Source organism: Ralstonia sp. 25mfcol4.1 (assembly GCF_900104095.1).
In the GTDB taxonomy this organism is placed as follows: domain Bacteria; phylum Pseudomonadota; class Gammaproteobacteria; order Burkholderiales; family Burkholderiaceae; genus Cupriavidus.
In genome coordinates this window covers 564,153-653,610 of sequence record NZ_FNJO01000002.1, presented here as the reverse complement: position 1 = coordinate 653,610, position 89,458 = coordinate 564,153, and the positions used below count along the sequence as shown (strand labels likewise).

Sequence of the window (89,458 nt, the reverse complement as noted above, 5' to 3'; positions counted from 1 at the left end):
TACACCTACCCCGAACTGCTCGACGTCTTCCCGGGCAAGGAAACGCTCGAACGCACGTCGATGAACTCGTGGGACGACCAGAAGGTGCGCGACTCGCTGGCCGCCAACGGCCGCAAGAAGATCGTCGTGGCCGGTCTGTGGACCGAGGTGTGCAACACGACCTTCGCCCTGAGCGCGATGCTCGAAGGCGACTACGAGATCTACATGGTGGCCGACGCCTCGGGCGGCACCACCAAGGAAGCGCACGACTACGCCATGCAACGCATGATCCAGGCCGGCGTGGTGCCGGTGACGTGGCAGCAGGTGCTGCTGGAATGGCAGCGCGACTGGAAGAACAAGGAAACGTACGACGCGGTGACGGGCCTGGCGAAGGAACACTCGGGCGCCTACGGCATGGGCATCGACTACGCCTACACGATGGTGCACAAGGCCGCCCAGCGCACGCAGAGTGCCCATCCGTCGATCGCCCCGGTGCATGCGCCGGTGATCGAGTACTGACATCCACGGTGGGTGGCGCGGCATCGGAGCCGGGCCACCCGGAACAAGCGCACAAGGCCAAAGACGGCAACCGCTATGACACGCCATCAACAACTCGGTCGTAAGCTGGAAATGGCCGCCGTCGCCTTCGCGACGGGATTCTCATCGCATGGGCACACCTCTTCGTCCCTGGGCATGTTGGCCGGAACGCTGGCGGTGTGCGCCCTGGTCGCACGCAGCGCGCTCAACCGCCGCCCCGCCACGGCGGAACTGGCCTGGGCAGCGCATTGATCGCATGGCCGGGCGCGTCCCCGGCTTGTAGAGCTTGTGACAGACTTGAAGTGCATGTTGCGGCAACCTACGATGCCCGGCATGGACACTTTTCCTTCCGCCACCTGGCGGCTCCTGATCATCAGCCTTCCGACGTCGGCAGCCACGGCCCGCATGCGCTTCTGGCGCGCGATCAAGGCGCTGGGTGGCGCGGCGCTGCGCGATGGCGTCTATCTGGTTCCTGACCGGGCTGAACTGCAGCCGCCCCTGCAGGCACTTGCCGACGATGCGGCGGAACAGGACGGCAAGGTCTGGCTGCTATCGGTCGTGGCCACGCAGGAACAGGAAGCCGACTATCGGCGACTGTTCGACCGTTCGGCCGAATATGCCGACTGGACCGCTGAACTGGCGGCCGCCCGCGAGGCCATCACCGGCCTGAACGAAGCCGAGCTGTTGCGCGCAGCGCGCCGGTTGGGACGTGGTTACGACGCGATCCGCAAGATCGACTTCTTCCCCGGCGAGCCCGCCGCGATTGCCGAGGCAAAGTGGCGCGATTTCAATGCCGCGGTGGATGCCGCGCTGTCTCCCGGCGAGCCGCATGGCGTCTCCGGTGCCATCGCCAGGCGCGACCCCACGCAGTACCAGGGGCGCTGCTGGGCCACGCGCAAGCACCTCTGGGTGGACCGCGTCGCGTGCGCCTGGCTGATTCAGCGTTTTATCGATCCCCATGCCCGGTTCCTGTGGCTCGATGACGTGCGGCAGTGCCCGGACGATGCCCTCGGCTTCGATTTCGACGGCGCGACGTTCACGCATATCGGCGACCGCGTGTCGTTCGAGGTGCTGATGGCGAGCTTCGGGCTGGACGAGGACAAGGGGCTGTCGAAGCTGGCGCAACTGATTCACGTACTCGATGTCGGCGGGGCGCCGGTCGCGGAGGCCAGCGGGTTCGAGGCCGTGCTGACCGGGGCGCGCACCCGTATGCCGGACGACGACGCGTTGCTGCGCGACATGAGCCCGGTACTGGATTCCCTTTACACCCACTACGGCAGCGCCAGCCGCCGCAAACGGTAGCACCCTGGGGACATTGCACATGAATCCGCAAGACACACCTCCCACTGGGGACATCGGCCAGGACGGCCCCCGTTATGGCCTCTGGCAGCTGGTCTGCTACATGCTGCGCCTGGGCACGCTCGGCTTTGGCGGGCCCGTGGCGCTGGCTGGCTACATGCATCGCGATCTGGTCGAGCGCAGGCACTGGATCACCGATGGGGACTACAAGGAGGGCATCGCGCTGGCGCAACTGGCGCCAGGGCCGATGGCCGCGCAGCTTGCCATCTATCTGGGATATGTCCACTACCGCATCGTCGGCGCCACGCTGGTCGGCGTTGCCTTCGTCCTGCCGTCGTTCCTGATGGTGCTGGCGCTGGGCTGGGCCTATACGAAGTTCGGTGGCCTGACGTGGATGCAGTCGGTGTTCTACGGCGTCGGCGCGGCGGTGATCGGCATCATCACGCTCAGCGCGTACAAGCTGACCAACAAGAGCGTGGGCCGGGACCCGTTGCTGTGGGGCATCTATCTGGTGCTGGGCGCGGTCACGGTCATCACCGAATCGGAAATCGCGTGGCTGTTCCTGGCCGCCGGACTGCTGGTGTGGTTCTGGCGCGCGCCGCCGAAGTGGCTGCGCGAGCGGGGCGTCAATGCCGTCGCCGCCGCGCAGTTGCCGATGGCCGGCGGATTCGCCAGCAGCCTGGACTGGCCGCTGCTGATGCAGATCGGCGTGTTCTTCGCCAAGGCCGGGGCATTCGTATTCGGCTCGGGGCTGGCCATCGTGCCGTTCCTGTACGGCGGCGTGGTGACCGAGCACCACTGGCTCAATGACAAGCAGTTTGTCGATGCCGTGGCCGTGGCCATGATCACGCCCGGCCCCGTGGTGATTACCGTGGGCTTCATCGGCTATCTGGTGGCAGGCCTTCCCGGCGCGGTGGTGGCCGCGCTGGCCACGTTCCTGCCTTGCTATCTGTTTACCGTCATCCCGGCGCCCTACTTCAAGAAGTACGGCAAGCGGCCGGCCATCATCGCCTTCGTGGACGGCGTGACGGCGGCGGCCGTGGGCGCCATCACGGGCGCCGTGATCGTGCTGGCCCGGCGCTCGCTGGTCGATGTCCCGACCGTGGCGCTGGCCCTGGTGACCGTGCTGTTGCTCTGGCGTTTCAAGAAACTGCCAGAGCCGGTGATCGTGCTCGGTGCGGCCGTTATCGGGCTGATCGTCTATCCGCTGCTGCGGGGCTGATGTCGGCCGGCGTCGGCGGATGTTCAGGAGCCAATCATGAAATGGATCACGCGGGAACGCCCCAAGATCGACCGGATCGCCTGTCCCTGGCTGGTGGCCCGGTTTATCGATCCTTCGCCAGAGTTTCTTTATGTGCCGGCCGGCGACGTGCTGGCCGAGGCCCAGCGCAGCGGGGCGATTCCCTACGACATCCCCGGCGTCGAACTGTCGCACGAAGGCGACCTGTGCAGTTTCGACGCCTTCCTGAAGAAATACGGCCTGGACGACCCATCGCTCGACCAGCTTGCCGCCATCGTCCGGGGTGCCGACACGTCGCGGCTGGACCTCACCCGCGAGTCCGGCGGCCTCTATGCGATATCGCTGGGCCTGTCGAAGACCTTCGCCGACGACCACGACATGCTGCGGCAGGGCATGGTGATGTACGACGCCCTGTATGCCTGGTGCAAGCACTGCCAGGCCGAGACGCACAATTGGCCGCCGATCATGCCGGCTTGAACGATCGCCACGAAAAGTGCCTTTTAGATATCAATCGCGGGGCGGATGACATCAGGCGCGGCGCCGATCACGGCCTGCCGCGCCTTGCGTCCCTGTAGAATGTCGGCCTGTTGGCTGGTCACCCGGCGCTGCCCATCGGTCAACCCGGTTGGCCAGGACGCCAGATGGCCAATTGCTCACGCGTTCAGCGATCTCTGCGGATCGCCTTGCCGAATCGCCTGATCCGCGCCCACTTCCCGAAGTTCATACCATGCCGGCGCACAACCCGGCGCGGCGGGGCAATTGTGCGCGGCGCCGGGCGTTGCCTGGCCGTGAGCCCCAGTTGCGCCCACGGGCGCGAATGGTGCCGGTGGCGGCGATCCTGCCATCGGTGCGGCGGCACGCGTTGCCGCACCCTTAATCTCTCCTCGACATCATGAAAAAAATAGCAGCCGTTCTCCTGATCTCCGGTCTTTCGTTGCTGGCCGCCTGCGGCAAGAGCGACCCGACGCCGGCGGCGAAGCCCGCCAGCGCCAGCACCAGCATCGTGGTGGGCCTGGACGACAACTTCCCGCCGATGGGTTTCCGCGATGCCAACAACCAGCTGGTCGGCTTCGACATCGACATGGCGAAGGAAGCGGCGCAGCGCCTCGGCATGACGGTGGATTTCAAGCCGATCGACTGGAGCGCCAAGGAAGCCGAACTGAACGGCAAGCGCGTTGACGTGCTGTGGAACGGCCTGACGATCACCGAGGACCGCAAGAAGAACATCAGCTTCACCGCGCCGTACATGACGAACCACCAGATCGTCATCGTGACCGAAAAGTCGCCGATCCAGACCAAGGCCGACCTGGCCGGCCGCATCGTCGGTGCGCAGGACGGCAGCAGCGCCGTGGACGCGATCAAGAAAGAGGCCGCCGTGGCCGCCAGCCTGAAGGAACTGAAGTCGTTTGGCGACAATGTGACGGCGCTGATGGACCTGTCGGCGGGCCGCCTCGATGCCGTGGTGGTCGACGAAGTGGTGGGCCGCTACCTGGCCAGCAAGCGCGCCGGCGAATACCGCATCCTGGCCGAGAACTTCGGCACGGAAGACTACGGCGTGGGCGTGCGCAAGGACGACGGCGAACTGCTGGACAAGCTGAACAAAACGCTGGCTTCGATGAAGCAGGATGGCACCGCCGCACGCATCGCCACCCAGTGGTTCGGCGCGGACATCACGAAGTAAGGACAGCCACCTTGCAGGTGGCGCAGGGTTCGGGAAAGCAAGCAAATTGCACCGGCCCTGTTGCACCTGCATCGTAATGTTTGAGCATGGACTACGTTCTTTCTCTCCTGCCTCCGATGATGGAAGGGGCCAGGGTCACCCTGACCCTGTTCGCCATCACGCTCGGGCTGTCGGTGCCGTTGGGCCTGGCGCTGGCCTTGCTGCGGATCTCGGCGTGGGCGCCGGTCAGCGCCCTGGTGAATGGCTATATCTGGCTGATGCGCGGCACGCCGCTGATGCTGCAGATGCTTTTCATCTACTTCGCGCTGCCGTTCGTGCCATATGTCGGCATCCGGCTGCCCGATTTCCCCGCGGCCGTGGTCGCGTTTGCGCTGAACTACGCGGCGTACTTCGCCGAGATCTTCCGGGCCGGCATCCAGTCGGTGGAGCGCGGCCAGTACGAGGCCAGCAAGACGCTGGGCCTGAGCTACTTCCAGACCATGCGCCGGATCGTGCTGCCCCAGATGATCGGCCGCGTGCTGCCCCCGGTGAGCAACGAGACCATCACGCTGGTCAAGGACACCTCGCTGATCTACGTGCTGGCGCTCAATGACATCCTGCGCACGGCGCGTAGCATCGTGCAGCGCGATTTCACGACAACCCCGTTCCTGGTGGCCGCACTGTTTTACCTGGTGATGACGCTGGTTCTGACGTGGCTCTTCCAACGCCTCGAAAAACGCTATGCAAGATACGATCAATGAGAACGCCGGCGTGCGCGAGCGCCCATTGATGGTGTCGGCCCGCGACATTCACAAGTCCTTCGGCGCGCTGGAGGTGCTGAAGGGCGTGTCGCTGTCGCTGCGCAAGGGCGATGTGACCGCCGTGATCGGGCCGTCGGGCTCGGGCAAGAGCACGCTGCTGCGGTGCATGAACCATCTGGAACTGATCGACCGGGGCACGCTGGAAATCGAAGGCGAAGCGCTGGCGACCACCGACGCCAGCGGCGTGCACTACGCCAGGGGTGCCGATCTGCGTCGTATTTGCGCCAGAATGGGCATGGTGTTCCAGTCGTTCAACCTGTTCCCGCACCTGACCGTGCTGCAGAACCTGATCGAGGCCCCGATGACGGTCAAGCGCATGTCGCGCGACCGTATCGTGCCGCTGGCCGAGGATCTGCTGCGCAAGGTCGGCCTGTTCGACAAGCGCGACAGCTATCCATCGCGGCTGTCGGGCGGCCAGAAGCAGCGTGTGGCAATTGCCCGCGCGCTGGCCATGGAGCCGGACATCATGCTGTTCGACGAGCCCACTTCGGCGCTCGACCCCGAACTGACCGGCGAAGTGCTGCGCACCATGCGCCAGCTGGCCGACGAGCACATGACGATGCTGGTGGTCACGCACGAAATGGGTTTCGCGCGCGAGGTGGCCAACCATGTGGTCTTCATGGATGGCGGCAAGGTGGTGGAGGAAGGCCCGCCGGCGCAGTTGTTCGGGGCGCCCGTCCAGGCGCGGACGCGGGAATTCCTGACACGCGTGTTCTGAGGCGTGCGCCGGCCCGCCCGGCCCGCCCGGCTGGCACGCCAGGCACGTGTCCTTTTGTCGCGTTTGCATCAAATCTGTTGCAGGTAGAATGCGCACCGCGGCACACGGTCCTCGTGTGCCGACCGTGACTGCAGGTGCCGGCGAGCGACTCGCCGGTTAAACGGGAAACAGGTGCGCCGTCGATCGTCCAGATTTCGACGAAAACGGCCATGCCTGTGCTGCCCCCGCAACGGTAAGCAGGTTGGGAACCGTCAGGCCGATCCCTAGCGATCGGCGGTCACTGTGCCAGCACATGGCGCGGGAAGGCGATGGCATCCCCGGCGCGCGAGCGCCGCCCTGCAAGCCCGGATACCGGCCTGTTGTCATCATCGATTCCTATTGTCCGGGCGGGGTCGTCCGGCTTCACGATGACACACAACCTGTCCGCGCCTTCCGCCGGCCGCCCGCGCCCAGCCCAGTTTCGCTCAGGCTCGGCGCCTGCGCGTCGACCGCACCTGCTGGCTGCCTCGCTTGGCGCCGTCGCCAGCCTCAATTTCCCTGGTGCATGGGCCCAGGAGGCCGCTCCCGACCGGAAGGCAGGCACGCTGCCGGCTGTCACGGTCAGCGGGTCGGCTGGGGCCGACCAGCCCGGGCTAGCCCTGTCCACGCCCGAATACACAGGCAGCCGTCTGGGCCTGACCCCGCTGGAAACACCGGCCAGCGTCGAAGTGCTCAGCGGCGAGACGATCCGTGCGCGCGGCGACCAGTCCGTGCGCGAGGCGGTGACGCGCGCCACCGGCATCACGGGCAACCCGGCGCCCGGCAACGGTGGCACGTCGCTGACGGCCCGTGGCTTCTCCGGCCAGGGCTCGGTCATGCAGCTGCTCGACGGCACGCGCATGTACGTGGCCTCGGGCACCGTCACGTTCCCGTTCGATACCTGGTCGGTGGATCGCATCGAAGTGCTGCGCGGGCCGGCATCGGTCATGTATGGCGAAGGGGCTATCGGCGGCGTGGTCAACGTGGTGCAGAAGAAGCCGATCCGCGGACCCATCGAGAACGAACTCCAGCTCACCGGCGGCGCCGAGAAGACCGCACGCGTGGCGTTCGACAGCGGCGGCAGGGTCAACGACAACCTGTCGTACCGCTTCGCCACCGCCTACAACCGCTCCGCCGGCTGGGTCGATCGCGGGGATTCGAACAACCTGATGGTGTCGGCGTCGGTACGGCTGGACGTCAATCCGGACTTCAACCTGACGCTGTCCTATGACGACGGCACCCAGCATCCGCAGCAGTACTTCGGCGTGCCGCTGGTGAACGGCAGCCTGGACACGTCGCTGCGCAAGAAGAACTACAACGTGGGCGATGCCCAGATCAGCTACCGCGACCGCTGGACGCGCCTGAGCGCCGAATGGACGCCCAACGACCGCGTCACGGTGCGCAACCAGTTCTATTACCTGACCAGCCACCGCCACTGGCGCGACAGCGAGACCTACGCGTTCCAGCCGGCAACGTCGCAGGTGCGCCGCACTGACTATCTGGAAATCCTGCACGACCAGGAGCAGGTGGGCAACCGCGCGGACCTGACTGTCAAGAGCCGGCTGTTCGGGCTGGAGAACGCCACGACGGTCGGCTTCGACATCAACAAGATCAACTTCACCCATTCGAACAATTCGCCGTATGGCGGATCGTCGACGGTCAATGCGTACGACTTCGATCCGGGGATGTTCTTCAGCCCGCCGGGCATCGTCACCTCGCCGCGCCTGCGTACCAATACCACGCAGTACGCGCTGTTCGGCGAGCATCGTATTTCCTTTACGCCGCAGTGGTCGGTGATCGGCGGCGTGCGCTTTGACCACGCCCGGCTGTACCGCACCGATCTGGTCGCCGACACGGGCTGGGAGAAGACCTTCGCCAACACAACGTGGCGCGTGGGCACGGTGTACCAGTTCACGCCGGCGCTGTCGGTCTACGCGCAGTACGCCACGGCCACCGATCCGCTTGGCGCGCTGGTGACGACGAACGACGCGCAGCGCAATTTCGAACTGGCCACCGGCAAGCAGGTGGAAGTGGGGGTGAAGCAGGCGTTCTGGGGCCGTCGCGGCGAATGGACACTGGCGGCCTACGAGATCCGCAAGAACAACCTGCTGTCGCGCGACCCGGTCAATCCGACGGTCACCCAGCAGGTGGGCCAACAGTCGTCGCGCGGGCTGGAGGCATCGGCCAGCGTGGAAGTGCTGCGCGGCCTGCGCCTGGACGTCAACGGCACGGTGCTGCGCGCGCGCTACGACGACTTCACCGAGTCGGTGGGCGGCGTGGCGGTGTCGCGTGCCGGCAATGTGCCGGCCAGCGTGCCCCAGCAGGCCGCCAACGCCTGGCTGAGCTGGAATGTCATGCCGCAATGGACGTTCGCCGCGGGCCTGCGTTACGTGGGCGGCCGCTATGCGGACACGGCCAACAAGGTGCGCGTGCCCAGCTATACGACGGTCGATACCGCGCTGTCGTGGCGCGTGACCAAACAGGCGGCGCTGACGCTGCGCGTCTACAACCTGTTCAACCGCGACTACGCCGAATCGTTCTCCAACGGCGGCCAGCAGCGGCTGCTGGGTCGTCCGCGCTCGGCGGAACTGTCGGCGAACGTCTACTTCTGAGTGGGGGAGGGCATGACTGTCACGGAAACGTCACATCGCGCGCTTACATTTTCGTTCGACCATGCAAAGTGAGCGAATGAACGTCGATGAGCCTGACCCTGCGGCAACGTGAAATCTTCGGCTGGCTGAACGATGCCGGCTACCTCAGTACCGAACAACTGGCCAGCCGCTTTGGCGTCAGCAGCCAGACCATCCGGCGCGACATCAACGAACTGAGCGTGCAGGGTCTGGCGCGACGGATGCACGGCGGGCTGAGCCTGCCGGCCAGCCAGCACAACATCAGCTACCTGCAACGCAGTACCGCGCATGTCGAGCGCAAGCGGCGCATTGCCGAGGTGGCCATCGGCATCGTCGAGGCCGATGCCACGGTCTTCCTGGGCTATGGCACCACGGTGGCCGACTTTGCCCGCGCACTGCCGGACGACCTGCCCCTGCGCGTGATCACCAACAACCTGGGCGCCGTCCATGCGCTGGCCGACAAGCCCCGCATCGAAACCTGGGTGTCTGGCGGACGGCTGCGTGGCGGCGATTTCGATGTGATGGGCAGTGCCACCTTGGATTTTGTACGACGTTTTCGCGCGCATGTGGCGATCTGCAGCGCCGCCGGCATCGACGCTGACGGCACGTTCTACGAATTCCAGCCGGAAGAGGCCGAATTGAGTCAGGTGCTGCTGTCGCACAGCCATTTGCGCGTGCTGCTGGCCGACAGCAGCAAGTGCCTGCGCAACGCGCCGTGCCGTGTGGCCGGTCTGGACCAGATCGACCACCTGTTCACGGACGCCGAAGCCACCGAAGCGCTGCCGACGCTGCCGCACCTGTGCGAGCGCGCCGGCGTGGCGCTGCACCTGTGCTGAGCCCGCCACCGCCGATCCACATGGCGTCGTCCTTTATCGTCGATCGAGGCGCGCCTGAGGGTGGCCTTGGTTGACGGCGTGATCGCCCCGGCCCGGCTGTCGGGGCCGTAGGGGTGCCGGGTGCCGGGCGGGAAGGTATGTCACGCGCCACATTTGCGCGCTTGCTTTGGCGGATGCGAGACCTATGCTGAATCACACCGATCTCCGGCGTGTCACTACCAACAAAAGGGTCCCATGGCATCCACCGCGCCTACTCCAACGCCCGCCCACGCGCCGGCCGCCCACTGGCTGCGCTGGCTGCCCGGACTGGCCATGCTGCGCACCTACGAGGCAGCCTGGCTGCCGCGTGACCTCGCTGCCGGGCTGGTCCTGACCACGATGCTGGTGCCGGTGGGCATCGCCTATGCCGAGGCGTCGGGCGTGCCCGGCGTGTACGGGCTCTACGCGACGATCATCCCGCTGCTGGCCTATGCGCTGTTCGGGCCAAGCCGCATCCTGGTACTTGGGCCCGATTCCGCGCTGGCCGCGCCGATCCTGGCGGTGGTGCTGGGCATGTCCGGCGGAGACCCGATGCGTGCCGTGGCCACCGCCAGCCTGATGGCCATCGTCGCGGGCCTGTTCTGCATCGTGCTGGGCCTGCTGCGGCTGGGGTTCATTACCGAACTGCTGTCCAAGCCGATCCGCTACGGCTATATGAATGGCATCGCGCTGACGGTGCTGGTCAGCCAGCTGCCAAAGCTGTTCGCGATCAAGATCGACGATGCCGGGCCGCTGCGCGAGCTGTGGTGGCTGGCGCAGGCCATCGCCGATGGCAAGACCAACTGGTACAGCTTCGCCGTGGGCGCTGCCAGCCTGGTGTTGATCCTCTTTCTCAAACGATTCGAGCGCGTGCCGGGCATCCTGATCGCCGTGGTGCTGGCGACGCTGGCGGTCAGCGTGTTCCGATTGGATAGCCAAGGCGTGAAGGTGCTGGGCGAGATCCCGCAGGGGCTGCCGACGTTCGCGCTGCCGTGGTTCAGCGGGGTGGATATCGTCCGGATCGTGCTGGGCGGCTGTGCCGTGGCGCTGATCGCCTTTGCCGATACCAGCGTGCTGTCGCGCACCTATGCCGCGCGCACCCATACGCGGGTGGATCCGAATCAGGAGATGGTGGGCCTGGGCGTGGCAAACCTGGCGGCCGGGCTGTTCCAGGGGTTTCCGATCAGCAGCAGCGCGTCGCGCACGCCGGTGGCCGAGGCAGCCGGCGCCCGTACGCAGCTGACTGGCGTGGTTGGCGCCATTGCCGTGGCGGCCCTGCTGCTGGTGGCGCCGAACCTGCTGCGCTACCTGCCCAACAGCGCGCTGGCCGCCGTGGTGATCGCCGCGGCCATCGGCCTGTTCGAGTTCAGGGACCTGCAGCGCATCTATCGCATCCAGCAGTGGGAGTTCTGGCTGTCGATGCTGTGCTTTGCCGCCGTGGCCGTATTCGGCACGATTCCCGGCATCTGCCTGGCCGTGGTCCTGGCCGTGATCGAATTCCTGTGGGACGGCTGGCGGCCGCACTTCGCGGTACTGGGCCGGGTGCCGGGCCTGCGCGGCTACCACGACCTGAAACGCTATCCCCATGCGGCGCTGATCGACGGGCTGGTGTTGTTCCGCTGGGACGCGCCGCTGTTCTTTGCCAATGCCGAACTGTTCCAGCAGCGCCTGACAGAGGCCGTGGAGGCGGCGCCGAAGCCGGTGCGCTGGGTGGTGGTGGCGGCCGAGCCGGTCACCAGCGTGGACGTCACGTCGGCCGACATGCTGCGCGAACTGAGCCAGAACCTGGCGGCGGACGGCGTGGCTCTGCATTTCGCGGAAATGAAGGACCCCGTCCGCGACAAGCTGCGGCGCTTCGAGCTGACCGAGACATTCCCCAACGATTGCTTCCATCCCACCGTGGGGAGCGCCGTGGACGACTATCTGGCCAGCATCGGTGCCCGGAAGCTGGACGAATGACGATGGAGCGAGGCACGGCACACGGCGGGGCGGTACGCCGCGTCAGCCCCCGCTGGCGCCCATCGCCCCGAACCGCCACGACAACCGCCGCGCCGCCTGCCTGACCAGTTGGGCCACATCGCCGTCCAGCGCGCTGTCGAAGCTGCCGCTGCTGCCCATCACGGCGATGACCAGCGCCAGCGCGCCGGTGTGGTCGAACACCGGGGCGGCCAGTGTGTCGATGCCGGGCACGGGACGGCTGACGGCGTTGTCGATGCCGTCGTCGCGGATATTGCGCCAGCGCGGGATGGCGGCCTGCTGAATCGCCGTATCCACGGGCGCGCCCGCCATGCGGATCGCATCCTGCGCCAGCGCCTGGGTCAGTACGTCGTCGGGCAGATGGGCGGCAAACGTGCGGCCGATGGCCGTGTTGACCATCGACAGCACCGTGCCCACGCGCAGGCTGACGTGCTGCGGACGCGACGCTTCTTCCAGCCGGATCACCGTGGGCCCCAGGGGGCCGAACACCGCCATCGCCACCGACAGCCCGGTGGCATGCGCCAGCGCCACCACCTCGGGCTCGGCCTCGCGCGTGGGCGACAGGCGCTGCAGCGCCACCAGGCCCATCTCCAGCGCCAGCATGCCGGCCTCGAAATCGCCGTCGGCATTGCGCGTCAGCAGGCCGATCTTCTGCAGGCTGACCAGATGCGGGAACGCCTTGGCCGGCGCCATGCCGGCGGCGCGCGCCAGTTCGCCCAGCGACAGCGGACGGCCGGCGTCGGCCAGCGCATTGAGCAACTGCCCGGTATTGTCGAGCGACTGGATGCCGCGCTGGGGTTTGCTGTCTTCCAGTTCGGTCATGTCGCCACCATTGCCTGCGCGATGTCGTCGATGGCGCTGCGCAGCGCACGTGCCACCGGGCCCTGCCAGTCGACGTCGATGGCGCCGGTGGATCCGATGGCGGTCAGCACCAGGTGCAGCGTGCCATCGGCATCGACCAGCGGCATCGCCAGGCTGCTGACGGCCGGGCTGGGCGAATCGATGCTGCGTTCCATGCCGCGCTGGCGCACGGCGGCCAGTTGATCCATGAAGGCGGGCAAGGCATCCGCAGCGGCGCCGGCCTGCTGCTGGACCCAGATCGGCTGCCAGTGCGCTGGCGGCTGAAACGCGCAGTACGTGCGGCCGGTGGCCGTGGTGGCCAGGGCCATGACCGTCCCCACATGCAGGTTGACGTGCAGCGGCGAGCCGGCGGACGCGTAATGGACGATGGTCGGCCCCTGCGGCGTGGGCAGGCTGACGGCCACGTTCCAGCCGATGGCCGACGCCAGTGCCTGCACGTGCGGCACGGCCGCGCGGTACGCGGGCGTGTGATCGAGATGCAACATGCCCAGGCGCAATGCCAGCGGCCCGGGTTCGTAGCTGCCGTCGAGATGATCGCGCTTGATGAGCCCGAGCCTCGTCAGGCTGACCAGGTAGGTATGCGCCTGCGCCGGCGCCAGTTGCGCGGCGGCCGCCAGTTCGGCCAGGGCCAGCGGCCGGCGTGCATCGGCCAGCGCCTGCAGCAGGCGGCCGCCAACCTCCACGCTCTGGATGCCGCGCTGTGTCTTGCCGGCGGATTCGCCCGGGGGTCTTGCCATGCCTGCTTGCTGCCCTGTCTGTCGGAAAGAGCCCAATGGTACGCGATGCATCGCCCGCGGGCGGCCTGTCAGGCGCTTGAGGCGGCCCCTGGGCATCGGGGTTTTCCCGCGTCGCCCACGCTGCGTCAAGGGCTGGCGGGTAATTTAGCAAATAGCAATTGTATTTGCCATTGACTAAAAATAGCCGTCTTCCTAAGATTCATTCACGCCGATCCCGCAGCGTGATCGCCCCATCCATCCCCATACCGAAGACAACGAGGCAGACATGGCAAAAGCATTCGCATCCCAGGCCGACCTGGAAGCCAAGCAGATCACCTTCACCCAGCTTTCCGAAAACGCCTGGGCCTATACGGCCGAGGGCGACCCCAATTCGGGCGTGATCATTGGCGACGACGGCGTGATGATCGTGGACACCACCGCCACGCCGGCCATGGCGCAGGACCTGATTGCCCGCATCCGCGAGATCACCGACAAGCCGATCAAGTACGTGGTGCTGTCGCACTACCACGCGGTGCGCGTGCTGGGCGCGTCGGCCTACTTTGCCGAGGGCGCGCAGCAGATCATCGCCAGCCGTGGCACCTACGAGATGATCGTCGAGCGCGGCGAGGCCGACATGAAGTCCGAGATCGAACGCTTTCCGCGCCTGTTTGCCGGCGTGGAAACCGTGCCGGGCCTGACCTGGCCGACGCTGGTCTTCGAGCGCGAGATCACGCTGTTCATGGGCAAGCTCGAAGTGCGCATCGCCCACCTGGGCGCCGGGCACACCAAGGGCGACACCGTGGTGTGGCTGCCCCAGCAGAAGGTGCTGTTCTCGGGCGACCTGGTGGAGTACGACGCCGCCTGCTACTGCGGCGACGCCCAGCTCGAACAATGGCCGGCCACGCTCGATGCGCTGGCCGCGCTGCAGCCCGAGAAGCTGGTGCCGGGCCGCGGCCCCGCGCTGACCACCCCGGCCGACGTGGCCAAGGGCCTGGCCTACACCAAGGATTTCGTCACCACGCTGCTGCAGGCCGGCCGCGAAGCCGTGGCCGACAAGCTCGACCTGAAGGCCGCCATGGCGCATACGCGCAAGTCGATGGACCCCAAGTTCGGCCACGTGTTCATCTACGAGCACTGCCTGCCGTTCGACGTGTCGCGTGCGTTCGACGAGGCGTCCGGCATCACGCATCCGCGCATCTGGACGGCGCAGAGGGATCAGGAAATGTGGGCGGCCTTGCAGGCGTAAGCAAGCGCAAGCAGGCGCAAGCCGGTGCGATGGTTTTCTCCCCTCGCCCGCACGGCGGGGGAGGGGCGGGGGAGGGCGGGGGAGAGGGGCGAGGGAAGGGCAGGGCAGTCCCACTGGCCAAGGGTAGCAGCCAGAACCGCCAGGTCCTCTCCCCAACCGCTCTCCCACTGCGCACGAGAGCGGCGCAAAAGAACGCAACCACATACAAGTGGACGGAGACACCATGAGCAGTACCGAAGTCGACATCGACTACCAGAAGCAGACGTACGCCTACGTGCCGTGTGCCGAGCAGCAGGCGGGCCACCGGGCCGAGGGCCCGCATCCCGTGATCGTGGTGGGCGCGGGGCCGGTGGGACTGGCCACCGCGATTGACCTGGCGCGCCACGACGTGCCGGTGGTGCTGGTCGATGACGACTGCACGCTGTCCACCGGATCGCGCGCGATCTGCTTCGCCAAGCGCACGCTGGACATCTTCGACCGCCTGGGCTGCGGCGACCGCATGGTCGACAAGGGCGTGCGCTGGCATGTGGGCAGGGTGTTCCTGCAGGACCGCCAGATCTACGCGTTCGACCTGCTGCCCGAGGCCGGCCACCAGCGTCCGGCGTTCATCAACCTGCAGCAGTATTACGTCGAGGGCTACCTGCTCGATTGCGCACGGGCGATGCCCAATATCGACATCCGCTGGAAGAGCCGCGCCGTGGCCGTGGAACAGCACGCCGACCACGTGGCGCTGACCATCGAGACCCCCGACGGCTGCTACACGCTGTGCGGCCGCTACGTGGTGGCTGCCGACGGGTCGCGCAGCCCGCTGCGCAAGATGCTGGGGCAGGAAAGCCATGGCCATACGTTCCGCGACCGCTTCCTGATAGCCGATGTGAAGATGGAGGCGCCGTTCCCGGCCGAACGCTGGTTCTGGTTCGACCCGCCCTTCCATCCAAACCAGTCGGTGCTGCTGCACCGCCAGCCCGACAACGTCTGGCGCATCGACTTCCAGCTGGGCTGGGATGCCGACCCCGTGGCCGAGAAGGCGCCCGAGCGCGTGATCCCCCGCGTGCAGGCGCTGCTGGGCCCCGACGCGAAGTTCGAACTGGAATGGGTCAGCGTCTACACGTTTGCGTGCGTGCGCATGGACAGCTTCCGCCATGGCCGCGTGCTGTTCGCCGGCGATGCCGCGCACGGGGTCTCCCCGTTCGGCGCGCGTGGCGCCAACAGCGGCGTGCAGGACGCCGAGAACCTGGCCTGGAAGCTGGCCTATGTGCTGCAAGGCAAGGCGCCCGACAGCCTGCTGGACACCTACGCCAGCGAGCGCGAATACGCGGCCGACGAGAACATCCGCAATTCCACGCGCGCCACCGACTTCATCACGCCGAAGAGCGCGGTCAGCCGGGTGTTCCGCGATGCCGTGCTGACGCTGGCGCGCGATCATGCGTTCGCGCGGCAGCTGGTCAACAGTGGCCGCCTTTCGGTGCCGGCCGTGCTGCACGATTCGACGCTGAATACGGCCGATGCCGATGCATTCGGCGGCGCCATGGCGCCGGGGGCGGCATGCGTGGACGCACCCGTTGCCGATGCGGCCGGCAAGCCGTGGCTGCTGCAGCACCTGGGCAACGCGTTCGTGGTGCTGGTATTCGGCCCGCCGGCCGGGCTCGATGCCGCGCAGGCCGAGGCGCTGCGCACGCTGCAGCAGGGCGGCATTCCGCTGCGCGTGGTGTTTGTCACCGACGCGGCCATTTCGGCATCGGCACAGGCCTGGCCCGGTGCCACGGTGCTGCGCGATGCCGAGGGCCTGGCGGCCAGCCGCTACGACGCGCGCGCCGGCACCTGCTACCTGATCCGGCCGGACCAGCACGTATGCGCGCGCTGGCGCGGTGTCGATGCGGCGGGCATCGCGGCGGCGCTGGCCCGTGCCACCGGCAACGCCCCGGCATCCCATGTCCTGACGCCATCCGCCCCGGTACAGGCGGCGGCGCTGGCCTGAAGTCCGAACGCAGCCATCCGAAGGAGACAGGCCCCATGCCGCTCAATACCGCCCCCAACCTGGCGCGCCCCGACGACTTCTACGAGGCGCTGATCGACATGCACCGTGACCTCGACGATGCCGCGAGCCAGGCCGTCAATGCGCGGCTGATCCTGCTGCTGGCCAACCATATCGGCGACCACGACACACTGGCCGAGGCCATGCGGCTGGCCCGTGCGGCAGCCGAAGCGCCCGCGCCAGCCTAGTCGCGCCTGGCCGCCACCCGACCCGCGATCGACCTCCGCAGGGGCGCAATCCGACGCCCCGGGGGCGACTCGCGCCTGCCACCCTGCTGAATCCGGAGACAACATGCACACCCAGAGCCTGGGCGCCGCCCCCGCCTTGCCAGAAATCCCATCCGAACCCCTGCCACACAGCCTGCCGCTGCCGCAGGAAGACGCGCTGTACCGCAAGGTCTGGCTGCGCATCATCCCGTTCCTGTTCGTCTGCTACGTGGTGTCGTTCCTGGACCGCATCAACATTGGCTTCGCCCAGTTGCAGATGAAGCAGGACCTGGGCTTCAGCGACGCGATGTACGGCCTGGGCGCCGCCGTGTTCTACGTGGGCTACGTGCTCTGCGAGGTGCCCAGCAACATGCTGCTGGCGCGTTTCGGGGCGCGACGCACATTCACGCGGATCATGGTGCTGTGGGGCGTGGCGTCGGTCGGCATGATGCTGGTGTCGCAACCGTCTCACTTCTATTTGCTGCGCTTTCTGCTGGGCGTGTTCGAGGCGGGCTTCTTCCCGGGCATCGTGCTGTACCTGACCTACTGGTTTCCCGCCCGCCGCCGGGCAGCGGTGATGGCGATCTTCTTTGCCGGCGTGGCGGTGGCCGGGGTGCTGGGCGGGCTGGTGTCGGGCTGGATCATGCGCGACATGGCCGGCGTGCTGGGCATGCAGGGTTGGCAATGGATGTTCGCCATCGAAGGCGCCCCGGCCGTGCTGCTGGGCCTGGTGGCGGCGTTCTGCCTGGTCGACGGCCCGCGCCAGGCGCGCTGGCTGACGCCCGCCGAGCAGGACTACCTGGTGGCGCAGCACGCGGCCGGGACGCAAGGCAAGGGCGGCCACGCCCATTCGCTGCGGGCGCTGGGCCAGGCGCTGCGCAACCCGCGCCTGTACCTGTTCGCGTTCATCTATTTCGCGCTGACCTGCGGATCGCTGACGCTGTCGTTCTGGATGCCGCTGATGATCCGGGATTTCGGCATCCGCGACGTGATGGCGATCAGCCTGTACTCGGTGATCCCGAACGCGATCGGCGCGGTGGGGCTGATCCTCATCGCACGCCGCTCCGACCGGCTGGGCGAGCGCCACGGGCACTTCCTGTGCTGCACCGCCGGCGGCGCGCTGGCGCTGGCCGCGCTGACCCTGCACGTGCCGAGCCTGGGCGTGTCGCTGGCGATTCTCTCGGTGGCGGCCGTGCTGATCTTCGCCGCCTTGCCGATCTTCTGGTCGCTGCCGCCCAGCCACCTGCCGGCCCATACCGCCGCCACGGGTATCGCGTTCATCTCCAGCATCGGCATCACCAGCGGCATCGTCAGCCCCTGGGTGATCGGCCAGATCAAGACGCACACGGGCAGCATGGACAACGCGCTGTACCTGCTGGCGGGCCTGCTGCTGGCCAGCGGACTGGCCATGTGGAACGGCATCCCACGCACCCCGGCGGCGCACTGACCGTTACGCCGCACCGCCGCATTTCCCCAAAGCCGGGCGCCGCATGCCCGACTTCGGGGAAAATCCATTTGTTTCATGGTTATCCATGATGGAACACTTGTTGCTCAATGACTAGCATTGCAACAGCTGACGCTTTCATTCAACAGGAGTGTTTCCATGACCCAGTCCTTCCCGATCCGTGCCGCGGTGCTGCTGGCCGCGTTCAGTGGCGCCGGTTCGGCGCTGGCCGCCGACGCAGCGGCGGTGGCCGCCAGCCCGACGCTCAGCAAGATCAAGTCGTCCAATACGATCTCGATCGGGCACCGCACGTCATCGATCCCGTTCTCGTATTACGACGCCAACCAGAAAGTGATCGGGTTTGCCCAGGACATCTGCGACCGCGTCGTCGATGCCGTCAAGAAGGAAACCGGTTCGCCGAACCTGCAGGTCCGCATGGTCCCCGTGACATCGCAAAATCGCCAATCGCTGGTGCAGAACGGCACGGTGGACCTGGAATGCGGCGTCACGACCAACCTGAAGTCGCGCCAGCAGCAGGTGGCGTTCTCGACCACTTACTTCGTGGCCGGCACCCGGCTGCTGGTCAAGAAGGGCAGTCCGGTCCACGACTTCCCCGACCTGGCCGGCAAGTCCGTGGTGACGAATGCGGGCACGACGTCGGAGCGCATCCTGCGCCGGCTCAACGACGAAAAGGGCGCCAACATGACGATCCAGAGCGCCAAGGACTATGGCGAATCGTTCCTGATCCTGCAGTCCGGCCGCGTGGCGGCGTTCATGATGGACGACGTGCTGCTGTCCGGCGCGCGTACGCTGGCTCCCAGGCCAGACGACTGGGCCGTGGTCGGCACCCCGCAGTCCTTCGAGGCCTACGGCTTCATGATGCGCCGCGACGACCCCGGCTTCAAACAGGTGGTCGACAACGCCATGACCGGCCTGATGCGCAGCGGCGAGATCAACACGCTCTACGCCAAGTGGTTCCAGAAGCCGGTGCCGCCGAAGAACATCTCGTTCGACCTGCCGCAGAGCGAGCAGATCAAGAAGGCGTATGCAAATCCGAACGACGAGGCGTTCGAGTAAGGTGGGTTAGCGCCCCGCCGGCAAATAAGCCCCCGTGCGATGAAGCTGCCCCTCGGTCTGCTCCAGCGCGCGGATCGCCCCCTTGCCTTTCCGGGCCAGCAGTTGTTCGACCAGCGCCTCCACCATCGTCACGCCGGATGTAATCGACGGGAAGAACGATGGGCTGTCGATGGCGAACAGCAGCGTGCAGTCGGCCTCCAGGGCAATCGGGGCCACGGTGCTGTCGGTCAGGGCGATGACCTTGCAGCCGGCTTCGCGCGCGGCCTGGGCCACGCGCAGGCTTTCGTGCGAGTAGGGCGCGAAGCCGGCGACCAGCACGGCGTCGCGGGCGTTGAGCGCGCGCAGTTCCATTTCCAGCGTGCCGGCGTCGCCGCGGATCAGTCGCACCGAGCTGCGGAACAGCCCGTAGATGTAGTGGAACGTGAACGCGATCGGAAAGCACGAGCGGAAGCCGGCCACGTGCACGATGGGCGCGGCGGCCAGCAGGTCGGCGGCGCGGGGCAGGGTGTCGGCATTGTTGGCCAGCAGGGCGTCGAGGTTGTGGTGCTGCACCTCGATCATCTCGGCCAGCATCTTGCCAGGGCCGCTGGTCTTGTCCGAATCCTTGACCACCTTGCGCGCGCGCCGCGCGTACGGCTGGCTGCCGCCCTCGCGCACGGCTGTCACGAACAGCTCGCGCAGCCCCTGCCAACCCTCGAATCCCAGTGACTGCGACAGGCGCACCAGTGTCGCCGGCTGCACGCCGGCATTGGCAGCCACCTTGCGCATGGACTGGATGGCGATGTCGCGCGGGTGGTCCAGCAGATAGCGCGCGCCGCCCTGGAACTGGACGCTGAGATGCGGAAATTCCGTACGCAGTTGTTCGAGCAGGGCGTCGAGCGATTCGGGAGGGCTGGGCTGGTCGGCGGACATCGATGTGATGAAAAAGCGGAGTTTGCAACGATTGTTGCATAGGTCGCCGGCCGGTGTCGGCGGAATTGCGGGAATCGTATGTTTCGCGAAGCGGCGCCAATGAAACAGTTGTTGCGTTAACGGTGTGTTGTTCCTATACTGGCTACCTGTTTCGCGCGCCACGCGCTTTCCTGCACGCCGACCATGACGCACGTCTTCCATCGCAATCCCAAGCAAACCTTGCCTGTCGCCGTTGGCGGCAAGGGTATCGAGCTGTTCGACAGCAACGGCCGCGCCTACCTGGATGCCTCGGGCGGGGCGGCGGTGTCGTGCCTGGGTCACGGCCATCCGCGCGTGATCGAGGCGATCAAGCAGCAGGTGGATACGCTGGCCTATGCCCACACGTCGTTCTTCACCACCGAGGTGTCGGAAACGCTGGCGCAGACGCTGGCCGATGCGGCGCCGGGCGATCTGAACCACGTGTATTTCGTGTCGGGCGGTTCCGAGGCCGTTGAGGCCGCGCTGAAGCTGGCGCGGCAGTATTTCGTCGAGACTGGCCAGACGCAGCGCCGCCATTTCATCGCGCGGCGCCAGAGCTATCACGGCAACACGCTGGGTGCGCTGGCCATTGGCGGCAACGCCTGGCGCCGCGAGCCGTTCCTGCCGCTGCTGGTGCCCGCGCACCATGTGTCGCCGTGCTATGCCTATCGCGACCAGGCCGCCGGTGAGACCGACGTGCAATATGCGCAGCGCCTGGCCGACGAGCTGGAAGCCAAGATCCTGGAACTGGGGCCCGATTCGGTGGCCGGCTTCGTGGCCGAGACCGTGGTCGGGGCCACGGCCGGTGCGGTGCCGCCGGTGGCGGACTACCTCAAGCGCATCCGCGCTGTGTGCGACAAGTACGGCGTGCTGCTGATCCTGGACGAGGTGATGTCCGGCATGGGCCGCACCGGCTACCTGTTCGCCTGCGAGGAAGACGGCGTGGTGCCCGATATCGTGACCATCGCCAAGGGCCTGGGCGCGGGCTACCAGCCGATCGGCGCGATGATGTCGACCGCGCGCATCTACGATGCCATCGTCGGCGGCAGCGGCTTCTTCCAGCACGGACATACCTATATCGGCCACGCCACCGCGTGCGCGGCTGCGCTGGCCGTGCAGCGCACGATTGCCGGGGACAGGCTGCTCGACAACGTGCTGGCGCGTGGCGAACAGTTGCGAGCACGGTTGCGCGAGGCGCTGGGCGGCCATCCGAACCTGGGCGACGTGCGAGGCCGCGGGCTGTTCGTCGGCGTGGAGTTCGTGGCCGACCGCGCCACCAAGGCCACGCTCGATCCGGCGAAGAAGACCCACGCGGTGCTCAAGCGCACCTGCATGGAGAATGGCCTGCTGGTCTACCCGATGGGTGGCACGGTCGATGGCATCCATGGCGACCACGTGCTGTTCGCGCCGCCGTTCATCTGCACGCCGGCCGATATCGACAACATCGTCGACCGCTTCGTGCAGTCGGTGAACACCGTGCTGCCGGCCTGAGGAACGACGCATGACGATCGATACCCTGCGCCGTCCCTTCGCCCTTGCCGTGGCGCCCAACGGCGCGCGCAAGACCCACGCGGACCACGCCCGGCTGCCCATCGCCCCCGACGAACTGGCGCAGTGCGCACGGGATTGCGTGGAGGCCGGTGCGGCAATGATCCACCTGCACGTACGCAAGGCCGACGCGTCGCACAGCCTCGAAGTTGCGGACTACGAGCCCGCCATCGCCGCCGTGCGCAAGGCCGTCGGCCAGCATCTGGTGCTGCAGTTGACCACCGAAGCGGTGGGTATCTACCAGCCGGCCCAGCAGATCGCGATGGTGCAGGCGCTGCGGCCGGAGGCTGCGTCGGTGGCGGTGCGCGAACTGGTGCCCGACGATGCGGCGCTGCCGGCGGCCGCGGCGTTCTTCCAGTGGATGCATCGCGAGCACGTGGTGGCGCAGTACATCCTCTACGATGCCGACGACGTGCGTCGCTATGCCGCGTTGCGGGCCAGCGGCGCCATTCCGTCCGGCCGGCACTGGGTGCTGTTCGTGCTGGGCCGCTACTCGGCCGGCCAGAAGTCGTCGCCCGCGGACCTGCTGCCGTTCCTGGCCGCATGGCACGACGTGGGGCTGGAGCAGAGCGGCGTCGAATGGGCGGTTTGCGCGTTCGGCAAGCAGGAAGCCGATTGCGCGGCGGCGGCCGTGATGCTGGGCGGGCATGCGCGCATCGGCTTCGAGAACAACATGACGTTGCCCGACGGCAGCACGGCGCCCGACAACGCCGGGCTGCTGCGTGCGGTGCGTACGCCGCTGAACAGTCTCGGCTATGCGGCGATGACGGCCGACGACCTGCGCGCCCGCTTCGCGTAATCCCCAGTGCATGCCCGCCGGCAGGCCCGGCGGGATTCCGGTACGCTAGGCGCTTCATCCGCTTTTCGTTCCAGGAGTGCCGATGTCCGCCAGCCCGTCTCGCCTGCCTTCTTCCAACGAAGCCGTGCCGCTGGCACGGGACATCGTCCACGGCCTGCGCGCCTCGCGCATCCGTGAGGTGGCCAACGCGGGCATCGGCCTGCCGGATGTCATGCCGTTCTGGTTCGGCGAGTCGGATCAGGTGACTCCGGCTTTTATCCGCGACGCCGCCGCCCAGGCGCTGGCCGGCGGCGCCACGTTCTACACGCACAACCTGGGCATCGCGCCGCTGCGGGCCGCGCTGTCCGACTACGTGACGCGGCTGCACGGCGCCACGCCGGTCGACAATATCGCCGTGACCAGCGCCGGCGTCAACGCACTGATGCTGGCCGCCCAGCTGGTGGCCGGCCCGGGCGACCGCGTGGTCTGCGTCACGCCGCTCTGGCCCAACCTGGTGGAAATCCCGCGCATCCTCGGCGCCACCGTGGACACCGTATCGCTCGACTTCGGCGACGATGGCTGGACACTCGATATCGACCGCCTGTTGCGTGCCCTGACGCCCGGTACGCGGGCGGTGATGATCAACTCGCCGAACAACCCTACGGGCTGGGTCATGCCGCGCGCCCAGCAGCAGGCCGTGCTGGACCACTGCCGCCGCCACGGCATCTGGATCATCGCCGACGAGGTCTACGAACGGCTGTACTACGGCAGCGAAGGCGGCAACGCGCCGTCCTTCCTCGATATCGCCAGCCGTGACGAACGCGTGATCGCGGTGAACTCGTTTTCCAAGGCGTGGCTGATGACGGGCTGGCGGCTGGGCTGGATGGTGCTGCCCGCATCGTTGATGGACGACCTGGGCAAGCTGATCGAATACAACACGTCGTGCGCGCCGTCGTTCGTGCAGGAGGCCGGCATCGTGGCCGTGCGGCAGGGCGAGGCGTTCACGCAAGACCTGGTGCAGCGGCTGCGCACGTCGCGCGATCATCTGGTTGGCGCGCTAGCCAGCCTGCCGGGCGTGGAAGCGCACGCGCCAGACGGCGCCATGTACGTGTTCTTCCGGCTCGCCGGCGCCGCGGACAGCTTGGCGCTCTGCAAACGCCTGGTGCGCGAGGCGCACCTCGGGCTGGCCCCCGGCAGCGCGTTCGGCGACGAGGGCGAGGGCTTTGTCAGATGGTGCTACGCGTGCGATGTGGCGCGGCTGGATGAGGGGGTGAGGCGGTTGCGCGCGTATCTACGGTCATAGCGCTTCCGGTACCGACACCCTCTATTTCAGGCTCCCCACCGTCGCCTCTTCCCCCCACCACCCACCCCCCAGCGCCTGCATCAGCGCCGCCGAATCGGCCAGTCTTGCCGCGCGGGCCTGCGACAGGTCGAGCGCGGCCTGGCGGGCCTGGCTTTCGGCGTCGATCACCGTGAACTGGCTCACGCCGCCCAGCCGGTATTGTTCGCTGACGATGGCCAGCGTGTCGCGCGTTTGCCGGGCGTTGTGGGCGCGGGCCTGCAGGGTGCCGGCGTCGGCGTCGAGGGCGCGCAGCGTGTCGGCCACGTTTTGCAGCCCCTGCAGCACGGCCTGCTGGTACGCGCCCAGCGATTGCTCGTAGGCCGCTTCCTTGGCGCGCTTCTGCGCGCGTAGTTCGCCGCCGTGGAACACCGGCTGCACCACGCCGGCGGCCAGGCTCCAGACGTTCATGCTGCTGAACAGGTCGCGGGCGCGCATCTGCTGGGTGCCGCCGCTGGCCGTCAGCGTGATCTGCGGATAGAGGTTGGCCGTGGCCACGCCGATGTCGGCGGATGCCTGGTGCAGCAGCGCCTCGGCCGCGCGGATGTCGGGGCGGCGCCGTGCCAGCTCGCCCGGCAGGCTGACTGGGAGCGTCTCGGGCAGGTGCAGGTCCTCGAGCCGGAACTCGGGCAGTTGCGCGCTGGCCGGGGTCTGTCCGGTGTAGACGGCCAGCTGGTGGCGTGCGGCATCGAGCTGTTGCGACAACGCGGGCACCAGCGCCTGCGTCTGCGCCAGTTCGGATTGTTGCCGCTGTACGTCCACACGGGCCACGCCGCCTGCCTTGAGCCGCTGCTGCATGATGCCAAGCTGGCGCTGCTGCGCTTCGGCGATGGCCACCGTATCGGCCAGTTGCGCACGCAGCCCGGCTTCGCGGATCGCCGTGGTGGCCACGTTCGCGGCCAGCGACAGGCGGGCCGCCTCCAGTTCGTAGCGTTGATAGTCGACCGCGGCGCGCAGGCCTTCGAGTTCGCGCCGCTGCCCGCCGAACAGATCCAGCGCGTAGGACACCTGCACGCTGGCGTTGTAGAGCGTGAACGGGCCGGGGCTCGGAAACTGGGTGATGCCGACGGAGGTCAGGTCCACCTGCTGGCGGGTGGCGCTGAGCTTGGCATCGACCTGCGGGAACTGCGTGGCCCCGGAGCGCGCGGCCAGGTTCTCCTGGGCCTCGCGCAGTCGGGCGCGCGCCTGCGTCAGCGTGGGGCTGCCGGCCAGCGCCATGCGTATCGTCTCGTCGAGCTGTGGATTGCCGAACAGCGACCACCATTGCGCGGGCACATCGCCGGGCTGCAGCGTTTGCGTCGGGAAGCCCTCGGCCGGCATCTGCAGCGGCTGCGGGCCGGCGGTGTATCGCGCGTCGGTGGGCGCGTCGGGGCTGTGGAAGTCGGGGCCTACCGCACAACCGCCGACGAGCAGCGCGGAGAGCGAGGCGACCGAGGCGACCGAGGCGAGCAGGGTGGGGAACGTACGCATGGCGGGGCTCCGCTTGTCAGTCCAGCGTGCGCTTGTAGAAGCGCACGGCGATACCCATGACGATGACCGTGAACAGCGCCACGGGCCAGACGTTGGGCCAGAGTTCGGTCCAGCCGCTGCCCTTGAGCATGATGCTGCGGACCATCCGGTTGAAATAGGTCATCGGCAGCACGTTGCCGATCCACTGCGCCCACACCGGCATGCCGGCGAACGGGAACATGAAGCCAGACAGCAGGATGTTCGGCAGGAAGTAGAAGAACGTCAGCTGCACCGCCTGCAGCTGGTTGCTGGCCAGCGACGACAGGGTGATGCCCACCGTCAGGTTGGCCGCGATGAACAGCAGCGTGGCCAGGTACACCGCCAGCACCGAGCCCAGGAACGGCACCGAGAACACGTAGTGCGCGGCCAGCACGATGATGGTGGCCTGGATCAGGCCGATGAAGATGTACGGGACGATCTTGCCGGAGATCACCTCGATGGGCTGCACCGGCGTGGCCAGCAGGTTTTCCATCGTGCCGCGCTCGCGTTCGCGCGTCATGGCCAGCCCCGTCATCATGACCATCGTCATCGTCAGGATGGTGCCCATCAGCCCCGGCACGATGTTGTACTGGGTGATGCCCTCGGGGTTGTACAGGCGATGCACGTTCACGTCGAAGGCCGGTTTGCCGCCGGCCAGTGGCGCCAGCGCGCCCTTGAGGTCGATGCGCGCGACCGTATCCGGCAACTGCGCCAGCGCCGAGATGGCCGGGCCCGTGGCGGACGGGTCGGTGGCATCGGCTTCCACCAGGATCTGGGGACGGTCGCCATGCAGCAGCCGCCGCGAGAAGTCGTGCGGGATGTTGACCACGAACTGCACGTCGCCCCGCAGCAGCGCCTCGCGGCCCGCGGTCTCGTCGGGCATCGTGCGAACCACCCGGAAGTACGTGGTGTTTTCCATCGCCGCGATGAACGTGCGCGAGAAATCGCTGTGCTCGGCAACGATTACCGCCGTGGGCATGTGGCGCGGATCGCTGTTGATGGCGAAGCCGAACAGCAGCAGTTGCACGATCGGCAGGGCCACGATCATGCCGAACGTGATGCGGTCGCGGCGCAACTGCAGGAATTCCTTCAGCACGATGCTCCACCATCGCTGCAACGAGAACGATGTGTGCGTCGGCCGCGAAGGATTGCGGGCAGGCGGGCGCGCGGCGCTCATGGCGCGTCCTTGCGGCCGTGCGCGGCCTTGTTTTGCGGCGGGGCGGCCATGTTGTCCTGCGCGCCGCCCATCATGTGGATGAACACGTCCTCCAGGCTGGTTTCGGTCTGCAACAGGCGGTGGTGGGCGCCCGCGTATTGCCTGAGCGTCCGCTCAAGCTGGTCGGCGTCCTTGCCGGTCACATGCAGTGCGGTGCCGAATGCCACGGTCTGGTCCACGCCAGGCTTGCCCTGCAGTTGCTCGGACAGTTCGGCAAGGTTGTCGCCCTCGACGCTCCACGTGCTCAGGTGCTGGCTGGCAACGACTTCATCCGACGTGCCCTGCGCCAGCAGCGTGCCGTAGGCGATATAGGCCAGCTTGTGGCAGCGTTCGGCTTCGTCCATGTAGTGCGTGCTGACCAGCACCGAGATGCCGCGCGCCGCCAACTGGTGCAGCTGTTCCCAGAAGTCGCGGCGCGCCTTGGGATCGACGCCGGCGGTCGGTTCGTCGAGCAGCAGCAGTTGCGGCTCGTGCAGCAGGCATGCGGCCAGCGCCAGCCGCTGCTTCCAGCCGCCGGACAGCGAGCCGGCCAGTTGTTCGGCGCGCGACTGCAGGCCCAGGTCTTCCAGCGCGCGCGCCACCACGTCCTTGCGGTTGGGCATGTCATAGACGCGGGCGACGAAGTCGAGGTTCTCGCGGATCGACAGGTCTTCCCAGTACGAGAACCGCTGCGTCATGTAGCCCACGTTGCGCTTGATGTCGACCGCCTGCTTGAGGATGTCGTAGCCCAGGCAGGTGCCGGAGCCGGAATCGGGCGTCAGCAGCCCGCACATCATGCGGATCGAGGTGGTCTTGCCGCTGCCGTTCGGGCCGAGGAAGCCGAAGATCTCGCCGCGCGCCACCTGCATGGTCAGGTTGTTCACCACGTGCTTGTCGCCGAAGTGCTTGTTCAGGTCGTGCACGTCGATGACGAGTTCGCCGTTGCGGCGGCCGTTGGCGTCGGTCTTCCCGTTGCCGTTCCCCTGGTCAGGTTCCGGCCTGCTGCGGGGCTGCGTGTTCATGATTGCGTCACCTCGACCGGCTGGCCCGGGCGCAGCTTCGGCGCGTCGGCGGCGCTGGGTCTGGCCTCGATCAGGAACACCAGCTTGCGCCGCGTTTCGTTGCTGTAGATGACGGGCGGCGTGTATTCGGCCTCGTTGGACACATAGGTGATCTTGGCACCCACCGGGGCCGCGCAGCCATCGCAATGGATCGTGATGGCCTGGCCGTTCTTCAGCGATCCCACCACGGCCTCGGGCACGTAGAACCGCACCTTGACGTTGCCCGGCGGCAGCATGCGCACCACGGCGCTGCCCGCCGGCACCCATTCGCCGGGGCGGAACGGCACGTCGTAGACCAGTCCGGACACTGTCGCATTGACCGATTTGCGCGACAGCTTCCACTCTGCCTGGGCCAGCGCGGCGCGCGCGGCTTCCACCTGGGCTGACTGGGCGGCCAGCTGGTCCTTGCGGCCGGGCAGGCGGGCCACGTCGATATCGCGCTGCAGTTCGCGCACCCGGGCGGCATCGGCGTCGGCCGTGGCGCGGCTTTCGTCAAGCTGCGCCTTCGAGATGCCGCCGATGTCGAACTGCGCCTCGTCGCGCTTGCGCTGGGCGGCACTGCGTCCGGCCTGCGCCTGGGCCTGCACCAGTTGCGCCTGATTGACGGCCACTTCCACGGGGCGCTTGCCGGTCTGGATATCGGCCAGTTGGGCCTCCGCCACGCGCACCTGTTCGGCGGCCTGCTGGCGCGCGGCGCGTTCGTCATCGGATTCCAGTACGAACAGCGGCGCGCCGTTGCTGACCTGCTGGCCGCGATCGACCGACAGCGTTTCGAGCCGGCCCGCGAATGGCGAGGCCACGGCAACGAATTCGCCTTCGACGTAGCCCTGCCAGGTGGGCGTCTTGTCTTTGCTGCAGGCAGCCAGCATGGGCAAAGACATGGCGGCCAGCAGCAGGGGCCAGGTGCGGGTGGGGACGGGAAGCATCGTGCGGGCTCCGGGATACGAGGTTCAGGCGGGGGCATCGGGCGGCACGGACAGCCCGTGACCCAGCAGGGCGGTAACGTGGCGCACCAGCGTGTCGGTGTCGATGTCGGCGGCGCCGGGCAGCGCGCGCCAGATATGCGTGGTGGCCAGCGGCAGCAGTGTCAGGCCGATCAGCGACACCATCACCAGCGCCGGCGCCAGGCCGGGGTTGAGCTGGCCCTGCGCATGGGCGGCCGCCAGCGGGCTGGCGATCAGATGCGCGCGCTGTAGGGCCACCCGCTGCAGCAGGCGCTCGCGCAGTTGGCCCTCGATGCCGACGATCTCGCGGATCCACAACCCCGGAAACCATGGCGTGGCCGATGCCGTGCGGATCAGTTGCTCCGCCAGCGCCTGGATGCGGGCGATGGGGTCCGGCGGGCCAGCCTGCAGCGTGCCGAACACGCGCTCGATCAGCGGTTGGAGCCGTTCCTCGAAGATCGCGTCAAGCAGCGTGTCGCGGTCGCGAAAGTAGTAATGCACCAGCGCCGGCGTGACCCCGGCTTCCGCGGCGATGGCTTTGGTCGAGGTGGCCGCCACGCCATGGCGGGCGAACAGCGTGACAGCGGCATCGATCAGGTGGTCGCGCTGGCCGGCATCGGATGCCTGCGCCGCAGGGCGGCCGGGACGGCGCGGGGGATCGGTCGGTGGGCGTGCGGGCATCGAAACAGTCCGGAGACATCGGATGAGCCAGAAAAGGGGCCCGGCTTCCGATCCATATTAATTTTCGAATTAATTAATACAAGGCCGGTTACAACGTCGGCTTTGCGCCACCGCAAAGCGTTGATGACACAAGCGTGGGCGGAATGCTGCGCCGCAACAAAATAAGGTAGACATGTCATGTCTGCTTGGCTATGCTCGCGCCTGTCCAGAAGGGTGCCCGTGGGTGGTGCATCCGCATCCCGGGTTTCCTATGCAGCGTTTCCGTTTCCTGGCCGCCGTGCTGCGGCCGCGCCCGCGCTTTGTCCGTCAGCTTGCCGCCTGGATGGTGGCGAGTACGGCGCTGCCGTGGGCGGCGCACGCGCAGGAAACGACGCCCGCGGACGTCCCGGCCGCCAATGCGCCCGCCGCGCCGGCCGCCGGCGTGCCGCTTGTGAACGATATGGAGAGCCCGTTCGCGTTCCACGGGCAGACCACCTATATCTGGCAGCGCAAGCCTGCGTTCAGCGCGCCCTATTCGGGCGAGAACAGCCTGACGCCGAACCGCGCCAAGAGTTATTCGTTTACCGCCACGTTCGACCTGGGCCTGCGGCTGTGGAAGGGGGCCGAGTTCCACCTCAACCCCGAGGTGGCGCAGGGCGTGCCGTTTTCCGATCTGCACGGCATGGGCGGCCTGTCCAATGGCGAACTGGCCAAGACGGCCAGCACGAGTCCGAAGGTCTATCGGGCCCGCGCCTTTATCCGTCAGTACTGGGGCATGGGCGGCGGCGATGAAACGCTGGACTCCGATTTCAACCAGTTCGCACGCACGGTGGACAAGCAGCGGCTGGTACTGACCGCCGGCAACTTCGGCGTGATCGACGTGTTCGACCAGAACCCGTATGGGTCCGACCCCCGCACCCAGTTCATGAACTGGTCGTTCATGACGCATGGCTCGTGGGACTATCCCGCCGACTCGCGCGGCTATAACTGGGGCGCGGCGCTCGAATACATCGGCGACGGCTGGTCTGCGCGCGTGGGCCATTTCCTGCAGCCGGTCGAGTCGAACGGGCGCGAGCTGGATACCCGGCTGTTCAAGCACTATGGCCAGATGCTGGAGCTGGAAAAGCGTTACACCATTGCGGATCGGCCCGGCCAGGCGCGCCTGCTGCTATGGCGGAACAAGGCGCGCATGGGCGCGTTCAACGACGCCCTCGCGTTCGGTCAGGCCAACGGCGTGACGCCCGATGTGGGCGATGTGCGCCGCGAGCACAGCAAGTGGGGTGTCGGGGTGGCCTTCCTGCAGGAAGTGGCCGACGACGCCGGCGTGTTCCTGCGTGCCAACTGGTCCGACGACAAGACCGAGACCTATGCCTTTACCGAAATCGGCCGGCAGGTATCGGCCGGCGGCACGATGAAGGGCGCGCGCTGGGGTCGCCCCAAGGACGAGGTGGGGCTGGCCGTGGCCGTGAACATGCTGGGATCGGGACATCGCAACTACCTGGCCGCCGGCGGCCTGGGAGCCTTCCTGGGCGATGGCGCGCTGCGCTACGGGCCCGAGCAGATCGTGGAGATCTACTACAGCGTGGCGGTGTGGAAGACGCTGACGCTGAGCCCGGATTTCCAGTTCGTGCGCAACCCGGGCTACAACCGCGACCGCGGGCCGGCCAGATTCATCGGCATCCGCGCGCACGCGGAGTTCTGACGAACCGGCCCGGCCGGCTTCGGGCCGGCAGCCTTACTGCCGCGCGTTGCGCCGGTTGTCCGGCCAAGGCGTGTTGAAGTTGGTGCGGAACGGGTTGATGTCCAGCCCGCCGCGGCGTGTATAGCGGGCGTAGACGGCCAGCTTCACCGGCTTGCACATGCGCATCACGTCGGTAAAGATCCGCTCCACGCACTGCTCGTGAAATTCATTGTGATTGCGGAACGAGATCAGGTACTTGAGCAGCCCTTCCTGGTCGATCGGTGCGCCCACATAGCGGATCTGCACGCTGCCCCAGTCGGGCTGCCCGGTCACCAGGCAGTTCGACTTCAGCAGGTGCGACACCAGCGATTCCTCCACCGGCGATTCGTCCTGGTCGGCCTTGAGCAGCGTCGGATCGGGTTCGTAGACGTCGGTCTCGATGTCCAGGCGGTCCAGCAGCAGGCCGTCCAGTTCGCCCATCTTCTGCGTGCCCAGGTCCGATTCGGTCACCAGCCGCACCTGCACCGTGCCGCCCGTGGCGTCGGACAGGTCGTGTTGCAGCAACTGCTGCAGCGCCTCGGCCGACGCGAGCTTGCTCTGGTTGAACGAGTTCAGGTACAGCTTGAACGACTTCGACTCGACGATGTTCGGCGTGTCGGCCGGAATGATGAAGGTGGCCAGCGCCACCTGGGGCTTGCCCTTGAGGTTCAGCCACGACACCTCGTAGGCGTTCCAGATATCGACGCCGAAGAACGGCAGGGCCTTGCCTTCGGGCAGGCCGATCTCGGTGCGCTTGGGCTGGCGCGGAATCGGGAACAGCAGTGTCGGGTCGTATTCGGTCTTGTAGGCCGAGGGCTTGCCCAGCGGCGAGTGCTCAGGAAGCGTCATGATCGGTCTCAGGACAGGAACAGCTTGTAGACGGGGTTGTCGGTCTCGTCCCAGTGTACGTAACCGAGCGTGGAAAGGAACGTGCGGAATTCGCGTTTTTCGTTCCTGGGCACCTGGATGCCGACCAGGATGTTCGACGTGTCCGCACCCTGGTTCCGGTAGTGGAACAGGCTGATGTTCCAGTTCGGGCTCATGCTCGACAGGAACCGCATCAGCGCGCCCGGGCGCTCCGGGAATTCGAAGCGGTACAGCAGTTCGTCCTGCGCCAGCGGCGAATGGCCGCCCACCATGTAGCGGATGTGCTGCTTGGCCAGTTCGTCGTTGGACAGGTCCAGCGTGTCGAAGCCATGGCGGCGGAAGTTGGCGGCGATCTTGTCGCTTTCCGCGCGGCTGGCGATCTGTACGCCCACGAAGATGTGCGCCACGCCGGTATCGGCGATACGGTAGTTGAATTCCGTCACGCTGCGGGTGCCGACCTGTTCGCAGAAGCGTTTGAAGCTGCCGCGTTCCTCGGGGATGGTGACCGCGAAGATGGCCTCGCGGGCCTCGCCCACCTCGGCACGCTCGGCCACGAAGCGCAGCCGGTCGAAGTTCATGTTCGCGCCGCAGGCGATGGCCACCAGGTGCTGGCCCTTCAGCTTCTCGCGCTCGGCATAGGCCTTCAGGCCCGCCACGGCCAGCGCGCCGGCCGGCTCCAGGATACTGCGCGTGTCCTGGAACACATCCTTCAGGCCCGCGCAGATCGCATCGGTATCCACCAGGATGATGTCGTCCACCAGCTCGCGCGTGATGCGGAAGGTCTCCTTGCCGACCAGCTTCACGGCGGTACCGTCCGAGAACAGGCCCACGTCCTTCAGTTCCACGCGCTTGCCGGCGTCCACCGAACGCTTCATCGCGTCGGAATCCAGCGTCTGCACGCCGATCACCTTGATGTCCGGGCGCACGGCCTTCACGTAGCTGGCGATGCCCGAAATCAGGCCGCCGCCGCCGATGGCGACGAAGATCGCGTGGATCGGGCCCGGGTGCTGGCGCAGGATCTCCATGGCGATGGTGCCCTGGCCGGCGATGACATCGGGGTCGTCGAACGGGTGGATGAAGGTGAGCTTGTGCTTCTTTTCCAGTTCGGCCGCGTGCAGGTAGGCGTCGCTGTACGAATCGCCATGCAGCACCACCTGCACCCACTCGCCGCCGCGCTCGCGCACAGCGTCGATCTTCACCTGCGGCGTGGTGGTCGGCATGCAGATCATGGCCTTGCACTGCAGCCGGGCGGCGGACAGCGCCACGCCCTGGGCATGGTTGCCGGCCGACGCGGCGATCACGCCGCGCTTGAGATCCTCGGGGCGCAGCGACGCCATCTTGTTGTACGCCCCCCGCAACTTGAACGAGAACACCGGCTGGGTGTCCTCGCGCTTGAACCAGACCGCATTGTTGGTGCGCGCCGACAGCGCGGGGGCGTAGGTCAGTTCGGTCTCCTGGGCCACGTCGTACACCTTGGCGGTCAGGATCTTCTTCAAATAGTCGGGCTTGGCGGGGGTGCGGGTCATGGTCTGCGGGGCGCCACGCTGGCCGTGGCAAAAAAAGCCGGAAAAATCGGCGGAAACCGCCAATGATAATGGATGGCGCACATGCGGGCCCCGGCAGCGTGTGTTGGCGCCCCAGGTGCCGCAAGGGCCACTGTTGTAGGACAGCGCCCGGTGGACGCTCGTCAAATCGGCGTGCTACGGTTTCACGCGATGCCCCCCCTACCACTCATCGAACCCAACACCGCGTTGTTCCTGGACTTCGACGGGACGCTGGCCGACCTTGCGCCACGCCCCGACCTGGTGCAGGTGGAGCCCGAGCTGGTTGGCACGCTGCGTGCGCTGCACACCTGCCTGGACGGCGCGCTGGCCATCGTCTCCGGACGTCCCGTGGACGAACTCGACTATTTCCTGCAACCGCTGCGCTTGCCGGCCGCCGGCGTGCATGGCGCCGAATTCCGCCATGGTGCCGAGAGCATCGTGCGGCCGCCCGCGCCAGGCATCGGTCCTTTGCTGCCGAAGCTGGAGGCGCTGGTGCTCAAGCACCCCGGCCTGCAGCTGGAACGCAAGTCGGTGGCCGTGGCCATCCACTACCGCCAGGTGCCGGAACTGGAACCGCTGGTGCGTGCCGCCGTGGCCGATGTGCTGCGCGATGCGGTCGGGCTCGACGCGCTGCCCGGCAAGATGGTCATCGAGATCAAGCCGGCCGGCGTGGACAAGGGCGGGGCGATTGCCACGTTCATGCGCTCGGCGCCGTTTGCCGGCCGCTTGCCGCTGTTTGCCGGTGACGACGTGACCGACGAGGCCGGCTTCACGGTGGTGCGCGAACTCGGCGGCGTGGGTCTGCTGGTGGGCCAGCGGGCCACGGCGGCGTCGGTCAGCGTGCCTGCGCCCGCCGTCCTGCGCGAATGGCTGCATCGCTCCGCGCACGCGCTCACCCATCTGATGGCGCGCCGCGACGAACCGGCCGATCCCCTCTCATCCCCATCGCCTGCAAGGGAGGAACCGTTGTGAGTGACCCTGCCAACTTCAACCCCGCCATTGCCACCGAGGCGCCGGCGGTCAATACGGATTCGGACAGCTCCTGCCGCCAGGCCGATCCGTCGCTGTCGCTCGGCATGATCGGCAACTGCGCGTTCTCGGCGCTGGTCGATGGCCGCGGCCGCATCGTCTGGTGCTGCATGCCGCGCTTCGACGGCGATCCCGTCTTCAATGCGCTGCTCGATACCAGCGAGAACGCCGGCCACTTCAATATCGAGATCGAGGACTTCCAGGAGGCCACGCAATGGTATGAGCCGAACACGGCCGTCCTGCGCACGCGGCTGATCGACCAGCACGGCAACTGCCTGGAGATCACCGACTTCTGCCCGCGCTTCTTCCGGCTGGGCCGCTACTTCCGGCCGTTGACGCTGGTGCGGCGCATCCGCCCGATCCGGGGGGCGCCGCGCGTGCGCGTGACGGTGGCGCCGCGCTTCAACTGGGGCCGCATCCAGCCGCAAGTCACGCGCGGCAGCAGCCACGCGCGTTTTGTCGGCGACGACATGACGCTGCGGCTGACCACCGACGCGCCGCTGGCCTACGTGCTGTCGAAAACGCCCTTCCTGGTCACGCGCAGCTACAACTTCATCCTCGGCCCCGACGAAACGCTCACGCACGGGGTGGACGACATCGCCCGCGACTTCGAGCAGGAAACCACCTCGTACTGGCGGCTCTGGAGCCGCCGGCTGGCCGTGCCGCGCGAATGGCAGGACGCGGTGATCCGCGCCGCCATCACGCTGAAGATGTCGCTCTACGAGGAAACCGGCGCGATCGTGGCGGCGATGACCACCAGCATCCCCGAGGCGCCCGGCAGCGGCCGCAACTGGGACTACCGCTTCTGCTGGCTGCGCGACGCGTTCTTCGTGGTGCGGGCGCTGAACAGCCTGTCCGAAGTCGGAACGATGGAGGACTACCTGCGCTGGCTGTCCAACGTGGTGATGCAGTCGCAGGACGGGCATATCCAGCCGCTCTACGGCATCGGGCTCGAGCGCGAACTGCCGGAAAGCATCCTCGATCATCTGGGCGGCTACCGCGGCATGGGGCCGGTGCGCGTGGGCAACCAGGCGCAGGAGCACTTCCAGCACGATGTCTATGGCAACGTGGTGCTGGCCGCCGCGCAGGCCTTTCACGACCACCGCCTGCTCTATCGCGGCGGCCCCGCCGAATTCCGGCGGCTGGAAGACGTGGGCGAGCAGGCCGTGCGCGTGTTCGGCACCCCCGACGCGGGCATGTGGGAACTGCGCACGCGCGCCCGCATCCACACGTCGTCGGCGCTGATGAGCTGGGTGGCGTGCGACCGCCTGGCCAAGATCGCCGTAAAGCTCGAGCAGCCCGCGCGGGCCGCCTACTGGCACGACCATGCCAGCCACATGAAGCAGCGCATCCTGGACGAATCGTGGAACGAGAAGCGCCAGGCGTTCGCGGAAAGCTTCGGCGGCAAGGAACTGGACGCCAGCGTGCTGCTGATGGCCGAAGTCAATTTCATCGATCCCAAGGACCCGCGCTTCGTGTCGACGGTGAAGGCGCTGGAAGAATCGTTGTGCGACGGGCCGTACATGCGGCGCTACGAGGCACCTGACGATTTCGGCAAGCCCGAGACCGCCTTCAACATCTGCACTTTCTGGCGCATCGACGCGCTGGCGCGCATCGGGCGGCGCGAGGAGGCGCGCGAGATTTTCGAGGCCATGCTGGCCGCACGCAATCCGCTGGGATTGCTGTCGGAAGACACACACCCGGTCACCGGAGAGATGTGGGGCAACTTCCCGCAGACCTATTCGATGGTCGGCCTGATCAACGGTGCCATGCGGCTGTCGGCACCCTGGGACACCGTGATCTGAAGAAGGGATTGGCAACAACAACAAGCGATATATGGGCAGACTAGTAGCGGTATCGAACCGGGTCGCGGACCCCCGCAACCACGCGGCGGGCGGGCTGGCCGTGGCACTTTCCGAGGCGCTCAACAAGACGGGCGGCCTCTGGTTCGGCTGGAGCGGCAAGGTACTGGAAACCGCGCAGGGCGGCACGCCGGGCGAAGGCGAGGTGCACCAGGTGCAGGCGGGCAACGTGACGCTGGCCACCGTGGACCTGTGCCGCGAAGATCATGACGCGTACTACCTCGGCTACAGCAACGGCGTGCTCTGGCCGGTGCTGCACTACCGCGTGGACCTGGCGGACTTCGACGCCGGCGGCAATCTCAACGCCTACCGCCGCGTGAACCAGCTGTTCGCGCGCAAGTTGGCGCCGCTGCTGAAACCCGACGACGTGATCTGGATCCACGACTATCACCTGATCCCGCTGGCGGCCGAGCTGCGCGCCATCGGCTGCGGCCAGCGCATCGGGTTCTTCCTGCACGTGCCGCTGCCGCCGCCGCTGATCCTGGCGGCCATCCCGCAGCACGAATGGCTGATGCGCGCGCTGTTCGCCTACGATCTGCTCGGCTTCCAGAGCCAGGCGGACCTGGACCATTTCTCGCGCTACGTGCAGGGCGAGGCCGGGGCGGAGCCGATGGGCGAATACCGCTTCCGCGCGTTCCACCGCACCGTGCGCGCGCAGGCGTTTCCGATTGGCATCGATGTCGACGAGTTTGCCGAACTCGGACGCGGCAATGAGGCCGTGGAAACCTACGAGATGATGCGCGGCCAGTATGCGCGGCGCCGGCTGCTGCTCGGTATCGACCGGCTCGACTATTCGAAGGGCCTGCCGCAGCGGCTCAAGGCGTACCAGACGCTGCTGGCCGAGTATCCCGAGAACCGGTCAAGTGCCACGCTGATCCAGATTGCCGCGCCATCGCGCGAATCGGTGGATGCCTATGCCGACCTGCGCCGCGAGATGGAAGGTATCACCGGCGCCATCAACAGCGAATACGGCGAGCTGGACTGGATGCCGGTGCGCTACATCCATCGGTCCACGTCGCGCCGGCGCTTGCCGGGCCTGTGCCGCGCCAGCTGCGTGGCGCTGGTCACCCCGTTGCGCGATGGCATGAACCTGGTGGCCAAGGAATACATCGCCGCACAGGATCCCGACGATCCGGGCGTGCTGGTGCTGTCGCGCTTTGCCGGCGCCGCCGAGCAGCTGAAGGAGGCGCTGCTGGTGAATCCCTACGATACCCGCGCCACGGCGCAGGCGATCCAGCAGGCGCTGCACATGCCGCTGTCGGAACGCCGTGCCCGGCACCAGAAGCTGCTGGAACGCATCCGCCAGCAGGACGTGCACTGGTGGAGCAGCGAGTACCTGCGGGCGCTGATGGAGACGGAGGGGGGCTGATGGCCCGGAACGTCGAGGTTTTCGCCCCTCTCCCGCTGGCGGGAGAGGGGCGGGAGAGGGGCGGGGGAGGGCGGGCCATCCCAGATGCGACGGATCGGCAAGCAGAACCTCAAGGCCCTCTCCCCCCAACCCCTCTCCCATTGCATGGGAGAGGGAAGCCAGAAAGCAGCGGACGGTATGTCGTCCGCTAGACCAGATCCCCCGGCAGGTCGATATCCCGGAACGCCCCGTCATCCTCGGTCAGGATGCGCGTGACCGGCTGCGACTTCAGCAGCGCACGCGCGCCTTCGTCGCCATCGAGCTTCAGCAGTTCGTCTTTCCACGCCGCGCCGAATCCCACGGGGTGGCCGCGTTGCCCGTCGCGCCACGGCGCGGCGATGGTGTCGCGCGATGTGATTGTGAGGGCCACCGCTCGCACCAGTTCCATCGACAGCCACGGCATGTCGGCCAGGGCCACCACCCAGCCGCGCGCATCGGCGCAGGCTGCCACGCCCGCGCGCAGGGCCGCACCCATGCCGGCTTCGGCTTCCGGGGCCTCGATCACCCTGCAGCCGCCGCGCCGCAACTCCTCGGCCAGTTCCGGCATGCCGGGGCGCACCACGGCAATCGAATTGGGCAGACCGGCTGCCAGCGTGCGCGCGCTGCGCCAGGCCACGGTGCGGCCATCGGGCAGTGTTTCGAGCAGCTTGTTGCGCAGGCCGGCAGGATCGAAGCGCCTGCCGAAGCCCGCCGCCAGCAGGATGCCCGTGGGCAGATCGGTCTGCGTCAGCGGGGCACGGGCGTGTCTGCTCATGGCTGTGCGGCGGGAACGCCGCCGGGCAGGATCGGACACTCGACTTCGCCGGCCGCGATTTCGCGGGCGGCCTTGGCGCCTTCCACCTGAAGGATGTCGGGCAGCGACACGTGGTTCTTGGCGGCAACCACCTCGGCCAGGATCGAGATCGCGATCTCGGGCGGCGTGCGGCTGCCGATATAGATACCCACCGGGCCGTGCAGGCGGGCCAGCTGCAGGTCGGTCAGGTCGAACTCCTTGAGCCGCTCGCGCCGCGCCTGGTTGTTGCGGCGCGAGCCTAGCGCGCCCACGTAGAACGCGGGTGTGCGCAGGGCCTCCATCAGCGCCAGGTCGTCCAGCTTCGGGTCGTGCGTGAGCGCGATCACCGCGCAGCGTTCGTCGAGCTGCATGGCCTCGACCGTGTCGTCGGGCATCGTGCGCACCATCGTCACGCCGGGGATGTCCCAGGTCTCGGTGTATTCCTCGCGCGGGTCGCAGACGGTGACCTGGAAGCCCAGGCCCACGGCAATCTGGCACAGGTACTTCGACAACTGGCCCGCGCCGATCACCAGCATGCGATAGCGCGGCCCGTGGATGGTCATCAGCGTCTGGCCGTCGAACGCCAGGCCGTCGGTCGCCACGGCGTGGCCCAGCGTGGCCCGGCCGGTGGCCATGTCCAGCGAACGCGCCACCAGCCGGCCGCCTTCCACCGCCTGCAGCAGTTCGGCAAGGCCGCTGTGCGGTGCCAGCGGTTCGGCCACCAGTTCGATGGTGCCGCCGCAGGGCAGGCCGAAGCGATGGGCTTCCTCGGCGCTGATGCCGTACTTCATGGCTTCGGGGCGCGTGGCCCGGATGCCTTCCTTGTGCACGCGATAAATGATGTCGTCCTCGATGCATCCGCCCGAGACCGAGCCGACCACAAGGCCGTCGTCGCGCACCGCCAGCATCGCGCCTTCAGGCCGGGGCGACGAGCCCCATGTCCTGACCACCGTCACCAGCAATACGCCGTGTCCTTCCTGCTGCCACTTCACGCTGCTTTTCAGGACTTCGAGATCCACGCTGTCCATGATCGTTTCCGCTTCTTCGTCTGTTCCTCGCCGCCGTCGCCGTTGTCGGCCCCGGCGGCCCCGTTGCTCTGGGTGTTGTCGTTGTTGTCACTGTCCGGCGCGTCATCGTCGCCGGGGCTGCCGCCCACGGCCTCGGTGAAGCGCACGAAAAACGCATCGGCCATCTTGCGCGCCGCGGCATCCACCAGCCGCGAGCCGATCTGCGCGATCTTGCCGCCCACCTGCGCCTGCACCACATAAGTGAGCAGCGTCTCGTCGCCCTCGGGCGTCAGCGTGACCTGGGCGGACCCCTTGCCAAAGCCGGCCGCGCCGCCCTGTCCGTCGAACTGGATCGTGTAGCGGTCCGGCGCCTGGATGTCCTGCAGGGCCATGCGTCCCTTGAAGCGCGCCTTGACCGGCCCCACGGCGGCGGTCAGCGCAAGCTGGTAGGCGTTTTCGCCATCGGGCTCGATGCTCTCACATCCGGGAATACATTGCTTGAGCAGGGCTATGTCGTTCAGCGCCTCCCATGCCACCTGTTGCGGCACGGGCAGGCGCTGGGTCTGGTTCATTTCCATGGCGGATTTCCTTGTCGGGGGGCGGTTTGTCTGTCCGATGGCGGGGCCGGGGGCCTGCCGGTGTCCGCCAGCAGCGTTTCCAGTGCCAGCAGGCTGTCAAGGTTGTGGGCCGGGCGCAGCGCATCCACATGCGGCAGGATGGCCTGGATGCCGCGCGCCTGGGGCGCGAACTCAGCGTAGCGCAGCAGCGGATTGAGCCACACGATGCGGTGCGCGAAGCGGCGCAGCCGCGCCATTTCCCGTTCCAGCAGGTCGATGTGTTCCAGGTCGATGCCGTCGCTTGCGAACAGCACGGTGGCGCGGCCGCTCAGGGTGCGGCGTGCCCACTGCCGGTTGAAGGCGGCCAGCGCGGCGCCGATGCGGGTGCCGCCGGCCCAGTCGCGCACCTGTTCGGTAATCAGCGTCACGGCGTCGTCGGGGTCGCGTTCGCGCAGCGCACGGGTAACGTTGGTCAGCCGCGTGCCGAACAGGAATACGTGCATGCGCTCGCGCGACTGCATCAGCGCATGGCAGAAGTACAGCACCGCGCGCGAGTACTGGCTCATCGAGCCCGAGATGTCGAGCAGCAGCACCACGGGCGGCTTGCGCTCGGCACGTTTGCGATATTTCCAGCGCAGCCATTCGCCATGCTGGCGCACGGCCAGCCGCGCGCTGGCACGCAGGTCGGCATGGGTGCCGCAGGCGGCGGCCCGGAGCCGGCGCGTGCGTTGCAGCGCCAGGTGGGCGCGGCGCGTGCGTACCAGATGCTGCAGGGCCCGCCATTCATCGGCGGTCAGCGTTTCGAAGTCGCGGCTTGCCAGACGCTCGCGGTCGGAGAAGGTCAGCGGGGCGGTGAAGCGTTCCTCGCGCATCGGCTGGTCCGGCCTGCGGGCCGCCGGCTGGCGCGCCGCCAGTGCATCGGCAAGGCGATTGCTGCGCCTGGGCGGCGGCGCGCCGGCGTCCACGCGCGGCAGCAGCATCGCGCGCAGCTTGCCTTCCCAGTCGGGATCGCGCCAGAACAGGTCGAAGGCGGCATCGAACAGCGGCCGCTGGTCGGGCCCGGACAGCATCAACGCGGCCAGCGCGGCACGGACTTCGCTGCGCGCGCCGATGTCGATGTGGCGCAAGGCGTCCAGCGCATCGACGGCATGGGCCGGCGACAGGCCAAAGCCCGCATCGCGCAGCAGCCGCGTGAAATGGGTCACGTTGCGAGCCAGCATCGGCAAGGCAGTGCGATGGGGCGGCACGTCGGGCGGCATATCAGGCGGCCGGCGCGGCGCCGGCCAGCAGGTCGGCGATGGTGGGGCCATCGGCGCGCGCCAGGTCGTCCTGGTACTTGAGCAGCACGCCCAGCGTGTTGCGTACCGACTGCGGATCGAGTTCGGTCACGCCCAGCGCGGCCAGCGCGCGGCACCAGTCGATGGCTTCGGCAATGCCGGGTGCCTTGAACAGGTCGATGCCGCGCAGCCGGTGGATGAAGTCCACCGCCTGCTGCTGCAGCGCCGCGGCGGCTTCGGGCGCACGGGCGGCCACGATCTGCAGTTCCCGGTCGCGGCCCGGGTAGCCCATCCACTGGTACAGGCAGCGGCGCTTGAGCGCGTCGTGTACCTCGCGGGTGCGGTTCGACGTGATGACGATCAGCGGCGGGCGTTCGGCGCGGATCACGCCGATTTCGGGGATCGACACCTGATACTCGGACAGCACTTCGAGCAGGAAGGCCTCGAACGGCTCGTCGGCGCGGTCGATCTCGTCGATCAGCAGCACGCGCGGCACATCGGGCCGGGCGGGGTCCGGCAGCAGCGATTCAAGCAGCGGCCGCTTGAGCAGGTAGTCGTCGTGGTAGAGCGATTGCTGCTCGGGCCGCTCGCCGCGCGCTTCGGCCAGACGCAGCGCCATGATCTGGCGCGGGTAGTCCCACTCGTAGAGCGCACTGGCGGCATCGAGCCCCTCATAGCACTGCAGCCGCAGCAGGCGCGTGCCGAGCATGCCAGCCATGGCCTGTGCCAGCGCTGTCTTGCCAACGCCGGGCTCGCCTTCCAGGAACAGCGGCCGGTGCATGCGCAGGGCCAGGTACAGCACGGTGGCGGTCTCGCGATCGGCGAAGTACTGCTGGGCTTCGAGCTGGGTGAGGGTCTGGTCGATGGAGGTGGGAAGCATTGTCACGGCAGCAGGCAGGTTAACGAAGCCAATTCAACGAAGCCAATTCAACGAAGCCGATGGTTGTTTAACGGCCACTGCCGCGAGCCACGCCCAGGTGGACGCAGACACTGGTGTCCTGGCTCCCTCTCCCCTCATGGGGGAGGAGAGGGGTGGTACAGCAAGCGGCCACATCCAGCGAAGCCGTCGGTGTGATCCGGCATGGTGGTGCCTGATATGCCGTGCCCTCTCCCCCGGCCCCTCTCCCGCCTGCGGGAGAGGGTAGCCAACCAAAGGGGCGGGCGAAGCCGTCGGTGTGGTCCAGCATGGTGGCGTTTGACATGCCGTGCCCTCTCCCCCGGCCCGCTCCCGCTTTGCGGGAGCGGGAAGCAAACCAGAGGGGCGGGTGAGCCGCAGGCGACACTATCCCTTCAGCGCCTGTTCCACGGCCCTGGCCGTCAGCACCGGAATCAGGTGCGCGCGGTACTCGGGCGAGGCATGCAGGTCGCGGTTGAGGCCGGATGGATCGACCTTCACCGCGCGTGCCGCCGCCACGGTGAAACTGGCGGTCAGCGCCTGTTCGAGCGCCGGCGCGCGGAACACGCTGTCGGCCGCGCCTGTCACGGCCACGCGTACGGCCTGGCCGGTGCGCGCCACCATCACGCCCACCAGCGCGAAGCGCGACGCCGGGTTGCGGAACTTGATGTAGGCAGCGCGGTCGGGCACGGGGAACCGTACGGCCGTGATCAGCTCGTCAGGCGCCAGCGCAGTCTCATAGAGGCCCTTGAAGAAGTCATCGGCGGCAATGCTGCGACGGTCGGTGACGACGGTGGCGTTCAGGCCGAGCACTGCCGCCGGGTAGTCTGCGGCGGGATCGTCGTTGGCCAGCGACCCGCCAATCGTGCCCATCGCGCGCACCTGGCGGTCGCCGATGCCGAATGCCAGCGCGGCCAGCGCCGGAATGCGCCGCATGACCTCGGCGTTGGCGGCCACGTCGGCGTGGCGCGCGGCGGCGCCGATCACCAGTTCGTCGCCTTGCACCGTGATGTCCGCGATGCCCGGAATGCGCGAGATGTCGACCAGCGTCGATGGGGCGGCCAGGCGCAACTTCATCGCGGCCAGCAGGCTTTGCCCGCCGGCCAGGAACTTGGCCTCGCCATCGGCCTTGAGCTTGGCCACTGCGGCGCCGGCGTCCGTGGCGCGTTCATACTGGAATGCGTACATGGTCGTCTCCTCCGTTATGCGGCGCTGCCCTGGGCAGCCTGGATGGCCTGCCACACGCGGTGCGGCGTGGCGGGCATCTGCACGTCGTGCACGCCCAGCGGGGACAGCGCATCGACCAGCGCGTTGATGAACGCCGGCGGTGACCCGATGGCACCGGCCTCACCGCAGCCCTTCACGCCCAGCGGGTTGTGCGTGCACGGCGTGCCGCTGGCGGTTTCCACCGTGAAGTCGGGCAGGTCGCCGGCGCGCGGCATGGCGTAGTCCATGTAGGAACCGGTCAGCAACTGGCCGCTGTCGGGATCGTAGATGCACTGCTCCAGCATGGCCTGGCCCAGCCCCTGGCCGATGCCGCCGTGTACCTGGCCCTCGACGATCATCGGGTTGATGACGTTGCCGAAGTCGTCCACCGCCGTGAACTTGACGACGTGCGACTCGCCCGTGTCGGGGTCGACCTCGACCTCGCAGATATAGGCGCCCGACGGATACGTGAAGTTGGTCGGGTCGTAGAACGCGTTTTCGTTCAGGCCCGGTTCGAGCTTGTCGAGCGGGTAGTTGTGCGGCACGTAGGCGGTCAGCGCCACCTCGCCGAAGGTCTTGGTGCGATCGGTGCCGGCCACGCGGAACACGCCGTCCTGGAACTCGATGTCGGCGTCGGAGGCTTCCAGCAGGTGCGCGGCAATCTTCTTGGCCTTGGCCTCGATCTTGTCCAGCGCCTTCATGATGGCCGAACCGCCCACGGCCAGCGAGCGCGAGCCGTAGGTGCCCATGCCGAACGGCACGCGGCCGGTGTCGCCATGCACGATCTCCACGGCATCCATCGCAATGCCCAGCCGGTCCGCCACGATCTGCGCGAACGTGGTCTCGTGGCCCTGCCCGTGGCTATGCGACCCGGTGAACACGGTTACCGTGCCGGTCGGGTGGACGCGGATCTCGCCCACTTCGAACAGCCCCGCACGCGCGCCAAGGGCCCCGGCGATGTTCGACGGGGCCAGCCCGCAGGCCTCGATGTAGCAAGAGTAGCCAAGCCCGCGCAGCTTGCCGCGCTGCTTTGCGGCGTCGCGGCGCGCCGGGAAGCCGGCCACGTCGGCCAGTTCCTGGGCCCGCGCCAGGCAGGGCTCGTAGTCGCCGGTGTCGTAGGTCAGGCCCACGGGCGTGGCGTAGGGGAAGGTGCGGATGAAGTTCTTGCGGCGCAGCGTGGCCGGGTCGGTGCCGGTCTCATGCGCGGCGGCTTCGACCAGGCGTTCCACCACGTAGGTGGCTTCGGGCCGGCCCGCGCCGCGATAGGCATCGACGGGCGACGTGTTCGTGAAGACGGCCTGCACCTCGGCGTAGATGGCCGGGGTGGCGTACTGGCCGGCGAGCAGCGTGGCGTAGAGAATCGTCGGCACGCTGCTGGCGAACGTGGAAAGGTACGCGCCCATGTTGGCCACCGTGTGCACGCGCATGGCCAGGAACTTGCCGTCGGCATCGAGCGCCAGTTCGGCCTTGGTCACGTGGTCGCGGCCGTGAGCGTCGGTCAGGAACGATTCCGACCGCTCGGCCGTCCACTTGACCGGGCGGCCGACCTTCTTCGACGCCCAGGTCAGCGCCACATCCTCCGGATACAGGAAGATCTTCGAGCCAAAGCCGCCGCCCACGTCGGGCGCGATGATGCGCAGGCGCGATTCGGGCAGCCCCAGCACGAAGGCGCCCATCAGCAGGCGTTCCACGTGCGGGTTCTGGTTGGACACGTAGACCGTGTAGCTGTCGTCCTGGCGGGTGTAGCTGGCATTGACCGCGCGCGGCTCGATGGCGTTCGGGATCAGCCGGTTGTTGACGATCTCCAGCGTGGTCACGTGGGCGGCCCTGGCGAATGCGGCGTCGGTGGCGGCGCGGTCGCCGTGGCCCCAGGTGTAGCAGGTGTTGGCCGGCACGTCGTCGTGGACCAGCGTGGTCGCCGCGGCGGCGTCGGCCGGGCTGACCACGGCGGGCAACTCGTCGTAATCGACCACGACCTTCTCGGCCGCATCGCGCGCCTGCTGCAGCGACTCGGCGACGACCAGCGCCACCTGGTCGCCCACGTGGCGGACCTTGCCGTGCGCCAGGGCGGGGTGGGGCGGCTCCTTCATCGGCGAGCCGTCGATGCTGTGGATCAGCCAGCCGCAGGGCAGGCCGCCCACCTTGTCGCCAGCCATGTCGTCGCCGGTCAGCACGGCGATCACGCCGGGCGACGCCAGGGCGTCCGCCGTATCGATGGACCGGATGCGCGCATGCGCATGCGGCGAGCGCACAAAGTAGCCGTAGCTCTGGTGCGGCAGCGTGACGTCGTCGGTGTACTGGCCATTGCCGGTCAGGAAGCGGTAGTCCTCCTTGCGGCGCACGGGCGTGCCGATGAACGGGTGCTTTTCGGGTGCGTTCATGACGGGCCTCCCTTATTCGGCGCTGACCGTGGCGCGGTCGCCCTGCATGGCGGCCTGCCCCTGCTGCACCGCACGCACGATGTTGTGGTAGCCGGTGCAGCGGCACAGATTGCCTTCGAGCTGCTCGCGGATGGCCTGGGCATCGGCATGCGGCTGCTGCTGCAGCAGCGACGTGGCCGCCATCACCATGCCGGGCGTGCAGAAGCCGCATTGCAGGCCGTGGCATTCGCGGAACGCCTGCTGCATGGGGTGCATCTCGCCGTTGGCCGCCAGGCCTTCGATGGTGGTCACGCTGGCCCCGTCCGCCTGGACTGCCAGCAGGTTGCAGGACTTCACGGCACGGCCGTCCAGATGGACGGTGCAGGCCCCGCACTGGGCGGTGTCGCAGCCCACGTGGGTGCCGGTCAGGCGAAGCTGCTCGCGCAGGAACTGGACCAGAAGGGTGTTGGGTTCGACCTGCGCGTCAACGGGCTTGCCGTTGACCGTCAGGCGGATCGGAATCGCCATGCTTGTCTCCATGTGGGGTGGTGCGCGCATGGCCAGCTCCGCCGATCCCCGAATGAAAGACTGCGCGGGACGGGCCACGACGCGGTACTGCCGCTTGGTTGAGACGGCTATTTCGTGATATTGGTGCTGCCGGGTTTGCCCGGTCTTGCGGCGGAATGAACGATCCGCCGCCACAGGCTCTAAAAGTAAATCACAAAACCATCGGTGCTGCCATGCGGGTTCCCCTGCCCTGAGCGGCCTGTCCAACGTCCCCGCGCATGGAAGCCTTCATCGACTGGCTGTTCGAGACCGTAGCCCTGCCCAAGGTCGGGCTGCCGGCCATTTTCGTGGTCAGCCTGGTGTCGGCCACGCTGCTGCCGCTGGGGTCGGAGCCCGCCGTGTTCGGCTACGTGAAGCTCAATCCGGACATGTTCTGGCCGGCGATCCTGGTGGCCACGGCCGGCAACACGCTGGGGGGTGCCATCGACTGGTGGCTGGGCTACGCCGCCAAGCTGGCGGTGGTGCGTTACCGCCAGCGGCGCCAGCACCACGAGCATGAGCGCGAACATGCCGAACATCGCAAACACCCTCGCAAGCGGCACAAGCCGGGGCTGGACGCCAGATATTTTCGCTGGATGCGCCGGTACGGGCCCCCGACCATGCTGTTTTCGTGGCTGCCTGGTATTGGTGATCCATTGTGCACTTTGGCGGGTTGGCTGCGCATGCCGTTCTGGCGCAGCCTGTTCTATATGGCAATCGGCAAGTTTCTGCGCTACCTGGCCATGACAGCCAGTCTGCTCTGGATTCCCGATTCGTTCTGGCATGGCGTGGGCGCGGCAATCCGGCAGTGGTTCTAGGCGTGGGAGGGCAGGCGCCCGGAAATGCCTGAAATGCGCGAAATTGCATGCAATCCATGCCGATCCCGGACATTTTCAGGGGTTATTCCCCCAAAACGGGCTTGCTGCGGTGCGGCGAAACTGGGCGTTGCAGTACAATCGCCCTTTAATGACGAAAATCGCGCACCGTCCCCGTGCGCAGCTTCGAAGCGGTCCCGCCCATGAACGCCCCACTCGTGCTCGATGCCAAGCTCGCCACGCAGGACGCCCCGCCGCGCCTGCGTGAGATCCCCTATAACTACACGTCGTTTTCGGATCGCGAGATTGTCATCCGTCTGCTGGGCGAAGAAGCCTGGCGCATCCTCGACGAACTGCGCGGCGAACGCCGTACCGGCCGGTCGGCCCGCATGCTTTACGAGGTGCTGGGCGATATCTGGGTGGTCCGCCGCAATCCCTACCTGCAGGACGACCTGCTGGAAAATCCCAAGCGCCGCCAGATGCTGGTCAGCGCGCTGCACCACCGCCTGAACGAAATCGAGAAGCGCCGCGCCGCCGACCGTGCCGAGCACGCCGAGCCAGCCGCCGAAGACCGTTCGCACCGCGTGGAGCAGCTGGTCGCGTTCGCCAAGCAGGCGATCGAGTCGTTCCAGCAGGAATTTGCCAATGCCTACGCGCTGCGCAAGCGCACCCAGCGTGTGCTGGGCAAGGTGACCCAGAAGGACAACATCAAGTTCGACGGCCTGTCGCGCGTGTCGCACGTGACCGACGCCACCGACTGGCGCGTGGAATACCCGTTCGTGGTGCTGACGCCGGACACCGAGGAAGAAATCGCGGGGCTGGTCAAGGGCTGCTTCGAGCTGGGCCTGACCATCATTCCGCGCGGGGGTGGCACCGGCTACACCGGCGGCGCCGTGCCGCTGACGCCGTTCTCGGCCGTCATCAACACCGAAAAGCTGGAGCAGCTGGACGCGGTGGAGATGTCCGACCTGCCCAACGTGTCGCACAAGGTGGCGACGATCTTCTCGGGCGCCGGCGTGGTGACGCGCCGCGTCGCCGATGCCGCCGACCGCGCTGGCCTGGTGTTCGCCGTGGACCCGACGTCGATCGATGCATCGTGCATCGGCGGCAACGTGGCGATGAATGCGGGCGGCAAGAAGGCCGTGCTGTGGGGTACGGCGCTGGACAACCTGGCGTGGTGGCGCATGGTCGATCCCGAGGGCAACTGGCTCGAGATCACCCGCATGGACCACAACCTGGGCAAGATCCATGACGTGCCGGTGGCCACGTTCGAGCTGAAGTGGTCGGACGGCAACCGCAAGCCGGGCGAGAAGGTGCTGCGCACCGAGACGCTGGCCATCGAAGGCCGCAAGTTCCGCAAGGAAGGCCTGGGCAAGGACGTTACCGACAAGTTCCTGGCCGGCCTGCCCGGCGTGCAGAAGGAAGGCTGCGACGGCATAATCACCAGCGCGCGCTGGATCCTGCATCGCATGCCGAAGCACATCCGCACGGTCTGCCTGGAGTTCTTCGGCCAGCCGCGCGACGCCATTCCCAGCATCGTCGAGATCAAGGATTTCCTCGATGCCGAATCCAGACGCGAGGGCGGCGCCATCCTGGCGGGGCTGGAGCATCTGGATGAACGCTATCTGCGCGCGGTCGGCTACGCGACCAAGAGCAAGCGCAATGCCTTCCCGAAGATGGTGCTGATCGGCGATATCGTCGGCGACGACGAAGACGCCGTGGCGCGCGCCACCTCGGAAGTAATCCGCATGGCCAACGGCAAGAGCGGCGAAGGCTTCATCGCCGTGAGCCCCGAGGCCCGCAAGAAGTTCTGGCTCGACCGCTCGCGTACCGCCGCCATCGCGCGCCACACCAACGCCTTCAAGATCAACGAGGACGTGGTGATTCCGCTGCCCCGCATGGGCGAGTACACGGACGGCATCGAGCGCATCAACATCGAACTGTCGACCAAGAACAAGCTCAAGCTGCTGGACGAGCTGGAAGCATTCTTCGCGCGCGGCAACCTGCCGCTGGGCCGCAGCGACGACGCCAACGAGATTCCGAGCGCCGAACTGCTGGAAGACCGCGTGCAGCATGCGCTGACGCTGCTGCGCGAGATCCGCGCGCGCTGGCGCTATCTGCAGGACCACCTCGATACGCCGCTGCAGACCGCCCGCGCATCGCTGATCGGCCATGGCCTGGGCCTGCTGGGTCCGGCCTTCGAGCAACGCCTGCAGAGCCAGCCGGACGCCACGGTGTTCCACCTGATGCAGGACCGTACGATCCGCGTGAGCTGGAAGAACGAGATCCGCGCGGAACTGCGCAAGATCTTCAACGGTGGCGAATTCAAGCCGATCCTGGACGAGGCGCAGAAGATCCACAAGCAGGTGCTGCGCGGCCGCGTGTTCGTGGCGCTGCACATGCACGCCGGTGACGGCAACGTCCACACGAACCTGCCCGTCAACTCGGACGACTACGACATGCTGCAGGACGCGCACCGCGCGGTGGCCCGCATCATGGACCTGGCGCGTTCGCTGGACGGCGTGATTTCGGGCGAGCACGGCATCGGCATCACCAAGCTCGAATTCCTGACCGAAGACGAGATCGGCGAATTCCGGGAGTACAAGCAGCGCGTGGACCCGCAGGGCCGCTTCAACAAGGGCAAGCTGCTGCCGGGCGCCGACCTGCGCAATGCGTACACGCCGTCGTTCGGCCTGATGGGGCACGAGTCCATCATCATGCAGCAGAGCGACATCGGCGCCATTGCCGACAGCGTCAAGGACTGCCTGCGCTGCGGCAAGTGCAAGCCCGTGTGCGCCACGCACGTGCCGCGCGCCAACCTGCTGTACAGCCCGCGCAACAAGATCCTGGCCACGTCGCTGCTGGTCGAGGCGTTCCTGTATGAGGAGCAGACGCGCCGCGGCGTGTCGATCAAGCACTGGGACGAGTTCTCGGACGTGGCCGACCACTGCACGGTCTGCCACAAGTGCGTGACGCCGTGCCCGGTCAAGATCGACTTCGGCGACGTGTCGATGAACATGCGCAACCTGCTGCGCAAGATGGGCCAGAAGAAGTTCAACCCGGGCACCGCCGCGTCGATGTTCTTCCTGAACGCGACCAATCCGCAGACGATCAACATGACCCGCGCGGCCATGATCGGCTGGGGCTACAAGGCGCAGCGCCTGGGCAACGAGGTGCTCAAGAAGTTCGCGAAGAAGCAGACCCAGCATCCGCCCGCCACGGTTGGCAAGCCGCCGGTGCAGGAGCAGGTGATCCACTTCATCAACAAGAAGATGCCGGGGAACCTGCCCAAGAAGACGGCGCGCGCGCTGCTCGATATCGAAGACAACGAGATCGTGCCGATCATCCGCAACCCGAAGACGACCACGGCCGAGACCGAAGCCGTGTTCTACTTCCCGGGCTGCGGGTCGGAGCGCCTGTTCTCGCAGGTGGGGCTGGCCACGCAGGCCATGCTCTGGCACGTGGGCGTGCAGACCGTGCTGCCGCCGGGCTACCTGTGCTGCGGCTATCCGCAGCGCGGCGCCGGCCAGTATGACAAGGCCGAAAAGATGGTCAGCGACAACCGCGTGCTGTTCCACCGCGTGGCCAATACGCTGAACTACCTCGATATCAAGACCGTGGTGGTCAGCTGCGGCACGTGCTACGACCAGCTGGCCGGGTACGAGTTCGACAAGATCTTCCCGGGCTGCCGCATCATCGACATCCACGAGTACCTGCTCGAAAGGGGCGTGAAACTGGAAGGCGTGACCGGTACGCGCTACATGTACCACGACCCCTGCCACACCCCGATCAAGACGATGGACCCGACCAGGCTGGTGAACGACCTGATGGGCGGCAACCAGGGCGGCGGCAAGATCGAGAAAAACGAGCGTTGCTGCGGGGAATCGGGCACGCTGGCCGTGACGCGTCCGGATGTGTCGACGCAGATCCGTTTCCGCAAGGAAGAGGAGATGCGCAAGGGTGCGGACAAGCTGCGCACCGACGACTTCAACGGCGACGTCAAGATCCTGACCAGCTGCCCGTCCTGCCTGCAGGGCCTGTCGCGTTACAACGAGGATGCGTCGGTCACGGCCGATTACATCGTCGTGGAAATGGCCAAGCACCTGCTGGGCGAGAACTGGATGCCCGAGTACGTGGCCCGCGCCAACGCCGGCGGCATCGAGCGCGTGCTGGTGTAAGCCATTGCCATGAGCCGGGTTCCGAACTGCCCGCTCTGCGAAGCCGACGGCGGCGAGCTGGCCTGGATGGGCGACCGCGCGCGCGTGATCCTGGTCGAGCACGGCCGCTTCCCGGGATTCTGCCGCGTGGTCTGGAACGACCATGCCGCCGAGCTGACCGACCTGGACGATGCCGACCAGGCGTGGCTGATGCGGCTGGTGGCGCGCGTCGAGCGCGTGGTGCGCGAAGTCATGACGCCGGACAAGGTCAACCTGGCCGCGTTCGGCAACATGGTGCCGCACCTGCACTGGCACATCATCCCGCGCTACCGCTGGGACACCCATTTCCCGGAAGCCGTCTGGGCGGCGCCCCAACGGGCCGCCGATGCGGCGCGCATTGCCGAACTGGGCAGCCGACTGCCGGCGCTGCGCACGGCACTTTCGATGCTGACCGATCCGGACTGACGCCGGTTGGGCCACCGGCCGGCAACCGGCCGCGGCCTGCTGCCGGCGACTGCCGACCGTTATTGACCGGCTCCGCTGCAATTCTTCCCGTCCCCTTGTAAAGTGCCGTAGCAGTCTGGTACGGAACCCGCCCGCCGGGCGGTGCGTCTGACTCCGGTCGAACAACAACATGCCCGCCGGCCTTGCGCGGTGGGCCAACCGCTGGCGCCATGTCATCCACACCGTCGTCCGTTATCGTGCCCGGTCCTGCCGTACCCGCCGAGGCCCTCAAGAACCAGAGCCGGCTGCGCCTGGCCGCCACCTGGGCGCTGATCAAGCCGTACTGGGGCTCGGAAGACCGCAAGGCCGGCCTGGGGCTGCTGACGCTCGTCGTGGCGCTGAACCTCGGCATCGTCTACATCAACGTGCTGCTCAACGAGTGGAACCGCGTGTTCTACAACGCCATCGAGCAGCGCGACTTCGTCTCGTTCAAGGCGCTGCTGCTGCGTTTTTCGTGGATCGCGGCCTGCTTCATCGTGCTGGCGATCTCGCGCCAGTACTACCAGATGATGCTGCAGATGCGCTGGCGCACCTGGATGACGGGCACCTTCATGCAGCGTTGGCTCGGGCACCAGGCTTACTACCGCATCGAGCAGACCCATTCGACCGACAACCCCGACCAGCGGCTGGCCGACGACCTGCGCCAGTTCACCGACGGGGCGCTGACGCTGTCGATGGGGCTGCTCAATTCGGCGGTGACGCTGGTGTCGTTCATCGGCATCCTCTGGGTGGTGTCGGGCCCGATCACGCTGGCACTGGGCGGCACGGACCTGACGATCCCGGGCTACATGGTCTGGTTTGCCATCGGCTACGCGGTGGTGGGCTCGCTGATCGCCCACTTCGTGGGGCGGCCGCTGATCGGGCTGTCGTTCCAGCAGGAACAGTACGAGGCGAACTTCCGTTTCATGCTGGTGCGCCTGCGCGAAAACAGCGAGCCGGTGGCGCTCTATCGCGGCGAGCCGACCGAGCAGGCGGGCCTGCGCGCCCGTTTCGAGCGGATCCGGGCAAACTGGAACCAGCTCATGCGCTACACCCGGCGCCTGACGTTCGTGAATTCAGGTTACGGCCAGTTCGCGATCATCTTCCCGCTGCTGGTGGCCGCGCCGCGCTATTTCTCGGGCAAGCTCACGCTGGGCGGCCTCATGCAGATCAACTCCGCGTTCGGCCAGGTACAGGGCGCGCTGTCGTGGTTCGTCGACAGCTATTCGACGCTGGTGGGCTGGAAGGCCGCCGCCAACCGTCTGATCGATTTCCAGGATGCCATGCGCGTGGCCGAGCGCCAGGACCTGACGCACGAAGGCCCGGGCGATATCGAGGTGGTGCAGTCCGCCAGCCCGTCGGAGGGCGATATCTCGATCAGCGGCCTGGCCCTGGCGCTGCCGGTGCGGGGCGGGCTGGGCGTGGACGACGAAGGTGTCGATCCCGACAGCCATCCGGGGCAGCGCCCGCTGGTGGCGCCGTTCTCGCTGTCGATCGCGCCGGGCGAACGCTGGCTGGTGCACGGGCCGTCGGGCTGTGGCAAGAGCGTGCTGTTCCGCGCGCTGGCCGGCATCTGGCCCTATGGCAGCGGCCGTATCACGGTGCCGCACCGGCGCATGCTGTTCCTGCCGCAGCGCAGCTACCTGCCGATCGGCACGCTGGCCGATGCGCTGTCGTACCCCGACGCCGGCAACAGCCATTCGCGCGAGACGCTGGTGGCCGTGCTGCGCAAGGCGCGGCTGGGCATGCTGACGAAGCATCTGGACGTTTTCGACAACTGGTCGCTGCGCCTGTCGCCCGGCGAGCAGCAGCGCCTGGCCTTTGCCCGGGCGCTGCTCCAGAAGCCGGATTACCTGTTCCTGGACGAAGCCACCAGCGCGCTGGACGAGGAAACCGAGCGCGCGATGTATCAGCTGATGGTGGACGAGCTGCCTGGCGCCGCCATCGTCAGCATCGCGCACCGCAGCACCGTGGCCGCCTTCCATGGCCGGCGTCTGCGCTACGTGCCGGTGAACCGGGGCGACGAAAGCGGCGGCGGCCCGCGGGATGGGCAAGGCGAGGGGGGTGGAGTAAGCTATCGGGTCGTACAAGACGCATGACGGCGCCGCTGTAACGGTCCTCCGGGATCGCCCAGGCGGGCACCGCGACCATTCATCATGGCAGGCCTCGACAAAGATACTCCTCACCCCACCGCGCTGACCGTCCACACGCAGTCGCGCGTACTGGAAGTCGGCTTCGACAATGGCCGCACCTGGCGGTTGCCGTTCGAGTTGCTGCGCGTATACTCGCCGTCCGCCGAAGTCCAGGGCCACGGCCCCGGCCAGGAAACGCTGCAGACCGGCAAGCGCCACGTGGGCATCGCGGCGGTGGAGCCGGTGGGCAACTATGCGATCCAGATCCGCTTCGACGATGGCCACGACACGGGCATCTATACGTGGGAGCTGCTGTACCGCCTGGGCGACCAGCAGGACACGCTGTGGGACGGCTACCTGAAGCGGCTGGAAGCCGCGGGGCTGGACCGCGATGCGCCGATGCCGGCGGCCGGTGGCCACGCCTGCGGCCATCATCACTGAATCTAGTACCTGGAGTCTGAGAATGAGCGAAACCCACTTCGGGTTCGACAAGGTCGACGAATCGGAAAAGGCCGGCAAGGTTGCCGGCGTGTTCCACTCGGTGGCCAGCAAATACGACGTGATGAACGACCTGATGTCCGGTGGCATGCACCGCGTCTGGAAGATGTTCACGATCGCCCAGGCCAATGTGCGGCCGGGCCACAAGGTACTGGACATCGCCGGCGGCACGGGCGACCTGGCCAAGGCGTTCGCCAGGCAGGCCGGCCCGAAGGGCGAGGTCTGGCTGACCGACATCAACGAGTCGATGCTGCGCGTGGGCCGCGACCGCCTGCTCGACAAGGGCATCGTCACGCCGGTGGCGCTGTGCGACGCCGAGAAGATCCCGTTCCCGGACAACTATTTCGATTTGGTCACGGTGGCCTTCGGCCTGCGCAACATGACGCACAAGGACCGCGCCCTGGCCGAGATGCGCCGTGTGGTCAAGCCGGGCGGCAAGGTGATGGTGCTGGAGTTCTCCAAGGTCTGGAAGCCGCTCGAGAAGTTCTATGACGTCTATTCTTTCAAGGTGCTTCCCTGGCTGGGCGAGCGCGTGGCTGGGGATGCCCCGAGCTATCGCTATCTTGCGGAATCGATCAGAATGCATCCAGACCAGGGCTCACTTGTACGCTTGATGGAACAAGTTGGGCTCGAACAAGTCGAATACTTCAACCTGACGGCCGGAGTCGTGGCGCTCCACGTCGGGAGAAAGTACTAATTCGCCATGTTCGGCCGATAAAGGCCGAAAATGACAGGGGAAAAGCTCAAATGTCTTCTTTTCGTGGAAAATTCCTGGCGGCCGCGCTGATCATGACGGTGGCCATGGGGGCAGCACTCGACGCCAATGCGAAACGCCTCGGCGGGTCGCGCAGCGTCGGCAAGCAATCGTCGAGCGTGACGCAGCAGCGTCAGGCCACGCCGCCGCAGCAGAATGCGCCGGCCCAGCAGCAGCCCGCGCAGCAGCAGGCTGCCCCGGCGGCCGCCGGCGCCGCGGGTGGCGCGGCGGCTGCGGCGCCGAAGCGTAACTGGGGTGGCATGCTCGGCGGCCTCGCGGCTGGCCTGGGCCTGGGCTATCTGCTGTCGCACTTCGGTCTCGGTGGCGCCGCAGCCAGCTTCCTGGCCAATGTGATCATGTTTGCCGTGATCGCGATGATCGCCCTGTGGCTGTTCCGCAAGTTCCGCGGCGGCTCGGCACGTTCGCAGACCCCGGCCTACGCCGGCATGGGCGGCAACGGCAACAATTCGCCGTTCGGCGGCGCGGCGCGCGATGCCGAGCCGACGCTGCGTCAGGCCGAACCGGTGCAGCCGGCCGGCTACAACGGCGCCGCAGCCAACCCGGTCATGGGCGGCGCGTCCGCCGGTGCAGCCGCCGCGGCGGTGCAGCAGCCGTGGGACGTGCCGGCCGACTTCGATACCGAAGCCTTCCTGCGCAACGCCAAGGTGCATTACGTGCGCCTGCAGGCTGCGTGGGACGCCGGCAACCTGGACGACATCCGCGAATTCACCACGCCGGAAATGTTCGCCGAGATCAAGATGGACCTGTCCGAGCGTGGCCAGTCCGTGAACAAGACCGACGTTGTCACGCTGGACGCCCAGTTGCTGGGCATCGAGACCACGCCGGCGCAGCATATTGCCAGCGTGCGTTTCTCGGGCATGATCCGCGAGACGGCCGGGGAAGCGGCGCAGCCGTTCGGCGAGGTCTGGAACCTGGCCAAGTCCGCATCCGGCGGCGGCTGGCTGCTGGCTGGTATCCAGCAGGAATCCTGAGCGGCGCGTCCGCCGCCGCATGGATGACATGAAGCGGCGGCCGAGTAGCTTAGAATGGAGGCCCACGTACGCGTGGGCCTTTTTTGTTGGGCAGACCTGCCCGGAACCGGACGCCATGAACGCCTTGCCGATACCCCTGGCCGCGCCGATCGTCGCCGCACTGAATCACCTGATCGAACAGGAGCCCTGGGCCTGCGGCCTGCTGGCGCCATTTGCCGGCCGCGTCATCCGGTTCGACGCCGCGGCATTCGCGCTGTCCCTGCGGATTACGGATCCGGGCGGCATCGAGCAGGCCGCCGAAGCCGATACGCCCGCCGTGACGCTGCGGGTGCCGTTGCAGCAGTGGCCGCTGGTGGTGGCGGATGTGGCCGAAGGCGGCCAGGCCGCCGCCATGCGACATGTCCGGATCGATGGCGATGCGGAACTGGCCAATGCGGTGTCGACGCTGGCGCGCAATCTGCGCTGGGACGCGGCCGAGGACCTGTCCCGTGCGCTGCGCGGCGTGATGGGCGGCCCGGTCAGCGACAGCGTGGCCCAGCGCATGGTGGACGGCGCGCGCCAGGCGCATGAAAGCGCCACCCGCGTGGGCCGGGCGCTGCTCGACAACGTGACCGAATACCTGCTCGACGAACGGCCAACCCTGGTGCGCCATGCCGCGCTGGACGGGTTCGGCGCCGACGTGGCGCGTGTGCGGGACGACCTGGCGCGGCTGGAAAAGCGGCTCGAACGCCTGGAACGCTCGGGTGGACAGGGGGAGGGGGCTTCGGGCCAGCTTCCGTCGGCCCACCGTTAATCGCCATGTCACTCTTCGCTGCCGCTTCGCGCGGCGCCGTCTTTTGAAAATCCCCGCATGACCCGCCTGCTGCGTCTCTGCAAGATTATTTTCGTCATCCTGTACTACGGGCTCGACGAGCTTGTGCTGTCCGGCTTCAAGAGTCGGCGCATCAAGTTTCTGGTGCGCGTGATCACTATCGGCCGCAAGCTGGAACAGCCGCGCGGCGAACGCCTGCGCCTGGCGCTGACAACGCTGGGGCCGATTTTCGTCAAGTTTGGCCAGGTGCTGTCTACCCGGCGCGACCTGATGCCGCCCGATATCGCCGACGAACTGGCCAAGCTGCAGGATCAGGTGCCGCCGTTCGATTCCGCGGTGGCGGTGAAGATCATCGAAAAGTCGCTGGGCCGGCCGCTGGCGCAGCTGTACGAGAACTTCGAGCACCAGCCCGTGGCAAGCGCGTCGATTGCGCAGGTTCACTTCGCCACGCTGCGCGGCGGCCCGAACCATGGCCGCGAGGTGGCCGTAAAGGTGCTGCGGCCCGGCATGCTGCCCGTGATCGACAGCGACCTGGCGCTGATGCGCGACATGGCCACGTGGCTGGAGCGCGTGTGGGTCGACGGCCGCCGCCTGAAGCCGCGCGAGGTGGTGGCCGAATTCGACAAGTACCTGCACGACGAACTGGACCTGATGATCGAGGCGGCCAACGCCAGCCAGCTGCGCCGAAACTTTGCCGACAGCGACCTGCTGTGCGTGCCCGAGGTGTTCTGGGACTGGTGTACCAGCACCGTCTTCACGATGGAGCGGATGCACGGCATCCCGATCTCGCGCACCGAATCGCTGAAGGCCGCCGGCGTCGACATGCACAAGCTGGCCGAGGAAGGCGTGGAGATCTTCTTCACGCAGGTATTCCGCGACGGCTTCTTCCACGCCGACATGCACCCGGGCAACATCCTGGTGTCGGTGCAGCCGGAGACCTTCGGCCGGTATATCGCGCTGGACTTCGGCATCGTCGGCGCGCTGTCCGAGTTCGACAAGAACTATCTGGCACAGAACTTCATCGCCTTCTTCCGCCGCGACTACCACCGTGTGGCGCTGCTGCACGTGGAGTCGGGCTGGGTGCCGCCGGAGACACGCGTCGAGGAGCTGGAATCGGCGGTGCGCGCCTGCTGCGAACCCTATTTCGACAAGCCGTTGCGTGAGATCTCGCTGGGCATGGTGCTCATGCGCCTGTTCCAGACGTCACGCCGGTTCAACGTCGAAATCCAGCCACAGCTGGTGCTGCTGCAGAAGACGCTGCTCAATATCGAAGGACTGGGCACCCAGCTGGACCCCGATCTGGACCTCTGGAAGACCGCGAAGCCGTTCCTGGAACGCTGGATGTACCAGCAGGTCGGCTGGCAGGGCGCCTGGGAGCGCGTCAAGGTCGAAGCCCCGCAATGGGCCAAGATGCTGCCTGACTTCCCGCGGCTGGCGCACCAGTTCCTGGAGCGCCGTGCGCTGGTGGACAACGGTGAGCAGGAGCGCCTGCTGACGCAGCTGGTGCACGAGCAGCGCCGCACCAACCGCCGGCTTTCCACCGCGCTGATGCTGATGGGCGGCTTTCTGGCGGGCATCGTGATCGTGCAGGCGCTGGCCTGGGCGGGCTACTGGTAAGGCTGCGCCAGGTGCCGTGCGCCCCGCGCTGCACCGTGCCGGTGCGAGTGTGGGGATTTGACCGCGCCCCGGGGAATTTTTTTCATCCCGGGGAGTCTGCGTCGCTATAATCCGCGTTTTGATTCGGCTACGACCGCCTATGCCCCCTCCCGGGCGCCAGCGGCCCCGACCGATGAATTGGACTCCGGGCGGGGTCTGCCTGGCTCGTTCCAAGGCATCCGGCCGGCATTCGGTTTTTCGCCACCAGGGCATTTCTGGCTATTTGGGATGGGCAGCGGCATGCTGATCTGGTTCGTCATCATCTATTGGGTTATCTCGGTCGGCATCGGCCTGTGGGCGGCACTGCGCGTCAAGGGCACCGCCGACTTCGCCGTCGCGGGCCGCAGCCTGCCGTTCTACATCGTCACCGCCACGGTGTTCGCCACATGGTTTGGCTCTGAAACCGTGCTCGGCATCCCGGCCGTCTTCCTGAAGGAAGGACTGTCGGGGGTGGTGTCCGACCCCTTCGGTTCGTCGCTCTGCCTGATCCTCGTCGGTCTGTTCTTCGCCCGGCCGCTGTACCGGATGAACCTGCTGACGATCGGCGACTACTATCACAACCGCTACGGCCGGCTGGCCGAAGTGCTGACCACGCTTTGCATCGTCGTGTCCTACCTGGGCTGGGTGGCGGCGCAGATCAAGGCGCTGGGCCTCGTGTTCTATACCGTGTCGGACGGCGCGCTGTCGCAGGAAGCCGGGATGATGATCGGCGCGGCCAGCGTGCTGGTCTATACGCTGTTCGGCGGTATGTGGTCGGTGGCCGTGACCGACTTCATCCAGATGATCATCATCGTGATCGGCATGCTCTATATCGGCTACGAGGTGAGCGGCCAGGCCGGCGGCGTGACGGCCGTGGTGTCGCACGCGGCGGCGGCCGGCAAGTTCGAGTTCCTGCCGTCGCTGGATCTGGTGCAGATCATCGGGTTTGCTGCGGCCCTGTTCACCATGATGCTTGGCTCGATTCCACAGCAGGACGTGTTCCAGCGCGTGACTTCGTCGAAAACCGAGCAGATCGCCGGCCGCGCCTCGGTCCTGGGCGGCGTACTGTACTTCTTCTTTGCCTTCATCCCGATGTTCCTGGCCTATTCGGCCACGCTGATCGACCCGCAGATGGTCGAGAAGTACATCAATTCGGATTCGCAGCTGATCCTGCCGCAACTGATCCTGAACCACGCGCCGATGTTCGCGCAGGTGATGTTCTTCGGCGCGCTGTTGTCCGCCATCAAGAGCTGCGCGTCGGCCACGTTGCTGGCGCCGTCCGTGACGTTCGCGGAGAACATCCTGCGCCCGTATTTCCGCCATTTGAGCGACAAGCAGTTCCTGCGCGTGATGCAGGCGGTGGTGCTGGTCTTTACCACGCTGGTAACGCTGTTCGCGCTGAATTCGCACCTGTCGATCTTCCACATGGTGGAAAACGCCTACAAGGTGACGCTGGTGTCGGCGTTCGTGCCGCTCGCTTTCGGCCTGTTCTGGAAGCCGGCCACGCGCCAGGGGGGGCTGCTGGCCATCGTGCTCGGCCTGACCTCGTGGCTGACCTGCGAGGTGGCCTTCGCCGACGCCACCGTGCCGCCCCAGATGGTGGGGTTGCTGTTCTCTATTAGTGGCATGGTGTTCGGGTCCCTGCTGCCGCAATGGATCAGCGACCGGCCCCCCGTCCGCGAAGTGCATATTGCTTAACTTTTAAGCGCGGGTGTGAAATCGTGACGATTACGCCCCCGAAACCCCGCATTTCCTGCCGGTAGACGCCTCGCCGACGGTTTATAATCAACGGCTTTGCACCGCCGCGCGGGTATTTTCGTGCGCAGGCCCTTGTCGATCCGACGGGGCGCAGCCACTTACCTGCTTTACGTTTCAGATTCCACGAAAGAACCATGCCGATCTATGCCTACCGTTGCGACGCCTGCGGCCACGGGCGCGATGTGCTGCAGAAGATGAGCGATGCCCCGCTCACGGACTGCCCATCCTGCGGCACCGCCGGGACCTTCAAGAAACAACTGACCGCAGCCGGCTTCCAGCTCAAGGGCTCGGGCTGGTACGTGACGGATTTCCGTGGCGGCAGCGGCGGCACCAGCGCCCCGGCCAGCGCCCCTGCTGGTTCGGCGGCAGCCGATGCCGCGCCGGCCGCCCCGGCTGCCGCGCCTGCGGCACCGGCCACGCCGGCCGCCAGCAGCAACTGAGCGCCGGCAAGCCGTGGCTACCAAGAAAACGTCCGCCATCAAGACCTGGTTCCTGACCGGTCTGCTCGTGCTCGTGCCGCTGGGCATCACGCTGTGGGTGCTCAACCTGATCATCGGCACGATGGACCAGAGCATGGCCCTGCTGCCGCTGGCGTGGCAGCCCGAAAACATCTTCGGGCGCCGCATCCCGGGGCTGGGCGCCATCCTGACCCTGCTGTTCATCCTGCTGGTGGGCGTGCTGACGCACAACTTCATCGGCCAGCGCCTGGTGCGCTGGTGGGAAGCGTTGCTGGGCCATATCCCGGTGGTGGGGCCGATCTATACCAGCGTGAAGCAGGTGTCGGACACGCTGCTGTCGTCGTCGGGCAATGCGTTCCGCAAGGCGCTGCTGGTGCAGTATCCGCGCGAAGGGTCGTGGACGATCGCGTTTCTGACCGGACGTCCGGGCGGCGACGTGCAGAATCACCTGCAGGGTGAATACGTCAGCGTGTATGTGCCGACGACGCCGAACCCGACGTCGGGCTTCTTCCTGATGATGCCGAAGGCAGACACCATCGAACTCGACATGACCGTTGACGCGGCGCTGAAGTACATCGTGTCGATGGGCGTGGTGGCGCCGACCGACCTGCCGCGCCGCACCGGCGGCGATGCCCGCGCGGACGACGGCGCGCTGGTTGCCGACGAAGTCGCCGACACCCATACCAACTGAATTTGCGCGCGGCTGCCTGGCGGCCGTGCATTACAGGGACTCTCTCCTATGTCTTCCATGCGTACACATTACTGCGGTCTGGTGACCGAACAACTGACCGGCCAGGAAGTGGCCCTGACGGGCTGGGTGCAGCGCCGTCGCGACCATGGCGGCGTGATCTTCGTCGATCTGCGCGACCGTGAAGGGCTGGTGCAGGTGGTGTGCGATCCGGACCGTCCGGAGATGTTCAAGGCCGCGGAAGAGATCCGCAACGAATTCTGCATCCGCGTGGTGGGCAAGGTGCGCCCGCGTCCGGCCGGCACCGAGAACAGCAACCTGACCTCGGGCAAGATCGAGGTGCTGTGCCACGAGCTGACCGTCCTGAACCCGTCGGTCACGCCGCCGTTCCAGCTGGACGACGACAACCTGTCGGAAACCACGCGCCTCACGCACCGCGTGCTGGATCTGCGCCGTCCGCAGATGCAATACAACCTGCGCCTGCGCTACAAGGTCGCCATGGAAGTGCGCAAGTACCTGGACGCACAGGGTTTCATCGACATCGAGACCCCGATGCTGGGCAAGAGCACGCCCGAAGGCGCCCGCGACTACCTGGTGCCGTCGCGCGTGAACCCGGGCCACTTCTTCGCGCTGCCGCAGTCGCCGCAGATCTTCAAGCAGATGCTGATGGTCTCGGGCTTCGACCGCTACTACCAGATCACCAAGTGCTTCCGTGACGAGGACCTGCGCGCCGACCGCCAGCCCGAATTCACCCAGATCGACTGCGAAACGTCGTTCCTGACCGAACAGGAGATCCGTGACCTGTTCGAGGACATGATGCGCACCGTGTTCAAGAACGCCATCGACGTGGACCTGGTCTCCAAGTTCCCGGTGATGGAGTTCCGCGAAGCCATGGCCCGCTTTGGCTCGGACAAGCCCGACCTGCGCGTCAAGCTGGAATTCACCGAACTGACCGACGTCATGAAGGACGTCGACTTCAAGGTGTTCTCGGGCCCGGCCAACAGCGACAACGGTCGTGTGGTGGGCCTGCGCGTGCCGGGCGGCAGCGCCATCTCGCGTGGCGAGATCGATGCCTACACCCAGTTCGTGGCGATCTACGGCGCCAAGGGCCTGGCCTGGATCAAGGTCAACGAAGTGGCCAAGGGCCGTGACGGCCTGCAGTCGCCGATCGTGAAGAACCTGCACGATGCGTCGATTGCCGAAATCCTGAAGCGCACCGAAGCCAAGGACGGCGACATCATCTTCTTTGGCGCCGACAAGGCCAAGGTGGTCAACGACGCCATCGGCGCGCTGCGCCTGAAGATCGGCCATTCGGAATTCGGCAAGAGCACCGGCCTGTTCGAGGACACCTGGAAGCCGCTGTGGGTGATCGACTTCCCGATGTTCGAGTACGACGAGGAAGACGCCCGCTGGGTGGCCATGCACCATCCGTTCACGAGCCCCAAGGACGAGCACCTGCAGTACCTGGAAACCGACCCGGGCAAGTGCATCGCCAAGGCCTACGACATGGTGCTGAACGGCTGGGAAATGGGCGGCGGCTCGGTCCGTATCTACCGCGAGGACGTGCAAAGCAAGGTGTTCCGCGCGCTGAAGATCGGCGACGAGGAAGCCCGCGCCAAGTTCGGCTATCTGCTGGACGCACTGCAATATGGTGCGCCGCCGCACGGTGGCCTGGCTTTCGGCCTGGACCGTATCGTGACGATGATGGCCGGTGCCGATTCGATCCGCGACGTGATCGCCTTCCCGAAGACGCAACGTGCCCAGGATCTGCTGACGCAGGCCCCGAGCTCGGTCGACGAGAAGCAACTGCGCGAACTGCATATCCGTCTGCGCGCGCAAGAGCCGAAGACGACTGCCTGATCGCCCGACCCGCAGCCGGATCATTCCGGTTCCGGTACGAAAAGCCGCGCGCCCGCGCGGCTTTTTTGTTTTCGGCGCAAGGATGCGTTTCCATTTGTTACCACCCGGAACGAAGCGATCCCCGATGATGTCTTTCTGCCTGATGCGCGCGAAGCCGGCCCACCCGAAAGGCCGGTCGTGACGTGGGAGGACAACACCAGATGCTGCAACTCGATACGGAAATGATCCGGGCCTTCGTGCTGGCCCATGCGGAAACCATCCTGACCTGGCTGGTGGCCGGGCTGCTCATGATGCTGCTGGCGCGCTTCGAGCTGCGCCGCGCGGTGCGCAAGTCGGCCCAGGCCATGTCGGAATCGGTGGCGACAACCGTGGCGGCGTGCGTGCCCGATATCGCGCATGCCGTGCAGAACGCGCAGCCGCTTTCCGATTTCTCCCAGCCCGTGCAGGGCGAGGGCCCCGTGGCCGCGCAGCGTGCCGATGCCCTGCGCAAGCTGGCGCTGGACACCGTGGCAACCGTGATGGCCCGCGGCCGCTGGCTGGAAGATGTCGGCAACCTGCGGCTGGCAGAGGACGCGCTGCTGTCGGGCCGGCGCGCCGGCGGTGCTGACCCGCTGCTTGTGGTGGCGCCGCAGCCCGTGGTGCAGGCCTACCTGACCGCCCAACGCACGTTTGACGACGAAGCGACGCGCCTGCAGACCCATCGGCGCGAGGCGCTCCGCCTGCAGGAAGCCCTGCAGCAGGTGAACGCCGAGGCCGCCCATGTCGAGCAGGAAACGGCGAGCATCGTGCTGCGCTTCGAACAGGTCAATGCCCAGGCCGCGCAAGGCGTGGAGGCGGGCGATTACCAGCGGTTCCTGATCCAGAAGTACAACCAGCTTGGCATGCGCGAGAAGGAAATCGGCCAGGAACGCGCGGAACTGGCCGCCCAGGTGCGTGAAAGCACCGATGCGCTGGCCGAACATGCCCATGTGGCCTCGCAGCGCTATACCCAGGCGCTGGCGCCGCTGATGCAGCAATTGCGCGCCGCCTGGGGTCACGGCGATTCGCCCGAGGTCTTCGATACCTGGCTGGGCAGCCTGCCCGGCACGGGGCCGGACGGCGTTGCCAGCCCGGTCCCCGGCGGTCACTACCTGACGCCCCGGGCCGCGGGCGAGCAGACCGTCGCCTGATTCCACATCGCGGTATTCAGACAGCGGATGACGCCGGAGGCGGCGCCGCTGCGCTATGCTTGGGGTCTGTTGCCTCCACCGCCCCATGCGCTACAAGATTCCCGAATCGGTACTGGTCGTCATACATACGCCAGACCTGCAAGTCCTGTTGATCGAGCGTGCCGACCGGCCAGGCTTCTGGCAATCGGTGACGGGCAGCCTTGATGCCGAAGACGAGCCCCTGATGGCGACCGCAGCCCGCGAAGTTGCCGAGGAAACCGGCATCGTGGCCAGCCACTACCGGTTGACCGACTGGCGGCATACGATCGACTACGAAATCTACCCCCAGTGGCGCCATCGTTATGCGCCCGGCGTCACCCGTAATACCGAGCACTGGTTCGGCCTGTGTGTACCGGAGCCGCTGCCGGTGACGCTGGCGCCGCGCGAGCACCTACAGTTCGAGTGGCTGCCATGGCAGGCAGCCGCCGAACGCTGTTTTTCCAGCAGCAACGCGGAGGCGGTGCGCCAACTGGCCTGGCGTATGGCCGGGGCGCAGGGCGTGGAAGCCGGGGCCGTACGCGGGGATGCGCGATGAAACTGCGCGTCGTGACCTACAACATCCACAAGGGCGTGAAGGGGTTCTCGGGCAAGCCGCGTATCCAGAGCGTGCGCACGGGCCTGCAGTCGATGAACGCCGATATCGTGTTTCTGCAGGAAGTGCAGGATCGCAACGACCGCCTGATCGCCGCCGAACTGTTCGACCCCGATCACACCCAGCTCAACTACCTGGCCACCGACGCCTATCCGCATTCGGTCTACGGCCGCAACGCCGTGTACGAGCACGGGCACCACGGCAACGCAATCCTGTCGCGGCATCCGATCCTGATGTCGGAAAATCTCGATATTTCGGATCACCGCTTCGAACAGCGCGGGCTGCTGCACGCCGTGGCAGACATCAACGGCGTGGAGGCCCATCTGATTTGCGTGCATTTCGGGCTGTTTGCGCGTAGCCGGGTGCGGCAGGCCAGCGCGCTGGTGGACCGGGTGCGGTCAGTGGTGCCCGACCACGCCCCGCTGGTCATTGCCGGCGACTTCAACGACTGGAACCACAAGCTCGATACCCGTATCTGCAACACGCTGAATGCCGTGGAATCGGCCCATGCCAAGAACGGGCGCATTCATACCTTTCCGAGCCATATGCCGTGGTGGCAGCTTGACCGCATTTACGTGCGCGGTTTCGATATCGAACGCACGCAGGCGCTCACGGGGCGCGAATGGGCGCAGCGATCGGATCATGTGCCGCTGATGGCCGAGCTGGCGCACCGCGTGGCGATTCCGGAAGCGTAAGGCGGAAAGACAGCGCAGGGGCCGGTACACCCCCTGAATCTGGCGTCAGTGCGATGCCAGGTAGTCGCGGATCCAGCGGTAGATGGCCTCCGCGTCGGCCAGGTCGATCACGGGGAGCGTAGTCTGCCCGGCCACCTGGTCCATCGCATCGGTGGCCACGGCCACCACGCCCGGCACTTCGGGCCAGAGCGGCGCCTTGCCGTTGGCAGGCCGATAGATTTCGAGCTTGGGGAAATCGCTCCATTTGTAGCCCTCGACCATCACCAGGTCGGTATCGGGCGGCAGCACCGCCAGCGCTTCGCCGATTTCGGGCGACGGCTTGTCTTCCGGATAGTGGCGCATCAGCGTCAGGTGGCGGGCGCCCACCAGTACGACGTTCTCGCAGCCACCCTGGCGCATCCGCCACGAATCCTTGCCTGGCGTGTCCGGATCGAAACCGTGGTGCGTGTGCTTGATGCCGGCGACGCGCTGGCCGGCGGCCACGAAGCGGGGGATCAACTGGTCCAGCAGCGTCGTCTTGCCGCTGCCCGAGGAACCGGCGATACCGAATACCTTCACAATGCTTTCCCTGTTGGGCGTCACAATGGCCCGACAATAGCAGAGTTCGGCCGGGCCATGTGCAGGAGCCGCCCGTTGCCCGATAATCGAGCCATGTCACGGATCTACGATCGCGCCGAACCCGAATTGCCCCGGAACCCCGATGCGCCCGAGGTGCCCGGGGTGCCCGGGGTGCCCGAGGTGCCCGAGGTGCCCGAGGTGCCCGGGGTGCCCGATGGGCGGCAGGCGCCCGCGGAAGCCGCCGCGCCGCCGCCCGCGCCGCCCGGCCTCAGCGGGTCCGTCCACGAGTTGCGCACCGCCGGCGCCCATGCCAAGGCCAGGCTGATGCGCTGGGTGCGCCGTCGTGGCAGCCCGGTGCCGGACAATCTCGTCGATCTCCTCTGTAACGGCCAGGAGTTCTTTCCGGCGCTGATTTCCGCCATCGATGCTGCGCAGGGCCACGTGGTGGTGGAGACCTATATCTATGCCGACGACGACGTGGGCACACGGGTCGGCGATGCGCTGATTGGCGCCGCCCGGCGCGGCGTCGATGTGAGGCTGGTGGTGGACGGGTTTGGCGCCGGCGACATGCCCGCCGCGCTGCTGGACCGCCTGCGCACCGGCGGCGTCAATGTCGAAATCTACCGACCGATGCGCGGATTCAAGTTTGCGCGGCGCCACCTGCGGCGGCTCCATCGCAAGATCGCCGTGATCGACGGCAAGGTGGCGTTCGTCGGCGGCATCAATATCATCGACGACCACAACCACGGGCCGATCGATCTGCCGGAACTGGGGCCGCGCTACGATTTCGCGGTGCGCGTGCGCGGGCCGCTGGTGGCGCAGATCGCGCTGGCTTCTGCCCGCCTCTGGTTTCGCATCGCACAACGGCGCGGCCTGCGTGAAACCGCGAACGCGTTTGCCGAAGTGGAGGCGCTGACGCGCGGTGCGCGGCAGGCGCGGAGTGACGTCCAGGCCGACGGGGTGCCGGCCGCCTTGCTGCTGCGCGACAACCTGCGCAATCGCCGCACCATCGAACGCGAATACCTGTACGCGCTGGGCTCGGCGCGCCACGACGTGATCCTGGCCAATGCCTACTTCCTGCCCGGCCACAAGATGCGGCGCGCGCTGCTGGCCTGCCGCGAGCGCGGCGTGCGGGTGCGGCTGCTGCTGCAGGGCATGGTCGAATACCGGCTCCAGCACTACGCCACGCACGCGCTCTATGCGCGGCTGCTGGAGGCCGGCGTCGAAATCTACGAGTACGAGGAAAGCTTCCTGCACGCCAAGGTGGCGGTGGTGGACGATACGTGGGCCACCGTGGGGTCGAGCAACATGGACCCGTTCAGCCTGCTGTTGGCGCGCGAGGCGAATGTGGCGGTCTATGACGCCGCATTCGCCAATACGCTGCGCGTCCGGCTGGAGCGCGCCATGGTCCAGCGCAGCGCGCGGGTGATGCCCGAGGTGCACGCCCGGCTGCCGCGTTTGCGACGCTTTGCCAATTGGGCGGCCTACTACGTGTTGCGTGTCGGCGTCGTCATCGCGGGCGTGACGGGGCGCTACTGAGGCGCCGGCAAGGCGTCACACGGTAACATGGTGCCCTGCCGCGCTGCTGCCATGGCCGCTCGCGCGGATGCCGCGATCCCAGGCGGTTTTTAAGCCGTTGCTGCAATGCGTCGCAACGTGCGCCCGGGCCGGCGCCATCGGGGCCGCGTGTTTAGAAACACGGGTCTAATTAAATACTTGATGCCAGTCGGCCTCGCCAGAATAATCTGAACGACCGTTCTTTTTTGGCTTAGACTTCGTGCATTTGCGATGGCGGTTTGCTGTCGCGGCGCCTGCCGAAAGCAGCGTCAAGCCAGGAAACGGCATCCGCGGGATGCTGCAGAGAACGGAGAGAAAACCATGCGACACCAGTCAGTTCGTCTTGAATCCGCCGCCGCGCCCACGCCCTTGCGAAAGGGTGAGATGACGCGCGTGGCGATTCTCGATGCCGCACTGGAACTGTCGTCCCGCGACGGGCTGGAAGGTCTGACCATCGGCCTGCTCGCGGAACGCATGCAGATGAGCAAGAGCGGCGTGTTCGCGCATTTCGGTTCGCGCGAAGACCTGCAGGTGGAAGTGGTGCGCGAGTATCACCGACGGTTCGAGCAGGAGGTGTTCTACCCCTCGCTGCAGGAGCCGCGCGGTCTGCCTCGCCTGTGGTCGATGGTGCGGCGCTGGATGGAAAAGCGCATCCAGGAAGTCACCACGGGTTGCATCTACATCAGCGGGGCGGTCGAGTACGACGACCGCGCGGAAAGCCCGGTGCGTGACGAGCTGGTCAAGAGCGTCACCATCTGGCGGGCCGCGCTGTTGCGTGCCATCGATCAGGCCAAGGAAGAGGGGCACCTGCGCGCGGATTGCGATCCGCGCCTGATGCTGTTCGAGATGTACAGCCTTGAACTAGGCTTGCATCATGACGCCCGATTTCTGCGCCTGCCGGACAGTGCCGAGCTTGCCATGGTCGCGCTCAACAAACTGATTCAGTCTTACCGTACCTGAGCCGCCCCCGGGCAACGGTCGCACGCGTCCCCTCCAGGGCGTGCGGCATGCGCGTGTGGCGGCACTAAGCAAACCTCCAAGGAGTCTTTGATGGGCCAGTACACCGCACCGTTGCGCGACATGCAGTTCGTGCTCCACGAACTGCTCGGCGCAGAAGCCGAACTCAAGGCGATGCCGCGACACGCGGACATCGACGCGGACACCATCAACCAGGTTATCGAAGAAGCCGGCAAGTTCTGCGCGGACGTGGTGTTCCCGCTGAACCAGCCCGGCGACCGCGAAGGCTGCACCTACGTCGGCGACGGCGTGGTGCGCGCACCCAAGGGCTTCAAGGAAGCCTACCAGCAGTATGTCGAGGCCGGCTGGCCCGCGCTGGCCTGCGACCCCGAGTTCGGCGGCCAGGGCCTGCCGATCATCGTCAACAACGCGCTGTACGAGATGCTGAACTCGGCCGGCCAGGCATGGACGATGTACCCCGGCCTGTCGCACGGCGCCTACGAGGCGCTGCACGCGCACGGCACGCCGGAACTGAAGCAGACCTACCTGCCCAAGCTGGTGTCGGGCGTGTGGACGGGCACGATGTGCCTGACCGAGCCGCACTGCGGCACCGACCTGGGCATCCTGCGCTCGAAGGCCGAACCGCAGGCCGACGGCTCGTACGCGATCACGGGCACCAAGATCTTCATCTCGGCCGGCGAACACGACCTGGCCGAGAACATCATCCACCTGGTGCTGGCGCGCCTGCCGGACGCCCCGCAAGGCACCAAGGGTATCTCGCTGTTCGTCGTACCGAAGTTCATCCCCGACGCCAGCGGCAACCCGGGCGAGCGCAACGGCATCAAGTGCGGCTCGATCGAGCACAAGATGGGCATCCACGGCAACGCCACCTGCGTGATGAACCTGGACGGCGCGCGCGGCTGGCTGGTAGGCGAGGCCAACAAGGGCCTCAACGCCATGTTCGTGATGATGAACGCGGCCCGCCTGGGCGTGGGCGCGCAAGGCCTGGGCCTGACCGAAGTGGCCTACCAGAACTCGCTTGCCTACGCCAAGGACCGCCTGCAGATGCGCGCGCTGACCGGCCCCAAGGCGCCCGAGAAGGCGGCCGACCCGATCATCGTGCATCCGGACGTGCGCCGCATGCTGCTGACGCAGAAGGCCTACGCGGAAGGCGGCCGCGCGTTCAGCTACTGGACCGCGCTGCAGATCGACCGCGAACTGTCGCACCCCGACGAGTCGGTGCGCAAGGAAGCCGCCGATCTGGTGGCGCTGCTGACGCCGGTGATCAAGGCCTTCCTGACCGACAACGCCTTCACGTCGACCAACGAAGGCATGCAGGTGTTCGGCGGCCACGGCTACATCGCCGAATGGGGCATGGAGCAGTACGTGCGCGATGCGCGCATCAACATGATCTACGAAGGCACCAACACGATCCAGTCGCTGGACCTGCTGGGCCGCAAGATCCTGGGCGACATGGGCGCCAAGCTGAAGGCCTTCGGCAAGATCGTGCAGCAGTTCGTCGAGGAAGAAGGCACCAACGAAGCCATGCAGGAATTCGTGAACCCGCTGGCCGACATCGGCGACAAGGTGCAGAAGCTCACGATGGAAATCGGCATGAAGGCGATGGGCAACCCCGACGAGGTGGGCGGGGCAGCCGTGCCGTACCTGCGCGTGGTGGGCCACCTGGTGTTTTCGTACTTCTGGGCCCGCATGGCCAAGATCGCGCTGGAGAAACAGGGCAGCGGCGACAAGTTCTACGTCAGCAAGCTGGCCACCGCGCGTTTCTACTTTGCCAAGCTGCTGCCGGAAACCGCCGCCGAAATCCGCAAGGCGCGTGCCGGTTCGGCCACGCTGATGGCGCTGGACGCCGATCTGTTCTGACGGTCTGCATTGACTGATGGTGTCGCTCCCCGCTCCCGCCTCGCAGGAGCGGGGAGAAAACCGAACGCACGCAAAACTCTCTCCCAAACGCTCACGACTCTAGGAGCGCGCATGTCCAATTTCATCGTCAAGAAAGTCGCCGTGCTGGGTGCCGGCGTCATGGGGGCGCAGATCGCCGCCCACCTGGTCAACGCCCGCGTGCCCGTGGTGCTGTTCGACCTGCCGGCCAACGAAGGCCCCAAGAATGGCATCGCCCTGCGTGCCATCGAAAACCTCAAGAAGCTGTCGCCGGCGCCGCTGGGCATCAAGGACGAAGCGGGCCTGATCCGCGCGGCCAACTACGAGGACGATATCGAACTGCTCAAGGAATGCGATGTGGTGATCGAGGCGATCGCCGAACGCATGGACTGGAAGCACGATCTCTACAAGAAGGTGGCGCCGCACCTGGCGCCGAACGCGATCTTCGCGACGAATACATCGGGCCTGTCGATCACGGCGCTGTCGGACGGTTTCGACGCCGGCCTGAAGGCGCGCTTCTGCGGCGTGCACTTCTTCAATCCGCCGCGCTACATGCATCTGGTGGAACTGATCCCGACCGCCACCACGAAGCCGGAAATCCTGGACCGCCTGGAAGCGTTCCTGACCACCACGCTCGGCAAGGGCGTGGTGCGTGCCAAGGACACGCCGAACTTCATCGCCAACCGCGTGGGGATCTTCTCGATCCTGGCGGTGTTCGCCGAAGCCGAAAAGTACGGCATTCCGTTCGATATCGTCGACGACCTGACCGGCACCAAGCTGGGCCGCGCCAAGTCGGCCACGTTCCGGACCGCCGATGTGGTGGGCCTGGACACGATGGCGCATGTGATCAAGACCATGCAGGACGGCCTGGGCGGCGACCCGTTCGCGGCCGTCTACAAGACGCCGGCCGTGCTGAAGGGCCTCGTGGATGCCGGCGCGCTGGGCCAGAAGACCGGTGCGGGCTTCTACAAGAAGGAAGGCAAGGCCATCAAGGTGCTGGACGCCAAGACCGGCCAGTACGTGGATTCGGGCAAGAAGGCCGACGAGATCGTCGTGCGCATGCTCAAGAAGGATCCTGCCGAGCGCATCAGGCTGCTGCGCGAATCGACCAACCCGCAGGCGCAGTTCCTGTGGGCCGTGTTCCGTGACGTGTTCCACTACATCGGCGTCTATCTGGAACAGATCGCCGGGTCGGCCGCCGACATCGACCTCGCGATTCGCTGGGGCTTCGGCTGGAACTCGGGTCCGTTCGAGGACTGGCAGGCCGCCGGCTGGACGCAGGTGGCGCAGTGGGTCAAGGAAGACATCGACGCAGGCAAGGCGCTGGCCAATGTGACGCTGCCGGCCTGGGTGATGCAAGGCCCGGTTGCCGACAACGGCGGCGTGCATACGGCACAGGGCTCGTGGTCGCCGGCGACCAGCAGCTTCGTCAAGCGTGCCGCGCTGCCGGTCTACGAGCGCCAGGTGTTCCGTGCCGCCATCAAGGGCACCGATGCCGCCGACCCGCGTCGCGCCGGCAAGACCATCGAAGAGAACGACGGTGCGCGCATCTGGACCAGCGAAGGCGCCGACGATGTGCTGGTCATCTCGTTCAAGAGCAAGATGAACACGATTGGCCCGGACGTGCTCGACACCATCGTGCGCGCCGTGGACCTGGCCGAAGCCGGGTACAAGGGCCTGGTGGTCTGGCAGCCGACGTCGCTGCAGCTGGGCGCGCCGGGCGGTCCGTTCTCGGCCGGTGCGAATCTGGAGGCCGCGATGCCGGCCTTCATGATGGGCGGTGCCAAGGGCATCGAGCCGTTCGTGAAGAAGTTCCAGGACACCATGATGCGCGTGAAGTACGCGGCGGTGCCGGTGGTGCCGGCCGTGTCGGGTATCGCGCTGGGCGGCGGCTGCGAACTGATGCTGCATTCGGCCAAGCGCGTGGTGGCGATGGAAAGCTACGTGGGCCTGGTGGAAGTGGGCGTGGGCCTGGTGCCGGCCGGCGGCGGCCTGAAGGAAGCCGCGATTGCGGCGGCGAAGGCGGCGCAGGCTGCCGGCAGCACGAACTACCTGAATTTCGTCACCAACCGCTTCCAGGCGGCCGCGATGGCCAAGGTGTCGACGTCGGCGCTCGACGCGCAGAAGATGGGCTACGTGCAGCCGACCGACACCATCGTCTACAACGTCCACGAACTGCTGTACGTGGCGCAGAGCGAGGTGCGCGCGCTGGCCAATGCCGGCTACCGCGCGCCGCTGCCGGGCCAGCTGATTCCGGTGGCTGGCCGCTCGGGCATCGCCACGATCAAGGCATCGCTCGTCAACATGCGCGACGGCAACTTCATCTCGGCGCACGATTTCCTGATCGCGTCGCGCATTGCCGAAGTGGTGTGCGGTGGCGACGTGGAGGCGGGCTCGCTGGTCAGCGAAGACTGGCTGCTGGCGCTGGAACGCAAGGCGTTCATCGACCTGCTGGGCAACGGCAAGACGCAGGAGCGCATCATGGGCATGCTGCAGACGGGCAAGCCGGTGCGCAACTAATCCGCCAACGAGGAACCGACATCATGAAACAACTGCAAGACGCCTACATCGTTGCGGCTACCCGTTCGCCGATTGGCAAGGCCCCGAAGGGCGCGTTCAAGAACACCCGCCCCGACGACCTGCTGGCCTCGATCCTGAAGGCCGCGGTGGCCCAGGTGCCGGGCCTGGACCCGGCGCTGATCGAAGACGCCATCGTTGGCTGCGCCATTCCCGAAGCCCAGCAGGGCCTGAACGTGGCGCGTATCGGCGCGCTGCTGTCCGGCCTGCCCAATACGGTGGGTGGCATTACGGTGAACCGCTTCTGCGCCTCGGGCCTGTCGGCCGTGGCCATGGCGGCCGACCGCATCCGCGTGGGCGAATCCGACGTGATGATTGCCGCCGGCATCGAATCGATGAGCATGGTGCCGATGATGGGCAACTCGCCGTCGATGTCGCCGTCGATCTTCGAGCGCGACGAGAACGTGGGCATTGCCTACGGCATGGGCCTGACGGCCGAGAAGGTGGCCACGCAATGGCAGGTGAGCCGCGAAGACCAGGACGCGTTCGCGCTGGCGTCGCACCAGAAGGCCATCGCCGCGCAGCAGGCCGGCGAATTCAACGACGAAATTACCCCGATCGAGGTAGTCGAGAGGTTCCCGGACCTTGCCACTGGCCAGGTCAGCGTCAAGACGCGTACTATCTCGCTGGACGAGGGTCCACGCCCCGATACGTCGGTGGAAGGCCTGGCCAAGCTGCGCCCGGTGTTCGCCAACAAGGGCAGCGTGACGGCCGGCAACAGCTCGCAGACGTCGGATGGTGCCGGTGCGCTGATCCTGGTCTCGGAAAAGATCCTCAAGCAGTTCAACCTGGTGCCGCTGGCCCGCTTCGTATCGTTCGCGGTGCGCGGCGTGCCGCCGGAGATCATGGGGATCGGCCCGAAGGCTGCGATTCCGGCCGCGCTGAAGGCCGGTGGCCTGACGCAGGACCAGATCGAGTGGATCGAGCTGAACGAGGCGTTCGCCGCGCAGTCGCTGGCGGTGATGCGTGACCTGGAACTCGATCCGGGCCGCGTGAACCGCATGGGCGGCGCCATTGCGCTGGGCCATCCGCTTGGCGCGACCGGCGCGATCCGTTCGGCCACCGTGGTGCACGCGCTGCGTCGCCACAACCTGAAGTACGGCATGGTCACCATGTGCGTGGGCACGGGCATGGGCGCCGCCGGAATCTTCGAGCGCGTCTGAACGCGCCGCAGGGACAGCCCGGGGCAGGGCTGTCCCAACCTTCGATCAGATGAAGAAATGTATGGACACGAAGATGCCAACACGTTGACGCACTGACCCGGAGGAGAACAACAACATGCAGGAGACCGCCATTCTGGCCGACGCGGCATGCGACATGCCGCGTTCGATGATGGACGCGCTGGGCGTCCGCACCATCCCGTTCCGCATCCGCGCCGGCGACCGCTTCGTGGTCGACACGCGCGACGAGGCCGCGCTGCCGGACCTCTACCACCAGTACCTGGTGGGCAAGCAGGACCACTACGCCGAATCGATCCCGCTGCTCGAACGCGAACTGGAAGACCATCTGCTGAAGAACGTCGTGGCCGGTTGCGACCGCGCCATCCTGCTGACCATCGCCAGCAGCCGCAGCAAGCTTTACGCGAATGCCACCGGCGCGGTGGTGGGCACCGTTGCCCGCAGCTTCAAGCTGCGCAAGGACGCCGGCCGCAGCGGCCTGTTCGACCTGACCGTGATCGACACCGGCGCCATCGGCCCCGGCCAGGAGCTGATCGTGCGCGAGGCGGCCCGCATGCTCGCCAATGGCGCGAAGGCCTCCGACGTGGTCGGCGCCGTGGAGAGCCGCCTGCGCGACGCGGCGCACATGTTCCTGATCCCCGACGAGCTGCTGTACATGTACACGCGCGCCAAGCACAAGGGCGAGAACAGCATCACGTGGAGCCGCTACATGCTGGGCAGCGCGTTCAATATCCGCCCGGTGATCCGCATGCACCAGGGCGAGACCGAGGCGATTGCCAAGGTGCGCGGCGCAGAGGAGGGCATGCGCCGCCTGCTGGGCCATGTGGAAGCCTGCATCCGGGCGCGGTGCCTGCTAACGCCCGCCGTGGCCGCCGCCTATGCGGGGGATCTGGACGAGGTGGAATCGTGGCCGGCATGGCAGTCCCTGGCCGAGACCGCCGCGAAGTATGGCGTGGAGCTGATGCTCGCGCCGATGAGCCTGACCGTCGCGCTCAACGTGGGCGCCGGCGCGTTCGGCCTCAGTTATCTTTCCGACATGCCGCCACCGTTTGTGTGAGCGGCAGTCTGCATCACGACCGAGACGAGGAAGACATGAGCATTGCCACCCGCATCGACCAGGGCATCCTGACCATTGGTTTCGATCGCATCGACAAGAAGAACGCCATTACGGCCGCCATGTACCAGACCATGGCCGACGCACTGCGCGCCGCCGAATCCGATAACGCCGTGCGCGTGATCGTGATCGAGGGAAAGCCCGAAATCTTCACGGCCGGCAACGATCTGGAGGACTTCATGAAGCGTCCGCCGACGCAGGGCAGTGACGGCGCCCAGCCGCCGGTGTTCCAGTTCCTGCACGCCATCAGCCATGCCACCAAGCCGGTGGTGGCGTCGGTGAGCGGCGCGGCCGTGGGCATCGGCACCACGCTGCTGCTGCATTGCGACCTGGTCTACGCATCGGACACCGCCAAGCTGTCGTTGCCGTTCGCGCAGCTCGGCCTGTGCCCCGAGGCCGCGTCGAGCCTGCTGCTCCCGCGACTGGTCGGCTACCAGCGGGCCGCCGAGAAGCTGCTGCTGGGCGAGGCATTCAGCGCGCAGGAAGCATTCGCGATCGGGCTGGTGACGAAGGTGCTGCCCGTGGCGGAGCTGTCGGACTACGTGCGCCAGCAGGCGGCGAAGCTGGCGGCGCTGCCGGCGTCGTCACTGCGCGAGACCAAGCGGCTGATGAAGGGGGACGATGTGGCGACCATCGAGAAGAAAATGGCCGAAGAGGGCGAGGTGTTTCGCCGCATGCTGGTGGCCCCGGAAGCCAAGGAGGCGTTCACGGCGTTCTTCGAAAAGCGCAAGCCGGATTTCTCGAAGTTCGACTGAGGCGTGCTCCCCGCTCCCGTCTTTCGGGAGCGGGGAATCCAACCCGTCCCATCGGCCCGATCAGGCCGGCAACACGCGCGGTTGCCGGCTTTCGTCGGTGGCCACGTACGTCAGCGTGGCTTCCGTTACCTTGACGATCTCGTGGCTGTGGCGCATCCGTTGCGCGTAGACCTCCACTGAGACCGTGATCGAGGTGCGGCCCGTCTTGACGATGTCCGCGTAGAAGCTGACCAGGTCGCCCACGAACACCGGGTGCTTGAACAGGAACGAGTTCACCGCCACCGTGGCCACGCGGCCCTGGGCACGCTCCACCGCCGGAATCGAGCCGGCAATGTCCACCTGGGCCATGATCCAGCCGCCGAACACGTCGCCGTGCACGTTGGCGTCGGCGGGCATCGGCACGACACGCAGGGCTGGGTTCTTGCCGGCTGGCAGTTCGGAGAGGGGGGAGGAAGTGGACATGTCGGCGATCGATGAGAGCGGGAAATACGGGGAATTCATAAGGCAATAAGGCGGCGGTCTGCCGTACCTGGCGATCTCTGCGACAATCGCGGCATTGGCACGAATTCTAACGTATGCGCCGCTATTCCACGACCGCCGAGCCCGCCCCCGCCGAGCCGGCCAATGCATTGTTCAAGGGCGCCGGTGCGCCCCGCAGCGACTGGCAGACCGTCCGCAACCTGCTGCCCTACGTCTGGCACTACAAGTGGCGCGTGATGCTGGCGCTGGCCTGCCTGGTGGCTGCCAAGGTGGCCAATCTGGGCGTGCCGGTGCTGATGAAGAAGCTCGTCGACGCGATGGACATCAAGCCCGGCGACGTCACGGCGCTGCTGGTGGTGCCGGTCGGCCTGATCATTGCCTACGGGGTGCTGCGGCTGTCGGGCTCACTGTTCACCGAGTTGCGTGAAATCCTCTTTTCGAAGGTGACGCAGAGCGCGGTCCGGGAGATCGCGCTGCAAGTCTTCCGGCACCTGCACGCGCTGTCGCTGCGGTTTCACCTGGAGCGGCAGACCGGCGGCATGAGCCGCGACATCGAGCGCGGCACCCGCGGCATCCAGTCGCTGATTTCGTACTCGCTGTACAGCATCCTGCCGACGCTGGTGGAGATGTCGCTGGTCATCGGCTTCTTCTTCCTGCATTACGACATCTGGTTCGCGGCCATCACGCTGTGCGCGCTGGTGGGCTACATCACGTTCACGATCGTCGTGACCGAGTGGCGCACGCGCTTCCGGCGCAAGATGAACGAACTGGATTCGCGCGCCAACCAGAAGGCCATCGACTCGCTGCTGAACTTCGAGACGGTCAAGTATTTCGGCAACGAGGAATACGAGGCGCGCCGCTACGACGAGAACCTGCGCACCTACCGCGCGGCGGCCATCCGCTCGCAGAATTCGTTGTCGTTCCTGAACTTCGGCCAGCAGGCCATCATCGCCACGGGCCTGATCCTGATCCTGTGGCGCGCCACGGTGGGCGTGGCGGCGGGCAAGCTCACGCTGGGTGACCTGGTGCTGGTCAATACGCTGATGATCCAGTTGTACATCCCGCTCAACTTCCTGGGTGTGATCTACCGCGAGATCAAGCAGGCCACCACCGACATGGACCGCATGTTCGTGCTGCTGGGCACCAACCAGGAGGTGGCCGACAGCCCCGACGCCCCTCCGCTGCGCGTCAAGGGCGCCGAGGTACGCTTCCGCCACGTCGGTTTTGGCTACGAATCGAATCGCGTGATCCTGCACGATGTGGATTTCACGATTGCCGCCGGCACCACCACGGCCGTGGTGGGCCACAGCGGATCGGGCAAGTCCACGCTGGCGCGGCTGCTGTTTCGCTTCTACGACGTGACGCAGGGCGACATCGAGGTGGACGGCCAGGACATCCGCCGCGTGCGCCAGTCCACGCTGCGGGCGTCGATCGGCATCGTGCCGCAGGACACCGTGCTGTTCAACGACAGCATCTACTACAACATCGCCTATGGCCGGCCCGAGGCCACGCGCGAGGAAGTCATCGCCGCCGCGCAGGCTGCCCAGATCGACCATTTCATCCGCGAACTGCCGCAGGGCTACGACACGCCGGTGGGCGAGCGGGGCCTGAAGCTGTCCGGCGGCGAGAAGCAGCGCGTGGCCATCGCCCGCACGCTGCTCAAGAACCCGCCGATCCTGGTGTTCGACGAGGCCACCTCGGCGCTGGACTCGCGCACCGAACAGGCCATCCAGGCCGAACTGATGCGGCTGGCGCAGAACCGCACCACGCTGCTGATCGCGCACCGGCTGTCCACCGTCGTCCACGCCGACCAGATCCTGGTGATGGACCACGGGCGCATCGTCGAGCGCGGCACCCATGCCGACCTGATGCGTGCCAACGGCCGCTACGCCGAGATGTGGCAGATCCAGGCGCGCAACGCCGCGCAGGGTTCGCCCGATGCCGACGCCCGCGACATCGAGGTCGGCGACGCCACGCAGGACGCCTGACGATTGTCGACAATTGCTGTCGGCAACGGCTGCCGACAGCGGGCCGCGCACAATCATGGTTCGTCAATGCACCGCGCGCACGCCTCGTGCCGGTGCATGAGGGGATGGTGAAAAGCTGGCACGTCCCTTGCGAAAAGCCCCCTCCAGAGAGATCAACTACTGGAGAAGGTCCATGCCGCAATCCCCCGTGCGCCGTCATTTGCTGAAGCTGTGCACCGCGTTGGGCACCACGATGGTGCTGTCGACACTCTGCGCAGGCACCGCGCAGGCGCAGGCCGCCACAAAGATCCGCTTCCAGCTCGACTGGCGCTTCGAAGGCCCGTCGGCGCTGTTCCTGCTGGGCGAGCAGAAGGGCTACTACAAGGCCGAGAAGCTGGACGTGGCCATTGACGCCGGCAACGGGTCGGGCAACGTGGTCAACCGCGTGGCCTCTGGCACGTACGACATGGGCTTTGCCGACCTGGCGTCGGTGATGGAGTTCTACGGCAACAATCCCGACGCGAAGAACCGCCCCGTGGCCGTGATGATGGTCTACAACAACACGCCGGCCGCCGTGCTGGCGCTGAAGAAGTCGGGCATCAAGGCGCCGAAGGATCTGGCCGGCAAGAAGCTTGGCGCCCCGGTGTTCGATGCCGGCCGCCGCGCCTTCCCGATCTTCGCCAAGGCCAACGGCCTGCAGGCCGGCGCATTCAACTGGCAGGCGATGGACCCCACGCTGCGCGAGACCATGCTGGCGCGCGGCGATCTTGACGCCATCACCGGCTTCTCGTTCACGTCGATCCTGAACCTGAACGCGCGCGGCGTGAAGGACGAGGACATCGTGGTGCTGTCGTACCCGCAGTACGGCGTGAAGCTCTACGGCAACGCGATCATCGCGTCCGAACAGTTCCTGAAGAGCAACCCCGAGGCCGTGAAGGCCTTCCTGCGGGCGTTCGCGAAATCGGCGAAGGACGTGATCGCGCGGCCGGAAGATGGCGTCAAGGCCGTCAAGGCGCGCGACGGGATCATCGACGAGAAGCTGGAGGTCCGCCGCCTGAAGATCGCGCTGGACAGCGTGGTGAAGTCGCCCGACGCCAAGGCCGAAGGCTTCGGCCGCGTGAGCAAGCCGCGCCTGTCGCTGATGGCCTCGCAGGTGGCCGACGCGTTCGGCACCAAGGGCCGCATCAATCCCGATGCGCTCTGGACCGACGCCTACCTGCCTTCGGCCGCCGAACTGGACGTATTGCGATGATGGCACGCGAAGCGCTGATGCCCGCCTCGGGCACCCCGGTCGGCGACAAGCCGGCCAGGCCGTTCGTCGATTTCAACCGCGTCTGGCTGGCCTACGACGACGAACTGGCCCGCCGCGGCGAGTTCGCGGTCGAGGATATCTCGCTGCAGGCGCGCGAAGGCGAATTCATCGCCATCGTCGGCCCGTCGGGCTGCGGCAAGTCCACGTTCATGAAGCTGGCCACGGGGCTGCGGCCGGCCACGCGCGGCGCAGTCAGCATCAACGGTGCCAAGGTGACGGGGCCGCTCAAGCAGGTGGGGATGGCCTTCCAGGCGCCCACGCTGCTGCCGTGGCGCACCACGCTCGACAACGTGATGCTGCCGCTGGAGATCGTCGAGCCGTACCGGTCGACCATGCGCAAGAAGCGCGCCGAATATGTGGAGCGCGCCCGCGCGCTGCTGAAGACGGTGGGCCTGGCCGGCTACGAGGACAAGTATCCGTGGCAACTGTCGGGCGGCATGCAGCAGCGGGCGTCGATCTGCCGCGCGCTGATCCACGAGCCGCGCATGCTGCTGCTGGACGAGCCGTTCGGCGCGCTCGACGCCTTCACGCGCGAGGAACTCTGGTGCGTGCTGCGCGATCTCTGGCAGGCGCAACGCTTCAACGTGATCCTCGTCACGCACGACCTGCGCGAGGCCGTGTTCCTGGCCGACACCGTCTACGTGATGAGCGCGCGCCCGGGGCGGATCGTGCTCCGTCGCGAGATCGACCTGCCGCGTCCGCGCCCGCTGGACATCACCTATACCGAACCGTTTGCCGAACGCGTGCACGAACTGCGCGAGAAGATCGGCCACAAGCCTGGCAACCACTCTGACAACGCGGGACGGCCCTGAACATGACCACGATGTCCTCTCTCCAGGCGAAGCGCGTCCAGCGCGTCGCCCCCTGGATCCTGCTTGGCGCCTGCCTGCTGTTGTGGCAGGGCGCGTGCCTGGTCTTCGACGTATCCGACTTCATCCTGCCCAGCCCGTCGTCGATCGTGACGTCGCTGGTCGAGTACGCCGGGGTGATCGCCGGGCACGCGTGGCGCACGTTCTGGACCACCATGGTCGGCTTCGGCGTGGCCATCGTGGTGGGCGTGGTGCTGGGCATGCTGATGGGTTCGTCACGGCTGGCCTACGCGGCCACGTACCCGCTGATGACGGCATTCAACGCGCTGCCCAAGGCGGCCTTCGTGCCGATCCTGGTGGTGTGGTTCGGCCTCGGTGCCGGCCCAGCCATCCTGACCGCGTTCCTGATCTCGTTCTTCCCGATCATGGTCAACATCGCCACGGGGCTGGCCACGCTGGAACCCGAATTGGAGGATGTACTACGTGTGCTGGGCGCCAAGCGGCGCGACGTATTGCTGAAGGTGGGCCTGCCGCGCGCGCTGCCGTTCTTCTTCGCGTCGCTCAAGGTGGCCATCACGCTGGCGTTCGTGGGCACCACGGTGTCGGAAATGAATGCGGCCAACGAAGGGATCGGCTATCTGCTGGTGTCGGCCGGATCGGCGATGAAGATGCCCCTGGCGTTTGCCGGCCTGGTGGTGATCGCGGTGATGGCGATGGTCATGTACGAGCTGTTCGCCGTGCTGGAGAAACGGATGACCGGCTGGGCGCATCGGGGCTGATCGCCGCGGCCGTCTCGCCGGCGCATGGGCCGACCTAGCGTCCTGGACGCCGGGGCGACTCGCCCCGGCCGTCCATCGTCCCGAGGCGCTAGGCGTAGTCCAGCGGAAGCGCCGTCGTGTACTTGATCTGCTCCATCGCGAAGCTGGAACTGACATCGGCCAGTTCCACGCCCTGGATCAGCTTCTTGTACACGGCGTCATAGGCGGCGATGTCGGGCACCACCACGCGCAGCAGGTAGTCGGTGTCGCCCGCCATGCGGTAGAACTCGGTGACTTCCGGAATCGATGCCACGAGGTCGTGGAAGGTCTTCAGCCATTTCACGTTGTGCTGGCTGGTGCGGATCGAGACAAAGACGGTCACGCCCACATTGAGCCTGGCGGCATCGAGCAGCGCCACGCGCTTGCGGATGACGCCGGACTCTTCCAGCTTCTGAACGCGGCGCCAGCAGGGCGTGGAGGTCAGGCCGACGCGTTCGCCGATGTCGGCAACGGGTACGGAGGCATCTTCCTGCAGGATGCCCAGGATCTGGCGGTCATAGCGGTCCATCGTTGTCAGGTCCGGTAAGGGTGGTGGGCGCCAGCGGCTGGCCACCCTGGCAGGGCGGATGTCAGCTGACGACGTCCCAGGTCGCCGTATATTGTAAGAGCATTCCAATAAATGCCGACTTTCTGGAATTTTTTTGCCAATTGCGCCGGCGCTGCTCCGGCAGGCGATAATCCGCGCCATGGAAATCAAATGGCTTGAAGACTTCGTCAGCCTGGCCGAGACGCACAGCTTCTCGCGCTCGGCGGAACTGCGGCATGTCACGCAACCAGCGTTCTCCCGGCGGATCCAGTCGCTGGAGGCCTGGGTGGGCACCGAGCTGATCGACCGGTCGAGCTATCCCACCAGCCTGACCGAGGCCGGCAAGGTGTTCTACGAACAGGCGCTGGCGATGCTGGCGCAGGTCAGCGAAACGCGCGCATTGATGCGCGGCCAGCGGTCGGCCAACGCGCAGGTGCTGGAATTCGCGGTGCCCCACACGCTGTCGCTGACGTTCTTCCCGGAATGGCTTAAAGGGGTGGAGCGCAAGCTGGGCACGCTGCCATGCCGCTTGCGCGCGCTAAACGTCCACGATGCGGTGCTGATGCTGGTGGAAGGCGGCTGCGACCTCGTGATGGTGTACCACCATCCGCGTCAGGCCATCCAGCTCGATCCGGCGCACTACGACATGCTGGTACTGGGCACGGAACGGCTGTCGCCGTACAGCGTGCCCGACGCCACGGGCCGTCCGCTGTTTCGGCTGCCGGGCACCGACAAGAAGCCGGTGCCGTTCCTCAGTTACACGCCCAATGCGTTTCTGGGTCGCATGGTGGACATGCTGCTGGCTGAATCCACCGATTCGCTGAAGCTCGACAAATGCTACGAGACCGATATGGCCGAGGCGCTCAAGGTCATGGCGCTGGCGGGCCACGGCATGGCATTTCTGCCAGAAAGCACGGTGCGCGAGGACGTCGCCGCCGGCCGCCTGGTGCGGGCCGAGGCCGCGCGCGGCCTGCCGCAATCGATCGACATGGAAATCCGGCTCTACCGCGAGCGTCCGGCGGACGGCGGCGAACGGCGCGGCAGCCAGCTACGGCGCAAGCGCCAGCTTGTGGACAAGGTATGGGCGACACTGGTTGCCCCATCAACGACCACCTGAAAGGGCCTGGCCGGTGCGCCAACGTTATGCAAGTCTTGCATAACGGTCGTGTGGCGGATGAGCAAACGGCATTGGATTCGGGGAAGGGGGCGCCGATATGCTCCGTGTCACCTTCACTCGGAAACCAACGATGTCTTCCGCAGCACCGACGCAAAACGTCTCCAATGCTCACGCCCTGCCTTCGTACCTGAACGCCGACAATCTCGGTCCCTGGGGCATCTACCTGCAGCAAGTCGACCGTGTCACGCCCTACCTGGGCTCGCTGGCACGCTGGGTTGAAACCCTGAAGCGCCCGAAGCGTGCGCTGATCGTCGACGTACCCATCGAACTGGACAACGGCACCATCGCCCACTTCGAGGGCTATCGGGTGCAGCACAACCTGTCGCGGGGTCCGGGCAAGGGCGGCGTGCGCTTTCACCAGGACGTGACGCTGTCCGAAGTGATGGCCCTGTCCGCGTGGATGTCGGTGAAGAATGCGGCCGTGAACGTGCCGTACGGCGGCGCCAAGGGCGGCATCCGCGTGGATCCGCGCACGCTGTCGCAAGGCGAACTGGAACGCCTGACGCGCCGCTACACCAGCGAAATCAACCTCATCATCGGCCCGACCAAGGACATTCCGGCGCCGGACGTGAACACCAACGCCCAGGTCATGGCCTGGATGATGGATACCTACTCGATGAACTCGGGCAGCACGGCCACCGGCGTTGTGACCGGCAAGCCGATCTCGCTGGGCGGCTCGCTGGGCCGTCACGAAGCCACCGGCCGCGGCGTGTTCGTCGTGGGTTCCGAGGCCGCCCGCAACCTGGGCATGGACGTCAAGGGGGCGCGCGTGGCCGTGCAGGGCTTCGGCAACGTGGGCGCCGTGGCCGCCAAGCTGTTCCATGAGGCCGGCGCCAAGGTGGTGGCGGTGCAGGACCACCGCACGACGCTGTTCGACCCGGCGGGCCTGGACGTGCCGGCGATGATGGAATACGCATCGCACAGCGGCACGATCGAGGGTTATCGCGCCGAAGTCATCAAGGGCGACCAGTTCTGGGAAGTGGACTGCGACATCCTGATCCCGGCCGCGCTGGAAGGCCAGATCACGGCCGAAAACGCGCCGAAAATCACGGCGAAGCTGGTGATCGAGGGCGCCAACGGCCCGACCACCCCGCAGGCCGACGACATCCTGCGCGAGCGCAATATCCTGGTCTGCCCGGACGTGATCGCCAACGCCGGCGGCGTGACGGTGTCCTATTTCGAATGGGTGCAGGACTTCTCCAGCTTCTTCTGGACCGAAGAGGAAATCAACGAGCGCCTGGTACGAATCATGCAAGAGGCCTTCCGGGCGATCTGGCAGGTTGCCCAGGACAACAAGGTCACGCTGCGTACGGCCGCGTTCATCGTCGCCTGCTCGCGGATCCTGCAGGCGCGCGAAATGCGCGGTCTGTATCCATGATGCAGGCGGGTCAAGGAACGGGACGCCAGTGCTGCTGCAACGCAGCAAATCTGGCGCCCATCCTGATTCACTGAGAAACGGCCACCGGACTTGTTCCGGTCGCCTTTTTTTTTCTGTTGGCGTCCCTTCCCGAAACTTGCAATCCGACGTTCGCAGTTGTGTCTCATTTTGGCGCATTGCCGCGAAACACTGCCTGGAATGGCACCAGTTAGGGGAAAAACCCGTTGTCTTGGGTGACGAGCTAAGCAATACTGTTTCGCCGGCGGGACTGTCTGTTACAGTCGCGCCTTTCTCTCTTCATGGTCAAGGAGATGTTATGAATGTTGCCAAGTTGGCCGGCCTGATGATTGCGGCAGGCATGCTGTGCGCGAGCGCACAGGCAGCCGAGCCGCTGACGGGTACGCTGCAGAAGATCAAGGATACGGGTGTCATCACGCTGGGTGTGCGGGACTCTTCGATTCCGTTCAACTACAACCTGGGCGGTGTGCGCCAGGTCGGCTATTCCTACGATATCAATATGAAGATCGTGGAAGCCATCAAGGACCAGCTGAAGCTGCCGAACCTGCAGGTCAAGGAAATCCCGATCACCTCGCAGAACCGCATCACGCTGCTGCAGAACGGCACGATCGACATCGAGTGCGGCTCGACGACGAACAACCTCGAGCGCCAGAAGCAGGCATCGTTCACCACCAGCATCTTCATCATCGGCACGCGCATCATGGTGAAGAAGGACGGCGGCATCAAGGACTGGGCCGACCTGAAGGGCAAGAACGTGGTGACCACGGCTGGTACGACGTCGGAGCGCCTGCTGCGCAAGATGAACGACGACCAGAAGCTGGGCATGAACATCATCAGCACCAAGGACCATGGCCAGTCGTTCCTGACGCTGGAATCGGGCCGCGCCGTGGCGTTCATGATGGACGACGCGCTGCTGTACGGCGAGCGCGCCAAGGCCAAGAACCCGAACGACTGGATCGTGGTGGGCAAGCCGCAGTCGCGTGAATCGTATGGCTGCATGATCCGCAAGGACGACGTGCCGTTCAAGAAGCTGTCCGACCAGGTGATCACCGGCCTGATGAAGGAGGGCTCGATCAACCAGATGTACACGAAGTGGTTCCAGCAGCCGGTGCCTCCGAAGGGCCTGAACCTGGACTTCCCGCTGTCCGAAGACATGAAGGCGCTCTTCAAGAACCCGAACGACAAGGCACTCGACTGATCTGCGTGATTGGAGCAGTGCGAAACGGAAGGAGCAGTCCTTCCGTTTCTTTTTGAGGACGCACTATGGATTACATTTTTCACTGGGGAGTCTTCCTCGAGCAGGCCGCCTCCAACGAGACGTACCTGGACTGGATGATTTCCGGTCTCAAGGTCACGATCGCGCTGGGCCTGTCGTCGTGGGTGATCGCGCTCGTCATCGGCTCCGTGCTGGGTGTGCTGCGCACCGTGCCGAACAAGTGGCTGTCGGGGTTCGCCGCCACGTACGTCGAGATTTTCCGGAACATTCCGCTGCTGGTGCAGCTGTTCATCTGGTACTTCGTCGGTCCCGAGCTGCTGCCCGGCGGCGAGGCCATCAAGCAGATGAACCCGTTCACCCAGCAGTTCCTGGCCGCCATGATCTGCCTGGGCACGTTCACCGCCGCCCGGGTTTGCGAACAGGTGCGCTCGGGTATCAATTCGCTGCCGCGCGGCCAGAAGAACGCCGGCCTGGCCATGGGCTTCACGCTGTCGCAAACGTATCGCCACGTGCTGCTGCCGATGGCGTTCCGCGTCATCGTGCCGCCGATCACGTCCGAATTCCTGAACATCTTCAAGAACTCGGCCGTGGCGTCGACCATCGGCCTGCTGGAACTGGCTGCGCAAGGCCGCCAGCTGGTGGACTACACCGCGCGCCCGTATGAATCGTTCATCGCGGTCACGCTGCTGTACGCGCTGATCAACTTCACGGTGATGTTCCTGATGCGCTGGGTGGAACGCCGTACCCGCGTGCCGGGCTTCATCGGCGGCAAGTAAGGAGCTGGAACATGGCATACGAATTCGATTTCAGCTCGATCAACGCATCGACCATCCACGTGCTTGGCGAGGGCATGATGGTGTCGCTGAAGATCACCGTGACCGCGGTGATCGTCGGCATCGTCTGGGGCACGATCCTGGCGATGATGCGCCTGTCGTCGAGCAAGCCGCTGAACTGGTTCGCGCAGGGGTACGTGACGCTGTTCCGGTCCATCCCGCTGGTGATGGTGCTGTTGTGGTTCTTCCTGATCATCCCGCAGCTGCTGCAGAAGGTGTTCAACCTGAACGCCGCGTCCGACCTGCGCATGACGTCCGCGCTGATCGCGTTCTCGCTGTTCGAGGCCGCGTACTACTCGGAAATCATCCGCGCCGGTATCCAGAGCGTGTCGCGCGGGCAGATGTTCGCCGCGCAGGCGCTGGGCATGACCTATGGCCAGACCATGCGCCTGGTGGTGCTGCCGCAGGCGTTCCGCAACATGGTGCCGCTGCTGCTGACGCAGGGCATCATCCTGTTCCAGGATACGTCGCTGGTCTACGTGAGCGCGCTGGCCGACTTCTTCGGCCAGGCCTACGGCATTGGCGAGCGTGATGGCCGCATCGTGGAGATGCTGCTGTTCGCCGGCCTCGTGTACTTCATCATTTGTTTCTCCGCTTCGCTGCTGGTCAAGCGTTATCAGAAAAAGGTGGCCGTATGATCGAAATTAATAACGTTTCCAAGTGGTACGGCGCCTTCCAGGTGCTGACGGACTGCACGACCAAGGTCGCCAAGGGTGAAGTGGTGGTGGTGTGCGGCCCGTCGGGCTCGGGCAAATCGACGCTGATCAAGACGGTGAACGCGCTGGAACCGTTCCAGAAGGGCGACATCCTGGTGGACGGCACGTCGGTGGGCAATCCGAAGACCAACCTGCCCAAGCTGCGTTCGCGCGTGGGCATGGTGTTCCAGAACTTCGAACTGTTCCCGCACCTGTCGATCACCGAGAACCTGACCATCGCGCAGATGAAGGTGCTGGGCCGCTCGAAGGAAGAGGCGACGGCCAAGGGCCTGAAGTATCTGGAACGCGTGGGCCTGAAGAGCCAGGCCTCGAAGTATCCGGGCCAGCTGTCGGGCGGTCAGCAGCAGCGCGTGGCCATCGCCCGTGCGCTGTCGATGGATCCGATCTGCATGCTGTTCGACGAGCCGACGTCGGCACTTGACCCCGAAATGGTCAATGAAGTGCTGGACGTGATGGTGCAGCTGGCGCAGGAAGGCATGACGATGATGTGCGTGACCCACGAAATGGGCTTCGCCCGCAAGGTGGCCAACCGCGTGATCTTCATGGACGCCGGCAAGATCGTCGAAGACTGTCCGAAGGAAGAGTTCTTCGGCAACATCGACGCCCGCTCGGAACGCGCCCGCCAGTTCCTGTCGAAGATCCTGCACCACTGAAGCAGACCGCTGGTTTGCTCCCCTCTCCCGCTGCGCGGGAGAGGGGTTGGGGAAGCGGGCGAGGGGGCGCAAAACCGACAGCCTTCTCCGGGGCTTGCGTGCGGAACAAACCGACGGCTTCGCTCAGCGTGGCTCGTTGTTAGCCCACCCCTCTCCCGCACCCTCTCCCCTTGAGGGGAGAGGGACCCAAGACCTCACCATCTGTCACCGCTTGGGCGTGTTCGACGGCGTTGGCCATCCAACAACAAGCAGCCCCTCAATCGTGAGGGCAGCTCGCGGACACGCAAGCAGTTCAAGTACACGCCGTATTGGCCGCGTTTTTCGCCTGTACCTCGGGCGGGATCGGCACCGTCCAGGTCATGGTGGGCCGGCCGTCCTCGAACATGATCAGTTCGCCCGGGGCAAACTGCGTCCACGTCTCGTTGTCGGTCAGCGGCGCGGTGGCAATCACCGCCACGCGGTCGTCCGGCGTGGTGACCTGCGAGAAGTCGATCGACAGGTCGGCATCGATCAGATGGGCCTTCGAAAACGGCCATTGCCGCACGATGTAGTACAGCCGCGTGGAGCAGTGCGCAAACAGCGCCTGCCCGTTGCATAGCAAAAAGTTGAAAACGCCATGCAGCGTGATATCGCGGGTAATGTCGGCCAGGGCATGGCCCAGCTCGTTGAGCGGCGGCTGCGACCCAGGAAACCGCTTTCTCAGCCCCTGCATCAGCGTGCAGAAGGCCAGTTCGCTGTCGGTATCGCCCACGGGCTGGTAGACGCCGGACAGGAACGGCGTGAAGCCTTTCAGGTCGCCGTTGTGGGCAAAGATCCAGTGCCGGCCCCATAGCTCGCGCATGAACGGGTGGCAGTTCTCCAGCAGCACCGTTCCCTGCGTGGCCTTGCGGATATGGGAGATGACGTTCTTCGACTTGATCGGATAGCGTTTGATCAGGTCGGCCACCGGCGACGTACCGGCCGACTGGTTGTCGATGAACAGCCGGCAGGCCTTGTCCTCGAAGAACGCCACGCCGAAACCGTCGGCGTGATGGTCTGTCACGCCGCCGCGGGCGGCGAAGCCGGTAAAGGAAAACGTCACGTCGGTGGGCGTGGCGCAGTTCATGCCTAGCA

Annotated in this window: 78 protein-coding genes and 1 riboswitch (1 of these 79 running past the window's edge); of the genes, 56 read left to right on the top strand and 22 right to left on the bottom strand. The window is 66.6% G+C overall.

Going from position 1 to position 89,458, the window contains the following annotated elements; translation table 11 throughout:
- From BLQ58_RS06045 to BLQ58_RS05995, 11 genes are all read left to right on the top strand, one after another.
- The coding region (locus tag BLQ58_RS06045) for an isochorismatase family protein (protein WP_092595484.1) at positions 1-498 on the top strand (498 nt) is incomplete at its 5' end.
- 75 nt (positions 499-573) lie between these two features.
- Positions 574-768, top strand: a complete 195-nt coding sequence (locus BLQ58_RS06040) for a hypothetical protein (RefSeq protein WP_092595482.1) — start codon at positions 574-576, stop codon at positions 766-768.
- Positions 769-849: 81 nt separating this feature from the next.
- Positions 850-1,818, top strand: coding sequence for a chromate resistance protein ChrB domain-containing protein (locus BLQ58_RS06035; RefSeq protein WP_139186062.1), 969 nt, complete (start codon positions 850-852; stop codon positions 1,816-1,818).
- Between the two features lie 19 nt (positions 1,819-1,837).
- Positions 1,838-3,037, top strand: a complete 1,200-nt coding sequence (locus BLQ58_RS06030; RefSeq protein ID WP_092595480.1) for a chromate transporter — start codon at positions 1,838-1,840, stop codon at positions 3,035-3,037.
- A 36-nt stretch (positions 3,038-3,073) separates the two neighbouring features.
- Entirely contained in the window at positions 3,074-3,532 is a 459-nt protein-coding gene (locus BLQ58_RS06025) for a chromate resistance protein ChrB domain-containing protein (protein WP_092595478.1), read from the top strand.
- 415 nt (positions 3,533-3,947) lie between these two features.
- Entirely contained in the window at positions 3,948-4,736 is a 789-nt protein-coding gene (locus BLQ58_RS06020; RefSeq protein WP_092595476.1) for an amino acid ABC transporter substrate-binding protein, read from the top strand.
- Between the two features lie 86 nt (positions 4,737-4,822).
- Positions 4,823-5,476: an amino acid ABC transporter permease gene (locus BLQ58_RS06015; RefSeq protein WP_092595474.1), complete on the top strand. Its 654-nt coding sequence runs from the start codon at positions 4,823-4,825 to the stop codon at positions 5,474-5,476.
- Between the two features lie 28 nt (positions 5,477-5,504).
- Entirely contained in the window at positions 5,505-6,254 is a 750-nt protein-coding gene (locus tag BLQ58_RS06010) for an amino acid ABC transporter ATP-binding protein (protein WP_092595562.1), read from the top strand.
- A gap of 115 nt (positions 6,255-6,369) precedes the next feature.
- Positions 6,370-6,629: riboswitch (cobalamin riboswitch) on the top strand.
- 32 nt (positions 6,630-6,661) lie between these two features.
- Complete coding sequence (locus tag BLQ58_RS06005) at positions 6,662-8,884, top strand: TonB-dependent receptor (RefSeq protein WP_092595472.1); 2,223 nt, start codon at positions 6,662-6,664, stop codon at positions 8,882-8,884.
- An 86-nt stretch (positions 8,885-8,970) separates the two neighbouring features.
- A complete protein-coding gene (locus BLQ58_RS06000) occupies positions 8,971-9,738 on the top strand; it encodes a DeoR/GlpR family DNA-binding transcription regulator (protein WP_092595470.1) in 768 nt (255 codons plus the stop codon).
- 234 nt (positions 9,739-9,972) lie between these two features.
- Positions 9,973-11,715 carry a SulP family inorganic anion transporter gene (locus BLQ58_RS05995; RefSeq protein WP_092595468.1) on the top strand — a complete coding sequence of 581 codons (1,743 nt, stop codon included), beginning with the start codon at positions 9,973-9,975 and terminating at the stop codon, positions 11,713-11,715.
- Between the two features lie 42 nt (positions 11,716-11,757).
- Here the strand turns inward: BLQ58_RS05995 and BLQ58_RS05990 are convergent, their stop codons facing one another.
- Positions 11,758-12,555: an IclR family transcriptional regulator gene (locus BLQ58_RS05990; protein WP_092595466.1), complete on the bottom strand. Its 798-nt coding sequence runs from the start codon at positions 12,553-12,555 to the stop codon at positions 11,758-11,760.
- Positions 12,552-13,331, bottom strand: a complete 780-nt coding sequence (locus BLQ58_RS05985; protein WP_092595465.1) for an IclR family transcriptional regulator — start codon at positions 13,329-13,331, stop codon at positions 12,552-12,554. The genes BLQ58_RS05990 and BLQ58_RS05985 overlap by 4 nt, the downstream gene beginning before the upstream one ends.
- Positions 13,332-13,596: 265 nt before the next feature.
- Between BLQ58_RS05985 and BLQ58_RS05980 the strand changes: the two genes are divergently transcribed.
- The 5 genes from BLQ58_RS05980 (at position 13,597) to BLQ58_RS05960 (ending at position 19,318) form a co-directional block, all read left to right on the top strand.
- Positions 13,597-14,556, top strand: coding sequence for an MBL fold metallo-hydrolase (locus BLQ58_RS05980; RefSeq protein ID WP_092595463.1), 960 nt, complete (start codon positions 13,597-13,599; stop codon positions 14,554-14,556).
- Between the two features lie 223 nt (positions 14,557-14,779).
- Positions 14,780-16,534, top strand: a complete 1,755-nt coding sequence (locus BLQ58_RS05975; RefSeq protein WP_092595461.1) for an FAD-dependent oxidoreductase — start codon at positions 14,780-14,782, stop codon at positions 16,532-16,534.
- Positions 16,535-16,569: 35 nt separating this feature from the next.
- Complete coding sequence (locus tag BLQ58_RS05970; protein ID WP_092595459.1) at positions 16,570-16,779, top strand: DUF2783 domain-containing protein; 210 nt, start codon at positions 16,570-16,572, stop codon at positions 16,777-16,779.
- A 103-nt stretch (positions 16,780-16,882) separates the two neighbouring features.
- Positions 16,883-18,244 (top strand): MFS transporter, encoded by a 1,362-nt coding sequence (locus tag BLQ58_RS05965; protein ID WP_092595457.1) that lies wholly within the window; start codon positions 16,883-16,885, stop codon positions 18,242-18,244.
- Positions 18,245-18,400: 156 nt separating this feature from the next.
- On the top strand, positions 18,401-19,318 hold the full coding sequence (locus tag BLQ58_RS05960) for a glutamate/aspartate ABC transporter substrate-binding protein (protein WP_092595455.1): 918 nt from the start codon (positions 18,401-18,403) through the stop codon (positions 19,316-19,318).
- Positions 19,319-19,324: 6 nt separating this feature from the next.
- On the opposite strand, the gene BLQ58_RS05955 is transcribed toward BLQ58_RS05960, so the two are convergent.
- Complete coding sequence (locus BLQ58_RS05955; protein WP_092595453.1) at positions 19,325-20,230, bottom strand: MurR/RpiR family transcriptional regulator; 906 nt, start codon at positions 20,228-20,230, stop codon at positions 19,325-19,327.
- 183 nt (positions 20,231-20,413) lie between these two features.
- Between BLQ58_RS05955 and BLQ58_RS05950 the strand changes: the two genes are divergently transcribed.
- The 3 genes from BLQ58_RS05950 to BLQ58_RS05940 all read left to right on the top strand — a co-directional run bounded on the left by BLQ58_RS05950 (position 20,414) and on the right by BLQ58_RS05940 (position 23,877).
- Positions 20,414-21,739, top strand: a complete 1,326-nt coding sequence (locus BLQ58_RS05950) for an aspartate aminotransferase family protein (protein ID WP_092595451.1) — start codon at positions 20,414-20,416, stop codon at positions 21,737-21,739.
- 10 nt (positions 21,740-21,749) lie between these two features.
- The gene (locus BLQ58_RS05945) at positions 21,750-22,595 is read left to right on the top strand and encodes a beta-keto acid cleavage family enzyme (RefSeq protein ID WP_254775815.1); all 846 of its coding nucleotides are present in this window, start codon (positions 21,750-21,752) and stop codon (positions 22,593-22,595) included.
- A gap of 82 nt (positions 22,596-22,677) precedes the next feature.
- Complete coding sequence (locus BLQ58_RS05940) at positions 22,678-23,877, top strand: pyridoxal phosphate-dependent aminotransferase (protein WP_092595449.1); 1,200 nt, start codon at positions 22,678-22,680, stop codon at positions 23,875-23,877.
- Between the two features lie 21 nt (positions 23,878-23,898).
- Here the strand turns inward: BLQ58_RS05940 and BLQ58_RS05935 are convergent, their stop codons facing one another.
- From BLQ58_RS05935 to BLQ58_RS05915, 5 genes are read right to left on the bottom strand one after another with little or no spacing between them, the layout of a single operon-like run.
- Positions 23,899-25,383, bottom strand: coding sequence for an efflux transporter outer membrane subunit (locus BLQ58_RS05935; RefSeq protein WP_092595447.1), 1,485 nt, complete (start codon positions 25,381-25,383; stop codon positions 23,899-23,901).
- A 16-nt stretch (positions 25,384-25,399) separates the two neighbouring features.
- Entirely contained in the window at positions 25,400-26,578 is a 1,179-nt protein-coding gene (locus BLQ58_RS05930; RefSeq protein ID WP_175459840.1) for an ABC transporter permease, read from the bottom strand.
- Positions 26,575-27,618 (bottom strand): ABC transporter ATP-binding protein, encoded by a 1,044-nt coding sequence (locus BLQ58_RS05925; RefSeq protein WP_092595445.1) that lies wholly within the window; start codon positions 27,616-27,618, stop codon positions 26,575-26,577. Before BLQ58_RS05925 ends, BLQ58_RS05930 begins: the two co-directional genes overlap by 4 nt.
- Positions 27,615-28,583, bottom strand: coding sequence for an HlyD family secretion protein (locus BLQ58_RS05920; protein WP_092595443.1), 969 nt, complete (start codon positions 28,581-28,583; stop codon positions 27,615-27,617). The genes BLQ58_RS05925 and BLQ58_RS05920 overlap by 4 nt, the downstream gene beginning before the upstream one ends.
- Positions 28,584-28,607: 24 nt before the next feature.
- Positions 28,608-29,282 carry a TetR/AcrR family transcriptional regulator gene (locus tag BLQ58_RS05915; protein ID WP_092595441.1) on the bottom strand — a complete coding sequence of 225 codons (675 nt, stop codon included), beginning with the start codon at positions 29,280-29,282 and terminating at the stop codon, positions 28,608-28,610.
- A gap of 250 nt (positions 29,283-29,532) precedes the next feature.
- Here BLQ58_RS05915 and BLQ58_RS05910 point away from each other — a divergent pair, with 250 nt between their 5' ends.
- Entirely contained in the window at positions 29,533-30,963 is a 1,431-nt protein-coding gene (locus BLQ58_RS05910) for a carbohydrate porin (protein WP_254775814.1), read from the top strand.
- 33 nt (positions 30,964-30,996) lie between these two features.
- Here the strand turns inward: BLQ58_RS05910 and queF are convergent, their stop codons facing one another.
- Both queF and ilvA read right to left on the bottom strand, forming a co-directional pair.
- Positions 30,997-31,830: an NADPH-dependent 7-cyano-7-deazaguanine reductase QueF gene (gene queF / locus BLQ58_RS05905; RefSeq protein ID WP_092595439.1), complete on the bottom strand. Its 834-nt coding sequence runs from the start codon at positions 31,828-31,830 to the stop codon at positions 30,997-30,999.
- 8 nt (positions 31,831-31,838) lie between these two features.
- Entirely contained in the window at positions 31,839-33,374 is a 1,536-nt protein-coding gene (gene ilvA / locus BLQ58_RS05900) for a threonine ammonia-lyase, biosynthetic (protein ID WP_092595437.1), read from the bottom strand.
- 189 nt (positions 33,375-33,563) lie between these two features.
- Between ilvA and otsB the strand changes: the two genes are divergently transcribed.
- From otsB to BLQ58_RS05885, 3 genes are all read left to right on the top strand, one after another.
- Positions 33,564-34,364 (top strand): trehalose-phosphatase, encoded by an 801-nt coding sequence (gene otsB / locus BLQ58_RS05895; protein WP_092595435.1) that lies wholly within the window; start codon positions 33,564-33,566, stop codon positions 34,362-34,364.
- 104 nt (positions 34,365-34,468) lie between these two features.
- Positions 34,469-36,226 (top strand): glycoside hydrolase family 15 protein, encoded by a 1,758-nt coding sequence (locus BLQ58_RS05890; protein WP_254775823.1) that lies wholly within the window; start codon positions 34,469-34,471, stop codon positions 36,224-36,226.
- Between the two features lie 31 nt (positions 36,227-36,257).
- Positions 36,258-37,652, top strand: coding sequence for an alpha,alpha-trehalose-phosphate synthase (UDP-forming) (locus BLQ58_RS05885; RefSeq protein ID WP_092595433.1), 1,395 nt, complete (start codon positions 36,258-36,260; stop codon positions 37,650-37,652).
- A 187-nt stretch (positions 37,653-37,839) separates the two neighbouring features.
- Here the strand turns inward: BLQ58_RS05885 and BLQ58_RS05880 are convergent, their stop codons facing one another.
- The 8 genes from BLQ58_RS05880 to BLQ58_RS05845 form a co-directional block, all read right to left on the bottom strand.
- A complete protein-coding gene (locus BLQ58_RS05880) occupies positions 37,840-38,445 on the bottom strand; it encodes a nucleotidyltransferase family protein (protein WP_092595431.1) in 606 nt (201 codons plus the stop codon).
- Entirely contained in the window at positions 38,442-39,491 is a 1,050-nt protein-coding gene (locus BLQ58_RS05875; RefSeq protein ID WP_092595429.1) for an XdhC family protein, read from the bottom strand. The genes BLQ58_RS05880 and BLQ58_RS05875 overlap by 4 nt, the downstream gene beginning before the upstream one ends.
- Complete coding sequence (locus tag BLQ58_RS05870) at positions 39,464-40,048, bottom strand: SRPBCC family protein (protein ID WP_092595427.1); 585 nt, start codon at positions 40,046-40,048, stop codon at positions 39,464-39,466. The genes BLQ58_RS05875 and BLQ58_RS05870 overlap by 28 nt, the downstream gene beginning before the upstream one ends.
- On the bottom strand, positions 40,039-41,286 hold the full coding sequence (locus BLQ58_RS05865) for a vWA domain-containing protein (protein WP_092595554.1): 1,248 nt from the start codon (positions 41,284-41,286) through the stop codon (positions 40,039-40,041). Before BLQ58_RS05865 ends, BLQ58_RS05870 begins: the two co-directional genes overlap by 10 nt.
- A gap of 1 nt (position 41,287) precedes the next feature.
- Positions 41,288-42,184: an AAA family ATPase gene (locus BLQ58_RS05860; RefSeq protein ID WP_092595425.1), complete on the bottom strand. Its 897-nt coding sequence runs from the start codon at positions 42,182-42,184 to the stop codon at positions 41,288-41,290.
- 402 nt (positions 42,185-42,586) lie between these two features.
- Entirely contained in the window at positions 42,587-43,387 is an 801-nt protein-coding gene (locus BLQ58_RS05855) for an FAD binding domain-containing protein (protein ID WP_092595423.1), read from the bottom strand.
- Between the two features lie 14 nt (positions 43,388-43,401).
- Positions 43,402-45,786: a xanthine dehydrogenase family protein molybdopterin-binding subunit gene (locus BLQ58_RS05850; protein ID WP_092595421.1), complete on the bottom strand. Its 2,385-nt coding sequence runs from the start codon at positions 45,784-45,786 to the stop codon at positions 43,402-43,404.
- Positions 45,787-45,798: 12 nt separating this feature from the next.
- Positions 45,799-46,293, bottom strand: a complete 495-nt coding sequence (locus BLQ58_RS05845) for a (2Fe-2S)-binding protein (RefSeq protein ID WP_092595419.1) — start codon at positions 46,291-46,293, stop codon at positions 45,799-45,801.
- Positions 46,294-46,550: 257 nt separating this feature from the next.
- Here BLQ58_RS05845 and BLQ58_RS05840 point away from each other — a divergent pair, with 257 nt between their 5' ends.
- The 16 genes from BLQ58_RS05840 (at position 46,551) to BLQ58_RS05765 (ending at position 65,847) form a co-directional block, all read left to right on the top strand.
- On the top strand, positions 46,551-47,129 hold the full coding sequence (locus BLQ58_RS05840) for a YqaA family protein (protein WP_092595417.1): 579 nt from the start codon (positions 46,551-46,553) through the stop codon (positions 47,127-47,129).
- A gap of 200 nt (positions 47,130-47,329) precedes the next feature.
- The gene (locus tag BLQ58_RS05835) at positions 47,330-51,304 is read left to right on the top strand and encodes a DUF3683 domain-containing protein (RefSeq protein ID WP_092595552.1); all 3,975 of its coding nucleotides are present in this window, start codon (positions 47,330-47,332) and stop codon (positions 51,302-51,304) included.
- Between the two features lie 9 nt (positions 51,305-51,313).
- Positions 51,314-51,748 carry an HIT family protein gene (locus BLQ58_RS05830; RefSeq protein ID WP_092595415.1) on the top strand — a complete coding sequence of 145 codons (435 nt, stop codon included), beginning with the start codon at positions 51,314-51,316 and terminating at the stop codon, positions 51,746-51,748.
- A gap of 209 nt (positions 51,749-51,957) precedes the next feature.
- Positions 51,958-53,865 carry an ABC transporter ATP-binding protein/permease gene (locus BLQ58_RS05825; RefSeq protein ID WP_092595413.1) on the top strand — a complete coding sequence of 636 codons (1,908 nt, stop codon included), beginning with the start codon at positions 51,958-51,960 and terminating at the stop codon, positions 53,863-53,865.
- A gap of 57 nt (positions 53,866-53,922) precedes the next feature.
- Positions 53,923-54,339: a gamma-butyrobetaine hydroxylase family protein gene (locus BLQ58_RS05820; RefSeq protein WP_092595411.1), complete on the top strand. Its 417-nt coding sequence runs from the start codon at positions 53,923-53,925 to the stop codon at positions 54,337-54,339.
- A gap of 22 nt (positions 54,340-54,361) precedes the next feature.
- Positions 54,362-55,093, top strand: coding sequence for a bifunctional demethylmenaquinone methyltransferase/2-methoxy-6-polyprenyl-1,4-benzoquinol methylase UbiE (ubiE, locus tag BLQ58_RS05815; protein ID WP_092595410.1), 732 nt, complete (start codon positions 54,362-54,364; stop codon positions 55,091-55,093).
- Positions 55,094-55,143: 50 nt separating this feature from the next.
- Positions 55,144-56,142 (top strand): Tim44 domain-containing protein, encoded by a 999-nt coding sequence (locus BLQ58_RS05810; RefSeq protein ID WP_092595408.1) that lies wholly within the window; start codon positions 55,144-55,146, stop codon positions 56,140-56,142.
- Positions 56,143-56,257: 115 nt separating this feature from the next.
- On the top strand, positions 56,258-56,935 hold the full coding sequence (locus BLQ58_RS05805) for a ubiquinone biosynthesis accessory factor UbiJ (RefSeq protein WP_092595407.1): 678 nt from the start codon (positions 56,258-56,260) through the stop codon (positions 56,933-56,935).
- A gap of 57 nt (positions 56,936-56,992) precedes the next feature.
- Positions 56,993-58,570, top strand: coding sequence for a ubiquinone biosynthesis regulatory protein kinase UbiB (ubiB, locus tag BLQ58_RS05800; protein ID WP_092595405.1), 1,578 nt, complete (start codon positions 56,993-56,995; stop codon positions 58,568-58,570).
- 279 nt (positions 58,571-58,849) lie between these two features.
- Positions 58,850-60,286, top strand: a complete 1,437-nt coding sequence (locus BLQ58_RS05795) for a high affinity choline transporter 1 (RefSeq protein WP_092595550.1) — start codon at positions 58,850-58,852, stop codon at positions 60,284-60,286.
- 194 nt (positions 60,287-60,480) lie between these two features.
- Positions 60,481-60,786, top strand: coding sequence for an FmdB family zinc ribbon protein (locus BLQ58_RS05790; RefSeq protein ID WP_092595403.1), 306 nt, complete (start codon positions 60,481-60,483; stop codon positions 60,784-60,786).
- 13 nt (positions 60,787-60,799) lie between these two features.
- Positions 60,800-61,495 (top strand): DUF502 domain-containing protein, encoded by a 696-nt coding sequence (locus BLQ58_RS05785; protein WP_092595401.1) that lies wholly within the window; start codon positions 60,800-60,802, stop codon positions 61,493-61,495.
- Positions 61,496-61,543: 48 nt separating this feature from the next.
- On the top strand, positions 61,544-63,352 hold the full coding sequence (gene aspS, locus BLQ58_RS05780) for an aspartate--tRNA ligase (RefSeq protein WP_092595400.1): 1,809 nt from the start codon (positions 61,544-61,546) through the stop codon (positions 63,350-63,352).
- Between the two features lie 203 nt (positions 63,353-63,555).
- Entirely contained in the window at positions 63,556-64,521 is a 966-nt protein-coding gene (locus tag BLQ58_RS05775; RefSeq protein WP_092595548.1) for a hypothetical protein, read from the top strand.
- Between the two features lie 85 nt (positions 64,522-64,606).
- Complete coding sequence (gene nudB, locus BLQ58_RS05770) at positions 64,607-65,095, top strand: dihydroneopterin triphosphate diphosphatase (protein ID WP_092595398.1); 489 nt, start codon at positions 64,607-64,609, stop codon at positions 65,093-65,095.
- Positions 65,092-65,847, top strand: coding sequence for an endonuclease/exonuclease/phosphatase family protein (locus tag BLQ58_RS05765; RefSeq protein ID WP_092595396.1), 756 nt, complete (start codon positions 65,092-65,094; stop codon positions 65,845-65,847). The genes nudB and BLQ58_RS05765 overlap by 4 nt, the downstream gene beginning before the upstream one ends.
- A gap of 45 nt (positions 65,848-65,892) precedes the next feature.
- Here BLQ58_RS05765 and mobB read toward each other — a convergent pair whose 3' ends face one another.
- A complete protein-coding gene (gene mobB, locus BLQ58_RS05760) occupies positions 65,893-66,405 on the bottom strand; it encodes a molybdopterin-guanine dinucleotide biosynthesis protein B (protein WP_092595394.1) in 513 nt (170 codons plus the stop codon).
- A gap of 324 nt (positions 66,406-66,729) precedes the next feature.
- Here mobB and clsB point away from each other — a divergent pair, with 324 nt between their 5' ends.
- The 7 genes from clsB (at position 66,730) to BLQ58_RS05720 (ending at position 76,442) form a co-directional block, all read left to right on the top strand.
- The gene (gene clsB / locus BLQ58_RS05750; RefSeq protein ID WP_092595390.1) at positions 66,730-67,944 is read left to right on the top strand and encodes a cardiolipin synthase ClsB; all 1,215 of its coding nucleotides are present in this window, start codon (positions 66,730-66,732) and stop codon (positions 67,942-67,944) included.
- A gap of 387 nt (positions 67,945-68,331) precedes the next feature.
- Positions 68,332-68,922: a TetR/AcrR family transcriptional regulator gene (locus BLQ58_RS05745; RefSeq protein WP_092595388.1), complete on the top strand. Its 591-nt coding sequence runs from the start codon at positions 68,332-68,334 to the stop codon at positions 68,920-68,922.
- Between the two features lie 90 nt (positions 68,923-69,012).
- Entirely contained in the window at positions 69,013-70,800 is a 1,788-nt protein-coding gene (locus BLQ58_RS05740; RefSeq protein WP_092595386.1) for an acyl-CoA dehydrogenase C-terminal domain-containing protein, read from the top strand.
- 111 nt (positions 70,801-70,911) lie between these two features.
- Entirely contained in the window at positions 70,912-73,338 is a 2,427-nt protein-coding gene (locus BLQ58_RS05735) for a 3-hydroxyacyl-CoA dehydrogenase/enoyl-CoA hydratase family protein (protein WP_092595384.1), read from the top strand.
- A 20-nt stretch (positions 73,339-73,358) separates the two neighbouring features.
- Positions 73,359-74,558, top strand: coding sequence for an acetyl-CoA C-acyltransferase (locus tag BLQ58_RS05730; protein ID WP_092595546.1), 1,200 nt, complete (start codon positions 73,359-73,361; stop codon positions 74,556-74,558).
- Positions 74,559-74,673: 115 nt separating this feature from the next.
- Positions 74,674-75,630, top strand: a complete 957-nt coding sequence (locus BLQ58_RS05725) for a DegV family protein (RefSeq protein WP_092595382.1) — start codon at positions 74,674-74,676, stop codon at positions 75,628-75,630.
- A gap of 35 nt (positions 75,631-75,665) precedes the next feature.
- Positions 75,666-76,442: an enoyl-CoA hydratase gene (locus BLQ58_RS05720; protein ID WP_092595380.1), complete on the top strand. Its 777-nt coding sequence runs from the start codon at positions 75,666-75,668 to the stop codon at positions 76,440-76,442.
- A 60-nt stretch (positions 76,443-76,502) separates the two neighbouring features.
- Here the strand turns inward: BLQ58_RS05720 and BLQ58_RS05715 are convergent, their stop codons facing one another.
- Entirely contained in the window at positions 76,503-76,904 is a 402-nt protein-coding gene (locus tag BLQ58_RS05715; protein ID WP_092595544.1) for an acyl-CoA thioesterase, read from the bottom strand.
- A gap of 113 nt (positions 76,905-77,017) precedes the next feature.
- Here BLQ58_RS05715 and BLQ58_RS05710 point away from each other — a divergent pair, with 113 nt between their 5' ends.
- From BLQ58_RS05710 to BLQ58_RS05695, 4 genes are all read left to right on the top strand, one after another.
- Positions 77,018-78,910: an ABCB family ABC transporter ATP-binding protein/permease gene (locus tag BLQ58_RS05710; protein WP_092595378.1), complete on the top strand. Its 1,893-nt coding sequence runs from the start codon at positions 77,018-77,020 to the stop codon at positions 78,908-78,910.
- A 172-nt stretch (positions 78,911-79,082) separates the two neighbouring features.
- On the top strand, positions 79,083-80,141 hold the full coding sequence (locus tag BLQ58_RS05705; RefSeq protein WP_092595376.1) for an ABC transporter substrate-binding protein: 1,059 nt from the start codon (positions 79,083-79,085) through the stop codon (positions 80,139-80,141).
- Complete coding sequence (locus tag BLQ58_RS05700; protein ID WP_092595374.1) at positions 80,138-81,013, top strand: ABC transporter ATP-binding protein; 876 nt, start codon at positions 80,138-80,140, stop codon at positions 81,011-81,013. The genes BLQ58_RS05705 and BLQ58_RS05700 overlap by 4 nt, the downstream gene beginning before the upstream one ends.
- Before the next feature lie 2 nt (positions 81,014-81,015).
- On the top strand, positions 81,016-81,789 hold the full coding sequence (locus BLQ58_RS05695) for an ABC transporter permease (RefSeq protein WP_092595372.1): 774 nt from the start codon (positions 81,016-81,018) through the stop codon (positions 81,787-81,789).
- 88 nt (positions 81,790-81,877) lie between these two features.
- On the opposite strand, the gene BLQ58_RS05690 is transcribed toward BLQ58_RS05695, so the two are convergent.
- Entirely contained in the window at positions 81,878-82,336 is a 459-nt protein-coding gene (locus tag BLQ58_RS05690) for an Lrp/AsnC family transcriptional regulator (RefSeq protein WP_092595370.1), read from the bottom strand.
- Between the two features lie 178 nt (positions 82,337-82,514).
- Between BLQ58_RS05690 and BLQ58_RS05685 the strand changes: the two genes are divergently transcribed.
- The 6 genes from BLQ58_RS05685 to BLQ58_RS05660 all read left to right on the top strand — a co-directional run bounded on the left by BLQ58_RS05685 (position 82,515) and on the right by BLQ58_RS05660 (position 88,345).
- Positions 82,515-83,471: a LysR family transcriptional regulator gene (locus BLQ58_RS05685; protein WP_092595368.1), complete on the top strand. Its 957-nt coding sequence runs from the start codon at positions 82,515-82,517 to the stop codon at positions 83,469-83,471.
- Between the two features lie 130 nt (positions 83,472-83,601).
- On the top strand, positions 83,602-84,909 hold the full coding sequence (locus BLQ58_RS05680) for a Glu/Leu/Phe/Val family dehydrogenase (RefSeq protein WP_092595366.1): 1,308 nt from the start codon (positions 83,602-83,604) through the stop codon (positions 84,907-84,909).
- A 316-nt stretch (positions 84,910-85,225) separates the two neighbouring features.
- Positions 85,226-86,125, top strand: a complete 900-nt coding sequence (locus tag BLQ58_RS05675) for a glutamate/aspartate ABC transporter substrate-binding protein (protein WP_092595364.1) — start codon at positions 85,226-85,228, stop codon at positions 86,123-86,125.
- Positions 86,126-86,190: 65 nt separating this feature from the next.
- Complete coding sequence (locus BLQ58_RS05670; protein WP_092595362.1) at positions 86,191-86,919, top strand: amino acid ABC transporter permease; 729 nt, start codon at positions 86,191-86,193, stop codon at positions 86,917-86,919.
- Between the two features lie 11 nt (positions 86,920-86,930).
- Positions 86,931-87,614 carry a glutamate/aspartate ABC transporter permease GltK gene (gene gltK / locus BLQ58_RS05665; RefSeq protein ID WP_029051565.1) on the top strand — a complete coding sequence of 228 codons (684 nt, stop codon included), beginning with the start codon at positions 86,931-86,933 and terminating at the stop codon, positions 87,612-87,614.
- The gene (locus tag BLQ58_RS05660) at positions 87,611-88,345 is read left to right on the top strand and encodes an amino acid ABC transporter ATP-binding protein (protein ID WP_029051564.1); all 735 of its coding nucleotides are present in this window, start codon (positions 87,611-87,613) and stop codon (positions 88,343-88,345) included. Before gltK ends, BLQ58_RS05660 begins: the two co-directional genes overlap by 4 nt.
- Before the next feature lie 292 nt (positions 88,346-88,637).
- Here the strand turns inward: BLQ58_RS05660 and BLQ58_RS05655 are convergent, their stop codons facing one another.
- Positions 88,638-89,458 carry the 3' portion of a class II glutamine amidotransferase gene (locus tag BLQ58_RS05655; protein ID WP_029051563.1) on the bottom strand. The gene runs 10 nt beyond the window's last position, so only the last 821 of its 831 coding nucleotides appear in the window; its start codon lies beyond the right edge, outside the window — the gene reads right to left on this strand; its stop codon occupies positions 88,638-88,640.

What these genes read in the sequence shown, in the direction of transcription:
- BLQ58_RS05910 (WP_254775814.1), top strand. Translation starts at nt 29,533, where the DNA reads ATGCAGCGTTTCCGTTTCCTGGCCGCCGTGCTGCGGCCGCGCCCGCGC.
- BLQ58_RS05740 (WP_092595386.1), top strand. Translation starts at nt 69,013, where the DNA reads ATGGGCCAGTACACCGCACCGTTGCGCGACATGCAGTTCGTGCTCCAC.
- BLQ58_RS05795 (WP_092595550.1), top strand. Translation starts at nt 58,850, where the DNA reads ATGCTGATCTGGTTCGTCATCATCTATTGGGTTATCTCGGTCGGCATC.
- BLQ58_RS05930 (WP_175459840.1), bottom strand. Translation starts at nt 26,578, where the DNA reads ATGAGCGCCGCGCGCCCGCCTGCCCGCAATCCTTCGCGGCCGACGCAC.
- BLQ58_RS05955 (WP_092595453.1), bottom strand. Translation starts at nt 20,230, where the DNA reads ATGTCCGCCGACCAGCCCAGCCCTCCCGAATCGCTCGACGCCCTGCTC.
- BLQ58_RS05705 (WP_092595376.1), top strand. Translation starts at nt 79,083, where the DNA reads ATGCCGCAATCCCCCGTGCGCCGTCATTTGCTGAAGCTGTGCACCGCG.
- BLQ58_RS05960 (WP_092595455.1), top strand. Translation starts at nt 18,401, where the DNA reads ATGACCCAGTCCTTCCCGATCCGTGCCGCGGTGCTGCTGGCCGCGTTC.
- BLQ58_RS05925 (WP_092595445.1), bottom strand. Translation starts at nt 27,618, where the DNA reads ATGAACACGCAGCCCCGCAGCAGGCCGGAACCTGACCAGGGGAACGGC.
- BLQ58_RS05885 (WP_092595433.1), top strand. Translation starts at nt 36,258, where the DNA reads ATGGGCAGACTAGTAGCGGTATCGAACCGGGTCGCGGACCCCCGCAAC.
- BLQ58_RS05805 (WP_092595407.1), top strand. Translation starts at nt 56,258, where the DNA reads ATGAACGCCTTGCCGATACCCCTGGCCGCGCCGATCGTCGCCGCACTG.
- BLQ58_RS05690 (WP_092595370.1), bottom strand. Translation starts at nt 82,336, where the DNA reads ATGGACCGCTATGACCGCCAGATCCTGGGCATCCTGCAGGAAGATGCC.
- BLQ58_RS05965 (WP_092595457.1), top strand. Translation starts at nt 16,883, where the DNA reads ATGCACACCCAGAGCCTGGGCGCCGCCCCCGCCTTGCCAGAAATCCCA.
- queF (WP_092595439.1), bottom strand. Translation starts at nt 31,830, where the DNA reads ATGACGCTTCCTGAGCACTCGCCGCTGGGCAAGCCCTCGGCCTACAAG.
- BLQ58_RS05825 (WP_092595413.1), top strand. Translation starts at nt 51,958, where the DNA reads ATGTCATCCACACCGTCGTCCGTTATCGTGCCCGGTCCTGCCGTACCC.
- BLQ58_RS05855 (WP_092595423.1), bottom strand. Translation starts at nt 43,387, where the DNA reads ATGTACGCATTCCAGTATGAACGCGCCACGGACGCCGGCGCCGCAGTG.
- BLQ58_RS05765 (WP_092595396.1), top strand. Translation starts at nt 65,092, where the DNA reads ATGAAACTGCGCGTCGTGACCTACAACATCCACAAGGGCGTGAAGGGG.
- otsB (WP_092595435.1), top strand. Translation starts at nt 33,564, where the DNA reads ATGCCCCCCCTACCACTCATCGAACCCAACACCGCGTTGTTCCTGGAC.
- BLQ58_RS05850 (WP_092595421.1), bottom strand. Translation starts at nt 45,786, where the DNA reads ATGAACGCACCCGAAAAGCACCCGTTCATCGGCACGCCCGTGCGCCGC.
- BLQ58_RS06015 (WP_092595474.1), top strand. Translation starts at nt 4,823, where the DNA reads ATGGACTACGTTCTTTCTCTCCTGCCTCCGATGATGGAAGGGGCCAGG.
- BLQ58_RS05985 (WP_092595465.1), bottom strand. Translation starts at nt 13,331, where the DNA reads ATGGCAAGACCCCCGGGCGAATCCGCCGGCAAGACACAGCGCGGCATC.
- BLQ58_RS05725 (WP_092595382.1), top strand. Translation starts at nt 74,674, where the DNA reads ATGCAGGAGACCGCCATTCTGGCCGACGCGGCATGCGACATGCCGCGT.
- BLQ58_RS05875 (WP_092595429.1), bottom strand. Translation starts at nt 39,491, where the DNA reads ATGGACAGCGTGGATCTCGAAGTCCTGAAAAGCAGCGTGAAGTGGCAG.
- BLQ58_RS05710 (WP_092595378.1), top strand. Translation starts at nt 77,018, where the DNA reads ATGCGCCGCTATTCCACGACCGCCGAGCCCGCCCCCGCCGAGCCGGCC.
- BLQ58_RS05790 (WP_092595403.1), top strand. Translation starts at nt 60,481, where the DNA reads ATGCCGATCTATGCCTACCGTTGCGACGCCTGCGGCCACGGGCGCGAT.
- BLQ58_RS06010 (WP_092595562.1), top strand. Translation starts at nt 5,505, where the DNA reads ATGGTGTCGGCCCGCGACATTCACAAGTCCTTCGGCGCGCTGGAGGTG.
- BLQ58_RS05715 (WP_092595544.1), bottom strand. Translation starts at nt 76,904, where the DNA reads ATGTCCACTTCCTCCCCCCTCTCCGAACTGCCAGCCGGCAAGAACCCA.
- BLQ58_RS06040 (WP_092595482.1), top strand. Translation starts at nt 574, where the DNA reads ATGACACGCCATCAACAACTCGGTCGTAAGCTGGAAATGGCCGCCGTC.
- BLQ58_RS06030 (WP_092595480.1), top strand. Translation starts at nt 1,838, where the DNA reads ATGAATCCGCAAGACACACCTCCCACTGGGGACATCGGCCAGGACGGC.
- BLQ58_RS06025 (WP_092595478.1), top strand. Translation starts at nt 3,074, where the DNA reads ATGAAATGGATCACGCGGGAACGCCCCAAGATCGACCGGATCGCCTGT.
- BLQ58_RS05675 (WP_092595364.1), top strand. Translation starts at nt 85,226, where the DNA reads ATGAATGTTGCCAAGTTGGCCGGCCTGATGATTGCGGCAGGCATGCTG.
- BLQ58_RS05685 (WP_092595368.1), top strand. Translation starts at nt 82,515, where the DNA reads ATGGAAATCAAATGGCTTGAAGACTTCGTCAGCCTGGCCGAGACGCAC.
- nudB (WP_092595398.1), top strand. Translation starts at nt 64,607, where the DNA reads ATGCGCTACAAGATTCCCGAATCGGTACTGGTCGTCATACATACGCCA.
- BLQ58_RS06035 (WP_139186062.1), top strand. Translation starts at nt 850, where the DNA reads ATGGACACTTTTCCTTCCGCCACCTGGCGGCTCCTGATCATCAGCCTT.
- BLQ58_RS05660 (WP_029051564.1), top strand. Translation starts at nt 87,611, where the DNA reads ATGATCGAAATTAATAACGTTTCCAAGTGGTACGGCGCCTTCCAGGTG.
- BLQ58_RS06000 (WP_092595470.1), top strand. Translation starts at nt 8,971, where the DNA reads ATGAGCCTGACCCTGCGGCAACGTGAAATCTTCGGCTGGCTGAACGAT.
- BLQ58_RS05845 (WP_092595419.1), bottom strand. Translation starts at nt 46,293, where the DNA reads ATGGCGATTCCGATCCGCCTGACGGTCAACGGCAAGCCCGTTGACGCG.
- BLQ58_RS05995 (WP_092595468.1), top strand. Translation starts at nt 9,973, where the DNA reads ATGGCATCCACCGCGCCTACTCCAACGCCCGCCCACGCGCCGGCCGCC.
- BLQ58_RS05820 (WP_092595411.1), top strand. Translation starts at nt 53,923, where the DNA reads ATGGCAGGCCTCGACAAAGATACTCCTCACCCCACCGCGCTGACCGTC.
- BLQ58_RS05720 (WP_092595380.1), top strand. Translation starts at nt 75,666, where the DNA reads ATGAGCATTGCCACCCGCATCGACCAGGGCATCCTGACCATTGGTTTC.
- BLQ58_RS05970 (WP_092595459.1), top strand. Translation starts at nt 16,570, where the DNA reads ATGCCGCTCAATACCGCCCCCAACCTGGCGCGCCCCGACGACTTCTAC.
- BLQ58_RS05695 (WP_092595372.1), top strand. Translation starts at nt 81,016, where the DNA reads ATGACCACGATGTCCTCTCTCCAGGCGAAGCGCGTCCAGCGCGTCGCC.
- clsB (WP_092595390.1), top strand. Translation starts at nt 66,730, where the DNA reads ATGCGCTGGGTGCGCCGTCGTGGCAGCCCGGTGCCGGACAATCTCGTC.
- BLQ58_RS05810 (WP_092595408.1), top strand. Translation starts at nt 55,144, where the DNA reads ATGTCTTCTTTTCGTGGAAAATTCCTGGCGGCCGCGCTGATCATGACG.
- gltK (WP_029051565.1), top strand. Translation starts at nt 86,931, where the DNA reads ATGGCATACGAATTCGATTTCAGCTCGATCAACGCATCGACCATCCAC.
- BLQ58_RS05835 (WP_092595552.1), top strand. Translation starts at nt 47,330, where the DNA reads ATGAACGCCCCACTCGTGCTCGATGCCAAGCTCGCCACGCAGGACGCC.
- aspS (WP_092595400.1), top strand. Translation starts at nt 61,544, where the DNA reads ATGTCTTCCATGCGTACACATTACTGCGGTCTGGTGACCGAACAACTG.
- BLQ58_RS05860 (WP_092595425.1), bottom strand. Translation starts at nt 42,184, where the DNA reads ATGCTTCCCACCTCCATCGACCAGACCCTCACCCAGCTCGAAGCCCAG.
- BLQ58_RS05735 (WP_092595384.1), top strand. Translation starts at nt 70,912, where the DNA reads ATGTCCAATTTCATCGTCAAGAAAGTCGCCGTGCTGGGTGCCGGCGTC.
- ubiB (WP_092595405.1), top strand. Translation starts at nt 56,993, where the DNA reads ATGACCCGCCTGCTGCGTCTCTGCAAGATTATTTTCGTCATCCTGTAC.
- BLQ58_RS05680 (WP_092595366.1), top strand. Translation starts at nt 83,602, where the DNA reads ATGTCTTCCGCAGCACCGACGCAAAACGTCTCCAATGCTCACGCCCTG.
- BLQ58_RS05920 (WP_092595443.1), bottom strand. Translation starts at nt 28,583, where the DNA reads ATGCTTCCCGTCCCCACCCGCACCTGGCCCCTGCTGCTGGCCGCCATG.
- BLQ58_RS05940 (WP_092595449.1), top strand. Translation starts at nt 22,678, where the DNA reads ATGTCCGCCAGCCCGTCTCGCCTGCCTTCTTCCAACGAAGCCGTGCCG.
- BLQ58_RS05935 (WP_092595447.1), bottom strand. Translation starts at nt 25,383, where the DNA reads ATGCGTACGTTCCCCACCCTGCTCGCCTCGGTCGCCTCGGTCGCCTCG.
- BLQ58_RS06020 (WP_092595476.1), top strand. Translation starts at nt 3,948, where the DNA reads ATGAAAAAAATAGCAGCCGTTCTCCTGATCTCCGGTCTTTCGTTGCTG.
- BLQ58_RS05840 (WP_092595417.1), top strand. Translation starts at nt 46,551, where the DNA reads ATGGAAGCCTTCATCGACTGGCTGTTCGAGACCGTAGCCCTGCCCAAG.
- ilvA (WP_092595437.1), bottom strand. Translation starts at nt 33,374, where the DNA reads ATGACCCGCACCCCCGCCAAGCCCGACTATTTGAAGAAGATCCTGACC.
- BLQ58_RS05830 (WP_092595415.1), top strand. Translation starts at nt 51,314, where the DNA reads ATGAGCCGGGTTCCGAACTGCCCGCTCTGCGAAGCCGACGGCGGCGAG.
- BLQ58_RS05945 (WP_254775815.1), top strand. Translation starts at nt 21,750, where the DNA reads ATGACGATCGATACCCTGCGCCGTCCCTTCGCCCTTGCCGTGGCGCCC.
- BLQ58_RS05990 (WP_092595466.1), bottom strand. Translation starts at nt 12,555, where the DNA reads ATGACCGAACTGGAAGACAGCAAACCCCAGCGCGGCATCCAGTCGCTC.
- BLQ58_RS05915 (WP_092595441.1), bottom strand. Translation starts at nt 29,282, where the DNA reads ATGCCCGCACGCCCACCGACCGATCCCCCGCGCCGTCCCGGCCGCCCT.
- ubiE (WP_092595410.1), top strand. Translation starts at nt 54,362, where the DNA reads ATGAGCGAAACCCACTTCGGGTTCGACAAGGTCGACGAATCGGAAAAG.
- BLQ58_RS05950 (WP_092595451.1), top strand. Translation starts at nt 20,414, where the DNA reads ATGACGCACGTCTTCCATCGCAATCCCAAGCAAACCTTGCCTGTCGCC.
- BLQ58_RS05670 (WP_092595362.1), top strand. Translation starts at nt 86,191, where the DNA reads ATGGATTACATTTTTCACTGGGGAGTCTTCCTCGAGCAGGCCGCCTCC.
- BLQ58_RS05700 (WP_092595374.1), top strand. Translation starts at nt 80,138, where the DNA reads ATGATGGCACGCGAAGCGCTGATGCCCGCCTCGGGCACCCCGGTCGGC.
- BLQ58_RS05975 (WP_092595461.1), top strand. Translation starts at nt 14,780, where the DNA reads ATGAGCAGTACCGAAGTCGACATCGACTACCAGAAGCAGACGTACGCC.
- BLQ58_RS05880 (WP_092595431.1), bottom strand. Translation starts at nt 38,445, where the DNA reads ATGAGCAGACACGCCCGTGCCCCGCTGACGCAGACCGATCTGCCCACG.
- BLQ58_RS05865 (WP_092595554.1), bottom strand. Translation starts at nt 41,286, where the DNA reads ATGCCGCCCGACGTGCCGCCCCATCGCACTGCCTTGCCGATGCTGGCT.
- BLQ58_RS05980 (WP_092595463.1), top strand. Translation starts at nt 13,597, where the DNA reads ATGGCAAAAGCATTCGCATCCCAGGCCGACCTGGAAGCCAAGCAGATC.
- BLQ58_RS05870 (WP_092595427.1), bottom strand. Translation starts at nt 40,048, where the DNA reads ATGGAAATGAACCAGACCCAGCGCCTGCCCGTGCCGCAACAGGTGGCA.
- BLQ58_RS05890 (WP_254775823.1), top strand. Translation starts at nt 34,469, where the DNA reads ATGATCGGCAACTGCGCGTTCTCGGCGCTGGTCGATGGCCGCGGCCGC.
- BLQ58_RS06005 (WP_092595472.1), top strand. Translation starts at nt 6,662, where the DNA reads ATGACACACAACCTGTCCGCGCCTTCCGCCGGCCGCCCGCGCCCAGCC.